This is a genomic window from Agromyces flavus (assembly GCF_900104685.1).
GTDB classification, from domain to species: domain Bacteria; phylum Actinomycetota; class Actinomycetes; order Actinomycetales; family Microbacteriaceae; genus Agromyces; species Agromyces flavus.
Genome location: NZ_LT629755.1, coordinates 1,420,093 through 1,532,272, shown reverse-complemented (window position 1 = coordinate 1,532,272; position 112,180 = coordinate 1,420,093). Strand labels below are relative to the sequence as shown.

Genomic DNA, 112,180 nt, shown 5'->3' with positions numbered 1-112,180 from the left:
GGCGGCGGGGTCTACGGCTCGGTGCTCGAGCTGCCGCTGCGCGCGGCGGGTTTCCGCGAGACGCCGCAGGGCCTCCGCTTCGACGCGAGGACGTGACCCGATGCCCGAGGGCGACACGGTCTTCCACGCCGCGAAACGGCTCGATGCCGCGCTCGCGGGCCGTGCCGTGACTCGCAGCGACCTGCGCGTGCCCGCCTTCGCGACCGTCGATCTCGCGGGCGAGACCGTCCACTCGGTGGGCAGCCGCGGCAAGCACCTGCTCATGCGCATCGGCGACGTCGTGCTGCACACCCATCTGAAAATGGAGGGGGAGTGGCGTGTGCTGCGCCCGGGCCAGAAGTGGCCGCGACCCGCGTACCGCGCCCGCGCGATCATCGAGACCGCGGATGCCACGGCGATCGGCTTCGATCTCGGACTCGTCGAGGTCTTCCCGGCAGCCGAGGAGGGTGAGCGGCTCGGCTACCTCGGGCCCGACCTGCTCGGACCCGACTGGGACCCCGGCGAGGCGGTGCGGCGGCTCTCGGCCGCCGGCGACACGGCCGCGGTCGTGGCGCTCGGCGACCAGCGGAACCTCGCGGGTCTCGGCAACGTGCTCGTCAACGAGGTGTGCTTCCTGCGCGGCATCCGGCCCGACCGTCCCATCGGCGAGGTCGACCTCCCGGCGACCGTCGACCTCGCTCGGCGCGTCATCCATGCCAACCGCGACCGCTTCGAGCGCACCACGACCGGCGACACCCGGCCGGGGCGGCGGCTCTGGGTCTACGGGCGGGCGGGCGAGCCCTGCCGCCGGTGCGGCACGCGGATCCTCCACACGCGCCTCGGCCGGAACGACGTCGAACTGCGCGACACCTACTGGTGCCCGCACTGCCAGCCGTGAGTCGCCGGTGCTATGAAACGGGCCCGGTCCACTTCTCGCCCGGGCCCTTGCCGAGCTCGTCGGGGATGACCGAGGCCTCGCGGAACGCGAGTTGGAGCGAGCGGAGGCCGTCGCGAAGCGAGCGCGCGTGCATGTCGCTGATCTCGGGCGCGCCGGCCGTGATGAGTCCGGCGAGGGCGTTGATGAGCTTGCGCGCCTCGTCGAGGTCGGTCTGCGCCTCGGGATCGTCGGCGAGGCCGACCTTGACCGCGGCCGCGCTCATGAGGTGCACGGCGGCGGTCGTGATCACCTCGACGGCGGGCACCTCGGCGATGTCGCGCGTCGCATCGGCGACGGCCCGCTCGGCCTCGCCGGTGGCGGTGTGGTCGGCGTGCTCGGGCGCACGCGTGGGCTCGGGCGATGTGTCGCTCACCGGGGGATTCCTCTGCTAGACTACTGCGGGCTCCGGGGCCAGTCCCCGGTACGAAAGTGGAGAGACTCCCACCCGCGCATACCGCTTCATCAAGGTTACCGGGTCGTTCGCACTCCGCTTCCCCGCTCCGGCGGGGGAGTAGCAAGGGTGCCGCATGAGCCCGCGGTGAGAATTCCGCGGGGCGTCATCGCGTGGATTTTCCGCTCTCGTCGTCGGGCGGCATCCGTCTCCCGATGAGCTGAGAACACAGTTCGAGTAGAGGAGACACGCATCAGCGATCCGCGTACCAATGACCGTATCCGCGTCCCCGAGGTCCGCCTCGTGGGCCCAGGCGGAGAGCAGGTCGGCGTCGTGAAGATCGAGGTGGCACTGCGGCTCGCGCAGGAGGCCGACCTCGATCTCGTCGAGGTCGCGCCGAACTCCCGTCCGCCGGTCGTCAAGATCATGGACTACGGCAAGTACAAGTACGAGGCTGCGCAGAAGGCGAAGGAAGCCCGGCGCAACCAGGCGAACACGATCCTGAAAGAGGTTCGCTTCCGCCTCAAGATCGACAAGCACGACTACGAGACCAAGATGAAGCGCGCCGTCGGCTTCCTGAAGTCGGGCGACAAGGTCAAGGCCATGATCCTGTTCCGGGGTCGCGAGCAGTCGCGTCCCGAGATGGGCGTGCGCCTGCTGCAGCGCTTCGCTGAAGACGTGGCGGAGTACGGCACGGTCGAGCACAACCCCACGATCGACGGCCGCAACATGGTCATGGTCATCGCTCCCCTGAAGAACAAGTCCGAGGCCAAGGCCGAGGCGAATGCACAGCGTGCTGCGGCGAAGCAGCGCCCGGCGGCCGATGCCGAGGGCGACTCGCCGGAGACGGCCGAGGCCACCGAGGCGTAAGGCCAGCACCCCCGTCCGCCACCCCGGTGGCGGCAGAACCAAGGAGATACACGAGAGATGCCGAAGCAGAAGACCCACTCCGGGTCCAAGAAGCGCTTCAAGGTCACCGGCAGCGGCAAGATCAAGAAGCAGCAGGCCGGTATGCGCCACAACCTCGAGGGCAAGTCCTCGGTGCGCACCCGCCGCCTGAACCAGGACAAGGTCGCCTCGGCGCCCGACACCAAGGTCATCAAGAAGCTGCTCGGTCGCTGAGCGACGAGACCCGGTAAGGAAGATACAGAGTCATGGCAAGAGTCAAGCGCGCAGTCAATGCGCACAAGAAGCGTCGGGTCATCCTCGAGCGCGCCGAGGGCTACCGCGGCCAGCGTTCGCGCCTCTATCGTAAGGCGAAGGAGCAGGTCACCCACTCGCTGGTCTACTCCTACAACGACCGCCGCAAGAAGAAGGGCGACTTCCGTCGCCTCTGGATCCAGCGGATCAACGCCGCCGCGCGTCAGAACGGCATCACGTACAACCGCCTCATCCAGGGCCTCGGCCTCGCGGGCATCGAGGTCGACCGTCGCATCCTCGCCGAGCTCGCCGTGAACGAGCCGGCCGCCTTCGCCGGCCTCGTCGAGGCCGCCAAACAGGCGCTCCCGAGCGACGTCAACGCTCCGAAGAACGCGGCCTAGTCCGTCTGATTCGTGCCGACGAACGGCCCGGCACCCCGCGCGGGTGCCGGGCCGTTCCGCATCTCGTCAATACACTTGACACATGCTCGAGAACCCGAGGTCGCCGCGCGTACGGGCCGTCGCGAAGCTCGCGAAGAAGCCCGCGCGGGTCGAGACGGGCATGTTCCTGCTCGAGGGCCCGCAGGCGGTCGCTGAGGCGCTGACCTTCCGGCCCCAACTCGTCGTCGAGCTCTACGCGACACCGACCGCGCTCGAGCGCTACAGCGACATCGGCGACACCGCCATCGACGCCGGCGTCGATGTCGAGTACGTCTCCGAAGAGGTGCTGCAGGCGATGGCCGACACGGTCACGCCGCAGGGTTTCGTCGCGGTCTGCCACCAGTTCCCCACGGCCGTGAAGGACGTCTTCGCCGCGAAGCCGCGCCTCGTCGCCATCCTCGAGGAGGTGCGCGACCCCGGCAACGCCGGCACCATCGTCCGCGCCGCCGATGCCGCGGGCGCCGACGCGGTCGTCTTCACCGGCCGGGCGGTCGACCTCTACAACCCCAAGGTGGTGCGGTCGTCGACGGGCTCGATCTTCCACCTTCCGGTCGCGGTCGGCGCCGAGCTCGAGGACGTGCTGGCGCGCGCTCGCGAGGCCGGGCTGACGGTGCTCGCCGCCGACGTCAAGGGCGAAGACCTCCTCGAAGCGCGCCGCGACGGCGTGCTCGCGCGTCCGACGGCCTGGGTGTTCGGCAACGAGGCACGTGGCCTGCCCGACGACCAGCTGGCGCTCGTCGACCGGGTCGTCACCGTGCCGATCTACGGGCACGCCGAGTCCATGAACCTGGCGACCGCGGCATCCGTCTGCCTCTACGAGAGCGCGTTCGCGCAGCGCGACTGAAGTCACGAATCGGTAAACCCCCCGCATGGGCGGTGGCCGACGCATGCCTCCGAGCCCTAGTTTGGGGGGTATGCCACCGGCCGACACCGCTCCAGCAACGTCGAACATCTCGGTCCGTCGCGGCGAACCGCTCGTGATCGTCGACCACGTCGACAAGCACTTCGGCGATCTCCACGTCCTCAACGACATCAACACCGTGGTCAACCGCGGCGAGGTCGTCGTCGTGATCGGGCCCTCCGGGTCTGGCAAGTCCACGCTGTGCCGCGCGATCAACCGCCTCGAGACCATCGACTCGGGCACGATCACGATCGACGGCGAGAAGCTCCCCGAAGAGGGCGCCGGGCTCGCGAAGCTCCGTGCCGACGTCGGCATGGTCTTCCAGTCGTTCAACCTGTTCGCTCACAAGACCGTGCTCGAGAACGTGACGCTGGCACCGATCAGGGTGAAGCGGATGTCGCGCAAGGATGCCGAGGCCAAGGCCATGGAGCTCCTCGAGCGCGTCGGCGTGGCGAACCAGGCCAAGAAGATGCCCGCGCAGCTCTCCGGCGGCCAGCAGCAGCGCGTGGCGATCGCGCGCTCGCTCGCGATGAACCCGAAGCTCATCCTCATGGACGAGCCCACGAGCGCGCTCGACCCCGAGATGATCAACGAGGTCCTCGACGTCATGGTCGGCCTTGCCGAGCAGGGCATGACGATGATCGTCGTCACCCACGAGATGGGCTTCGCGCGCAAGGCGGCCGACCGCGTGCTGTTCATGGCCGACGGCCGCATCGTCGAAGAGGCGACTCCGGCGCAGTTCTTCGACCACCCCGAGTCCGACCGAGCCAAGGACTTCCTGTCCAAGATCCTCGAGCACTAGACCTCCGGGGCCACGAGCCGCGGAGCACCCGAACGATTCACGAGAGATGAGGCACGAGAGATGAGACGCAGCAGAATCGCACTGGTGGCCGCAGCCGCCGCGACCGCGCTCCTGTTCAGCGGGTGCGCCGCTGACGCCGGCACGCCCGGCGGAGGCGACGAGGCTGAGCCGAGCGTCGAGGAGACGCCCGAGTTCGACGAGGGCACGACCATGGCCGCCCTCGCCGACGAGGGTTCCATCACCATCGGCACGAAGTTCGACCAGCCGCTGTTCGGCCTCGTGGGCCCCGACGGCGTGCCCGTCGGCTTCGACGTCGAGATCGGCAAGATCATCGCCGGCAAGCTCGGCATCGCGCCCGAGGACATCGAGTGGGTCGAGACGGTGTCCGCGAACCGCGAGCCGTTCATCGAGAACGGCCAGGTCGACCTCGTCGTCGCGACGTACACGATCAACGACAAGCGCAAGGAGGTCGTCGACTTCGCCGGCCCGTACTTCGAGGCAGGTCAGTCGATCCTCGTGCTCGAGGACAACGACACGATCGAGAGCGAGGAGGACCTCGTCGGCCAGCCGGTCTGCTCGGTCACGGGCTCGACTCCGGCCGCCAACCTCGCCGAGCTCGGCGCGCAGGTCATCGAGACCGACACCTACAGCAACTGCCTCGAGCCGCTGCGCAGCGGCCAGGCCGTCGCAGTGTCGACCGACAACGTCATCCTGGCGGGACTGATCGACCAGAACCCCGGTGAGTTCAAGCTCGTCGGCGAGCCGTTCACGCAGGAACCGTACGGCATCGGCCTCAAGAAGGGCGATGACGACTTCCGCGACTTCATCAACGACGTGCTCGAGGAGTCGTACGAGGACGGCACGTACGAGGAGGCGTGGGACGCCACTGCCGGCAAGGTGCTCGAGTTCCGCGAGCCGCCGGCCGTCGACCGGTACTGATCGACACGGGGTCCGGGCGCCCGCGACGGCGCCCGGATCCACCGGGTCGTCGACCGACCCGACTGGACAGGAAGGACCGAGGTGGACGCGGTCATCGAAAACCTCCCGATCTTCTTCCGGGGCTTCGGCATGACGCTGCTGCTCCTGGTGGTCTCGGGGATCGCGGCGCTCGTGATCGGCACGCTGATCGCCGCGATGCGCATCTCACCGGTGGCGTCACTTCGGTGGTTCGCGACGGTCTACACCGAGCTCGTGCGCAACACGCCGCTCACGCTCGTTCTGTTCTTCTGCGCGTTCGTGCTCCCGCAGCTCGGCTCGCGACTGGACTACTCGGTGGCGGCCATGATCGGCCTGTCCGTGTACACGTCCCCGTTCGTGGCCGAGGCGTTGCGATCGGGCGTGAACGGCGTGCCCGTCGGCCAAGCCGAGGCGGCGCGGAGCGTCGGCTTCGGCTTCTCCCAGACCGTCGGCCTCATCGTGCTGCCCCAGGCGTTCCGGATGACCATCCCGCCGCTCATCAACGTGTTCATCGCCCTGACGAAGAACACGTCGGTCGCGGGCGGGTTCTTCGTGGTCGAGCTGTTCGCGGTCGGCCGCACCCTCTCGAATGCGAACGGCGACGCGGTGATCCCGATCCTCCTCGGCGTCGCGACCTTCTACCTGATCATCACGGTGCCGCTGGGCCTGCTCGCGGCGCGCCTCGAACGACGTTGGGTGGTGCAGCGATGACCGGATCGAGCGTCCTCTTCGACGCGCCGGGCCCCGTGGCCCGCCGAAATTCCCTGATCGCATCCGTCATCGGCGGCCTCGCCATCGCGGGCGGCCTGTTGTGGATCTTCCTCACGCTGAATGCGCCCCGCGGGGACTTGCCGGGCTACTTCGACCCGTCGCGGTGGGACATCTTCGCCGACCCGACCGTGTGGCGCTATATCTTCGTCGCCGGGGTCTGGGGCACGCTTCGCGCCGCCCTGACCGCCGCGGTCTTCGCGCTCATCCTCGGCATCGTCTTCTCGCTGCTTCGCAGCGCGCACAACCCATGGATCCGCATCCCGACGGCGGTGGTACTCGAGTTCATCCGCGGCATGCCGGTGCTGCTGATGATGCTGTTCATCCTGCTCGTGCTGAACACCGGGTCCTTCTGGGCCGTCGTCGCCGCACTCTCGCTCTACAACGGCGTGCTGATCGGCGAGGCGCTCCGCGCCGGACTCGCGGCCCTGCCGAAGGGCCAGCGCGAGGCCGGCCTCAGCCTCGGCATGCGGAACATGCAGTCCAAGATGCTCATCGAGTTCCCGCAGGCGTTCCGGCAGATGCTGCCGATCATCATCGCCCAGCTCGTCGTGCTCCTGAAGGACACCTCCCTGGGCTACATCGTCGGCTACGTCGAGCTCCTGCGCGTCAACATGAACCAGCTCGCGAGCTTCTACGGCAACTACTACCTGTTCTCGTTCTTCGTCGTCACGCTCGTGCTGTACCTCGCGATGAACCTGTCGCTGTCGTGGTTCGCGAGATGGGTCGCCAAGCGCACGGCGCGCCGCACCGGCATGAAGCCGCCGAGCCCCGAGGACGAGGACCAGGCCCTGCTCAGGGCGCGGGTGATCGCCGAGTCGCAGCAGGTGGGTCAGGGCGGCGGCGCCGCCTGAGCATCGGGATGGCGCGGCTCGCCCACTAGACTCGTTCTTCGTGTCCGAGCCCCTCCAGATCACCGAACCGGCCGTCGAGGCCGCCGTCGAGGCGGCCCTCGCGGCGATCGCCGCGGCGGGCGACTCCGCGGCCCTGAAGGCCGTGCGCGCCGAGCACACGGGCGAGAAGTCGACCCTCGCGCGACTGAACGCGTCGCTGCGCAACGTACCGAACGACCAGAAGGCCGCCCTCGGCAAGCTCGTCGGCTCGGCCCGCGGGCGCGTGAACCAGGCGTTCGCCGCGCGCGAGGCCGAGATCGTCGCGGCCGAAGCCGAGGCGCAGCTCGCCGCCGAGGCGGTGGACGTCACGGCGCTGCCCTCGCGCTTCGCCCCCGGCGCGCGCCATCCGCTCACCCTGCTGCAAGACAGGGTGTGCGACGTCTTCACCGGCATGGGGTGGGAGATCGCCGAAGGCCCCGAGGTCGAGAGCGAGTGGTTCAACTTCGACGCGCTGAACTTCGACGCCGACCACCCGGCGCGCGCGATGCAGGACACCTTCTTCGTCGACCCGCCCGAGGCGCACCTCGTGCTGCGGACCCACACCAGCCCCGTGCAGGTGCGGTCGATGCTCGACCGCGAGGTGCCGATCTACGTGCTCGCACCGGGCCGCGTGTACCGCACCGACGAGTTCGACGCCACGCACCTGCCCGTCTTCATGCAGTTCGAGGGCCTCGCGGTCGACAAGGGCCTGACGATGGCGCATCTGCGGGGCACGCTCGATCACTTCGTGAAGTCGATCTTCGGCGAGGACGCCAAGGTGCGGCTGCGCCCGAGCTTCTTCCCGTTCACCGAGCCGAGTGCCGAGCTCGACTTCTGGCACCCGACCTTCAAGGGCGGTGCGCGCTGGATCGAGTGGGGCGGCTGCGGGATGGTGCACCCCAACGTGCTCGGCGCCGCGGGCATCGACCCCGAGGAGTACACGGGCTTCGCGTTCGGCATGGGCATCGAACGAGGCCTCATGCTCCGCAACGACGTCCAGGACATGCGCGACATGGCCGAGGGCGACATCCGCTTCTCACAGCAGTTCGGAATGGTGGTCTAACGATGCGAGTGCCGCTCAGCTGGCTCGCCGAGTACGTCGACCTGCCCCCGGGCACGTCGCTCGAAGACGTGCACGCCGCGCTCGTGCGCGTCGGGCTCGAGGAGGAGGACGTGCACACGTTCGACCTCGAGGGCCCGATCGTCGTGGGCGAGGTGCTCGAGTTCGTCGAGGAACCGCAGTCCAACGGCAAGACCATCCGCTGGTGCCAGGTGCGCGTCGCGCCCGAGGGCGAGACCGCGGCCGACGGCGGTGAGGCGGTGCACGGCATCGTGTGCGGTGCGCGCAACTTCCTCGTGGGCGACAAGGTCGTCGTGACGCTCCCGGGCTCGGTGCTGCCCGGGCCGTTCCCGATCGCCGCCCGGAAGACCTACGGGCACGTCTCCGACGGCATGATCGCGTCGGCGCGCGAGCTCGGACTCGGCGAGGACCACGACGGAATCCTGCGCCTCTCGACACTCGGCATCGACGCACCGGTCGGCACCGATGCCATCGCGCTGCTCGGGCTCGACGACGCGGCGGTCGAGATCAACGTCACGCCCGACCGCGGCTACGCGTTCTCGATCCGGGGCGTCGCGCGCGAGTACGCACACGCGACCGGGGCTGTGTTCCGCGACCCGGCGGGCCAGGTCGAGGCCGCGACGGTGCCAGCCGAGGATGGCGCCGACAGCGCGTTCCCCGTGCGCGTCCACGATTCGGCGCCCATCCGCGGGCGCGTCGGCGCGAGCGTCTTCGCGACGCGCATCGTGCGCGACATCGACCCCAGCCGGCCCACGCCGGCGTGGATGATCGCGCGACTCAAGCTCGCCGGCATCCGCTCGCTCTCGTTGCCCGTCGACATCACGAACTACGTCATGCTCGAGCTCGGGCAGCCGATCCACGGCTACGACCTCGACGCGCTGCAGGGCGGCATCGTCGTGCGCCGCGCGCAGCCCGGCGAAACGCTCGAGACCCTCGACGGCAAGGTCCGCACGCTCGACCCCGAGGACCTGCTCATCACCGACGACCGCGGGGCGATCGGCCTCGCGGGCGTCATGGGCGGCGCCGAGACCGAGATCGGCGACGCCACGCGCAACGTGCTGATCGAGGCCGCGAACTTCGATCCCGTGTCGATCGCGCGCACCGCTCGCCGTCACAAGCTGCCGAGCGAGGCGTCCAAGCGCTTCGAACGTGGCGTCGATCCCTCCATCGCCGGCGCGGCGGCCACACGTGTCGCCCAACTGCTCGTCGACCTCGCCGGCGGTACCGCCGAGCCCGGCGGCTCACTCATCCACGAGGCGCCCGAGCGCGAGGCCATCCTGCTGCCCGACGGCTACGTGACCGAGCTCATCGGCGTCGAGTACACCACCGACGAGGTGCACGACGCCCTTGCCGAGGTCGGCGGGCGCGTGACCCGCGTCGATGGCGGCCTCGAGGTGGTGCCGCCGACGTGGCGTCCCGACCTCACGGCCAAAGCCGACCTCGCGGAAGAGGTTGCGCGCCTGCTCGGCTACGACCGCATTCCGTCGGTCCTTCCGGTCGCGCCGCCCGGACGCGGCCTCACACGCTCGCAGCGCGTGCGACGGGGCGTGGCCGATGCGCTCGCGGCGGCTGGAGCGACCGAGGTGCTCGCCTTCCCGTTCGTCACCGATGACGACAACGCCGTCTACGGCTCGGCCGACGGGTCGCCGGTCTCGAGCGTGAAGCTCGCGAACGCGCTCGACGCCTCCGCGCCCTTCCTGCGTCGCTCGCTGCTACCGGGCCTGGTCGGGATCGCTCGGCGCAACCTGTCCCGCGGCCTCACCGACCTCGACGTGTTCGAGCTCGGACTCGTCTTCCTGCCCGAGCGCGACCGCGCCTACGGCACCGCGGAGCTGCCGATCGGATGGGAGCGCCCGTCCGAGGCGATCCTCGATGCGCTGAACGCGGGGATTCCCCGGCAGCCGCGTCACGTGGGCGTCCTGCTCACGGGCGACCTCAGCCCGAAGCAGCCGGGCCGCGTGGCGGAGGCGGCCGGAATCGCCGACGCGCTCGACGCCGTGCGTCGAATCGCCCACGCCGCCGGCGCCGGGGTCGAGTTCGCGCAGGGTACGCACCAGGCGCTGCACCCGGGCCGGACCGCGGAGGTCCGCGTCGCCGGGCAGGTCGTCGGCTACGCCGGCGAACTGCACCCGCGGCTCACCGCCGAGGCCGACCTGCCGCGCGTCGTCGCCGTCGCCGAGGTCGATCTCGACGCGATCCTGGCCCTGACCGACCCGTCCGTCGAGGCGCGTCCGATCGGCACGCTTCCGGCTGCGACGCAGGACCTCTCGCTCGTGGTCGGCGCCGACGTGCCGGCGGCGCGCGTCGCCGAGGCGGTGCGCGAGGGCGCGGGCGAACTGCTCGAGGACCTCCGTCTCGTCGACGACTACCGCGGGCCGGGCCTGCCCGAGGGCGCGAAGAGCCTGACGTTCGCGCTGCGCTTCCGTGCGGCCGACCGCACGCTCACCGCGGCCGAGGCCAGTGAGGCGAAGCTCGCGGGGGCCGCGCTGGCCGCCGAGCGCACGGGTGCGGCCATCCGCGACTAGGTGCACCAGGGGTGACGTCGTCGGTCCGGCGGCGGTAGCGTGAGGCATGGCCGAAGCGAAGACCGTGCCGACGGGCGAATCGGTGTCCGACTTCCTCGCCGCCGTGGAGCCCGCGGGGCGCCGCGCCGACGGGTTCGAACTCCGCGAGCTGTTCGACCGCGTCACCGACACCGACGCCGTCATGTGGGGTCCGTCGATCGTGGGCTACGGCCTCCACCACTACCGGTACGCCAGCGGCCGCGAGGGCGACTGGCCCGTCGTCGGGTTCTCACCGCGGAAGGCGTCGATCTCGCTGTACGGCTTGCAGACGCCGGGCGCCGAGGAGCTCATCGACCGACTGGGCAAGGTCAAGATCGGCGCCGGATGCCTCTGGATCGGACGGCTCGACACCGTCGACCGGCACGTGCTCGAGGATCTCGTCGATCGAGCCTGGGTGCGCACGCGCGGCGATGACGTGAGCTGAGCCGCCTCCGTCCCGGTTTTGCGACCGAGTCCACGGCTCGATAGGGTCGCTTGCATGTCCACCGCCCGGCAGCCCCGAATCGCACGCGTCTCGCGTGTCGTCGTGGTGCGCCGACGTCGTGGCGAGCGCCGAATCCCGGCGACTCCCGCGACGGCCTGAGCCTGCGTCCTGGGCGTCGCCGGAGCCGACTCACTCGACCGATCAGCCCATAAGGTGGAATCCATGACGTTCACCGTCGCCGTGTCCGGCGCGTCCGGCTATGCCGGGGGCGAGTTGCTGCGCCTGCTCGCCGACCATCCCGAGTTCGAGGTGCGCACCGTCACGGCGCACGCGAACGCCGGCCAGCCGTTGAGCGCGGTGCAGCCGCACCTCCGTGGATACACGCACCTCACGCTGAAGGAGACCTCGACCGAGACGCTCGCCGGCCACGACGTGGTGTTCCTCGCGCTGCCGCACGGGGCGTCCGGGGCGATCGCCGCCGAGCTGGGCGACGACACGCTCGTCATCGACTGCGGTGCCGACCACCGGCTCGAGTCCGAGCAGGACTGGGCCGACTTCTACGGCGGCGACTTCCACGGCACGTGGGAGTACGGCGTCCCCGAGCTGCCGAGGATGTCGGGCACGCAGCGCACGCGACTGGCGAAGACCCGACGCATCGCCGCGCCGGGATGCAACGCGTCGACCGTCGCGCTGTCGCTCGCCCCGGGCATCCGCGCCGGCGTCATCGAAGACCGGGACATCGTCTCCGTGCTCGCGGTGGGCCCATCGGGCGCGGGCCGTGCGCTCAAGGCGCACCTGCTCGGGTCCGAGATCCTCGGGTCGGCGAACCCGTATGCCGTGGGCGGCACGCATCGCCACATCCCCGAGATCCAGCAGGCCCTGCGCTGGGCCGGTGCGGCGGAGCCGACGATCTCGTTCACGCCGACGATCGTTCCCATGTCGCGTGGCATCCTGGCGACCTCCACCGCGCGTATCGTGCCCGGCACGGATGCCGCGACGGTCCGCGCCGCGTGGGAGGACGCCTATGCGGGGGAGCAGTTCGTGCAGCTCCTGCCCGACGGGCAGTTCCCGCGCACGGCCGACGTCCTCGGTGCGAACACCGCGCTGCTCGGGCTCGCGGTCGACGAGGCCGCCGGACGGGTCGTGGTCGTCGCGGCCGTCGACAACCTCGTCAAGGGCACCGCGGGCGCGGCGATCCAGTCGGCGAACATCGCGCTCGGCCTCGCCGAGGCGACGGGCCTGCCCGTGAACGGGGTCGCGCCGTGAGCGTCACGTCCCCGGCGGGGTTCGAGGCCGCCGGCATCGCGGCCGGAATCAAGCGCACTGGCGCACTCGACCTGGCCCTCGTCGTCAACCGCGGACCGCGCCAGGCCGGAGCCGCGGTCTTCACCTCCAATCGCGCGAAGGCCAACCCGATCCTGTGGTCGCAGCAGGCCGTCGAGGACGGCGTCGTCTCCGCCGTCGTGCTGAACTCGGGCGGCGCGAACTGCTTCACGGGTCCCGAGGGCTTCCAGGTCACGCACCGCACGGCCGAGGCCGCGGCATCCGCCCTGCACGTCTCTGCCGGCGACGTGCTCGTGTGCTCGACTGGGCTCATCGGCGACCAGCTCGACGGCGAGGTGCTCGAAGAGGGCGTCCTGTCGGCGGCGAATCGCCTCGCGAGCGACGAGGCGGCCGGGGCCGACGCGGCCCGCGCGATCATGACCACCGACTCGCGACCGAAGACGACGCAGGTCGTGGTCGACGGATGGCGCATCGGCGGCATGGCCAAGGGTGCGGGCATGCTCGCACCCGGTCTCGCCACGATGCTCGTCGTGCTCACCACCGACGCCGACCTGCCCTCGGCAGACCTCGACGCCGCGCTCCGCGAGGCGACGCGCGTGACGTTCGACCGGCTCGATTCCGACGGCTGCATGTCGACCAACGACCAGGTCACCCTGCTCGCGTCGGGGGCATCGGGCGTGACACCGGATGCCGCGACCTTCGTCGAGGCGCTCACCACCGCGTGCCGCGATCTCGCCCTCCAGCTGCAGGGCGACGCCGAGGGCGCGAGCCACGACATCGCGATCGAGGTGCGCGGCGCGGCGACCGAGGGTGACGCGGTCGAGGTCGGGCGCTCGGTCGCTAGAAACAACCTGTTCAAGGCCGCGATCTTCGGCAACGACCCGAACTGGGGCCGCGTCCTCGCGGCGATCGGCACCACGCGGGCGGCGTTCGACCCCTACCTCGTCGACGTGACGATGAACGGCGTGCGCGTCTGCCACGCCGGCCGGCCCGATCGGCCGCGCGACGAGGTCGACCTCGCACCGCGGGCCACGCACGTGCGCATCGAGCTGCATGCGGGTGAGGCTTCCGCCACGATCTGGACGAATGACCTCACGCACGACTACGTGCACGAGAACAGTGCGTACTCGAGCTGACATGAGCGAGGAGCAGATGACGCACGACGGCGACGCCCGCACGGATGCCGCCGCTGCCGCCCGCAAGGCCGAGACCCTGATCGAGTCGCTTCCGTGGCTCAAGCGGTTCCACGGCGAGACGATCGTCGTGAAGTTCGGCGGGAACGCGATGGTGAGCCCCGAGCTGCAGCGCGCCTTCGCCGAGGACATGGTGTACCTGCGGTACGCCGGGATCCGACCGGTCGTGGTGCACGGCGGCGGCCCGCAGATCTCCTCGATGCTCGAACGCCTCGGCATCCCGAGCGAGTTCCGAGGCGGATACCGCGTGACCACCCCCGAGACGATGGACGTGGTCCGGATGGTGCTGTCGGGTCAGGTGAACCGCGAGCTCGTGAGCCTGATCAACGAACACGGCCCGCTGGCCGCCGGGCTCTCCGGCGAGGACGCCGGCCTGTTCCGCGGGCGACGGCGCGGCGCGGTGGTCGACGGCGAGGAGGTCGACCTCGGCCTGGTCGGCGACGTGGTCGCGGTCGAACCCGAGGCGGTGCTCGCGCAGGTCGATGCGGGGCGTATCCCGGTCGTCTCCTCGATCGCGCCCGACCTCGACCAGCCGGGGCAGTCGCTCAACGTCAACGCCGACTCCGCCGCGGCGTCGCTCGCGGTCGCGCTCGGGGCCGCGAAGCTCGTCATCCTCACCGACGTCGCGGGGCTCTACCGCGACTGGCCCAACCGCGACTCGCTCGTTTCCGAGATCGATGCGGCCGAGCTCGAGGCCCTGCTGCCGTCGCTCGAGTCCGGCATGATCCCGAAGATGGCCGCGTGCCTCGAGGCCGTGGCCGGAGGCGTGCCGAAGGCGGCGATCATCGACGGGCGCGTGCCGCACTCGATCCTGCTCGAGGTGTTCACGAAGCAGGGCATCGGCACCGAGGTCGTGCCGACGGCCCGGGTCGCGTCGACGACGGATGCCGCTGGGGTGACCGCATGACCGGATGGCGCGAACGCTTCGAGCACCGCATGATGCGCACGCTCGGGATGCCGCTGCGCAAGCTCGAACGCGGCGAGGGCGCCTGGGTCTGGGACGACGAGGGCACGCGCTACCTCGACTTCCTGGCGGGCATCGCCGTGAACTCGCTCGGTCACGCCCACCCGGTGTTCGTCGAGGCGGTGTCGCGGCAGGCCGCGACGCTCGCGCACGTGTCGAACTACTTCGCGACCGAACCGGCGCTCGAGCTCGCCGACCGGCTCGCCCGTCTGACGGGCGCCGGTGAGGCAGGACGCGTCTGGTTCGGCAATTCGGGCGCCGAGGCGAATGAAGCCGCGTTCAAGCTCGCCCGGCTGAACAACTCGGGCGGAGCCCGCTCGCGCGTGCTCGCGCTCGTCGACGCCTTCCACGGGCGGACGATGGGCTCGCTCGCGCTGACCGGCAAGCCGGCCATGCGCGAAGCGTTCGAGCCGCTGCCCGGGGGCGTGCACCACATCCCGTCGAGCATCGACGCGCTCGAAGCCGAGCTCGATGACGGCGTCGCCGCCCTCATCGTCGAACCGATCAAGGGCGAGGCGGGCGTGCTCGACCTGCCCGAGGGCTACCTGCAGGCGGCGCGCGAGCTCACCCACCGCCACGGGGCGCTCCTCATCGTCGACGAGATCCAGACCGGCGCCGGCCGCACGGGCGAGTGGTTCGCCTACCAGCACGCCGGCATCCTGCCCGACGCCATCACCGTCGCCAAGGGGATCGGCGGCGGCTTCCCGATCGGGGCGCTCGTCACGTTCGGCCACGCCTCCGAGCTCTACTCGAAGGGACAGCACGGGTCGACGTTCGGCGGCAACCCGCTCGCGACGACCGTGTCGAACGCCGTGCTCGGCGAGATCGAGCGAGCCGGACTCGTCGAGAACGCCGCGCGCCGCGGCGCCGAGCTGCGAGAACGCGTGCTCGGGCTCGGCTCGCCGCTCGTCGCGGGCGTCCGCGGACGGGGCCTGCTCCTGGGCGTCGCGCTCACCGAACCGGCCGCCGCGGCGGTCTCGGCGTCGGCCCTCGATGCGGGACTCATCGTGAACGCCGCCAACGACGCGACCATCCGGATCGCGCCCCCGCTGAACGTCGGCGACGCCGAGCTCGACGAGTTCGAGGCGCGGTTCTCGCGCGCGCTCGGAGCGGTCGCCGTCGCCACCCACTGACCCGACCGCGCGCGCGCCGCTTGCGCGCCTGAACGGAAGCCCATATGACCCGCCACTTCCTCCGCGACGACGACATCACCCCGGCCGAGCAGGCCGAGATCCTCGACTTGGCTGCGCAACTCAAGGCCGACCGATGGTCGCAGACACCGCTCGCCGGCCCGCAGACCGTCGCCGTGATCTTCGACAAGTCGTCGACCCGCACGCGCGTCTCGTTCGCGGTCGGCATCGCCGACCTCGGTGGCTCTCCGCTGATCATCTCGACCGCCTCGAGCCAGCTCGGCGGCAAGGAGACGCCGTCCGACACGGCACGGGTGCTCGAGCGGATGGTGTCGGCCATCGTGTGGCGCACCTACGCGCAGTCCGGGCTCGACGAGATGGCCGCGGGCACCACGGTGCCCGTCGTCAACGCGCTCTCCGACGACTTCCACCCGTGCCAGCTCCTCGCCGACCTGCTCACGATCCGCGAGCACAAGGGCACCCTCGCCGGACTCACGGTCGCGTTCCTCGGCGACGGTGCCTCGAACATGGCGCAGTCGTACGTGCTCGCGGGCGCCACCGCCGGCATGCACGTACGCGTGGCCGCCCCCGAGGAGTTCTCGCCCGCGGCATCCGTCGTCGCCGATGCCGACCGCATCGCCGCAGGCACCGGCGGATCGGTCGCGCTGTACACCGACCCGGCCGAGGCCGCCGCCGGCGCCGACGTGATCGTCACGGACACGTGGGTGTCGATGGGCAAGGAGGACGAGAAGGCGCACCGGGTCGCGACGTTCGGCGCGTACAAGGTCGACGCCGAGCTCATGTCGCTCGCGAAGCCCGACGCGGTGTTCCTGCACTGCCTGCCCGCCGATCGCGGCTACGAGGTCGCCGCCGACGTCATCGACGGCCCGCAGTCGATCATCTGGGACGAGGCCGAGAACCGGTTGCACGCGCAGAAGGCGCTGCTCGTGTGGCTGCTCGCCAGGAAGGACGTGTGAGCATGGCCGGGACGAACGGCACCGACGACCGGCACGGCACCAATGAGGGCTCGCTCTGGGGTGCGCGGTTCGCGGGCGGCCCGTCGCCCGAGCTGCAGCGACTCTCGAAGTCGACCCACTTCGACTGGCAGCTCGCGCCGTACGACCTCGCGGGGTCCCGGGCACACGCCCGCGCGCTCGCCGCGGCCGGCTACCTCGAGCCGGGCGAGCTCGACCGCATGCTCACCGGACTCGACGCACTCGAGGCGCGCGTGCTGTCGGGCGACCTCGTCGCGGCCGATTCCGACGAGGACGTGCACGGCGCGCTCGAAGCCGCGCTCATCGCCGAGGTCGGCCCGGAGCTCGGGGGCAAGCTGCGTGCCGGCCGCAGCCGCAACGACCAGATCGCCACGCTCGTGCGCCTCTACCTCAAGGACCACGCCGCGACCATCGGGCGTCAGCTCGTCCATCTCATCGATGCGCTCGCGGCCCAGGCCGACCAGCACCGCACGGCGATCATGCCGGGGCGCACCCACCTGCAGCACGCCCAGCCCGTGCTGCTCGCGCACCACCTGCTCGCGCACGGCTGGTCGCTCTCGCGCGACCTCGAGCGGCTCGCCGACTGGTTGAAGCGTGCGGATGTCTCGCCCTACGGCGGCGGTGCGCTCGCCGGCTCGACGCTCGGCCTCGATGCCGCCGCCGTCGCGCGCGACCTCGGCCTCGCCGCTCCGGCCGAGAACTCGATCGATGCCACCGCGAGCCGCGACGTGGTCGCCGAGTTCGCATTCGTCACCGCGATGATCGGGATCGACCTCTCGCGCATCGCCGAGGAGGTCATCCTCTGGAACACGCGCGAGTTCGGCTTCGTCACGCTCGACGACGCCTACTCGACCGGGTCGTCGATCATGCCGCAGAAGAAGAACCCCGACATCGCCGAGCTCGCGCGCGGCAAGTCCGGGCGCCTCATCGGCAACCTCACGGGGCTGCTCGCGACGCTCAAGGCGCTGCCGCTCGCGTACAACCGCGACCTGCAGGAGGACAAGGAGCCCGTCTTCGACTCGGTCGAGACGCTCGAGGTGCTGCTGCCGGCGTTCACCGGCATGATCGAGACCGTCACGTTCCACACCGACCGCATGGCCGAGCTCGCGCCGGCGGGCTTCTCGCTGGCGACGGATGTCGCGGAGTGGCTCGTGAAGCGTCGCGTGCCGTTCCGCGACGCGCACGAGATCACGGGCGCGCTCGTGCGGTACGCCGAGGAGCACTCGCTCGAGCTGCACGAGGTCGACGACGCCGCGCTCGCCGCGATCTCCCCCCAGCTCACGCCCCAGGTGCGCGAGGTCCTGACGATCGAGGGCTCCGTCGCGAGCCGCGACGGCGTGGGCGGCACCGCGCCCGCCGGCGTCGAGGCGCAGTTCGCGGCGCTGGCCGACCGCGTTCGTCACCTCGTGCAGGCGCTCCCCGGCGGCGACGTCTGAGGCGACGCACCATGACCACGGGCGAGCGGATGGCGCGGGCGGCGGACGACGCCGCCCTGGTGCAGCCCGACCGCGCGTGGTTCCTCCGGGACTCCGTGGCACTCGCGCCGCTCCTGCTCGGCGCGGTGCTCGCGTACGAATCGGATGAGGGACGCGTGGCGGTGCGGCTCTCCGAGCTCGAGGCGTACCGGGGCGTCGGCGTCGATCCGGGTTCGCACGCGTTCCGGGGCCGGACCGCGCGCAACGCCGTCATGTTCGGCGACGGCGGCCACCTGTACGCCTACTTCACGTACGGCATGCACACGTGCCTGAACATCGTCGCCGACCACGCCGGCACATCGGGCGGGGTGCTGCTGCGGGGCGGCACGATCGTCGAGGGCCTGGACCTGGCCCGATCGCGTCGACCGCGTTCGACCGAGCGGGACCTGGCTCGCGGACCGGCCCGCCTCGCGCAGGCGCTCGGCGTCCCGCTCGCACGCAACGGGAGCGACCTGCTCACGGCGCCGTTCGAACTGCGGGTCCCGGCCGAGCCGCTGGTGCACGAGACCGGTCCGCGCACGGGCATCGCCGGTGCCGGGGGAGCCGTGGAGTACTCCTGGCGGTTCTGGCTGCCGGGGGACCCGGGCGTCTCGGTCTACCGGCGACATCCGAAATCGCACTGAGCGCGCGGCCTGGTCGGCGGGCGCCAGCGCTGGGCGTACGGGACCCGCTCAGCGGATCGCCATGTGCACCGTCAGCGCGGCGGCGCAGGCCCAGATGAGGCTCGCGAAGGTGCCGATGATGAAGCGCTCGCGCGCCTCGGGCGCTTCGAGCTCGGTGAATCGGCCGACGCCCTTGATCGCCACGACGATCGCCAGTCCTTCGGGGAAGCCGGCGATGATCGAGCCCGCTGCCCCCACGCGCTCGAGGATCCCGATCGTCAGGCCGCCGCGCAGCACCTCGCGTCGCGGGGCGGCGATGCCGGGCTCGCGCGGCTCGTCGGAGCGCACCGCCACGAGGATGCCGCCGTGCGCGCCGGGCGCCGCGCTGCCGCCCATGGCCAGCTGAAGTGCGGTGGCCGCCGCGGGGCTGCCGCCGAAGACGGCGACGGTCATGCCGAGCAGGGCGATGAGCGGCGCTGCGACGGGCGGGACGTCGGCCTGCGCGGTCGATGCGCCGACGAGCGCGACCACTACGGCGCCACCGGCGATGTACAGGTAGGGCGGACGGGGACGGTGATACGCGAGGACCGAGAACACCGCGGCGATCGCCAGCGAGCCGATGATCACGGCCCAGCCGAATGCCGACATGGCATCGTTCAGGTTCACGTCGTCTCCGCTCCTCTGGGGTGGGTCCGCGACCGTCGGGGGCGGTCGGGGCGTCGTCGATCGAGCCTAGCGATCGCCGCCGTCACCGCCGGTGAGCCCCGTCCGGGCGCGTCGCGCTGCGGCAGGGTCGGCGGCGAGGTCGAGGTCGGCGAGGAGCCGCACGAGTCCGGGTCGGGCATCGTCGTCGATCGACCACACCGCCGCCTTCAGGCGCTGGCTGACGGCCGCGTCGGAGATGCCCAGCGTCTCGGCCGCTCGTTTCTGGCTGCCGACCTCGCGGACGAGGTCGATCGCCTCCCAGCCCTGCGGGCTGCGACGGTCGCGCACGAGCAGGAGCAGGCGGACGAGCGGCTCGAGCTCGGCGGGCCCGAGCGCCGGCGCCGAGGCATCCGTCGCCGTCGCCGGATCGATCGCCGCGCGCAGTGCGAACCTGCCCTCCGCGCGCTTGGCGGCGTCGACCGCCTCGCGCGCGGCGATGAACGCACCGCCCGCGGCCTTGCGCACGGCATCGGGCAGCGGAGTGCGCACCTCACCGACGCCCAGCCCGGTGCTCCAATGACCGTCGCGGCCGAGCGCGAGCACGAGGTCGAGCGCGACGTCGGCGTGCTCGGTGAGCGCCTGGAGCTCATCGCCGGCGGTCTGGTCGACGGGCAGTCGCAGGCGGTCGCCGAATCGCCGCTGCAGTTCGGCCTGCATCGCGGCGGATCGATCGATGTCGGTGCGGCTGCCGACCTGGTCGGCGGTGATGACGAACACACGGACCTCCCCGGGTCATCCGATCTGAAGGTACCATCCTTCGGTCGTCAAAATCAAGTCACCGGACTTGATAGGTGCCGATGAAGCCGCATGGCTTCGGGATGCGCAACCATCCCCGCTGCTACCCTTGCTCACGTGTCCGACCCCGCCATCCTCGCCGAACAGCAGAACGACCCCACGTTCGACGACGTCTGGGACGAGCTCCGCTGGCGCGGGCTCGTCCACGTCTCGACCGATGAGGCCGCGCTGAAGGAACTGCTCGCGGGCGAGCCGATCACGTACTACTGCGGGTTCGACCCGACCGCGCCGAGCCTGCACCTCGGCAACCTCGTGCAGATCCTCACGCTCCGCCGTCTCCAGCTCGCCGGCCACAAGCCGCTCGGCCTCGTCGGCGGATCGACCGGGCTCATCGGGGATCCCCGTCCGACTGCCGAGCGCACCCTGAACACCAAGGAGACCGTCGCCGAGTGGGTCGAGCGGCTCCGCGCGCAGATCAGCCGATTCCTCTCCGCCGAGGGCGAGAACGCCGTCCGCATGGTGAACAACCTCGACTGGACCGCCGGCCTGTCCGCCATCGACTTCCTGCGCGACATCGGCAAGCACTACCGCGTCGGCACGATGCTCAAGAAGGATGCCGTGGCCTCGCGCCTGAGCTCCGACGCGGGCATCAGCTACACCGAGTTCAGCTACCAGATCCTGCAGGGGTTCGATTACCTCGAGCTGTACCGCCAGTACGACTGCGTGCTGCAGACCGGCGGAAGCGACCAGTGGGGCAACCTCACGAGCGGCACCGACCTGATCCACCGCGTCGAGGGCCGGCACGTCCACGCGATCGGCACCCCGCTCATCACGAACTCCGACGGCACCAAGTTCGGCAAGAGCGAGGGCAACGCGATCTGGCTCGATGCCGACATGTGCAGCCCGTACCGCTTCTACCAGTTCTGGTTGAACACCGACGACGCCGACGTGATCGATCGGCTCAAGGTCTTCACGTTCCTCTCGCGAGCACGCATCGACGAGCTCGCCGAGAAGGTCGAGTCCGAGCCGTTCCGCCGCGAGGCGCAGCGGGTGCTGGCGCACGAGGTCACCACCCTCGTGCACGGGGCGGATGCGACGGCCGCGGTCGTCGCGGCGTCGCAGGCGCTGTTCGGCCAGGGCGACCTCGCGGGGCTCGACCAGGGCACGCTCGAGGCCGCGCTGCGCGAACTGCCGAACACCGACGCCGCGCCGGGTGCGCCCATCGTGCAATTGCTCGTCGACACGGGCCTCGTCTCGAGCCTCAGCGAGGGCCGCCGGGCGATCGCCCAGGGCGGCGTCTCGCTCGACAACGTGCGCATCGACGATGAGGGCGCCACGATCGACGGCCGTGTGCCGTCGGGCGGTATGGCCGTGCTGCGTCGGGGCAAGAAGACCCTCGCGGGCGTCTTCGTCCGGTAGGTCGCCATGGCGCACGGGGGAGCGGGCGACCGCCTCCTCGCGCGCGTCTGGGCCGAGCTCGGGCGCGACCCGGGCGAGTTGCGCGCGCTCGCGCCGCTGCCGGCGGTGCCGCTCCCGGCGAGACTCGACGTGTCGTCGCTCGCCGTGGCAACCGTCGCGGCGGCGAGCCTCGCCGGCTGGGCGCACGAGGCCGGACCGGGATCGTTGCACCTCGACGGCGCGCGCATCGCGACCGCGTTCACGAGTGAACGCGTCGTCGAGTTCGACGGCCGCGCGCCCGACGTGTGGGCCCCGCTGTCGGGATTCCGGCGCGCGCGGGACGGATGGGTTCGCACGCACGGCAACTACCCGCACCACGCCGAGGCGTTGCGACGAGTGCTCGGACTCTCCGAGGCGGATGCCGCGGCGCCGGCGATCGCCGACGCGGCGGTCGCGTCGTGGGAGGCCGACGACCTCGCGAAAGCGGTGACCGCAGCGGGCGGCATGTGCGTCGCGGTCGCACCCGAGGTCCGCGCGGTCGACGCGGCCCTGGCCGAGACGCCGCTGATCGAGGTGACGGCGCGGGCGGATGGCACGGCTCCGCCTTCCGCGGTCCACCGCCGCGACGGGCTGCCGCTCGCCGGCGTGCGCGTGCTCGACCTGACGCGGGTGATCGCCGGTCCGGTCGCCACGCGCACCCTCGCGCTCCTGGGTGCCGACGTGCTGCGCGTCGACCCGCCGTCACCGCCCGAGATCGGGTGGCAGCATCTCGACACGGGTCCGGGCAAGCGCAGCGCGATCCTCGATCTCACGACGGCCGATGACGCCGCGCGGTTCGACGAACTGCTCGGGTCGGCCGAGGCCATCGTGCTCGGGTACCGGCCGAGCGCCCTGCGGCGCCTCGGACTCGAGCCGGCGGCGATCCTGGAGCGCTTCCCCGGCCTCGTGGTCGCCCAGCTCTCCGCGTGGGGCGTCGACGGCCGTGCGGGTGAGCGCGGCGGGTTCGACAGCCTCGTGCAGGCGGCATCCGGGATCGCGATCGTCGAAGGCGGCTCGGATGCGCCGGGCGCGTTGCCCGCTCAGGCGCTCGACCATGCGACGGGCTACCTCCTCGCTGCGGCGATCACCACGCTGGTCGAGCGGCGGCGAGCCGAAGGCGGCTCGTGGCTCGCGCGGATGTCGCTGCGACGGACGGCCGCGGAGCTGCTCACGATGCCCCGACGCGCCGACCCGTCGCCCCCCGGCATCGGCGACGTGGAGCGCGCGGGGAACACGACGACGCTCTCCGGCCCCGCCGGCTCCCAGCGGATCCCGCTGCCGGCGATCGCATCGCCGGACGGCCCGATGACGTGGCGCCAGGCCCCGCATCAGTGGGGATCGGACATCGCCGGATGGGCGGACTGAGGCGCGACACGCCCGGGATGCAGGGCCAAGTTGCGGCGCCCCCGGGATCTCCGTAAAGTATTCATTCGTTGCCCCACAGGAGCGAGAGAGGCGAAGAGCTTCTCCTCCTCAAGCGGCACGATCCCGAACCTCACGATCTGATCGTCCAGGTTCGAAGCGTCCGGCTCGGTCCCACGGGATCCCCGGATGATGACAACGAAACAGCCTCGGCTGATCGGTCCGCGTCGAGCGGTCGTGACCCGGGTGCGTCCGTTTCTTGAGAACTCAACAGCGTGCACTATGTTCAATGCCAATTTTTTGAACCCCGTGTTTCTTGCCTCGTTTTTGGGGTGGGGGATGGGTTTCCTTTGATTGATGGACAATTTGATTTTCGAGTCAGTTGTTTCTCTGTCAGTGATTGAACTTGACCTTCCTTTCGGGGTTGGTTGAACCATTTTTTTTGGAGAGTTTGATCCTGGCTCAGGACGAACGCTGGCGGCGTGCTTAACACATGCAAGTCGAACGATGAACCGGGTGCTTGCACCTGGGGATTAGTGGCGAACGGGTGAGTAACACGTGAGTAACCTGCCCTGGACTCTGGGATAACCCCGAGAAATCGGAGCTAATACCGGATAGGACCTTTCCTCGCATGAGGTTGGGTGGAAAGTTTTTTCGGTTTGGGATGGACTCGCGGCCTATCAGCTTGTTGGTGAGGTAATGGCTCACCAAGGCGTCGACGGGTAGCCGGCCTGAGAGGGTGACCGGCCACACTGGGACTGAGACACGGCCCAGACTCCTACGGGAGGCAGCAGTGGGGAATATTGCACAATGGGCGCAAGCCTGATGCAGCAACGCCGCGTGCGGGATGACGGCCTTCGGGTTGTAAACCGCTTTTAGTAGGGAAGAAGCCTTTCGGGGTGACGGTACCTGCAGAAAAAGGACCGGCTAACTACGTGCCAGCAGCCGCGGTAATACGTAGGGTCCGAGCGTTGTCCGGAATTATTGGGCGTAAAGAGCTCGTAGGCGGTTTGTCGCGTCTGCTGTGAAATCCCGGGGCTCAACTCCGGGCCTGCAGTGGGTACGGGCAGACTTGAGTGGTGTAGGGGAGACTGGAATTCCTGGTGTAGCGGTGGAATGCGCAGATATCAGGAGGAACACCGATGGCGAAGGCAGGTCTCTGGGCACTTACTGACGCTGAGGAGCGAAAGCGTGGGGAGCGAACAGGATTAGATACCCTGGTAGTCCACGCCGTAAACGTTGGGCGCTAGATGTGGGGACCTTTCCACGGTTTCCGTGTCGTAGCTAACGCATTAAGCGCCCCGCCTGGGGAGTACGGCCGCAAGGCTAAAACTCAAAGGAATTGACGGGGGCCCGCACAAGCGGCGGAGCATGCGGATTAATTCGATGCAACGCGAAGAACCTTACCAAGGCTTGACATATACGAGAACACCGTAGAGATACGGGACTCTTTGGACACTCGTATACAGGTGGTGCATGGTTGTCGTCAGCTCGTGTCGTGAGATGTTGGGTTAAGTCCCGCAACGAGCGCAACCCTCGTCGCATGTTGCCAGCACGTTATGGTGGGGACTCATGTGAGACTGCCGGGGTCAACTCGGAGGAAGGTGGGGATGACGTCAAATCATCATGCCCCTTATGTCTTGGGCTTCACGCATGCTACAATGGCCGGTACAAAGGGCTGCGATGTCGTAAGGCGGAGCGAATCCCAAAAAGCCGGTCTCAGTTCGGATTGAGGTCTGCAACTCGACCTCATGAAGTCGGAGTCGCTAGTAATCGCAGATCAGCAACGCTGCGGTGAATACGTTCCCGGGCCTTGTACACACCGCCCGTCAAGTCATGAAAGTCGGTAACACCCGAAGCCGGTGGCCTAACCCTTGTGGAGGGAGCCGTCGAAGGTGGGATCGGTGATTAGGACTAAGTCGTAACAAGGTAGCCGTACCGGAAGGTGCGGCTGGATCACCTCCTTTCTAAGGAGCATCTGGAGGTTTCGGCCTTCCAGGCATGCCAGATCAGCGGCATACGTTCGCTGCTGGCAGCTCATGGGTGGAACATTGACATAGGCATCAGCTGAGTCGTCCTGGTTTCAGTACGCCGGTCCTTCGGGGCTGGTTGGAACGGGTCGGGGCGAGGGGGTTGGTGCGTGCACGCTGTTGGGTCCTGAGGGACCGGGCGCAGTCCTGCTGCGGGTCGCATCTTCGGGTGCGGGTTCGTGGTGGGGCGGTTTGGACTCTTCAGGCCTTCACCGAGGTCGGCGGTTGCCGGCGGGGGTGGGGGTTCTGGCCGTCTGTTGAGAACTACATAGTGGACGCGAGCATCTTAGAAGCAGCCTTCGGGCTGTTTCACAATAGGTGAGTCGCCAGGTGGGTGCCTTTCGGGGTGCCTGTGCTGGCGTCTTCACTGGTCAATTTCGCATCCGGGCCTTCGGGTTCGGGTGTGCGATTCGAACTCATGTGATTTCAAGTTTCTAAGAGCAAACGGTGGATGCCTTGGCATCTGGAGCCGAAGAAGGACGTCGTAATCTGCGATAAGCCTCGGGGAGCTGATAAACGAGCTGTGATCCGAGGATTTCCGAATGGGGAAACCCCGCCGGGCCCCTTGTGGTGACCTGGTGACTCCCGCCTGAATATATAGGGCGGGTAGAGGGAACGTGGGGAAGTGAAACATCTCAGTACCCACAGGAAGAGAAAACAACCGTGATTCCGTGAGTAGTGGCGAGCGAAAGCGGATGAGGCTAAACCGGTCATGTGTGATACCCGGCAGGGGTTGCATGGTCGGGGTTGTGGGACCTTTCGCGCTGTTCTGCCGGGCAGCGGCGGTGACGTGTCGTGTATAGACGAACCGGATTGAAAGCCGGACCAGAGTGGGTGTGAGTCCCGTAGTCGAAATGCGCGGCCGGCCGGAGAGGTATCCCAAGTAGCACGGGGCCCGAGAAATCCCGTGTGAATCTGTCAGGACCACCTGATAAGCCTAAATACTCCCAGATGACCGATAGCGGACAAGTACCGTGAGGGAAAGGTGAAAAGTACCCCGGGAGGGGAGTGAAATAGTACCTGAAACCGTTTGCTTACAAACCGTCGGAGCGCCCGTGTTGGTGTGACGGCGTGCCTTTTGAAGAATGAGCCTGCGAGTTAGTGATCTGTGGCGAGGTTAACCCGTGTGGGGCAGCCGTAGCGAAAGCGAGTCTGAATAGGGCGATTCAGTCGCAGGTCCTAGACCCGAAGCGAAGTGATCTATCCATGGCCAGGTTGAAGCGACGGTAAGACGTCGTGGAGGACCGAACCCACTTAGGTTGAAAACTGAGGGGATGAGCTGTGGATAGGGGTGAAAGGCCAATCAAACTTCGTGATAGCTGGTTCTCTCCGAAATGCATTTAGGTGCAGCGTTGCGTGTTTCTTGCCGGAGGTAGAGCTACTGGATGGCCGATGGGCCCCAACAGGTTACTGACGTCAGCCAAACTCCGAATGCCGGTAAGTGAGAGCGCAGCAGTGAGACGGTGGGGGATAAGCTTCATCGTCGAGAGGGAAACAACCCAGACCACCGACTAAGGTCCCTAAGCGCGTGCTAAGTGGGAAAGGATGTGGAGTTGCACAGACAACCAGGAGGTTGGCTTAGAAGCAGCCACCCTTGAAAGAGTGCGTAATAGCTCACTGGTCAAGTGATTCCGCGCCGACAATGTAACGGGGCTCAAGCACGCCACCGAAGTCGTGGCATTACCGCATATCGATAGGCCTTCGTGGTCCAGTCGTGGTGATGGGTAGGAGAGCGTCGTGTGCCGGGTGAAGCGGCGGTGGAAACCAGCCGTGGACGGCACACGAGTGAGAATGCAGGCATGAGTAGCGAAAGACGGGTGAGAAACCCGTCCTCCGGAAGACCAAGGGTTCCAGGGTCAAGCTAATCTGCCCTGGGTAAGTCGGGACCTAAGGCGAGGCCGACAGGCGTAGTCGATGGACAACGGGTTGATATTCCCGTACCGGCGAAGAACCGCCCACACGAAACCAGGAGTGCTAAGCATCCCAAGCCGTGACCGACCCTTCGGGGAACGTCGCGGGGCGGCATGCGACCCCATCTGGTGGAGTGAGCGTGATAACAGGTGTGACGCAGGAAGGTAGCCCAGCCCGGGCGATGGTTGTCCCGGGGCAAGCGTGTAGGCCGAGCGATAGGCAAATCCGTCGCTCATCCAGGCTGAGACGTGACGCGGATGAAAAGTGGGTGATCCTATGCTGCCGAGAAAAGCATCGACGCGAGGTTCCAGCCGCCCGTACCCCAAACCGACTCAGGTGGTCAGGTAGAGAATACCGAGGAGATCGAGAGAATCGTGGTTAAGGAACTCGGCAAAATGCCCCCGTAACTTCGGGAGAAGGGGGGCCGGATTCGTGAAGGGACTTGCTCCCGGAGCGTTGAAGGCCGCAGAGACCAGTGGGAAGCGACTGTTTACTAAAAACACAGGTCCGTGCCAAGTCGCAAGACGATGTATACGGACTGACGCCTGCCCGGTGCTGGAAGGTTAAGAGGACCGGTTAGCCTCACGGCGAAGCTGAGAATTTAAGCCCCAGTAAACGGCGGTGGTAACTATAACCATCCTAAGGTAGCGAAATTCCTTGTCGGGTAAGTTCCGACCTGCACGAATGGCGTAACGACTTCCCAGCTGTCTCAACCGCGAACTCGGCGAAATTGCATTACGAGTAAAGATGCTCGTTACGCGCAGAAGGACGGAAAGACCCCGTGACCTTTACTACAGCTTGGTATTGGTGTTCGGTGTGGCTTGTGTAGGATAGGTGGGAGACTGTGAAGCGGGCACGCCAGTGTTCGTGGAGTCATTGTTGAAATACCACTCTGGTCACTCTGGATATCTAACTTCGAACCGTGATCCGGTTCAGGGACAGTGCCTGGTGGGTAGTTTAACTGGGGCGGTTGCCTCCCAAAGAGTAACGGAGGCGCCCAAAGGTTCCCTCAACCTGGTTGGCAATCAGGTGGCGAGTGTAAGTGCACAAGGGAGCTTGACTGTGAGACTGACAGGTCGAGCAGGGACGAAAGTCGGGACTAGTGATCCGGCAGTGGCTTGTGGAAGCGCTGTCGCTCAACGGATAAAAGGTACCTCGGGGATAACAGGCTGATCTTGCCCAAGAGTCCATATCGACGGCATGGTTTGGCACCTCGATGTCGGCTCGTCGCATCCTGGGGCTGGAGTAGGTCCCAAGGGTTGGGCTGTTCGCCCATTAAAGCGGTACGCGAGCTGGGTTTAGAACGTCGTGAGACAGTTCGGTCCCTATCCTCTGCGCGCGCAGGAAATTTGAGAGGATCTGACCCTAGTACGAGAGGACCGGGTTGGACGAACCTCTGGTGTGCCAGTTGTTCCGCCAGGAGCACCGCTGGTTAGCTACGTTCGGGATGGATAACCGCTGAAAGCATCTAAGCGGGAAGCCGGCCTCAAGATGAGATTTCCATCCCTTCGGGGGAGAGGCTCCCAGCCAGACGACTGGGTTGATAGGCCAGATGTGGAAGCACCGCAAGGTGTGCAGCTGACTGGTACTAATACGCCGACAACTTGACAATCACTATCCACACCATCGTTGTAAGGCAGCGGTGTGGAGCCTGATGTACTCGCGTCCACTCTGTGGTTCCCAACAGACGGAAACACACTCAACAGAACAGAGCACCCCACCACCCCACCACACACGTGGGGCGTGGTGGGCACCGAAACCACCAACCCCCGCACCCCCCCGGGTGCGGGACACGTTGGTCCTAGAGTTTCGGCGGCCATAGCGCGAGGGAAACGCCCGGACACATTCCGAACCCGGAAGCTAAGACTCGCAGCGCCGATGGTACTGCAGGGGCGACCCTGTGGGAGAGTAGGACACCGCCGGACATTCATTGAGGAGTGGCCACCCACCGCGTTCAATTGCGAGCGCCGGCGGGTGGCCATTTCTCGTTAACGGGCTCGCCAGGACGGCCCGACGGTACGGTTGAGTCCGACGAGGACTCCCAGACGACACGACAGGAACACCGTGAGCGATTCGACGCAGGAGCCGACGGGCGAGGACCGCCCCAAGCGCAGCCAGGGAGCTCGACGGGACGGCGACGGCCGGGCTCGAGGCGGCACACCACGCCGCGAGAGAGACCGAGCCGCCGGCGGAGACCGCGGTGCGTACGGACGGTCCGACCGAGACAACCGCAAGGCCGATCGGAAGCCGTACGGCGATCGTTCCCGTGACGGTGAGCGCCGGTCGTACGGTGACCGTTCCCGTGACGGTGCGCCGAAACGCGATGGCGATCGGAAGCCCTACGGTGATCGCTCCCGCGATGGCGATCGGAAGCCCTACGGCGACCGCTCCCGTGATGGTGAGCGGAAGCCATATGGCGATCGTTCGCGTGATGGTGAGGGGAAGCCGTACGGTGAGCGTTCTCGTGAAGGTGAACGCCGGTCGTACGGCGCGCCGAAGCGCGATGGCGATCGGAAGCCGTACGGCGACCGTGGTCGCGATGGAGAGCGGAAGTCGTACGGCGACCGCACCCGGGACGGCGAACGGACGACCTACGGCCGTCCGCACCGTGAGGGTGATCGACGAGGTCGCGACGCGGGTCGCGGAACCGAGCGCGCGCCTCGTATCGCGGGCCACGGCGCGGCCGACCTGCGTGTTCGTCCACGGCACGATGACCCCGAGGTGCCCGAGCGCATCACGCCCCGGGATCTCGACTCCGCGGCGCGATCGGAACTGAAGACGCTCTCCAAGGAGAACGCCGACTGGGTCGCACGCCACCTGGTCGCCGCGGCAGAGGCACTCGAGGTCGACCCGCAGCTCGCGCACCGCCATGCCCTCTCCGCAGCGCGTCGCGCGGGTCGCATCGGCGTGGTCCGGGAGACGCTCGCGATCACGGCGTACGCGACCGGCGACTTCGGGCTCGCGCTGCGGGAGCTCCGGACCTATCGTCGCCTGACCGGTCGGGACGACCAGCTGCCGCTCATGGTCGACAGCGAGCGCGGGGTCGGCCGCGCCGACCGCGCACTCGAGCTGGGCCGATCGGTCGACCGCTCGCGCCTGTCCGCATCGGTCCAGGCGGCCCTGGCGATCGCGATGTCGGGCGCCCGGCTCGACCTCGGCCAGCCCGAACTCGCGCTCGCGGAGCTCGAGGTGCCGCAACTCGATCCCGACCGCGCCTTCTCGTACAGCCCGGCGCTGTTCGCGGCGTACGCCGAGGTGCTCGAGGAACTCGGTCGCGCCGACGATGCCGCACGCTGGCGCGGCCTCGCCGACCGCGCGGAGGCGGCGCTCGAGGGCGCCCAGCCCGACTTCGTCGAGGTGTTCGAACTGGAGGAGGACGAGGCGCCGATCCAGCCGACCGAAGCGGGGGAGCCCGCACTCGCGTCGGAGCCCGCGGCGACGCTGATCGCCGCCGACGCCGAGGCCGGCGTCGAGCTCGATGACGTCGAGGGCGATCCGGCGGATGCCATCGAGCCCGAGGTGGCCGCGATCCTCGAGGAGACGGCCGGCCTCGACGAATCCGCCGACGCGGACGGCCACGCCGGGCGCGAATGAGCCCCATCCTCGGAGCGCGCAGCCGCGCGTCCACGCCGCTCGACGGCGTCGACGCGGTGTTCGCCGACCTCGACGGGGTCGTGTACGCGGGTCCGCACGCCATCCCCCATGCCGTCGAGAGCTTGAACCGCGCGGGCGCCGAGCGCCCGGTCGCGTACATCACGAACAACGCCTCGCGCAGCGACGAGCAGGTCGCGGCGCACCTGTCGTCGCTCGGGCTCCGGGTGTCGGCGCGCGACGTCGTCACCTCGCCACAGGCCGCCATGCGGCTGCTCGCGGCGTCCGTGCCGCCGGGCTCGCTCGTGCTCGTGGTCGGCGGGGACGGCATCGTCACCGAGCTCGAGCGCGGCGGCTACCGCGTCACGCGCTCGGCGGACGACGCGCCCCACGCGGTGATGCAGGGCTTCCACCCCGACGTCGGATGGCGCCAGCTCGCCGAGGCCGCGTTCGCGCTCAACGCGCACGGCGGACCGGGCGAGCCGGGCGGCATCCCCTGGATCGCCACGAACATGGACTGGACGATCCCGGTCGAACGCGGCATCGCGCCGGGCAACGGGACGCTCGTGTCGGCCGTGCACACGGCCGCGGGGCGGTTCCCCGAGGTCGCCGGCAAGCCCGAGACGCCCATCTTCGACGAGGCGCGCGACCGCTTCGACGCGCAGCATCCGCTCATGGTGGGCGATCGTCTCGACACCGACATCCGCGGGGCCAATCGTGCCGGAATCCCCTCTGCCGTCGTGCTCACCGGCATCGACCGGACGAAGCAGGTGCTCGCCGCGGATGCCGCGAGTCGTCCGCAGTTCATCCTCGGCGACCTGCGCGAGCTGCACGAGCCGTATCCCGAGGCCGAGCGCAAGCGGGGCGCCGTGCGCGTGGGTCGCGCGGTCGTGCGGGTCGACGGGCGGACCGTCGTGATCGAGCGCGACGGCGATGAGCCGCTCGATCTCCTGCGCGCGGCATGCCTTGCGATCTGGGAATGCGGCACCGCGATCCACGCGCTCGACGTACCGGAACGGCTGTACCGCTGATCGGTGCACGCGATGCGGGCGCGCCCACGCTCGATGTCGGCGGCAGCAGGTACCGTGGGAGCGTGAGCACAGGAGACCTCGACGTCGACGACCCGGTCGAGATGACGACCGACCTGATGGCGGCCGCGGCCGACGGGCTCGCCGTGATCGAGGCCGCACCGATCGAGGAACGCGCCGCGGGCTACGACCGCCTGGCCGAGCAGCTGCGCACCGAGCTCGAACGGTCGGATCCCGCACGCGCCACGGGGTGACCGTGGCCGACCAGCGCCTCGACGCCGCGCTCGCGGCGCGCGGCCTCGCGCGATCACGCACGCACGCCGCCTCCCTCATTGTCGACGGCCGCGTCACGGTCGACGGCCGTCCGGTCGTGAAGCCCGCGCACCGCGTGACCGATGCCGCGGTGATCGACGTCGCCGGCGCTGATCACTACGTCAGCCGCGCAGCGCACAAGCTCATCGCGGCACTCGACGCGTTCGGGGTCGACCCGGCCGGGCGCGTCGTGCTCGATGCGGGAGCTTCCACGGGCGGGTTCACGCAGGTGCTGCTCGAGCGCGGCGCCCGCATGGTGCTCGCGGTCGACGTCGGGCACGGCCAGCTCGCGCCGCAACTCGCCGGCGCCCCGGGGCTCGTGCTCGTCGAGGGCTGCAACGTGCGTCACCTCGACGCCGCCGGGCTCGCGCGCCTGAGCGGTATCGACGAGCAGCCGACGCTCGTGACGGCCGACCTGTCGTTCATCTCGCTGACGACGGTGCTCCCGGCTCTCATGGCCACGGCGACGTCCGATGCCGAGCTCGTGCTGCTCGTCAAGCCGCAGTTCGAGGTCGGCCGCAGCGGCACGCGCGAGGGCGTCGTGCGCGACCCGGCGGCGCGGGCCGACGCCGTCATGAACGTGCTCTGGGCGGGCCACGACCTCGGGCTCCGCGTTGCGGGCGTCCTGTCCTCCCCAATCGCGGGAACCCATGGGAATCGCGAGGCGCTCGTCCTGCTCAGCCCGAACCGGGGCGCCGATCCGTCAGAATGGTCGGGTCGGGTCCGAGAAGCGACGGGAGGCGTCACGGCGTGAGCGAAGCACGGCATTTCCTCGTGGTCTCCCACACCGGTCGCGCCGCCGCCCTCGAGGCGACGGCCGACGTCTGCGGCCAGCTCGCCGAGGCCGGCGCGGTGCCCGTCGTCGCGCACGAGCAGTGGCACGACGTGCTCACGGCCCTTCCCGAACTCGAGAACGTCGTCAAGCGGTTCGAAGAGGTCTCGCCCAAGCACCTCGAGCTCGCGATCGTGCTCGGCGGCGACGGCACGATCCTCCGCGCCGCCGAGCTCACGCGCGATCACCCGGTGCCACTCCTCGGCGTCAACCTGGGGCACGTCGGGTTCCTCGCCGAGAGCGAGCGCGACGACCTCGGCTACACCGTGGGCCGCGCGCTCGCGCGCGACTACACGGTCGAAGAGCGCATGACGCTCTCGGTGCGCGCCAAGGTCGGCGACGAGGTCGTCTACGAGAGCTGGGCCCTCAACGAGGCCACCGTCGAGAAGGCCGAGCGCGAGCGCATGCTCGAGGTCGTGATCGAGGTCGACCGTCGGCCGCTGTCGTCGTTCGGCTGCGACGGCGTCGTCATGTCCACGCCCACGGGCTCGACCGCGTACTCGTTCTCCGCCGGCGGCCCGGTCGTCTGGCCCGCGGTCGAGGCGCTCCTGCTCGTGCCGCTGAGCGCACACGCGCTGTTCGCGCGTCCGCTCGTCGTCGGGCCCGATTCCTCGCTCGCGATCGAGGTGCTGCAACGCACCGAGGCGGCGGCGGTGATCTGGTGCGACGGCCGGCGCATGTTCGAACTGCCGCCGGGTGCCCGGGTCATCGTGCGCCGTTCGCCCATCCCCGTGCGCCTTGCGCGCCTGCACCAGGCACCCTTCACCGACCGGCTCGTGAACAAGTTCCAGCTGCCTGTGACTGGCTGGAGGGGGCCGGTCGCCGGTGATTGAGGAGCTCGGAATCCGCGACCTCGGCGTGATCGCCGAGGCGAACCTTCCGCTCGGTCCCGGCTTCACCGCCGTGACCGGTGAGACCGGCGCGGGCAAGACGATGGTCGTCACCGCGCTCGGGCTGCTGCTCGGCGCGCGTGCCGACGCCGGCACCGTGCGATCCGGCGCGAAGCAGGCGTGGGTCGAGGGCCGCTGGCTCCTCGACGACGTCGAACCCGTCGCCGACCGCGTCGCCGATGCGGGCGGCGAGATCGACGGCGGCGAACTGCTGCTGGGGCGTTCGGTCTCGACCGAGGGGCGCAGCCGCGCGATCGTCGGCGGTCGCAGCGCGCCCGTCGGGGTGCTCGCCGAGCTCGCCGACCACCTCGTGGTGGTCCACGGGCAGGCCGATCAGCAGCGGCTCCGCTCGGCCGCGGCGCAACGCGAGGCGCTCGACCGCTTCGGCGGTGCCGAGCTGGCCGCCGCGCTGGGGGAGTACCGCATCGCCTATCGCGCGTGGCGCGCCGAGGCCGACGAGCTGCGTCGATTGCGCGAGCACCATGACGAACGCGCGCGCGAGGCCGACGAGCTCCGGCTCGCGCTCGACGAGGTCGAGGCCGCCGATCCCCAGCCCGGCGAGGATGCCGCACTTCAGGAACGCGCCGAGCGACTGACCAACCTCGAAGACCTCCGGCTCGCGGCCGCCCAGGCGCGCGAACTCATCTCGGCCGAGACGGCCGCCGACGACGTGCCCGACGCCATCACCCTCGTCGAGGCGGCGCGTCGCCACGTCGACCGCGTCGTCGCGCACGATCCGGCCCTCGCGCCGATCGCGGAGTCCGTCGCCGGTGCCGGATTCGCCCTCGCGGATGCCGCGGCCGAGCTCTCGAGCTACCTCGCGGGCCTCGACGCCGACGGCGCCGCCGAGCTCGAGGGGGTCCAGGAACGCCTCGCGGTCATCGGGCAGCTCATCCGGCGCCACGGCAGCCTCGACGACGCCCTCGCCTTCCGACACGACGGCGGCCTCCGACTCGTCGAACTCGACGGGGACGACGATCGCATCGTCGAGCTCGAGGCGAGCGTCGAACAGCATGGCGCCGACGTCGCCGAGATCGCCGACCGCCTGAGCGACCTCAGAGCCGGCGCGGCCGAGCGCCTTGCGCGCGAGGTGACCGCGGAGCTCTCTGCCCTCGCGATGCCCGACGCCGAACTCACCATCCTCGTGGAGCGGGCCGCGGAGCCCGGCTCCCACGGACAGGACCACGTCGCCATCCTGCTGCGCCCGCATCCGGGTGCCGAACCGCGCCCGGTCTCCAAGGGCGCCTCCGGCGGCGAGCTCTCGCGCGTGATGCTCGCGATCGAGGTCGTCATCGCGGGCGCCGATCCCGTGCCCACGTTCGTGTTCGACGAGGTCGACGCCGGCGTCGGCGGCGCCGCCGCGATCGAGATCGGCCGCCGGCTCGCACGGCTCGCCGAGCGTTCGCAGGTCATCGTCGTGACGCACCTCGCCCAGGTCGCCGCGTTCGCGTCGAACCACCTGAGCGTCGTGAAGGGCACCGACGGCCGCGTCACGGCATCCAGCGTGCGGCAGCTCACGGGCACCGACCGCGAGGCCGAGATGGCACGCCTGCTGTCCGGGCTCGCCGATTCCGAGAGCGGGCTCGCGCACGCCCGCGAGCTGCTCGAGATCGCCGACTCCGCCGCGGCTTGAGCGCCGCGCCATCGAAAAGCGGCGCGATGCGACATCCGCTCGTTCGAGATGCCCGCCGAGTGTCGGGGTGTTCCCAGCCGGGAGTCGGATAGACTACAAGCCCGTGGTGGATGATCGCGGAGCTCACATTTCGAACACTGAACTGACCAACGGCGTGACCAAGCACATCTTCGTGACTGGTGGCGTCGTTTCCTCGTTGGGCAAGGGACTCACGGCGGCCAGCCTGGGCAACCTCCTCACGGCTCGGGGCCTGCGGGTGGTGATGCAGAAGCTCGACCCCTACCTCAACGTCGACCCGGGCACGATGAACCCGTTCCAGCACGGCGAGGTCTTCGTCACCGACGACGGCGCCGAGACCGACCTCGACATCGGGCACTACGAGCGGTTCCTCGACATCAACCTGTCGCAGGCGGCCAACGTCACGACCGGCCAGATCTACTCCACCGTGATCGCCAAGGAGCGCCGCGGCGAGTACCTCGGCGACACCGTCCAGGTCATCCCGCACATCACCGACGAGATCAAGCGCCGGATGCGGCTGCAGGCCTCCGAGAGCCCCAAGCCCGACGTGATCATCACCGAGATCGGCGGCACCGTCGGCGACATCGAGTCGCAGCCGTTCATCGAGTCGGCCCGTCAGGTGCGCCACGAGCTCGGCCGCAAGAACGTGTTCTTCGTCCACGTGTCGCTCGTGCCGTTCATGGGCGCCTCGGGTGAGCAGAAGACGAAGCCCACGCAGCACTCGGTCGCCGCGCTCCGCTCCATCGGCATCCAGCCCGATGCGCTCGTGCTGCGCAGCGATCGTCCCGTGACCGAGTCGAACAAGCGCAAGATCGCGCTCATGTGCGACGTCGACGAGGCCGCGGTCGTCAACGCGGTCGACGTGCCGTCGATCTACGACATCCCGACCATGCTCCACGACCAGGGCCTGGACGCGTACCTCATCGACGCCCTCGGACTCGACGCCAAGGCGAACGACGTCGACTGGTCGGGGTGGTCCGACCTGCTGCGCGTCGTGCACGATCCCAAGCACGAGGTGACGATCGGCCTCGTGGGCAAGTACATCGACCTGCCCGACGCCTACCTCTCGGTGACCGAGGCGCTGCGTGCCGGCGGGTTCGCCCACGACACCAAGGTCAACATCGAGTGGATCGCGTCCGACGAGTGCCGTACGCCCGAGGGCGCCAAGGAGAAGCTCGGCCACCTCGACGGGATCCTCGTGCCCGGCGGCTTCGGCGTCCGCGGCATCGAGGGCAAGCTCGGCGCGCTGCACTTCGCGCGCGAGAACGGCATCCCGACGCTCGGCCTCTGCCTCGGCCTGCAGTGCATGGTCATCGAGTACTCGCGCAACGTCGTCGGGCTCCCCGGCGCCTCATCGAGCGAGTTCGACCCCGACACCGAGTTCCCCGTCATCGCGACGATGGAGGAGCAGGTCGAGATCATCGCGGGCGGCGACCTCGGCGGCACGATGCGCCTCGGCCTCTACCCGGCCAAGCTCGACGAGGGTTCCATCGTCGCCGAGCTGTACGGCGAGACCGAGGTCTCCGAGCGGCACCGCCACCGCTACGAGGTCAACAACGCCTACCGCGACCGCATCGCGGAGGCGGGCCTGGTGTTCTCGGGCATGTCGCCGAGCCGTCACCTCGTCGAGTTCGTCGAACTGCCGCGCGACGTGCACCCGTTCTACGTCGCGACGCAGGCGCACCCCGAGCTGCGCAGCCGTCCGAACGACGCGCACCCGCTGTTCCGGGGTCTCGTCGGCGCGGCGCTCGAACGCCAGCAGGCGAGCCTGCTCTTCGACGTGAGCAATGCCTGACGTGCGCGACCCGGTCGACGAGTACGTCGAACTGCCCGTCGCCGAGCGCGAGACGGTCTTCGAGGGCCGCATCTGGGACGTGCGTCGCGACACCCTGGGCTACGGCGACGAGGGGGCGAGCATCGTGCGCGAGTACGTCGACCACCCCGGCGCGGTCGCGGTGGTCGCGCTCGACGACGACGACCGCGTGCTCCTGATCAAGCAGTACCGCCACCCGGTCAGGGCGCGCGACTGGGAGATCCCCGCGGGGCTGCTCGACGTCGCGCACGAGTCCCCGCTCGACGCGGCGAAGCGCGAGCTGGCCGAGGAGGCCGACCTGGTCGCGTCCGACTGGGCCGTGCTCGCGGACTACTTCACGACGCCCGGCGGCAGCAGCGAGGCGATCCGCATCTACCTCGCGCGCGGCCTCGCCGACGCCCCCGAGGTGCATGCCCGCGTCGATGAGGAGGCCGACATGGAGGTCCGGTGGGTCCCGCTCGACGAATGCGTCGACGCGGTGCTCGAGCGGCGCGTCGGCAACCCGTCGCTCACGATCGGCGTCCTGGCCGCGCAGGTCGCGCGCGGGCGCGGCTGGTCGGGCCTCGCGGCCGCGGACGTCGCGTGGCCTGCGCATCCGTCGCAGAGGCCGGCCGCCGGGTGAGCTCGCGCGCGGTCGACGACTACCTGCGGCACCTCACCGTGGAACGCGGCCTCGCGCGCAACAGCCTCGCTTCGTACCGGCGCGACCTCGCGATCTACGAGGGATGGCTCGAACAGCGGGCGATCGCCGGCCCCGAGCGTGTGAGCGAGGCCGAGCTCTCGGCGTTCGCGCGGTACCTCGGCGCCGAGCGCCGGCCCGCGCTCGCCGTGTCATCCGTCGCGCGCGTGCTCTCGTCGGTGCGTGGCCTGCACCGCTTCCTCGCCGAGGAGGGGCGCACGCCCACCGACCCGGCGAAGGACCTCCGCCCGCCCAAGCTGCCCATGCGGCTGCCCAAGGCGCTCCCCGTCGAGCAGGTCGCGGCGATCATCGCGGCGGCCGGGGTCGGCGAGGAGGTCACGGCGCTCCGCGACGTCGCGCTGCTCGAACTGCTCTACGCAACCGGCGCACGCGTCTCCGAGGCGACCGCGCTCAACGTCGACGACCTGGTCGACGACGAGGTCGTGCGGCTGTTCGGCAAGGGCGGCAAGCAGCGCATCGTGCCGGTGGGCAGCTACGCGCGCCGCGCACTCGACGCGTACCTCGTCCGGTCGCGTCCCGTGCTCTCCGCCCGGGGAACGGCGACACCCGCGCTGTTCCTCGGCGTGCGCGGGCGACGGATGTCGCGGCAGGCCGTCTGGCAGGTGCTGCAGGATGCCGCGGAGCGGGCCGGCGTCGCGGCATCCGTGTCACCGCACACCCTGCGGCACTCGTTCGCGACCCACCTGCTCTCGGGCGGCGCCGACGTGCGCGTCGTGCAGGAGCTGCTCGGGCACGCGTCGGTCGCGACCACCCAGATCTACACGCTGGTCACAGCCGATACACTCCGCGAGATGTACACGGCCGCGCACCCTCGTGCTCGCTAGAATCGACCAAGCCATCGCAGCCGACGACCGGAGAGAGACCGAACCGTGACCCACGAGATGTACGACCCGGCGGACGGCACCGCCACGCTGGAGTCGGATCTCGGTCCCACCGGTCGTCCCGCACGCGAGTTCCCCGAGCCGCCCGAGCTGCGCTCGCACGGTCCGGCCCGCATCATCGCGCTGTGCAACCAGAAGGGCGGCGTCGGCAAGACCACGACGACGATCAACCTCGGCGCGGCACTCGCCGACTACGGCCGCCGCGTGCTCGCCGTCGACTTCGACCCGCAGGGTGCGCTCTCGGCCGGGCTGGGAGTGCAGACCCACGACGTGCCGACGATCTACGACCTGCTCCTCTCGCGCAACATCACGCCGGCCGACGCGATCCAGAGGACGAACGTCGAGGGCCTCGACGTGATCCCGGCGAACATCGACCTGTCGGCCGCCGAAGTCCACCTCGTCACCGAGGTCGCCCGCGAGCAGATCCTCGGCAGCGTGCTGCGCAAGGTCTCCGGCGACTACGACGTGATCCTCATCGACTGCCAGCCCTCGCTCGGGCTGCTCACCGTGAACGCGCTCACGGCGAGCCACGGCGTGGTCATTCCGCTCGAGTGCGAGTACTTCGCCCTGCGCGGCGTCGCGCTGCTCATCGAGACGATCGACAAGGTGCGCGACCGGCTCAACCCCGCGATCACGCTCGACGGCATCCTCGCGACGATGTACGACGCGCGCACGCTGCACTCGCGCGAGGTGCTCGAGCGGGTGGTCGACGCGTTCGGCGACAAGGTGCTCGAGACGGTGATCACTCGCACCGTGAAGTTCCCCGACGCCACGGTGGCCGCGACGCCCATCACCGAGTTCGCGCCCGACCACCCGGCTTCGCGGGCGTATCGGCAGCTCGCCAGGGAGCTGGTCGACCGTGGCGCGGTCGCCTGAGCCGAGGGCGGCAGCGGGAGGCCATCCGATGGCCGACGAGGCGGACGAACTGCGCGGCCCGGGCGACGAGCCGAGCCAGGGGCCGGATGGTGCGGTGGGCGAGGCCGAGTCCGGTCCCGAGTTCCGCGTCGCCCTGTCGAACTTCGAGGGCCCGTTCGACCTGCTGCTCTCGCTGATCGCGAAGCACGAGCTCGACATCACCGAGGTGTCGCTGTCGGCCGTGACCGACGACTTCATCGCGTACCTGCGCGGCATCGAGACCAACGAGGACCTCGATCGTGCGAGCGAGTTCCTCGTCGTCGCGGCGACGCTGCTCGACCTGAAGGTGGCGGGGCTCCTGCCGCAGGGCGAGCTCGTCGACGCCGAGGATGTCGCCCTGCTGGAGGCGCGCGACCTGCTGTTCGCGCGCCTGCTGCAGTACCGCGCGTTCAAGGAGGCCGCGCGCTGGTTCGGCGGCCGCATCGATGCCGAGTCCGCACGGCATGCGCGCACGGTCCGACTCGAGGAGCGGTTCCGCCAACGGGTGCCCGAACTGCGCTGGACGCTCGGCGCCGAGGACTTCGGTGCACTCGCGCTGCTGGCGCTGACCCCGCGCGAGGTGCCCATGGTCGGGCTCGATCACCTGCACGCGCCGCTCGTGTCCATCCGCGAGCAGGCGGCCCACGTCGTGGCGGTGCTGCGACGCGGCGACCCCGTGACGTTCCGGCAGCTCATCGCGGGCGTCGATCGAACCGGTATCGTCGTGGCGCGGTTCCTCGCGGTGCTCGAGCTGTACCGCCACGCTGCGATCGGCTTCGAGCAGCTCGAGCCGCTCGGCGAGCTGACCCTGCGCTGGGCCGCGAACGAGCACTGGTCCGACGACAGCCTCGAGAGCCTGGGAGCCGACTATGACGAGTGAGACGGATGCCGCGGTGGGACCGGAGGTGTCGGTCGTCACGCCGCTCGACGTGCCGGGCCAGCCGCGCCTCGACCTCGACCGCGCGCTCGAGGCCCTGCTCTTCGTGGCCGACGAGCCGCAGAGCCTCGTGCACCTCGCGGCGGCCGTCGCCCGCCCCATCGCCGAGGTGAAGGCCGCGATCGCGCGCCTGCGCGCGGACTACGACGGGGGAGCGCCCTCGGGTGAGCCGCGCACCGATGCCGGCGGGCAGGCTGCGGCGGCCGGAGGCATCCGTCGCGCCTTCGAGTTGCGCGAGGTCGGCGGCGGATGGCGGTTCTACGCGCGCGAGGAGTACGACGCCCTCATCACGAGCGCGGTGCTGGCCCAGACCTCGACCAGGTTGTCGCAGCCCGCGCTCGAGACGCTCGCCGTGATCGCGTACAAGCAGCCGATCTCGCGGTCGTCCATCGCATCGATCCGCGCGGTCAACGTCGACTCGGTCGTGCGCACGCTGCTCGGCCGGGGCCTCATCACCGAGGTCGACACCGACGAGGAGACCGGCGCGATCCTGTACGGCACGACCGACCTGCTGCTGACCAACCTCGGCATCGCGTCGCTCGACGACCTGCCGCCGATCTCACCGCTGCTCGACGGCGGGCAGGAGGGATTCGAACGTGACCACCTCTGATGCGCCCGAGGGCCCCGGCGGCCCCACGGGCGACCTGCCCGCGGGCGTCCGCCTGCAGAAGGCGCTCGCGGCCGCGGGCGTCGCCAGCCGCCGCGTCGCGGAGGACCTCATCGTCGCGGGCCGCGTCGAGGTGAACGGCCGCGTGGTGACCGAGCTCGGGACGCGCATCGACCCCGTGGCCGACAAGGTCGCAGTCGACGGCACCGCGGTGCAGCTCGACCAGGACAAGCGCTACTTCATGCTGAACAAGCCGCGCGGCGTGGTCTCGTCCATGCGCGATGAGCAGGACCGGCCCGACCTGCGCCGGTTCACCGACGACCTCGGGGTCCGCGTGTTCAACGTCGGCCGGCTCGACGGCGACACGAGCGGCCTGCTGCTCCTCACGAACGACGGGGAGCTGGCGCACGTGCTCGCCCACCCGTCGTTCGGCGTCGAGAAGACGTACATCGCGAAGGTGCGAGGGCGGATGACGCCGCAGACGCTCCAGCAGCTCAAGCGCGGCGTCGAGCTCGAGGACGGTCCCATCCGCGCCGACCGCGCCAAGATCCTCCAGGCGCAGGGCGATTCGGGTCACACGATGGTCGAGATCACGCTGCACTCCGGACGCAACCGCATCGTGCGACGAATGCTCGACGCCGTGGGCCACCCGGTGGTCGAGCTCGTGCGCCGCCAGTTCGGGCCGCTCCACCTCGGCACCCTGAGGTCCGGCGCGATCCGCGAGTTGTCTAAGATCGAACTCGGCCAGCTCCTGACCATCGCCCGGGCGGCGGACGCCGGCCGGAAGGGTGCGCGCTGACGTGGTCGAATCACGGCTGATCGGGCCGGTCCGCGTCGTCGGCGCCGGCCTGCTCGGCACGAGCGTCGCGCTCGGGCTCCGGGCGCGCGGGATCGACGTGATCCTCGCCGACGCCTCGCCCACGCACGTCGCGATCGCGGTCGATCTCGGCGCCGGCCGGCCGGCCCAGGCGGGCGACGAGCCCCAGCTCATCGTGGTGGCGGTGCCGCCGGATGTCACGGCCCGCGTCATCGCCGACGAGCTCGCGGCGTTCCCCGACGCCATCGTCACCGACGTCGCGAGCGTCAAGGCCGGCATCCTCGCCGAGCTCGTCGAGGCGGGCGCCGACGTCTCCCGGTACATCGGCTCGCACCCCCTCGCGGGGCGCGAGCGCGGCGGACCGCTCGCGGCACGCGCCGACCTCTTCGCGGGTCGGCCCTGGGTGGTCGCCGCGCACGACGAGATCAGCTACCGGCGTGCGAGCGCCATCGACGACCTCATCCTCGACCTCGGCGCGACGCTCGTCGAGATGACCCCCGAGGAGCACGACCGCGGCGTCGCGCTCATCTCGCACGTGCCCCAAGTGGTCGCGAGCATCATGGCCCGCCGATTCATCGACGCTCCGAACGCCGCGCTGGGCCTCGCCGGCCAGGGCGTGCGCGACGTCACGCGCATCGCAGCGAGCGACCCCGACCTGTGGGTGCAGATCCTCGGCGCCAACGCGGCGCCCGTCCGCGACATCCTGCTCGCCTACCGCGAGGATCTCGACCGGTTCATCGGCGCGCTGGCCGATCCGGCCGCGCCGGGCGCCCGGCGCCGCGTCGCCGAGGAGCTCACGGGCGGCAACACGGGCGTCGAGCGACTGCCCGGCAAGCACGGCACCGACAAGCGCTTCACGACGGTCATCGTCATGGTCGACGATCGCCCGGGCCAGCTCGCCCGCTTGCTCGCCGAGGTCGGCGAGATCGGCGTGAACCTCGAAGACCTCCGCCTCGAGCACTCGCCCGGCCGTCAGGTCGGCCTCGCAGAGATCGCCGTACTGCCCGAGGCGGCCGACCGACTCACCACCGAGCTGGCCGAACGCGGCTGGCGGATCGCAGGATGATGCAGCACCGACCCCACCCCATCGCGTACCCGTTCGTCGTGGCCGTCGACGGCCCTGCCGGCAGCGGCAAGTCGAGCGTCTCCAAGGAGGCCGCCCGCCGGCTCGGCTGGGGCTTCCTCGACACGGGGGCCGCGTACCGGGCGCTCGCGTGGCACGCGGCGGCCTCGCGCGTCGACACCGAGGACGCGGCATCCGTCGTCGCCTCGCTCGGCTCGTTCGACTACCGCATCGGCACCGACCCGTACGGCTACGCCGTGCACGTGGGCGGGGTGGACGTCACCGACGCGATCCGCGAGCCGTCCGTCACGGCCATCGTGAGTGCCGTCGCGCGCGTGCCCGAGGTGCGCGCGCACCTCATCGAGGTGTTCCGCGCGATCATCGCGGCCGAGAAGCGCGAGGGGATCGTCGTCGAGGGGCGCGACATCACGACGGTCGTCGCGCCCGACGCGCCGGTGCGCATCCTCCTCACCGCATCCGAAGAGACCCGGATGGCGCGGCGCTCGAAGGAGCTCGTCGGCCATTCCGCTGAGGCGACCGGCGCGCAGTTGCAGGCGCGCGACCGGGCCGACTCGAAGGTCGTCGACTTCATGAACGCCGCCGAGGGCGTCACGACCGTGGACTCGACCGACCTCGACTTCGACCAGACCGTGCAGGCGGTCCTCGACGTCATCCGCGACGCTCAGGTTCGTGCTGGTTGAATAGACAGGTTGTGCACTCGCGTGCGCGACCCCGAGACCATCCAGGAGACGCCATGACCGACCGCGACGACGAGTACGACGCGACCGACGACGACCTCGCCGATCGCCTCGCCGACGTCGACGACGACCTCGCCGAGCAGCGCGCGGCCGCCCTCCGCTCCGGGCTCGAGGACTACGAGCTCGACGATGAGGACCTCGGGCTGCTCGAGCTCTCCGAGGAGGGCGAGGAGGGCATCCGCTACCTGCCCGCCCTGCCGGTCATCGCGATCGTCGGGCGTCCGAACGTCGGCAAGTCCGCGCTCGTGAACCGCATCCTCGGTCGCCGCGAGGCCGTCGTCGAGGACACGCCGGGCGTCACGCGCGACCGCGTGTCGTACAAGGGCGAGTGGCTCGACCGGCGGTTCACGCTCGTCGACACGGGCGGGTGGGAGCCCGACGCGCGCGGCATCGACGCATCGGTGGCCGCCCAGGCCGAGGTCGCGATCGACCTCTCCGACGTCGTGCTGTTCGTCGTCGACGCCACGGTCGGGGCGACCGCGACCGACGAGCACGTCGTGCGACTGCTCCGCAAGACCAAGAAGCCCGTGTTCCTCGTCGCGAACAAGGTCGACGACGCGCGCCAGGAGCCCGAGGCCGCGGCGCTCTGGAACCTCGGACTCGGGGAGCCCCACCCGGTCTCGGCGCTGCACGGGCGCGGTGTCGCCGACCTGCTCGACGAGGTGTTCACGGTGCTCCCGCAGGTCTCCGCCGTGGCGAAGGAGGAGTTCGGCGGCCCGCGCCGCGTCGCGATCCTCGGCCGGCCGAACGTCGGCAAGTCGAGCCTGCTCAACAAGGCCGCGCGCGAGGAGCGCGTGGTGGTCAACGAGCTCGCCGGAACCACGCGCGACCCCGTCGACGAGCAGATCGAGCTCGGCGGCAAGATCTGGCGCTTCGTCGACACCGCAGGCATCCGACGCCGCGTGCACCTGCAGCAGGGCGCCGACTTCTACGCGTCGCTGCGCACCCAGGCCGCCCTCGAGAAGGCCGAGGTCGCGGTGGTGCTGCTGGATGTCTCGCAGCCGATCTCCGAGCAGGACGTGCGCATCATCGACCTCGTGCTCGAGTCGGGCCGTGCTCTGGTGCTCGCGTACAACAAGTGGGACCTCCTCGACGACGACCGTCGTCGCTACCTCGAACGCGAGATCGAGCAGGACCTGCATCACGTGCAGTGGGCGCCGCGCGTGAACATCTCCGCCAAGACCGGTCGTCACCTCGAGAAGCTCGTGCCCGCCCTCGAGACCGCGCTCGAGTCGTGGGACACCCGCATCCCGACGGGCAAGTTCAACGCGTTCCTCACCGAGCTGGTGCAGGCGCACCCGCACCCGCTGCGCGGCGGCAAGCAGCCCCGTATCCTGTTCGGCACGCAGGCATCCACACGGCCGCCGACGTTCGTGCTCTTCACCACCGGATTCCTCGACCCGGGATACCGCCGGTTCATCCAGCGGCGCCTGCGTGAGATCTACGGCTTCGTCGGCACGCCGATCGTGACCAACATGCGCGTGCGCGAGCGGCGGCAGCGCTAGTCGGCGGTGAGGCGGATGTGGCGAACGCCGTCCAGCTGATGGAGTTGACCGTGCGCGTCAAGCCGGGCAGCCGCCGCGGGCCGCTCGTCGAGTCGACGCCCGACGACCCTGCCGCGTCGCTGACCGTGCACGTGCGGGAGCGCGCGATCGACGGAGCGGCCAACGCGGGCGTGGTCGCGGCGATCGCCGCGCACTTCGGCGTACCGCGCCGTGAGGTCGAGATCGTGCGTGGTCGTACGTCGCGGATCAAGCGCGTGCGGGTCGGCGCACCCTGATCGCCGGCAACGCCCAGCTGCGCGCCTCGAGCGGGCGCGGCCGGCTGAACGCCGTGCGGACGCCCGACGAGGCGAGGACGGAGTCGGGCGGGCGCCCCGCGAGTTCCGGGAAACCGGACGCCGCGAGCAGCTGGTCGTCGAGGTGCAGCAGCTCCGCCCGCAGGAGCGGCCACGGCGCGTGGGTGTTCCGCGCCCACATCGTGCGTCCGAGGTGCTGCTCGTGGTATCCCCAGCGGGCGGTGAGGAACGCGGCCAGCTCGGCGTCGGGTGCGTCCCGCGGGACGGGCGCGCCGAGACGGGCCCGGATGCGGGTGGACGGCCTCCGGAGTCCGTGGCGACGGCTCGTGAACTCGAGCTCGATGCCCGCGGCATCCGCTCGCCGCGTCACGCTCGCGCGAGCCCAGTGGTATGGGAGCCCGAAGCCGATGCGTGCGGCGACGACCGGGAGCAGGCGCCCCGCTTCGAGGGTGCGGAAGACCACTCCGCGACGGCCGAGGTCGTCGCGGGCGTAGAGCCGCACGTTGACCTCGACGAACGTGCCGAGGCGATGCAGGGCGGGCAGCGGCGGGAAGCGCGTGTCCGAGAGCACGAACGGGATCAGCCCCACCCAGGTCGCTCCGTCGATCACGTCGGGGCGGGTGCCCTTCGGCAGGTACGACGCGACGCGCTCGGGCGCGACCCGCCAGTGCAGGAAGACGAGGTCGCGCCAGTGCTGCTCGACCAGGACCCGGCCAGGCAGTGGCGGTGCGATCGTCGGGGGTGCGTTCACGGCCCCATCCTGCCCTGCTCGGCCGCTCGCGGGCGAGGACCTTGCATCCGCTCGCTCCGATCGGCGGGCATAGGCTCGACGCATGGCCTCGCGCGGCGGGATCCTCGGCGATCGGACGATCGCTGCGCTCTCGCGCTTCCATCGCTGGGTGCTCGGCGTCACCCGTGGGCGGGTCGGCTGGCGCATCGGCGGGATGCCCACCGTGCGGCTGCACACGACCGGGCGCCACTCCGGCCAGCCGCGCACGACGATGCTCTCGGCGCCGATCGTCGAGGCCGACCGCGTCGTCCTCGTCGCCTCGAAGGGCGGCTCGGATCGGCACCCGGCCTGGTACCTCAACCTCGTCGCATCGCCCGAGGCCGTGCTCGACCTTCGCGAGGGGACGCGGGCGGTGCGTGCGCGGACGGCGAGCCCGGCCGAGAAGGCGGTGCTGTGGCCGCGTATCGTCACCGCGTACGCCGGCTACGCGCGCTACCAGCGCCGCACGCGGCGCGACATCCCCGTGGTCATCTGCGAGTCCCGCTGAGGCCATCCGTCGGCCCCGTAGCATGGGCGCATGGCGGACGCCGAGGTCGAGTCCATCGCATCCATCCCCGACGATGCCGATGCCGGTGCCGCCGCGCTCGCGGCGCTGCGGGCCATCGGCGAGCGGATGGCCCAACTCGAGCCGACGGCCGTGGCTGATGAGCCCGACGCCGTGCATCAACTGCGCACGCACGTTCGTCGGCTTCGCAGCCTGCTCGCGGCGTTCGGTCCGCTGTTCGATCCCTCCGCGACGGTCGCGCTGCGACGCCGGTACGGCGAGTACGGTCGAGAGCTCGGCACGGTGCGGGACATCGAGGTGCGCATGCAGGTCGCCCAGCGGACTCTCGAGGACGCGGCCGAGCACGACCCGCAGCGCGACGTGGTCGCCGAGCCCGAGCAGGCGGCGGAGGTGCGGCAGCGACTCATCGACGCCGAGATCGACGCGCATCGCCTCGCGCACGCGCGGTTCGTCGAGCGACAGGGGATGCCGCGCGCGGAGGCGCGCAGGGAACTGCTCGCCACGTTCCTCGCGTCACCGTCGTTCACTCCGCTCGCCTCGCGCGAGGCCAAGCCCGTGCTGGGCGACCTGATCGCGCATGAGGCGCGGAGGGCGCTCAAGCGTGCCGATCGACTCGGCAAGGATCGGGAGCCCGAGGCGTTGCACGAGGTGCGGAAGGCCGGCCGTCGGCTGCGCTATGCGGCCGAGGCGGTCGTCGACGAGCCGCTCGCGCTGTTCGGCGATCGGGCGACGCGCCTCGCGGAGGCGGGGGAGTCGCTGCACGACGTGCTGGGCGATCACCGTGACGAGGTGCTGTTCGCCGAGCACGTGCGTCGGGCCGGCGCACACGCCGCGCACGCGGGGGAGCCGTCGGCGGCGTTCGAGGCGGTTGCGGCGGCGGCCGACGAACGGGCCCGCGCCCGGCTGAAGGACCTGGACGACGCCATCGACGATCTGCGGGATGCCGTGGACGCGTGGCGGAAGCGCTGAGCCCCTGGGTTCAGTCGCGCATCTCGAGCTGCATCACCGCGCGGTGGGGCTTCGGCCGTGAGACCTCGTGGAAGCCCGCGGCCAGGTACATCGAGACCGTGCCGGGGAACAGGTCGGCCGCGGGCGGCTTGCCGTCTCGAGCGGCCGGGTCGACGGCATACGCCTCGAGCACACGCGCGCCCTGGTCGCGCGCGTAGTCGGCCGCGGCTCGGGCGAGTGCACCCGCGACGCCCCGACGCCGGAACGCGCGCGGAATCACGAAGCACGAGACCGACCAGACGGTCGCATCGTCGAAATCGTCGTCGGGGGAAGCCGAGCCGACCGGGCTGTGCGCCAGTCGGGGAAGCGCGGGACGCGGCTCGACCGCGCACCAGCCGACCGGGGTGTCGCCGTCATAGGCCAACAGTCCGGGCCCAGGACCGGGCTCGGACAATTGCGCGGCCAGGCGTTCGCGCAGGACGTCGCGCCCGGCAGCTTGGAAGTCGGCGCGGCCGAGCTTGTACCACTGGCACCAGCACCCGGCGGGGTCGCCCCGAGTGCCGAACACCGACTCGACGTCGGCGAAGGGTGCCTCGCCGGCCGGGATGATCCGCAGCGCCGTCGCTGCGGTGATCGTGTCGTTCGCCATATGCCGACGCTACCGCCGGGGTGCGACATCCGAGTCGGCCGTCGACCCGTCGGTGATCGCGCCGCCGGCCGGCTCGAGCCGGAGCGCCCGGACCGCGGCCGCGAGCCGTCGCATCTGCTCGGTTCCGGCCGTCGAGGGCTCGTCGAGGACGCCCTTCACCAGCATCGCGGCCGCCTTCGGATGGTCGCTCGCGTATCGGGTGAGCAGGTGCACGCGGTCGTCGATGTCGAGCCGATGCACATCCGCGCGGCCTCGCCGATCCATCCAATCGACCCGGATCCGACCCATCGACGTCGCGTTGGCGTACCAGTCGCTGCGCGCGCCACGGCTCGCGACGACGTGGAGCACCGGCAGCCCGTCACGGCCCGGCGTCTCGCCCCGCGCGAACACCTCGACGACGGTGCGCCGCACGGCTCGCGACCGGCGGCCGACGGTCGTCAGCATGACGAACCGCGGACCCATGATCGCGCCGAGATGCGCACGGTAGAGGTACGACGGCACGCGATTGAACCATGCGGCGACGGGACCGGGCTTCGGGATGGGCATGCGCGCAGCGTACTGGGTCGCGACGGTTCGCGGAGAGGCTGCTCGTGGGGCCCGCGGCTCACTCGTGAATCTAGGTAACGATGAAGTATGATCAAGACATGGCGCCCGAACCGACCGTGCTCGACCGGCTTCTCGAGATCAGCGAGCTCTTCCAGCGCGACATGGCGCGCGAGTTCGCCGGCACGTCGCTCTCGGCGGCGCGCACGCGCGTGCTCTGGGACCTCGCTCACGAGGGACCCTCGACCCAGCAGGCGCTCGCACGGCGCCTCGAGGTGAGCCCTCGCAACATCACCGGACTCGTCGACGCCCTCGAGGCGTCGGGCTACGTCCACCGCGCCCCGCATCCGACCGACCGCCGCGCGGTCCTGGTCTCGCTCACGCCCTCATCCGCCCAGCTCATGCGCGAGATGCAGCGCGACCACGAGGAGCTCTCCCAGACGCTGCTCGATGCCGTCGCGCCATCCGACCGCGAGGCGTTCGTGCGGGGCGCCGAGGCGATCGCGGCCCGGCTGGGCGAACTCGTCGCCGCCGCGGAGACGGGCCGCGCGACGGCGCACCGCTCGACGACGCGCGGGACGACCGAGCACGAATCGGCATGAGCGTCGAACTGCGCGAGCGAACCGCGCCATCCGCCGCCCGCCGCCTCGGCGTCACCCTGCTCCGGGCGCTCCGCGTCGAGCTGCGGATCTACGCCAACATCGGGCGGTTCCTCATGCGCCGGCCCGCGATCGCGCCCGGCGCGGCGGGCTTCGGCTACCACCGACCGGTGCTGACCATCCTGTGGATCTTCATCGTCCTGTCCGCGGTCGAGATCCCGATCCTCGACCTCATCGTGCACCGGTGGCCGGCGGTCCGCATCGCCGTGCTCGCCCTGGGCATCTGGGGGCTGACCTGGATGCTGGGGCTCCTGTTCGGCTACCTCATGCGCCCGCACACCGTCGGCCCCGACGGCATCCGCGTGCGCGAAGGGCTCGAGACCGACATCCTGCTCTCATGGGACGACATCGCCTCGGTCGCCCGCGAGCGCCGCGTCGACGAGCCGAAGACCCCGAAGATCACCGAGGCGGATGGCGCGCGCACGCTGTCGCTGCGCATGCAGGACGAGACGGTCATCCGCATCGAACTCGAACGACCGACCCCCGTGCGGCTGCCCGGCACCGCGCCCAAGGGCGGCGAGCACCTCGTGGACGACGTTCGCATCTGGGTCGACGACCCGACCGGGTTCATGGCGGCGGTGCGCGAGCACATCTGACTGCGTCTTCGGCGGGCGACGGATGGCGCGGCGCCGGGGGCCGTGCATGAGCACGCCTCCGTATGCGGCTATGATGGTCAAGTTGTCTCCGGCGGAACGCGGGAGCAACGGGATGTGGCGCAGCTTGGTAGCGCACCTGACTGGGGGTCAGGGGGTCGCAGGTTCAAATCCTGTCATCCCGACCGATGTGATGTGTCGGGACATCGTTTACAGATGTTCCGGGACATCGTTGACATGAAGCCCCTCCTTCGGGAGGGGCTTCTGTCGTTTCCGGGGTTGGTAGTCGCGGCCGGGATCGATGACGTGTTCGGCGAGGAGTTCGCCGGTGTGCCTGGCGGTGACGAGGGTTTCCGGCCCGTTCACGAGCAGGATGACGGGGGTGCCGGCGTGGGCGCGGCCGATGCCGAGGTGTCGGAGTCGGCCGGCGTAGCGGATGGTGATCGTGCCGACGTTGTCGACGGTGTCGTAGCGGACCCGCCAGTGCTCGTCGCCGTGGCGGAGTCGGGGTTCGGCTTTCGGGAGCGACCGGTACGCCTCGCCGGGGGTGCTTCGGTCGATCGCGCGATGCGGGCGGTGCTCGTTGTACAGCTCCTGGAAGTGCTCGAGCTGCTGGTTCAGGGCTTGGATCGTGTCGGCGGGCGGTTGCCGTCGGAGCCACTGCTTGAGGGTCTGGTGGAAGCGTTCGATTTTGCCCTGGGTCTGCGGGTGCGCGGGGGAGCCGTTCTTCTGGGTGATCCCGAGCCGGCCGAGCAGGGTCTCGAACCCGTTCGGTCCGCTGCCGCCGCGGGCGAACCGGGTGGTGTAGACCATGCCGTTGTCGGTCAGGGTGGACGCGGGCAGCCCGTGCATATCCGCGGCGCTGGTGAAGGTGGCGACCACGATCGGGCCGGTCACGCGGGCGTGCGCGCTGATGCGCACAAGGTAGCGGGAGTGATCGTCCAGCCAGGAGATGATCTCCACGTCGGTGCCGTCGGCGAGGGGCCAATGCGTGAAGTCGGACTGCCAGGTCTCGTTCGGCTGGACGGCTTCGAACCGGATGATCGAGGACCGCGGCCGTTTCTGCGGTTGCGGGGTCACGACGCCCTCAGCGCGCAGGATCCGCCAGATCGTGGACACGCTCGGGGCCTTCTCACCGGTGCGAGTCAGCCGATCGCGGATCGACTCGGCGCCGCCATCGAGTCCGGCGCGGGCCAGTTCGGTTCGAAGCGTCAGGATCCGCTGCCGTGTGCCTTCGGTGGTACGCGTCGGTGATCGCCGTGGCTTGCGGGAGCGTGGCTCGAGCGCGTCGTCGCCGCCTTCCCGGTACCGGTTCGCGAGCGTGGTCGCCCATTGCCGGCTGATCCCGAACCGGGCGGCGGCGTCCGCGGCGGTCAAGCCGCCGTCGACGATGGCGTGGGCGATGACACGATTCCGGTTCCCTCTCGACATGCCCCATCGTCGAGGCCGTCAACGATGTCCCGACACATCCGACATGTCGTCGATGTCCCGACACACCCGTCAACGATGTCCTGAAACCACACACTGTCATCCCGACCGAGGAACGGCCTGGAACGTCGCGGAACCCGCGCGTTCCGGGCCGTTCGCGTTTCACCCGTCGAGCTCGGCCAGCACGCTTCGGACGCGCTTCCCGAGTGTTATCCGGTGCGAGCGCAAGGGGCTGATGCCGCCTTCACGCCGGACGTACGCTCCTTCGCAGGTGGCGGCGACTACCCGTCCCACCTCGACGAAGTGAAGGAGACACCCATGACGAAGGTCGAACACAGGATCCTCGTGAACGTCCCGGTCAGCGTGGCCTACAACCAGTGGACCCAGTTCGAGGACTTCCCGCACTTCATGCACGGCATCAAGAAGGTCACCCAACTGAGCGACGACCGGCTCGAGTGGGTCGCCGACCTCGCCGGCGTCCGCCGGAAGTGGGAGGCGAGGATCCTCGAGCAGGTGCCGGACACCAAGGTCTCGTGGGCTGCGACCGAGGGCGCGACGAACGCCGGCGAGGTCACGTTCGAGGACCTCGGCGGCGGCCAGACGTCCGTACGGCTGACGTTGGAGTACGAGCCCGAGGGCCTCGTCGAGAAGGTGGGTGACAAGCTGAACGTGGTCGACCACCAGACGAAGAACGACCTCGAGCGTTTCAAGGAACTCGTCGAGTCCGAGGGTTACGCCTCCGGAGCCTGGCGGGGCACCATCGAGAACGTCCCGGGGACTCCGGGGATCGAGGACGCGGACGCGTCACGCGGTGACTCGGGCAAGGCCGGCGTGTCCGGCAAGGTTGTGGCCGCCGGGGTCGCCGCGGCTGCGGCGGCCGCAGGTGCCGCGGCGGCGACGGCCGGCAGGAAGTCGTCCGACACCGACGTCGTGGAGACCGATGTCGAGGTGATCACGCCGGTCGACACCGTTCCTGCGGTCGACGACCCCGCCGCCCGCGCGAGAACCGCTCGTCCGGAAGGGGAGCCGCTCATGACCGACGTGGTCGACCCGGACGTCGACCCCACGCTGCGTCGGGACAGCCCCGACCGCTAGACCGGTCGCACCGGCCCATGCTGCGAGCAGCAACGCCGAGGGCCCCTCATCGCGAGGGGCCCTCGGGTTCGTCCGCTTCAGGCATCACCCCGCCTCGTCGGTGGAGACGACGGCGAAGCCGCCTGACGGAATCCGGATCGTCCCGGCGCCGTCGAGATCCGCGGCCGACACCAGGCGTCCCTCCGAGTCATACAGGTTCGCGGTGGACAGCCGGTCCTCGAACCCGATCGGCACCCGCTGCGGCGATCGTGCCGACGAGTGCACCAACTCGGTCGCACCGCCCTCGCCTTCGAGGAGCAGGCGCGACACGACCGGACGCACGATGAGCGCGTCGAGCGTCACCGCATCCTTGACGACGCGAGCCGTCACCGTGGACTCCGACGCGTCGACGACGCCCTGGAGCACGCGCGGAAGGAGCACGCCGGGCACCGGGCTGATGCCCTGCGGCTCGCCCCGACCGTCGAGCGAACCGAGACCCGTGCCGTCGCTCTGCCAGATCGATCGGGCGGTCCCGTCCTCGGGGATCCACGCGACGGGCTCGACCCACCGGTCGACCTCGTCCACGCCGAGGTCGAACGTCGCCGTGTCGCGGCGATCGAGCACGAGCGTCGACCCGGAGTAGAGCGATTCACCCGTCCACGCGGACTCCGGCGCGACGACGATGCCGGTCGTTGAGACCGCATCCTCCGCCTCGACCGTGGTGAGGCCGTGTCGCGAGGCGACGTGGTCGACCGACGTCGCACGCTCGGCGAGCTCGGGACGCGCGTCGAGCGCGAGCATGGTCAACAGGCCGTGGATCGTGCTCTCGGCGCCGCTGTTGCGGTTGATGGTGCCATCGGGCTGGATGCCGTCGTAGGTCACGCCCGTCGCCGGGTCGTACATCGCCTCATCGGCTCGGTTGGCGCCGAAGAACCAGGCGGCCTGGATGGCGGCGAGTTCCGCGAACCCGGTCGATCCCGAGGCGTCCGCGACCGAGAGCAGCGACTGCACGCGCGAATCGGCTCCATACGCGATCTGGACGCGGTCGGCCGGCGTCGGGAACCAGCCGTTGTCGGGTCCACCGGCCGTCAGCAGCGTCGGCGTGAAGGACGACGAGTCGAGCACGGCCGGTTCGAGGAGCGACGTGTCGCCGAGCACGTCGGACGCCTCCGCGAGCGCGGCCGGCATCTGCGATCCCCACGCGTGCCACATCGAGCGCGACTGCGCCCACGGCAGGATGGCGCCGTACGGCCACTCGCGCACGTCGCCTGCGGACATCAGCGCGATGCCCTCCGCGAGCTTCGCGAGCGTGTCCGCGGCGGCCGCGTCATCCGGCGCCGCCTCGACGTAGGCCGACAGGCCCAGCACTGCCTCGGCGCTCGCGTCGGCGCCGTCGACGATCAGCCAGAGCGGCACCCGCATGCCGTCGGCCGTGCCGAACTCGCCGTAGTTCGTCAGCACCTGCCGATCGACGGCATCCCGGGCCAGCGACATCCGCTCGCCGAGGAATGCCGTGAAGGCGGGATCGGCGCCCTTCGCGGCGAAGGCCGCGTACCCTTCGCCGAAGGCCCACAGCGTGCGGGCCAGCCAGTAGCTCGGACCCGAGTCGGAGGGATCGGGCAGCTCGACGGGCTCGGCGCTGGGGTTGAGCTCGCCGTCGGGCTGCATCCACAGCACCACGTTGCCGGCGTTCGGGCCCTCGACGGTCTGCACGTAGGCGAGCGAGCGCAGCAGCTCGTACGCGGTCTGCCGGCTCGTCGCGTCATCCGTGAGCTGCCAGTGCCGCAGGTACACCACCGCCGCCCGGGAGATGTCGTCGGCGTTGTATGCGCCCTGGCCCCAGTGACCCGTGACCGGGTCGACCAGGCCGCCGCCGCCGACGCGCTCGAACGTGCCGCCGGGGCGCGCGTCCGCGTAGGTCCACGGCATCGTGAGGTCCGGCTCCTCGGCGAGCCGGTAGGTCGTGTGACCGTCCACCTCGTCGGGCGAGACGGTGTCCATCAGGAAGTCGAGATGCGCGAGGTTGGTCAGCGGCGCGGGTTCGGCGGCCACGGCCGGTGACGCGCCGCCGATCACCCCGGCGGCCAGTGCGACGACGGCCGTCCAGACCGCCGTTCGCGAGTGTCGTGGGACCTCGCGCGTGTGAGTCCGGGTCATTCCGCTCCTCCTCCGGTGCGGTCGAGGCGTGCGGCCCCGATCTTCGAATCGGCCATGCCGTAGAACACGTAGTGCACGCCGTCGATCTCCTCGATGGCGGTCGGGAAGACGACGTTCGGGACGATGCCGCTGCGCTCCTCCTCGGTCTCGGGCGCGAGCAGCGGCGCGGGCGTGCGCGCGAGCACCGTGCTCGGGTCCTCGGGGTCGAGGATCATCGCACCCGCGGCGTAGTTCACGTGCTGCTGCTGGGCGAACGCGCTGTCGAGCACGCCGGTCACGCCATGGTGCAGCAGGAGCCAGCCCTCCGGCACGCGCAACGGCGGCGGCCCGCCCCCGATCTTGAGCTCCTCGAACGCGTACTCCGGACCGGCCACGAAACGATGCTGCCGCCACAACGTGATCGCCGACACGTCGTCGAGCACCGCGTCGAGCGGCACGTAGCTGATCCAGATCGACTGGCGGATGTCGCTGACGCCCGCGGGCGCGCGCACGCCCTGGCCGGGCTTGGTCTCCCCGAGGTCCCACATCGGGCGGTGCAGCACGGCGAGGCTCGTCGTGCCGTCAGGCGCGGTGACGGGCTCCGGGAAGAACGTCGTGTCCTTGTTGTGGAAGAGGTTGAGGTCCATGTCGAGCGCGTCGTCGTATGCGAACAGGGCGGGCCCGAGTCGCCGCCACTCGCGCAGGTCCGTCGAGACCGCGATCGCGGTGCGCGGGCCGAGGGGGCCGTACGCGACGTAGGTCATGACGTGGAGCCCGAGCGCATCGATCCACGTCGTGCGCGGGTCCTCGACGCCGGCGTTGCCAACGCCGCGCTCCCAACCCCGGTCGGGCTCGAGCACGATGCCCTCGCGCTCGACGCCGACGGGGATGCCCGCCTCGACCACGACTCGCGCCAGGCCGACGCGTGAGACATTGCCCTCGGCGACGAGCCGGGGGAGCAGGTAGAGCGTGCCGTCGGGTGCGCGGCCCGATGCCGGGTTCAGCACGCCCTCGGCCTCGAGCGGCTCGTCGGGCAGCGGCGTCATCACGACGCCGACCCGGCTCAGCGTGTACGGAACGGTTTCGGTGACCATGGTCATCCCTTCACGCTCGAGCCGAGGTCGGTCGACACGAAGTACCTCTGGAAGAACAGGAAGAGCACGATCGCCGGGATCGAGAGCACCACGGCACCCGCCATCATCGCCCCGAACGGGTTCGCGACCGACGCGGCGATGTTCGAGATGAAGTTGGCCAGCGACACGGCGAGCGGCTGCAGCGCGGCCTCCTTCGTGATGAGGAAGGGCCACAGGAACTCGTTCCACGGACCGATGAACGAGAGGATGATCGTCGTGAGCACCGCCGGACGCACGAGCGGCAGGGCGACGCTCCACAGCACGCGCAATTCGCTCGCGCCATCGATGCGGGCGGCCTCCCAGAGCTCCTTGGGCAGCTGCACGAAGTACTGCCGGAAGATGATCACCGCCGTCGAGTTGATGAAGAACGGCAGGATCATGCCGCCGTACGAGTCGGCGAGCCCGAAATCGCGCGCGATCATCACGTACAGCGGGATCATCAGGAGCTGGAACGGCACCACCTGGACGAGCAGCGCGAGGGCGAACACCACGCCGCGCCCGCGCCAGTGCAGGATCGCCAGGGCGTACCCGGCGAGGACGCCGAACACGACGGTCCCGAGGAGGACCCCGCCGGTGAAGATTCCCGAGTTCAGGAGCCCTTGGGCCAGGTTGATCCGCTCGTTGATCGCCACGTAGTTGTCGACGGTCAGGTTGCCAGGGCTCGGGAACGCGCCGGCCAGGGTCGGATCGACCTTCGTCTGCAGGGAGCCGACCAGCATGTAGTAGAACGGGAACAGGAACGTGAACGCGCCGAGGCCGAGCACCACGTACATCAGCACCTTCGACGCGCGGCCCGCTGCCTGCGGATCTCGCGCTCGCCTGGAGGTGCGTCGCTGGGTGACGGCGGCGACGGTGTCGGTGGGCACCGGTGGCACGGGCCGAGACATCAGTCTTCCTTTCCTACGAACCTGCGCTGGATCCAGGCGATCACCAGCACCATCGCGATGAGGATGACGCCGATCGCCGCGGCGACATCGGGATTCCCCTGCTCGATGCCCTTCTGGTACATCAGGAGCACGGGTGACGCGGACGCGCCGTTCGGGCCGCCGCCGTTCGTCAGCAGGTACGGCTCGGTGAACAGGTTGGCGCCCGTGATCGTGGCGAGGAGCAGCACCAGGAAGGTGGCCGGCCGCACGCCCGGCACCGTGACCGAGAAGAACTTCCGGATCCGGCCCGCGCCGTCGACGGCCGCCGCCTCGTAGAGCTCCTTCGAGACGTTCTGCAGTGCCGCCAGGTACAGGAGGATGTAGAACGCCATGCCCTTCCACGTGACGAAGAGCGCGATCGTCGGCATCGCGAGCGTCGAGCTGACGAGCCATGACGGATCGGGTGCGAGCGGGCCCAGGATCTGGTTTACGAGCCCGTTCTGGCTGAACAGGAACAGCCAGACCGCGACGACGGCAACCGACGCGGTGACGTACGGCACGAAGTAGCTGACGCGGAAGAAGATGCCCGCGTGCACGATCGTGTTCAGGCCGTACGCGAGCAGCAGTGAGAGCACGACCGTCAACGGCACGTTGATCAGCAGGAAGATCCCGACGTTGCCGAACGACTGCCAGACCTTCGGATCCTGCAGCACCGCAGCGTAGTTGTCGAACCCCACGAACGGCCGGTCGACGACGGCGCCCGGTGCGGCGAAGAAGTAGTCCTGGAACGACATCCACACCACGAACACGATCGGGTACGCGAACACGACGAGCACGAACACGATGTAGGGCGCGCTGAACAGGAGGCCCAGCGGGTTCTCGCCGAGCCACCGGCGGCGGCCGCGCCGGGACGGCGGGGCCTCCGCCGTCCCGGTGCCGGCCGCGACGCCTGGGGCGGAGCTGACCGCGGTCATGAGGAGCCTCCTCAGCCCTCGGAGGCGAGCGAGTCGGCCTTGTCGGCCGCGTTCTCGAGGAAGGTGGAGACCTCCTCCTCGCCGAAGATCACGGACTTGGAGTAGCCGTCGCGGAATTCCTGCCAGATCTCGATCGAGTTCGGCACGTTCGGCACCTCGACGGTGCGGGAGGCCTGGTCACCGAACTGCTCGTAGGCCGGGTTGGCCGAGAAGTAGTCGGGGTAGGTGTCGGTGAGGTCCTGGCGGAGCGGCATCTGGCCGGTCGCCTCGAGCCAGGCGCCATCCTGCTCCTCGCTCGTCGAGAACTTCAGCACGTCCCACGCGGTGGCCTGGTTCTTGCACGCGGTGAACATTCCGATGTTCTTGGCGTCGCTGAACGTGTACACCTCCGACGGATCCATGCCGTCCTGCGTCGGAACCGGGACCGAGCCCCAGTTCACGCTGTCGCCGTACACCTCGATCGCCCAGGGGCCGACGATGGACATCGCCGACTGCTGGTCGGCGAACGCGTCGCCGTTGTACGCCTCCTTGCCGGCGAGGCCTTCGGAGTAGATCGTCGCCCAGAAGTCGGCGACGGCCGTGCCGTTGTCGTCGTTGAACGTCGCCTTGCCGTCCTCGAGCAGCTGGGTGCCGCCGGTCTGCGCCGCGTACAGCGGGTAGAAGTCGAACCAGCTCTGGAAGAACTCGCTCGTCGGCGCGGGCCAGATCGCGTACTTCGCCGCACCGGATGACACGAGGGTGCGTGCGGTGTCGAGGAACTCGTCGTACGTGCCGAGCGGCGGGTTCTCAGCGTCGAGTCCGGCCTGCGTGAACATGTCCTTGTTGTAGAAGATCATCACCGGGTTCGACTTCCACGGCATCTGGTAGAAGTCGCCGTCGCTCGACCGGTACTGGTCGGCCACGTCGCCGGAGCGACCCGTGATGTAGTCGTCGCCGTCCTCGAACCCCGAGAGGTTCACGAGGCCGCCCTGCTTCTGGAAGCCGGGCACGGCGGCGGGGGAGGTGTTGTAGACGAGGCAGGGCGCATTGCCCGCGGTGATCGCCGCGCCGATCGTCTCCTCGCTCGAGGCGCCGGCCGGGATCTCCTGGGCCTTGATCTGCTCGTCGGGATGGTCGGCGTTCCAGGCCTCGACCATCTGCTTGCCCCATTCGATCTCGGCCTCGTTGTTCGAATACCAGATCGTGATGTCGCCGCGGCTCTCGTTGCCTCCTCCCTCGTTCCCACCGGCGCTGCAGGCGGAGAGCGCGAGGAGGCCGATCGCCCCGAGCGCGGTCGTCGTGATGATGCGTCGTCGCATGATCGTTCCTTTCCGGGTGCGGCGGTCGCCGCGTTGGGCTGTCAGGTCGGTGGTCTCGCCGTCGACTCCCTGACCACGAGTCGCGGTGCATCCAGTTGCACGTCGCCCGGCGCGTGCCCGGCGATCGAGGACAGCAGCGTGCGGGCGGCCACGGCACCCCAGGCGACGGCATCGGTCGCGACCGAGGTCAGCGAGGGGAAGACGTGGTCGGCCAAGTCGGTGTTGTCGAATCCGGTGACGGAGAGCTCCTCGGGCACGGCGATGCCGGCGCGGCGGGCGACGGAGATTCCGGCGAGGGCCATGTGATCGTTGGAGTACACGATCGCCGTCGGCCGAACCGCACGCTCGAGGAGCGCTCGCGTGGCCCGTGCCCCTTCGCTGGCGCTGAAGTCCGTCGTCACGACGATCGGATCGTCGAGTCCGGCCTCGCGCATGGCGGACTCGAACGCGACGGTCCGCCGGTGGCCGTGGAGCATCGTGTCGGGTCCTGCGACGTGCGCGATGCGACGATGCCCCAGCGCGGCGAGGTGGTCGACGGCGGTGCGGATGCCCGCGCCGTCGTCGACGGACACCGCCGGGAAGGGGGAGTCCTGATCGGGGCGGCCGAGCGTGACCGCGGCCAGCCCGAGCTCGACCACGAGCGGCACTCGCTCATCGCCAGCCCGCAGGTCGGTGAGGATGACGCCGTCGACGCGCTTGTCGGCAGCGAGGCCGCGGTAGGTCTCGGCCTCCTCCCGGCCCGGGGTCGCCGCGGCGAGCACGAGCACCTGGCCGGACATCGAGAACTCGCTCTCGACCCCGGCGATGAACGCGTGGAAGAACGGGTCGGCGGCGATGACATCGGCGTTGCGTCCGATGACGAGGCCCAGCGCGAACGATCGGTCGACGCTGAGCGAGCGTGCCCGCACGCTCGGCCGCCAGCCGAGCTCCTGGGCGGAGGCGAGGATGCGATCCCTCGTCTCGGCGCTGACGCCGGGGCGGTCATTGAGCGCGAACGAGACGAGGCCCTTGCTGACGCCGGCGTGCGCCGCGACATCCGAGATGGTCGGTCGCCCGCGCTTCGGCGCGCCTGCCGAGCCGGCTCCCGTCATCGATGCCGCTGCCGTCATGCCGCCCATGTCCCTCCGCCCGAGGTTCCACCGCGCTAAACCGGTTTAGGCGTGACGGTACGCCCCATCCACCCAGCAGGCAAAGGCCTTGACAGCGATGGGTACCGCTTGCTAACCCCGTCCTATCGACCGCCAGCCGCAAGCGTCACGACGCCGCTCGCCCCGTCGATCGTCACCTCCGCGCCGGTCGCGATCGCCTCCGTCGCCCCAGGTACCCCGACGACCGCGGGGATGCCGTATTCCCGCGCCACGACGGCGCCGTGGCTGTTCGCACCGCCCATCTCCATCACGAGACCGCCGGCCGTGAGGAACAGGGGCGTCCACCCCGGATCGGTCGAGGGCGCGACCAGGATCTCGCCGGGCTCGAGGTGGGCGTCGACCGGATCGAGGATGACGCGTGCGGCCGCCGTGACGGTTCCCGCGGATGCGGGCGTGCCGCGGAGGACGCCCGCTCTGTCCGCCACGGACCCGGACCCGATCGCCTCGAGTTCCGTCCCGTCCGAGAGCAGCACTCGGGGCACGTGCCGTCGCCGGAGCTCGGCGTCGTATCGCTGCCGGCGCTCGCTCACGGCCGCCCGCAGGTCCTCGCCGGCGGCGGCGCGTTTCACCTCGTCGAAGTCGAGGAAGAACACGTCGCCGGGCGCTGCGATCCGGCCCGAATCCGCGAGCTCGCTGCCGATCCGGAGCATGGCCGTCCGCGCGCGGCTCATCGCCGTGACGATGAGGAACTTCGGCATCTCGCGCAGCCCGACGAGCGCGCGAGCACGCCGCAGGCAGAAGCGCACGCCGGCGGCGCGAAGGCGGCCGCGCCGGCGGGCACGGCGGACGAGCGTGAGCATCATGGCGCGGGCGTCGCGCGCGCCATCCGCGAAGTGCTGCTCGGGCGTGGCGGCGTCCGGATCCAGCCGCAGGTATCCGGTCAGCACGCCGAACAGGTGGGCGGGGTCCTCGGACCACCGCGGCATGCCGAGGTCGATCTCGGCCACCGCGCGGTGGCCGTAGCGGTCGAGGAAATCCGCCATGCTCTGCTGCAGGACGACGGGCAGGGTGCCGGCACGGTACCCGGCGGCGAGTTCGCGCGGCGTGCGGGTCGCGAGCGCCGACCTCGACTCGGCGTCGGCCCGGGCCCGCACGGCGACCCGCCACAGCTCGAGGTCCATCTCCGTCGTGACGTTGTAGGGCACGCTCCTCAGCACGGTCTGCAGTTCGCCCGATCCTCTCGACCCGCGCGAGAGCCGCCCGGCGAGGCCGAGCAGCGCGAATCCGACGACCGCGCCGGGCAGGCTGCGCGGGGCGAGCGGCATCGCCCGGAAGAGGAGCTCGGCGACCGCGTCCACGCGGGTCGGGATGTCGCCGCCTGCCGGCACGTCCCTCGACCGGACCTCGACGGCGAGCCGCCGCACCCGGCGCCGCGCGGCTGCCGGGCTGATCACTGCCTGGCCGACCAGGAGCGGCAGGCGGACGCGGGCTGCGAGATGCAGCGCGCCCCTCGCGAAGCGGCGGCGGGAACGGGGCAGTACCGAGAACCGCCGGTCAGTGAACAGCTCGCGCAGCACCACGGCCGATCGTGCCTCCATGACGTCGAGCGCGCGAGGGAAGATCTCCCGGCCCACGGCCGATCGCACGATCGGGGTCGCATCGAGGAAGATCCGGCCGCCGCCGACCGCGAAGCCTCCCGGTCCGTCGAGGATCCGCTCCGGCCTGCGGCCGATGAGGTCGAGGAACCCCGAGCCGATCAGGCGGAAGGCGGCGATGCCCATCGGCGTGATCGGTCGGTGCAGGCCTTGGGCGAGGCTGATGCAGAAGTAGACGCGGGCGTCGTCGGGGGACACCGCTGCGTCGCGCACCGGGACCGGATACAGCGTGGTGATCGGCCTGGACTGCACGAGCCATGTGCGTCCGGCCGTGTCCACGGCCCACTCGATGTCCTGCGGACTCCCGAACGAGTCCTCGACACGGTCGCCGAGCGACGCGAGCGCCCGCGCCTCCGCGTCCGTCAGGCAGGGCTCCCGCCCGATGGGCGAACCGCCGGGCCGCCGGTCCAGGATCCGCTCCGTCACGGTGTCGACGACGAAGCGATCGGGATCCACGGCGCCGGACACCACGGCCTCGCCGAGACCGGGTGCCGCGTCGATCACCGCCTGCCGCCGTCGGCCGGTCACGGGATCGGCGGTGAACAGCACACCCGCGGCCCGCGCGTCGACCATCCGCTGCACGACCACGGCCAGCGCCACGCCAGAGCCGTCGATGCCCTGGGCGGCGCGATAGGCGACCGCCCGGTCGGTCCAGAGCGACGCCCAGCACCGATGCACGGCGTCGAGCACGTCCTCGATGCCGGTGACGTCGAGGTAGGTGTCCTGCTGGCCGGCGAAGCTCGCGCCGGGCAGGTCCTCGGCGGTGGCCGACGATCGCACCGCCACCGGGCCGCCACCGGGCTCGAGGCGGGCGTAGGCCTCGCGCACGGCCGCGGCCACGGGCTCGGGGAACGCCGCGGCGAGGATCGCTTCGCGGGCGGCCCGCGGATCCGCGATGGTTCCGTCCTCGACGGGCGTGCCCCGCACCACCTGGCGGTAGGCCTCCGTGGTCACGCAGAAGCCCGGCGGCACGTCGAAGCCGACACGCATCAGCGCACCGACGTTCGCGGCCTTGCCTCCGACCGCTGCCAGGTCGTCGACCGACACCTGCGCGAGGTCGCGGACGAACGCGTCCTGGGCACCGGGGAAGCCTGCTCGGCTGGGCACGACCATCTGCCGTCCTTCAGATCGCGTCATTCCAGACCTGTGGAGTCATGCGCAGGATCGCACCCCGGAGGACTCCACCGCAAGGACCCGCGGACACGACGGCGACGTGACCGCGCCATCCGGTGTCCGCGGCCGGTGACACGATGGGAGCATGACCAGGTACTGGCTCGGGGTGGTCCAGCAGGATCATGTACTGCTCGGTGTCGAATGGGGGATCGCGCAGACCAACCACGGCAAGCGGGGCGGCGTGCAGCGCATGCGTCCGGGCGACGGGTTCGTCTACTACTCGCCGCGGGCGAGCTTCCCCGACGGCGAGCCGCTCCGCGAGTTCACCGCCATCGGGCGGGTCGCCGATGGCGACGTGTACCAGGCCGAGGCCGATGCGAACCACATGGCCGGATTCCGGCCGTGGCGCCGCGACGTCCGCTACGCCGATGCGACCTCCGCGCCGATCGCTCCCTTGCTCCATGTGCTCGACCTCACCCGCGACGACCCGAACTGGGGCCTGAAGCTGCGACGCGGTCACCTCGAGATCACCGAGCACGACTTCGGGGTGATCGCTCGCGCGATGGGCGCCGACGAGCCCGTCGGCTGATGCCACGGCGCGATCGACCTAGCGGTCGCAGCGCTCCGACAGCGCGTACCTCAGCAGCACCATGTCGCCGACTCGGCGGCTCTCTGCGAGGGGGGCGCGACGGTCGGCATTCCACGGGAACGAGCCGTCGCCGATCAACCGGGGGGCTCGCTGGTCGCCCACGAAGAACGGGGCGATGGCCAATTGCAGTTCGTCGGCGAGGTCGGCCTCCAGGAACTGCGTGATCGTGGTTCCGCCGCCCTCGACGAGCAGCGAGCGCACGCCCCGGTCGTGCAGGTCGCCGACGAGCGCCGACACGCTGACCTGGTCGCCCACGGGCACGACGGTGGCGAGGTCCCCGAGCCGAGCACGCAGATCGTGGAACGCGGCCCGGGGGCAGTAGACGAGCTTCGTCGAGTGCCCCGAGGCGAAGAAGTCCGACGTCGGATCGAGCTCGCCGCTCGCGGTCAGCGTCACCTTCCACGGCGACGGCGACAGGCCTTCGTCTTCGCGTCGCCTCCGTCGCTCCTCGCTCCGCACCAGCAGTCGTGGATTGTCGAGGCGCACGGTGCGGGCGCCGACCAGGATCGCGTCGCTCTGTGCGCGCACCTCGTCGACGCGATCGAAGTCCTCCGCGTTCGAGAGCGCGAGCCGTGGCGGGGCAGCGGTGTCGAGGAAGCCGTCGATCGACATCGCCGCGCTGAGGATCACGTACGGCCGATCGATCACGATCCCACCCCCCGATGCGCGACGGTGAGCACGGCGGGAGGCGTCGCCGAGTGGGTGCGTGCTCGGCGAACCGTCGACCCCACCGCGACGACGAGTCCCGGTGCGACGGAGATCATCGTGAGGACGCCGAAGAGTGCGGATGCGGCCACGCCCGTGGAGGCGCCCAGCCCGGCGACGGCGAAGGCCCAGCCCGCGACGCCCTCACGCGGGCCCCATCCGCCGACGTTCAGCGGGATGGATCCGGAGACGAGGACGACGAGGGCGAGCGCGGCGAGGCGAAGCGGCGGCACGCTGGCCCCGACCGCCGCGACCGCGACGCCGAGGGTCGCCACGTGACATCCCACGACCACCACCGAGGCGATGACGACGCGGAGGAGGACAACGGGGGATCCGATGCCCGCCGCGAGTTCGCCGAGCTCGCGACGCATCGCCCGACGTGCCCGGGCGCTCGATGCGGCCGTTCCGAGAACCGCGAGGACGAGCAGCACGAGGCCGATGCCCAGTACCGGCAACAGCACTCCCTGGAACTCCGACCCCAGGTACACGAGGACGAGGACGGCGATCGCGACCTGCACGAGCTGCCCCACGGTGCGCTCGATCACGACGGCGCGAGCGGCCTGCGGGAGGTTCCCCGCGTCGCGCCCCTGCGTGACGGCTCGCTCGACGTCACCGACGACCCCGCCGGGCACCACGGTGTTCAGGAACTGGGAGCGGTAGTACCACGCGACGGCCTCGCGCACACCCAGGGCGACGCCGAGTCGACCCGCGATGGTGCTCCAGCGCCACGCCGCCGCGACCGTGGCGACGGCCGAGAGCACGAGCGCGACGAAGACCAGGCCGGGATCGACGCTCGACAGCGCACGCAGGAACGGCTCGGAGCCGACACCGGCGACGACCGCGACCAGCACCGCGAGGCCCGCGAGCGTACGTGCCACGAGGCGGAACCGCGTCGATGACCCGATGACGCGGACCCGGGTTGCGCAGCCTGCCGCGGACATCAGGGCCACGCCATCAGGTCGGTGTGCTGGACGACGGCGGAGAGCGCACCGCGTCGCACCTGCGCGGAACGGAGCGCACCGTACGCCGTGCCGTCGTCGCGCAGATCGGGGCGCTGCTCGAGCGCCGCATCGAGCCATCCCTCGAACCACCGCTCGAGGAGGCGAGGCTCGTGATCGCCGAGCCGCCAGGGGCTGCGCGCCGTTCGGACGCTCCATCCGGCCTCGAGGAACAGGCGTTCCGCATGTGCGGCGCCGGCCGGCCCCATGAGCCGTCGTCCGCCGGCGTGGCGTTCCTGGTGCGCATTGAAGGCGGCCGCGACCACGTCGTCGTGAGGATCCGGAGGCTCGAGGCCCACCTCGCCGGTCACGCTCAGGCTCAGCAGCACGGGGCATCCGACGGCCACGCACGCCCGGACGACCGCGCGGATCTCGTCGGACGTCAGCACGTCGAGCAGCGCGGACGCGGTCACGAGGGACGCTCCGTCGAGGTGGTCGGCGTCGAGCTCGGAGAGCTCGCCGGTGCGCGTCAGGATCGCGACGGGCCGGCCGTCGCGATCGAGCGGGGCGATGCCGTCCGCGGCGCGATCGATCAGGTCGGAGTTCCAGTCGTGCAGCACCCAGGTCTGCGGACCGGGCGACTGCGGTACGAGCCATCGCATCATCGAGCCCGTTCCACTCCCGAGGTCGTGGATCGTGATCGGACCCGGTCGGAGGCGGCGGAGGGCGGCACGGGCGAGTCGAGCCGACCTGGCGCGCGCATCCTCAGGCTCTCGCAGCTTCAGCCAGTCGCGGCTCACCTCGATGATCTCGCTCATCCGGCGGCCCGCCGTTCGCGCCCGAGGGCGTCTGCCCGCGCGCCCACCTCGCCCAGCACCTCGGCGATGATCCCGACGGGCTCCTCCCAGCTCGGCCGCGTCGTGCGCGAGTCCATGGCCTCCGCCTTGAATGCGGCACGCCACCCGGCATCCCCCCGCCACCGACGCAGGACGGCCCGCAACGCCCCGGGATCGCCCGATGGGACGAGGACCCCGGCCGGGCTGCCGGCGATCGCCTCCGGAACTCCACCCACGCACGAGGCGACGACCGGGATGCCGCGCGCCAGCGCCTCGGCAACGACCATCCCGTAGCTCTCCGACCTCGACGGTGCGACGACGAGGTCGGCCGAGCGATAGGCGTCCTCGAGCAGCGGGCCCGAGAGCACCCCCGTGAGCGCGACTCGCTCGGCGAGCGCGGCGGATCGGATCGCCTCCCTCGTCTGGAGCGCGAAGTCGGGGTCGGCGTCGAGGGAGCCCACGACCCAGCAGGTCCAATCCGGCAGGTCGGTCATGCCCGCCAGTGCGTCGACGAGGACGTCCTGTCCCTTGTGCGGTGCGACGGCTCCGACGGTGAGCAGCCGGGCGCCCGTTTCGGAGCCCGGCGCGGCCGGGACCGGGTCGGTGCCCGGACGCGCCACCGCGATCCGATCGGGCGCGGCGAGTGCTCGGGCGATCAGCGCGGAGCGCGTCCAGTCGCTCGTCGTGATCACCGCTCGTGCCGCGTGCAGCGCCTCGCGTTCGCCTTCGGTGCTGCGCGTGCCGTTGTGCGCCTCGGACAGCGTGCTCGCGACCATGTGCGCGAGCACGACGATCCGAAGTCGCGCCGCGTTCGCGCTCAGCGCCGCCGACGCGGGGACGGCGATCAGGCCGTCGATGAGGACGACGCCGTCGTCGGGCACGTTGGACAACGCGCCCGCCACCTCGGCCGTGCGCGCTTCCGGCACCGGCACCATCCGAACGTGCAGGCCCCGCGCTCGCAGTCCGTCGGCGATCCGCCGATCGTAGACGTTGCCCCCGCTGACGCGCTCGGCGTCGTCGATGCCGTCGGGAACGAGGAAGTGCACGGTCGGGCCCGTCATCGCAGCTCACACCGTCCGCTCGTAGCTCGCCCACGCGACGTGGGACTCGTGGAGGATGACCTCGATCGACGACAGTCGTTCGCCGGCGGCGCCGAGCCGTCCGCCCGCGGCACGCTCGGCGAGGCGATCGGCGATGACCTGGCACAGGCGCTCGGTCGTCGTGTTCATCCCGGCGAACTGGGGTTCGTCGTCGAGGTTGCGGTAGTTCAGCTCGGCGGTGATCTCGCCGAGCGCCTCGGACGCCAGGCCGATGTCGACGACCACGCCGTCCGGGTCCAACTCGCCCGCTCGGAACGTCGCGTCGACGATGAAGGTCGCACCGTGCAGTCGCTGTGCGGGACCGAATGCCTCGCCGGCGAAGCTGTGGGCGATCATGATGTGGTCCCGCACGGTCACGGTGTAGGTCACGGGGCGTCCGTCCAATCGATCGTGTGGCAGAGCTCGGTGCCCTGCCCGTCGGCGAGCGCCGCCATCACCGCGGGCAGATGGTTCCAGGGGGAGTCGCCGGTGAGCAGCGCGTCGAAAGCCTCGTCCTTCAGGAGTTCGAGCGCGAGCCCCAGCCGATCGCCGGTCGACCGCGTGCCGCGCCGCCGCCGCGCGACGGCCCCCACCTGGCTCGCACGGATGGTCAGGCGGCGCGAGTGGAAGTCGGCGCCCAGTGCGAGCGTGACGGGACGGTCGCCGTACCAGCTGGCCTCGATCACCTCGCCGTCGGTGACGATGGACTCGAGCGCGAGCTGCAGCCCTGCCCCGGATCCGCTGGCGTTGACGACCAGGTCGCGGCTCCGCGGAGCGTCGTCGGGCTCGGCGAATCCGACGCCGAGCCGATCGGCGACGACCCGACGCGAGGGATCCACGTCGACGAGCACCACCTCGAGGCCGGGGATGCCGCGGGCCAGTCGTGCGACGCAGCATCCGATCATGCCCGCCCCCACGATCGTGACGCGGTCGCCGATCAGGGGCGCGGCGTCCCACAGCACGTTCACCGCGGTCTCGACGGCTCCGGCCAGCACCGCGCGTCGAGCGGGCACGCCGGCGGGAACGGCGACCACTGCGTCGGCCGGGACGACGAACGCGGACTGGTGCGGGAACAGGGTGAAGACCGTGCGACCCCGCAGCGGATCGGGACCCTCCTCGACCACGCCGACGTTGAGATAGCCGTACTTCACCGGCCCGGGGAACTCGCCCTCCTGGAAGGGCGCGCGCATGCGGTCGTACTCGCTCGGGGGTACATGCCCCTGGAAGACGGATGCCTCGGTTCCGCGGCTGACGCCCGTCCAGCGGGTGCGCACGAGCACCTCGTCCTCGCCTGGACGCTCGATCGGCTCACGGCGCAGGGTCCCGACGCCCGGCTCGTCGACCCAGAACGCCACGGCCTCACGCAATCGTGCTTCCCCCTCGGTGAACCATCCGGCGATCTCCGCCGTATACATGAATATGCTCCGTGCGACGCTCTCGAACAAGGACACGTGATGGCGCGCGAGCAGGTTCGGCTCGCGCCCATCGGGTCGGCGCTGCTCGGTGCCGCGGGCCTCGCGGCGATCCAGGCGTCCGGCGGGTCGCCCACGATCGGCTGGATCGCGGGGATGGCATACCTCGCGGTGAGCACTGTGCTGGTGCTGCGCGCCCTGCATCGTCGCGCCACTCGTCGCTTCGGCTGGGCGAACGTCGTCACGGCGACGAGATCGGCGCTCGTCGGCATCATCACGGGACTCGTCGCCGCATCCTTCTCCGAGCCGATCTCCGTGCCGCTGCTGATCGGACTGGTGGTCCCGGCGCTCGCCCTGGACGCCGTGGACGGCTGGGTCGCGCGTCGCACCGATTCCATCACCGAGCTCGGGGCTCGCTTCGACATGGAGGTCGACGCGTTCCTGCTCCTCGTGCTCAGTGGCTACGTGTCGCAGATCCTGGGGCTCTGGGTCCTCGCGATCGGCCTCATGCGCTACGTGTTCGTCGCGGCGGGATGGCTCGTTCCCTGGCTGCGGGGACAGCTGCCGCCGCGGTACTGGCGCAAGGTCGTGACGGCCGTGCAGGGGATCGCGCTGGCGGTGGCGGCGTCGGGCGTGGTCCAAGCCGTCGCGGGCGTGCTCGTCGGTGTCGCGCTGGTGCTGCTCGCCGAATCCTTCGGCCGCGACGTACTGTGGCTGGCGATGCACCGCAGCAGCGCCGACAGCCCGGCTCGCGGCCGCCGGCGGGCCTTGCCGGCCGAGGTGGACGCGTCGTGATCGACTCGCCCACCGGCGCGGGTGCGGAGGCGCCTCGGTCACGCCGTCCGCGGGGTGCGGACCACGACCACCGTGGCGACGGCGAGCACCACGATGCCGATCGACTCGATGACGACCGTCTCGGGGACGAGGGTGAAGTCCCACGTCTCGGTGATGCCGAAGAGCCCGACCGTGAGCGCGAGCAGGAGCGCCGAGAGCGTGGCGATGACGAAGAGCAGGCTCAGGACGGTCGTGATGCCGAGCAGCCGGCCGTGCAGGACCAGCATGCCGATGGCCAGCACGAGCCCCGCGATGGCGTTCAGGACGAAGAGCACGCCGAGCAGGCCGCCGACGCCGACGAAGACCAGATAGAGGTGGATTCCGCCGACGACCAGGAGCACGATCGCACTGAGGATCCGCATGGTCCACAACAGGGTCGTGCTGGAGCTTCTGGTCATGGTCGCACCCGTGTTCGCAGTCATGGTCGAACCCGCTTCCGATCGGGGCCTCCGGCGGAGACGCTAGCGATGACACGAGACAGCGGGGGAAAGAGTTCACCGAGGTCGGCACCTCCCGCGCTCGGATGGGTGGCTTCTGCGGTCGCGATCCTGCTGCTCGCCCTCGTCCCACTGCTGCCGCGAGCACTGGCCGACGGCGATCCGGCGGCGCTCGTGGGCCTCCCGGGTGAATCGATCCTGGTGCTGGCGCTGCTCTGCCTGCTTCCGTGGCGCCTCGCACGCGGAGTGCTCGCGACCGGCTTCGCGATCGTCGTCGTCGTCGCGATCCTCCTTGCCGGGATCGATGCGGGCTACCGGTCGGCGCTCGACATCCCCTTCGATCCGCTCGAATGGCCGCAGCTCGGCGACGCGTTCGGCGTCCTCGAGGGATCCGTCGGCGCCGGCGCCGCGAGAGGCGTGATCGTACTCCTCGCGCTCGTCGCGGTCGGGCTCGTGCTGGTGCTCTCGTTTGCGGCGCTGCGCGTGGGCACGGCGCTGCGGCGCCGCGTCCGCGGGCAGACGATGATCGCCGCGTTCATCGCCGCGTGGACCGTCATCGCCCTCACGGGCTCGCAGTTGGCGGGGCAGCCGGCCGCACCGACAGCGTCCGTGCAGGCGATCGGCGAGTCGGTCGACCACGCCGCCGACGGGCTCGCGGCGGCCGCGGAACTGTCGCGGCAGATCGCGACGGATCCCTATCGGGATGCGCCCCGATCGGACCTGCTGACCGCGCTGCAGGGCAAGGACGTCGTGTTCGCGTTCGTCGAGAGCTACGGCAGGGTCGCCGTGGAGGGCGACGGCTTCTCCGACGGCGTCCGGCAGGTGCTGCGCGACGGGGAAGCGCAGCTCCGCGTGGACGGCTACACGTCCCGAACCGCCTTCCTCACGTCGCCGACGTTCGGGGGCCTGAGCTGGCTCGCCCATTCGACGTTCCACACCGGACTGTGGGTCGACCGCCAGACCCTGTACAGCAAGGTGATGCGGAGCGGTCGCTTGACGCTGAGTGCCGCGTTCGGGGAAGCCGGATGGCGCACGGTCGGCGTCATCCCGTCGAACACCGAACCGTGGCCGCTCGGCGCCTCGTTCTACCGCTGGGACACGATGCTCGACGTGAACGACCTCGGCTATCGAGGGCCGAGGTTCGGATACGCGCGGGTGCCCGACCAGTACACGTGGACCTACGTCGACGACCAGGTGCTCGCGGATGATTCCCGGCCGATCATGGCCGAGGTGGACCTCGTCTCCTCGCACTCGCCGTGGACGCCGCTTCCAGAGCTCGTCCCCTCGTCGGACGTCGACGACAGCTCGGTGTACGAGGCCCAGTTCGCCCGGGGGGAGTCCGCGACCGAGCTCTGGCAGGATCCCGAGCGAGTGCGGCGGGCGTACGCCGCCTCGATCGAGTACTCGCTCGGCGCGACGTTCGCGTTCCTGCACGAACGCGATGACCCCGATCTCGTGCTGGTGGTGCTCGGCGACCACCAGCCGATGGCGGCCGTGAGCGGCCGGGACGCCGGACACGACGTGCCGATCAGCATCATCGCGAAGGACCCCGCCGTCTTCGAATCGATCGAGGGATGGCAGTGGCCCGACGGGATGCTGCCGGACGCCGATGCACCCGTCTGGCCGATGAGCGCCTTCCGCGATCGTTTCCTCGACGCATTCAGTGCTCGATGACCCGACCTGTGGACAGTCGCGCGAGCGAGGCCGCGGAGCCCCTAGTCTGGCGCGTGGCGCCGCTGCCCCCGCGGGCCGGAGGGAGCATCGGTGGACATCCGTCCTGCGGCATTCATGACGGTGGTGCGCTCCGATGCGATGCGCCCCGCGCTCGAGGAAGGCGACGTCCTGCTGGCGAGCCGCGTGCGCGGCGTCAAACGGCTGCGGCGAGGCGAGATCCTCGTCTTCCGTGTTCCGGATGACCCGAAGCCGCGGGTCAGGCGCATGATCGCCCTTGCCGGCGACCATGTGCGGTTCGCCGAGGACGGCGTCGTGGTGCTCAACGGGGAGCCGCTGTTCGAGCCGTACGCCCGCCGCTCACGGGCGTTCCGCGGTTCGTTCACCGTGCCGGCCGATCGGGTCTTCGTGCTCGGCGACCGGCGCGATGATGCGCACGACCCCCGCCGGTGGCGAGAGTCGTTCGTCCCGGCCGGCGAGATCCTCGGCGTGGCCCGCACCCGCCTCTTCCCGTGGCCGATCACGGCGACTCGGGTGCTGGCGCGCTGATCACGGGGTCGCCTCGGGATCGGGCAGCACGGCCGCGGTCTCGACGAGCTCGCGGAGCGTCTCGGTGAAGCGCGTCGCGGGCGCGCCGTCGACGACGGCATGGTCGAAGGTCAGCGTGAGCGGCAGCATCGGGCGCACCACCACCTCGCCGTCGCGCACGACCGGTCGCTCCACCACGCCGCCGACGGTCGCGATGATCGTCAGCGGCGCGACCGGGATGGCCCATCCCCATGCGCTCGAGAACATGCCGATCGACGTCACGCCGACGGCCGGCCCGAATGAGGCGGCGATCCGCGGCCGGGTGCCTGCGATGCGGATGACCGTGCGCCGCACGGGTCCCGGCAGGCGCAGCACCACGCGCATCCCGCCGCGTGGCTCGTGCGACTCGCCGGGGCCGTGCTTGGTGGCGCGGAGCAGGGCGGACACGTCGGCGGGGGACTGCCGGTCCGCGTCGCGCACCGTGACGATGTCGAGCACGGTGCGACCCTGCCAGTGCCGTTCGACGGTCGACCCCACGTCGACCCGGTCGAACGTGACGATACGATCGCCGGCCCGACGTGCGTTCACCTCCGGATGGGCGGCCACGGCGCGCGCCAGGGTGGCGATGACGAACCCGGTCCACGACACGTGCGGCTCGGCTCGCGCCATCCGACGCCGCGCCTCGGAGACGTCGAGCTCGACGAGCGCGTGCACCTGGTGCCGGCGGCTCGCGCCCACGAGGCGGTCGAGCACGGGACGCCGCTCGCGAGGGATGCGACGGACGACGTAGCCCGGCTCGCCCGCCCGCGTCTCACCGCCCCGCGACATCCGACCTCACCGGACGCCGTTCCAGAGCTCCCGCTCCCATGCGCGCGGGTCGGGCACGACCTGCGAGGACACGTCGAAGCGCATCGTGGCACGCCGGTCGAGGTCGTATCGCGGCCATTCGGGGCCGGGATCGCCGGTCGACGCGAAGGCGATCCACGCGCGATGCATGGTGTCGGCGAGTTCCTGCGGTGCGTCCGCTCCGAGCATCGGCCCGAACAACGGCACGTCGGGGCCGAGCCTGCCGAACACGAAGGGGATCTCGAGGGCGTGCACCGCGCCGAGGCCCGGCGAGGACCAGGCGAACTCGTACATGTACGTGCGCCCTTCCATACCGGCGTGCGCGTCGGCGAGCCGGAGCGCGGGCACCCGGATCCACCAGTCGGTCTGCACGAGCGCGAAGACATCGCCCGCCGAGGCCTGCGGGTGCCGGGCCCGGTACGCCGAGAGCGCCGCGTCGGGCGAGAGCCCGTACGCGGCGAGCGACTGATAGCCGAAGCGCTCGACCGGACCGGACATGATCTCATCGGTGATCGTGGCGAAGACGCCGCCGACCACGCTCCACAGGCGCCAGTCGTCGACGTTGCTCCCGATGATCAGGTCGATGTCGCGCGCCGCGCCGGCCGCGATCCGCTCGACCGGCGGCGCGGGGATCACCTCGCCGTCGACCGACGGCTCCCACGGCATCATGGTCGCGACGACCTCCGCGCCCCAACGAGCCGGGTCCGGATCGGCCATGAGCTCGTCCTTCAACCGCGCCTGCGCCTCGAGCAGGCGGTCGATGCCGGCCTCGGCGATCGCCCGGCGCTCGGGCGGCACGCCGAGGAGCTCGGCCAAGTGCGCTCCGATGCGGCGGGCGTCGGCGTCGGGCATCACGCGATGCGCCGCTCCGCTCTGCAGGATGGCGCGCCGGAACAGGCCTTCGGCGCTCGGCATCCCGAGCAGCATGCCGATGGCCATGGCCCCGGCCGACTCGCCGAACACCGTGACATTGTCGGGATCGCCGCCGAACGCGGCGATGCTCTCGCGCACCCAGGTCAGCGCAGCGACCTGGTCGAGCAGCCCGACGTTCGCGATGCCGTCACCGAGGTTGAGGAATCCCTCGGCTCCCGGCCGCCAGTTGATCACGACGCACACGACGCCGTCGCGCGCGAAGGTGCTGCCGTCGTACGCGGCGGTCGAGCTGAGCTCGAACATCCCGCCCTGGATCCACACCATCACGGGCAGCCCGCGCGCACCCGGGTCGGGCGTCCACAGGTCGAGGTTGAGCACGTCCTCGGATGGCGCGGCGCGCGTCACGCGCGCGAACGCCTCGCCGACGTCGGACCAATCACCCGACGCGCCCTCGCCCGGCGCCCCGGCGGACGGCGGTGCGACCTGCGGCGGCTCGGGTCCGAGCTCGGTCGCGTCCCGCACGCCGTCCCACGGATCGACCGGCTCGGGCGGGCGTAGGCGCCGCCTGCCGAACGGGGGCGCCGCGTACGGGATGCCGAGGAAGACGTGGACGCCGTCGACGACGGCACCGCGCACACGTCCGACCGGGGTCGAGACCACCGTGTCCATGCGCCCCACGGTGCCCCTGCGCGCCGGTCGCGATCAGGGGCGAAGGTCCCCTCTGACGACGGGCTCGGTTCGTAGGCTGGTTCCGTGGCTCGCAGTGCCGCAGGTCCACGTGCGGAAGGGAGGACGGCATGCACCTCGTCACCCGCCTGCTCGCCGCCGTCGCGGCATCCGTCGCCCTCGCCCTGGCGTTCGTGAGGCCCGCGCGTGCGCACTGCGACACCATGGACGGGCCCACGGTCGCCGACGGCCGGCGCGCGCTCGACTCGGGCGAGGCGAACCACGCACTGAAGTGGGTGGACGAGGCGCACGAGGCCGAGGTGCGCGAGGCGTTCGAGCTCGCGCGCCGGGTGCGCGTCCTGGGCGACGACGCTCGCGAGCTCGCCGACCGGTACTTCCTCGACACGCTCGTGCGACTGCACCGCGCGGGGGAGGGCGAGCCCTTCACCGGCATCCGGCCCTCGGGCGAGCCGATCGACGCGAAGGTCGTCGCGGCCGACCGATGCATCGCCGAGGGCGACCTCGCGGCACTCGAGGCCCTCGTACCGGGAGAGCAGCTGCCCGAGCTCAGGAACCGCTTCGACCGGGTCCTCGCGACGAAGGACTTCGACGTCGACGACCTCGCCGCGGCGCGCGCGTACATCGCCGCGTACGTGGCGTTCTTCCACCTCGCCGAAGGGGACGAGCACGGCCACGCGCACGGGTCCGCGTCGGGTGACGAGCACGGGACCCACCACGCGCACCGCTGACCGCGCGGGCCGCTCGGTCGCGCGGATCGTCGCCGCGCTCGCCGGCGTCGCCGTCGGCGCACTGCTCGTCCATCGGTTCGGCGTGTTCACGACGCTGGTCCGCTCCGGATCCATGCGACCCACGCTCGAGCCGGGCGATCTGCTCGTGACGTCGCGGCTGCGCCGCGGCACCCGCGTCCGACGGGGTGACCTCGTCGTGTTCCGTTCGCGCCTGCGCGGCGGCGCGCTCGTCAAGCGCGTCGTCGGCCTGCCCGGCGAGCGCATCGAGATCGCCGGCGGCATGGTGCGAGCGGATGGCGCGCCCGTGGCCGAGCCCGTCGCGCGCCCGGCCGGCGGCTATCGTGGCCGGTTCGCGGTGCCCGCCGACGGCTACCTCGTGCTCGGCGACGACTCCGAGGCATCCGACGACTCGCGCTCATGGGCGGACCCGTACGTGCGGCGCCGCGACCTGCGCGGGATCGTGCGCGCCCGGCTGCCCCGCCGCGGCGAGCGTCCTACGGTGGTGGCATGGAGGTCGTGGCGGCGGCGAGTGCGGTGATCGTCGACGATGCCGGCCGGGTGCTGCTCGTCAAGCGCGGGCGCTCGCCGCAGCGCGGCCGGTGGTCGGTTCCGGGCGGTCGGGTCGAACCCGGCGAATCGTTGGAGGCGACCGCTGCCAGGGAGACGCGGGAGGAGACCGGCCTCGAGGTGGAGGTCGGACGCGAGCTGTGGACGGTGCGCGTGCCGGCCGGTGAGGGGAGGGAGTTCGAGGTGCACGACTTCGCCGCGCGCGTCACGGGCGGCGTGCTCGGCCACGGCGACGATGCCGACGACGCACGCTGGGTCGGCGTCGACGAACTCCATGCGATGCCCCTCACGACCCATCTCGTCGACCACCTTCGCCGAGCGGGCATCGTGCCGGAGCTGCCGTACGTCGACGAGCACGCGGTCGACGTCGCGGCCGACCGCGACGCGGTGTGGTCGGCGCTCGAGGACGTGGTCGAGTCGATCGGCAGCGCGTGCGGCGCGAGGCTGCTCGGTTGCGAGGACACCGGACGGTCCGGCCCGCGGCCGCTCGCCGCGTGCTCGAGCGTGCCGGGATTCCACGTCGTGACGGCCGAGCGTCCGATCATGCTGACTCTGGCCGGCCGGCATCGGTACTCCGACTACGAACTCGTGTTCCGCGTCGAGGGCGCCGGTGCCGACCGCAGCCGGGTGCATGCGGAGACTCGTGCGATCTTCCCCGGTCGGCAGGGCGCCGCATATCGGGGCCTGCTCCTGGGCACCGGCGCGCACGTCTTCGCCACGCGGCACGTGCTCGCGCGCGTGGCGCGCGCCGCGCGCGGAGCCGGGCGGACGGGCCCGGAGTAGGGGACGCCGATGGGATTCACGCGCGCCGAACTCGAGTCGTTCCGCGGCCGGAGCGTGGACGACCTCATGCCGGCGCACCCCAGGCTCGTGTTCGTCGGGATCAACCCGGGCCTCTGGACCGCGGCGACCGGCACGCATTTCGCGCACCCCGGGAACCGGTTCTACCCGGCGCTCGCGGCGGCCGGCGTGATCCCGCGGCTGCCCGGCTTCGCCGACGGCTTCACGGAGGAGGACCGCCGCATGTTCCTCGACGCCGGAATCGGCATCTCCAATCTCGTGCACCGCGCGACGGCGCGCGCCGACGAGCTCGACCGGGCCGAGTTGCGCGCCGGTGCGGTGCGCCTCGGCGATGACGTGGCGCGGTGGCATCCGCGGGTCGTCGCGATCGTCGGACTCACGGCCTATCGGCAGGGATTCGACCGGCCGAAGGCGCGTGCCGGGCGCCAGGACGAGACGCTCGGCGGGGCGGAGCTCTGGGTCGTCCCGAATCCGAGCGGGCTGAACGCGCACGCGACCGTCGCCGACCTGGCGGAGGCGTACGCCGAGCCCGCCCGCGCCGCGGGCATCGGGCTCAGGCCACCTGCGCCTCCTCCGATGCCGTGACCGCGTCGCGGATGAGCGACGCGACCTCGTCGGGATGGCTGATCATCGCCACGTGCGAGCTCTCGATCTCCACCGTGGTCGCACCCGCGCGCGCCGCCATCGCACGCTCGGCGGCCGGCGGGATGACCCGATCGGACGACGCCACGAGATACCAGCTCGGGATGCTCCGCCAGGCCGGCGGCCCGGAGGGCTGCACGAGCGAGGCGAGCGCCGCGGGCCGCTGGGCGGCGGCCATCGCGGCCGCGAGTTCGGGGGCGACGTCCTGGCAGAACACCTGCGGGAAGACCTCGGGGTTCAGGTAGGCGTCGCCGTCGCGCTCGGCCGCGCCCGGGAACGGGCGGATGACGGTGACCGCCAGCAGGTCCGGGGCCTCGCCGCCGAGGCCCGTCGCCTGACCGACCGCCTCGCCCTCGTCGAGGGCGAAGGCCGCGATGTAGACCAGGGCGGCGATGTGGTCGAGACCGGTGGCCGCGTTGGTGATGACCGCGCCGCCGTACGAGTGGCCGACGAGCACGACGGGTCCCCCGAGCGTCTCGAGGAAGGACCGAAGGTACGCGGCGTCGGACTCGAGGCCGCGCAGCGGATTCGCGGGCGCGTACACGGTGTGGCCGTCCTGCTGCAGACGGGTGATGACGTCGTTCCATCCGGATGCGTCGGCGAACGCGCCGTGGACGAGGACGATGGTGGACATGGAGGCTCCTTCGCGAGTCGCTGGCGTCGATACGGGGGTCGGGTCTCGGCGAGCGTACGCCGCACTCGTGGCGTCCGCTCGTCTCCGCCCGCACTCCCGCTGTGCCGGATCCGCACGATCGCGTCCGCCCACGGGGGCGCGACGGGATCACGACCAGCGTCGGCGCCACTCGGTCGGCGTAGCGCCGTACGAGCGGTGGAAGGCGCGACTGAACGCGGAGTGATCGCGGAAGCCCCACCGGAACGCGATCTCCGACACGGTGAGCCCGTGCGAGGACGGGTCGGTGAGCATCGACGCGCATTCCTCGAGGCGTCGCGTCCGCACCCAGTCGCCGAACACGATGCCCATCGACTGGAGGATCGCGTACACGTACCGGTCGGAGATGTGGTGCGCGCGAGCGACGACGCCGACGCTGAGCGACGGATCGGCCAGTCGGTCCTCCATGAATCGCAGGATGTGCTCGGCGAGCGTCGCGCGCAGCGGTTCGCGCGCGCGGAACTCGTCGCCGGCGGTCACCGTCAGCAGGCTCCGCACGAGCTCGATCACCGGCCGCCTCAGCGAGGTCGCGTCGACCGTGCTGTCGCCGAATCGGAGCTCGGCGATCGCGAGCAGCGAGGTCGCGACGACGTGCGCGATGCCGCTCCGCGCGTGGATCGGTGCGTGAAGCTGCGCTTCGACGATGCGGGTCGGCAGGCGCAGGTCGTCGTAGTCGACCGAGACGAACGTGCGTCGCATGCCGTCGAGGCGCGACACGTGGCTGCGGATCGAGGAGTACAGCATGACCTCGGTCGGACGTGCGACGCCGCGCTCGTACGTGCCGCGCGCCTCAGCGATGCCGACGATCAGCCGTGCGTGGTCGGCGCGTCGGGACATCCGCTCCGTCCTCGACACGCTCGCGCCGACGCCCTGGTTGCGGACGAGCGAGACGTTTCCGAGCCGGTGGGTCGCGACGCGGAGCCGGAAGCGCTGCGGGTCGTGCGCGATGAGGTCGACCGGTGTCGTGAGGCCACGCGCGATCTCGCGGGTCAGTTCGAACCGGTCGCGCGGAGGCGCTCCGCGCGTGTCGAACACGAGCGGGCTGGGCGGGGGCGCGGCCGGCTGGCCCATGGGCGACAGTCTGATGGTGGAAGGCGCATGCGGCAACCGATGACCGGACATCCTGTCGGATCACGCATAATGGATTGATGGATTCATCAATCCATGAAGGAGTCGCCGTGTTCACCGACGCCAGTCGTCCGCTCTACGAGGTCAAGGCCAACCTCTTCAAGGGCCTCGCGCACCCGGTGCGTGTCCGCGTGCTGGAGGTGCTCGCCGCATCGCCCGCCGACGAGACGCCGGTCGCCGAACTGCTCGCCGCGACCGGGCTCGAGGCGTCGCACCTGTCCCAGCACCTCTCGGTGCTGCGGAACTACCGGCTCGTCACGGCGGAGCGGCGTGGCAACCAGGTCGCCTACCGGCTCGCGTACCCGCAGGTCGCCGACCTGCTCCGCGTGGCGCGTGCCCTGCTCGGCGAGATCCTCCAGGCGACCGAGCGCCAGCTCGTCGCGCAGACGGACCTGCCCGAGCTGCCGGCCGCGACGGGGACGGCGGTCGGCGCGTGACGGACACCGCCGTGCGGCGTGCCGCGCGCGGCATCCGCTCACTGCTGCCCTCGACCGCGGACTACCGCGACCTGCGACGCACGTGGCGGGGCGACCTCGTGGCGGGCATCACCGCCGGAGTCGTGGCCTTGCCGCTGGCGCTCGCGTTCGGCGTCAGCTCGGGCGCGGGCGCCGCCAGCGGGCTGGTCACCGCGATCATCGCCGGACTCGTGGCCGCCGTGTTCGGCGGGTCGAACGTGCAGGTGTCGGGGCCGACCGGCGCCATGGTCGTCGTGCTCGCGCCCATCATCGCCACCCACGGACTGGGTGCGCTCGCCGTCGTCGGGCTTCTCGCCGGCCTCATGGTGCTCGCGGCCGGCGTGCTGCGGCTCGGCCGGGCGGTCACGTTCATCCCGTGGCCGGTCATCGAGGGGTTCACGCTCGGCATCGCGGTCATCATCTTCCTGCAGCAGGTGCCGTCCGCCGTCGGCGTGCCCGCGACCGAGGGGGCGAATGCGGTCATCGGCGCGGTCGACGCCGTCATGCGCGCATCATGGCCGGATGCCGCGTGGTCGCTGGCCGTCGTCGCAGCGGTCGCGGCGATCATGCTCATCGCACCGCGGCTGCATCGTCTCGTGCCCGGCTCGCTGGTCGGGATCATCGTCGTGACCGTGATCGCGGCGGTCACCGGCCTGCCCGTCGCGACGATCGGCGCCCTCCCGAGCGGGCTGCCGATGCCGGCCGTCCCCGTGATCGCCCCCGAGGCGTTCGCCTCGTTGCTGCTTCCGGCGGCGACCGTCGCCGCGCTCGCCGCCATCGAGTCGCTGCTGTCGGCACGGGTGGCGGCCTCCATCTCCGACACGGGGCCGTACGACGCCGACCGGGAGCTCGTCGGCCAGGGACTGGCCTCGATCGCCTCCGCCGCGTTCGGCGGCATGCCCGCGACGGGCGCGATCGCGCGCACCGCGGTGAACGTGCGCACCGGAGGCCGGACCCGGCTCGCGGCGATCGCGCACGCGGTGCTGCTCGCGGGCATGGTCGCACTCGGGGCCACCGTCGTCGGCGCCATCCCGCTCGCCGCGCTGTCCGGCGTGCTCATGGTGACCGCGGCGCGCATGATCCCGGCTGCCACCGTGCGCACCGTCCTCGGATCCACGCGCGCGGATGCGGCGGTCTTCATCGGCACCGCGATCATCACCGTGAGCGTCGACCTGATCACGGCGGTGCTCGTGGGCGTCGCGGTCGCGGCCTTCCTCGCGCTCCGGTCGGTCGCCCGATCGAGCGGCGTGCACCGGGAGGAGCTTCCCGCACCCGCCGAGCCGGGCGACGAGCGGGTGGCACTGTTCCGGCTCGAGGGGGCCCTGTTCTTCGGTGCGGCCGAACGCATGCTCGAGCGGGTCGCGGCCCTGCGCGACGTCGACGTCGTGATCATCCGGATGTCGCAGCTCCAGCTGCTCGACGCCACCGGCGCACAGGTGATCACGGAGCTGATCCACGCGCTCGAGCGGCGTGGCGTCACGGTGCTCGTGAAGGGCATCCAGGGGCGTCACCTCGAGCTCGCGCGACGGGTCGGAGTCATCGATTCGCTGCGGGACCGCCGCCATCTCTTCGACGAACTCCCCGCCGCCGTCGAGCACGCGCGCAGTCACGTGCGGCGCGCCGCTGCCGCCGGCGGCCGGAGTGCGAGACCCGCGGTCGGCTGACGGCGGCGCGAGCCGCGCCGCGGCGCGAGCCGCGCCGCGCTGCGCCATCTCCGCCTCCGGCGCAAGCCCTCCCGCGCCCTCGTGTCGATCCGGCACGATGGGCGCATGGACCCGGCGCCGACCATCTCGGTCGTGATCCCCGTGAAGGACGACGCGGTGCTGCTCCGGCGCTGCCTGGCCGCGCTCGCCGACCAGCGCGATCGGCCCGACGAGGTCCTCGTGGTCGACAACGGGTCGACGGATGGCTCCGCCGACGTCGCACACGACGCGGGCGCCCGTGTCGTGGCCGAGCTCCGGCCCGGCATCCCGGCCGCGTCGGCACGAGGCTACGACGAGGCGATCGGCGAGGTGATCGCCCGACTGGACGCCGATTGCGTCCCTCCGCCAGACTGGATCGAGCGCATTCGCGACGCCTTCGCACGCGATGCCGCACTCGACGCGATCACCGGTCCGGCGCGTTTCATCGACGGACCGCGCGCGCTGCGCTCCGTGCTGTCCGCGCTGTACCTCGGCAGCTATGTCGCGACGGTCGCCCCGGCACTCGGCCACGTGCCGCTGTTCGGCTCCAACCTCGCGCTCCGCCGCGACGCCTGGCGGGCCGTGCGCGACGAGGTCCATCGCCACGATCAACTCATGCATGACGACATGGACCTCTCGGTCCACCTCGGCCCATGCCGTCGCTTCCGGTACGACCTCGGCCTCCGGATGGGGATCTCGATGCGGGCCCTCACCGGCGGCGGAGCGTTGCGAGTACGTCGCGGCGTGCACTCGGTCGTGTCCCACTGGCCGGAGGAGTTCCCGGTCCGGCGCTGGCGCAGGCGCGCGGCATGGATGGCGACCCAGACGTCCGGGCCGCGTGACGCCCGGGATCGGCTGCGCCGAGGTCATCCCGCGTGAGCGCGGCGACGTACGATTGGAGTACGTCGGCCGGGGCGCTCTGGAGGGAGCAGCACTGGCCGCGTGGCATCCGATTCTCGCCGCCGACGAGCCCGAACCGGGCCGGTGGCGGCTCGTCGACTCGATCGGGCGCGAGTACGGCCGGGTGACGATCGTCCGCGTCGATGGCGAGGTCCGGTATCGCGCGGAATTCGAGGGCGTCCTGCTCGGCTGGGGGACCACGTTGCGGGGCGCATGCGAGCGCGTTCACCGTGCGTTCGTGCGGTCCCACGGGCCGGGGGACTGGCAGGGATATCCCGATTTCTCACACGCCCGGAAGTGACCGTGCTCGGGCTTCCCCGAGGGCCTCACACCTCCTCGGGACGTGAGGAAACGTCGACCATTTGGATGACTTTCACAGGAAAAGGGCACGACTCGTGGAGGAAAGGTCTGCAGACTGGCGACTTCGCCCCGGCGACCCCCCAACTGCACCGCGGCGACCCCCACCTGCACCGAGACGAGAGAACGCTCGGCCGCACTGACAGCACGTGCGGACCGGCCCACGAGATCTATGCGCAACCTGAAGAGTTCCCCCAGCACCACCACGCCCACCCGCCCCCTCGACGCGAATCGCGACCGAGTGCGCCGCGTCCGCCGGAACCGCAAGTCGATGGTGATCGGCGCCAGTGCGGTCGTCGCGGTCGGCGCCGTCGTCGGCTCCGGCTTCGCGGTCCAGTCGGCCGTCGCCGACCAGAATCTCCGCGTCGCCCAGACCGCAGCGCTCGTCGAGGCCCAGGATCGCGGCATCGACCAGCTCGACGCGCAGGGCGGCCTGCTCGAGGCGCACGCCGTCAAGCAGGCCGAGGACACGCTCGCCGTCGCGACCGACACCATCGCCGCGGCGAAGGGCAAGGCGGATGCCGCCGACCTCGCGTCGACGGTCGCGAGCCTCGAGGACTACTCCTACCTCGCTCCCGAGCGCGTCTTCGAGCTCGCGGACGCGGCCGCCTCGAACGTCGACGCCGTGAAGGCCGATATCGCGGAGTTCGACAAGAAGGCCGCCGAGAAGGCCGCCGCCGCGAAGGCCGCTGCCGCGAAGGCCGCCGCCGAGAAGGCCGCCGCCGAGGCCGCCGCGCAGGAGTCGGAGTCCTCCTCGCCGTCGTACCCGAGCGGTCCGGCCAACCCGAGCGGCGCCCAGGCGATCGCCCGTGACCTCATGTCGTCGATGTACGGCTGGGGTTCCGACCAGTTCGGCTGCCTCGTCTCGCTCTGGGACCGTGAGTCGGGCTGGAACGTCTACGCCCAGAACCCGTCCAGCGGTGCGTACGGCATCCCGCAGGCCCTGCCCGGCGACAAGATGGCCACGGCCGGCGCCGACTGGGCCACCAACGCCGCCACCCAGATCAAGTGGGGCCTCGGCTACATCGCGGGCCGCTACGGAACGCCGTGCGGTGCCTGGTCGCACTCGGAGTCGGTCGGCTGGTACTGATCCGGTCCTGCACCGAACCATCCCTCACCCGGTGGCGGGCGCCTCGAAGGCGGCCAGCCACCGGGTGAGTGCGTTCTCGAGCGCGCGACGGTCGCGATCGTCGATCGCGCCGAGCAGCCGGTGCTCGTTCGCGATGTGCGCCGTCATCACCTCGTCGATGAGTCGGCGTCCCTCCGGGGTGAGCGCGATCACCCGCCCACGCCCGTCGGTGTCGCTCGCCCGGCGCGTGACCAGTCCGCGCTGCTCGAGCCGATCGATCCGCTTCGTCATCGCGCCGCTCGTGACCATCGTCGAGGCGGCCAGGTCGCCCGGCGTCCGTTCGTAGGGAGCACCCGCGCGCCGGAGCGTGGCGAGCACGTCGAACTCGCCCTCGGCGAGCCCGAAACGTCCGTACACCGCCACGAGCTCCTCGGTGAGCGCGTTCGCGAGCCGGTGCAGGCGGCCGATCACGCCCTGCGGTGACACGTCGAGGTCGGGCCGCTCGCGTCGCCATTCGGACATGATGCGGGCCACATGGTCGGCAGGCTGCGTCGGGTCGTGCGTCATGTGGTGGATTCTATCTTCCATGGAAGGTATAGTGTCTTCCATGGAAACTACTTGGCGCTGGGTGCTGCTGACCGCGATCGCGCCGATCGCATGGGGCAGCACGTACTACGTGTCGCGCGAGTTCCTGCCGGCCGACGCACCGCTGTGGGGCGCCGTGCTGTGTGCGCTGCCCGCGGCACTCCTGTTGCCCGTCGTGCGCCCGATCCGGCCGCGCGGGGCCTGGTGGTGGCGTGCCTCGATCCTCGGGGCGCTCAACGTCGGCGTCTTCTTCGCGCTCGTCTACCTCGTCGCGCAGCTGCTCCCCACCAGCGTGGCGTCGACCGTCATGGCGACCTCGCCGGTCGCCATGATGCTCCTCGCCCGACTGCTCGCCGGCGAGCGGCTCCGTGCGATACCGATGATCGGCGCGGCGATCGGCCTCGCCGGCGTCGTGCTGCTGCTCGCGGGCGACGCGGGTGCCGTCGATCCACTCGGCGTCGTGGCATCCGTCATCGCGATGCTGCTCTCATCGCTCGGCTACGTGCTCGCCAAGCGGTGGAGGGACGGCACCGACGTGCTCGCGGTGACGTGGTGGCAACTGCTCGCCGGCGGCGCGATGCTCGTGCCCGCCGCGCTCCTCGTCGAGGGCGCGCCGCGCGCGCTGGACGGGGCGGGCGTCGCCGCGTTCGCCTACGTGAGCATCGTCGCGACCGCGATCGCCTTCGTGGCGTGGTTCGGCGGCCTCGCGCACCTCCCTGCGGGCACCGTGGGGCTCATCGGCCTGCTCAATCCGGTCACCGGCGTGCTCCTCGGCGTGCTGCTGGCCGGCGAGGTGCTGGGGGGATGGCAGGTGGCGGGGCTCGCCCTCGTGCTGGCCGGCATCCTGCTGGGCCAGGTCCGGCTCGTCCCGACGCGAGTACGACGCGCGGCGACGGGGACCGAAGTCCCGAACACGCCTCGCGCGCGGATGCTAACGTCCGCGGCAGGAGCCGCCGCCGCTGCTCCACGGCCCGACGATCGGGGGACGCATGGTCCGACGCTGGTGGCACCGCGAGAAGTCCACGCCTGAGCCGACCCCGGCTGCGCTGACCGGGTCCGAAAGTGCGATCGAGACCTCGACCGGGTGGGCACTGCCGCGGGCGACGGTGATCCTGCTGGGACTCGCCGCATTCGTGATCGTCACGTTCGGCATCGGGGCGATGCGGGGGGTCGTCGGCCCCGTGTTCTTCGCGCTCGTGCTCACCATCTGCGTGCATCCGGCCCGTCGATGGATGGAGGGCCGCGGCGTGCCGCGCGGGCTCGCGACCGTCATCGCGATCCTCGCCGTGTTCGGGCTGCTCGCCGGATTCTTCGCCGCGCTCCTGTTCGCGCTCGCGCAGTTCACCGCTCTGCTGCCGCAGTTCGCCCCGCAGATCCAGGACGCCGTGGCGCAGTTCGGAGCGTTCCTGAGCTCGATCGGCTTCGGGCCCGACCAGATCAACACGATCATCGACGGATTCGAACCTTCGCGCGCCGCCGACCTCATCACCGCCGTGCTCGGCGGCATCTCCGGGATCGTGTTCGGACTCGTGATCCTGCTCACGCTGCTCATCCTCATGGCGCTCGACGCCACCTTCGTCCCCGCGATCCTCCGCCAGATGCAGATCCGGCGTCCGACGCTCGTGGTCGCCCTCGCCTCGTTCGGCAGCAGCGTCCGCCGCTACATGGTCATGACCACGCTGCTCGGTGTCGCCCAAGGCGTGCTGAACTGGCTCGCGCTCCTGGTGCTCCAGGTCCCCGGCGCCGCGCTGTGGGGCCTGCTGTCCTTCATCTGCAGCTTCATCCCGAACATCGGCTACTTCATCGCGATCATTCCGCCGCTCGTGTTCGGCTACCTCGTCGGCGGAATCCCGACCGTCATCGCCGTCATCGTCATCTACGGCATCGTCAACGCGGTCGTGCAGTCCATCGTCCAGCCGAGGGTCATCGGCAATGCCGTCCAGCTGAGCCAGAGCATCACGTTCGTCTCAGTGCTGTTCTGGGCGGCCGTCCTGGGCGCGGTGGGCGCCATCCTCGCGGTGCCGCTGACCCTCCTGGGGCGCACGATCCTGGTCGACGCGGATCCCAGGATGTCGTGGTGGCGGCCGGTCACGGGCGACGTCGGCGAGGCGAAGCTCCTCGCCGCCGAGCTCGTCGCCGAGAACCGGGCGCAATCGAAGGCGCAGCGCGCGGAGAACCGGGCACAGTCGAAGGCGCAGCGCGCCGAGAAGGCGTCGCGCAGGCAGGGCGGCTGACGGCCGTGTCAAGGCGATGTCCGACGCGGCATCCATCGCTACCCTGACGGCATGGACGAGCAGACCCGAGGCCCGGCGCCGCGCGGCGGCGAATTCCGGGCACGGGTGACGCGCCTCGTGGAGTGGGTCCTCAGCACCAAGCCGGCCCGGGCGTTCCTCCTCTACCAGGAGCAGCACGGCGCGATGCTCGCCGACAGCGTGACCTATCGCACGCTCTTCTCCGTGTTCGCAGGCACGTTCCTCGGCTTCGCCATCGCCGGCATCTGGCTCTCGGGCAATCCCGACGCGATCGACGCGATCGTGGCCACCGTGAGCGACCTCATCCCCGGTCTCGTCGGCGAAGGCGCGGTGATCGACCCGGCCGACCTCATCCAGCCCATCACGCTCAGCATCGCGGGCGCGATCGCGCTCGTCGGCACGGTCGGCGCCGCGATCGGCGCGATCGGGTCGCTGCGGGTCGCGTTGCGCACGCTCGCCGGAATCCCCGACGACACGACGTTCTTCGTGTGGCAACTGTTGCGCGACCTCGTGATCGCCGTCGCGTTCGGGCTGCTCCTCGTGGCCGGCGCTGCCATCACCGTCATCGGCACCGGGGCGATCGGGACCGCGCTGGCGTGGCTCGGCCTGTCGTCGGCCGCATGGCTCGCCGAGGGGGGCTCGCAGGCGGTCTCGATCCTCGTCGCGTTCGTCATCGACACCGTCGTCATCGCGGGGCTCTTCCGGCTGCTCTCAGGACTGCGGCCGAGCGCCCGGGCGCTCTGGTCGGGCGCGATGCTCGGCGGGCTGGGCCTGACCGTGCTGCAGGTGCTGTCCGGCCTCTTCGTCGGCGGCGCCCGGAACAACCCGCTGCTCGCCTCGTTCGGATCGCTCATCGCCCTGCTGATCTGGCTCAACCTCTCGAGCCAGGTGGTCCTGATCGCGAGCGCCTACGTGATCACCGGCGTCGACGAGGAACGCGATCGGGTCGCCGCACGCTACGGCGCCACGTCGATGGCGCTGCGTCGCCTCAAGCGTGCCGAGCGCAGGGCCGCGGATGCCGCTGCGGAGGTCGCCGCGGCACGGGACGCGCTGCCCGGCGTCGACGATCCCGTCGCGAGCCGACGCGACACGTCGTAGGCGTGCGTCGCCGGCTCGCGACGGGCTGGGTCAGCGCAGGGGGCGGTCGTCGCCGTCGTCGGTGAACTCGATCACCTCGACCTCTTCGACGACCACGTCGTCATCGCTCCAGTCGCCGTCGTCGACGGCATCGGCCGCGACGGTGTCGTCCTTCGGCACCTCGGCGTCCAGCGGCAGTTCGGAGTCGGTGTACTCGCCCTCGATCGGGTCGTGCGGCTGCATCATGCTCACTCTCCGTTCGTCGGACCGTGATCCGCGCGGTGCGGCGGCCGCTGCCCACGGTAGGCGCGGTCCTGTCGGCACGGCAGGGGATTGACGGACCATCCGGCGCTCGGTACCCCCGCCGTCACCCCGTCGCCCCGTCGGTGCGGCGGAGACGCGTTCGACATCCCGCCCGCCCTCGACGGCGTCGGCGCTCGGGGTTAGGCTCCCCGCATGTGCAGGAACATCCACACCCTCCACAATTTCGAGCCCGCCGCGACGAGCGACGAGGTGCGCGCCGCCGCCCTGCAGTACGTGCGCAAGGTCAGCGGGTCGACGCATCCGTCCAAGGCGAACCAGGCGGCGTTCGACCACGCCGTCGAGGAGATCGCGCACGCGACGCAGCACCTGCTCGACCACCTCACCACGTCGGCGCCCCCGAAGGATCGCGAGGTCGAGGCCGCCAAGGCACGCGCCCGGGCCGCACAGCGCTACGCCACGATGAGCGCCTGACGCCCGGCGTCGGCGGCGAGCGGTAGCGTCGTGCCCATGGCCGGCGACGCGGAGACCCTGCACATCCCCGGACCCGACGGCGAGCGCGCCGTTCGGATCTCGAGCCCGACGCGCGTGCTCTGGCCCGAGGTGGGCATCACCAAGCTCGAGCTGGCCGAGTACCTCGTCGCGGTCGGGCCCGCCTTCGTCGAGGCCAACGGCGGTCGTCCGGTGTCCCTCGAGCGCTTCCCCGAGGGCGTCGACGGCGAGCGGTTCTTCTCGAAGAACCCGCCGCGCGGCGCCCCCGAGTGGATGCGCGACGTCACGGTCGCCTACCCGAGCGGCCGGCGCCATCCGCAACTGGTCGTCGACGAGCCGGCCGGCGCGGTGTGGGCCGCACAGATGAACACCGTCGTGTTCCATCCGTGGGCCTCGCGGGCCGACGCGACCGACCTGCCCGACCAGCTCCGGGTCGACCTCGACCCGCAGCCCGGCACGGGCTTCGCCGAGGCGGTCCCGGCCGCACTCGCGCTGCGCGAGCTGATGGCCGAGGTCGGGCTCACGGGGTTCGTGAAGACCTCGGGCAACCGAGGCCTCCACGTCTTCGCGCCGATCGAGCCCGAGCACGAGTTCCTCGACGTCCGGCACGCCGTCATCGCCCTCGCACGCGAGCTCGAGCGTCGCATGCCCGACCAGGTGACGACCGCCTGGTGGAAGGAGGAGCGCGGGGAGCGCATCTTCCTCGACTTCAACCAGGCCAATCGCGATCGCACCATGGCGGGTGCGTACAGCCCTCGCGCGCTGCCCAACGCGGCCGTCTCGTGCCCGCTCGAGTGGAGCGAGCTCGAGCACGCCGACCCGGCCGACCACACGGTCCGGAGCGTGCCCGCCCGACTCGCCGAGCGCGGCGACCCGTGGCGCGGCATGCACGACGCACCCGGCCGGATCGACACGCTCCTGCAGTGGTGGCAGCGCGACCTCGACGACGGGCTGACCGAGCTGCCGTTCCCGCCCGACTTCCCCAAGATGCCCGGCGAACCCACGCGCGTGCAGCCGAGCCGGGCGAAGAAGCCCGAGGCCGACTAGCGCCGATCAGGCGAGCGTCGGCCCCGTGCGGGCGTGCGGCGGCGGGCCGTGCACGGTGCGGTGCAGCCGCTCCATCCGGGCGTCGAGCTCGGCCGCGGTCCGGGCGGCGTCGGTGAGCTGGTCGAGGAGGTCGCCGGGTACGACCCGGTCGTACTTGTAGTAGATCTTGTGCTCGAGGCTCGCCCAGAAGTCCATCGCGATCGTGCGGATCTGGACCTCGACGCGCACCGGATGGGCCCCGGTCGAGAGGAAGACGGGCACCTCGACGATCAGGTGCAGGCTCTGGTACCCATTCGCCTTCGGCTCGGCGATGTAGTCCTTGACCCGGATGACGCGCACGTCCTCCTGCGCGGTGAGCAGCTCCGCGATGCGGTACGCGTCCGACACGAAGCTGCAGGTGACCCGCACGCCCGCGATGTCGGTCACCGTCTCGCGGATCGCCTCGAACGACGGCTCGACGCCCTTGCGGCGCATCTTGTCGACCACGCTGTCGAGGCTCTTGAGCCGACTCGAGATGTGCTCGATCGGGTTGTAGGCGTGCGCCTGGCTGAACTCCTCGCGCAGGATGGAGAGCTTGGTGATCACCTCGTCCATGCCGAACTTGTATCGCAGCATGAAGCGCTCGGTCTCGTCGCGGAGCGCTCGCATCTCGTCGAGCGTGCTGCCGTCGATGCGGTCGAGCGTGCGCTGTGCTCGGGCCGTCAGCATCGAGGGCGACGGGTGTCGGGCGGGCGGGGTTCCGTCGAGCGGCGTCACGGCGTCCACGGTACGCGGCGAACCTCGGGGTTGCCTCTGCGCCGCCGATGCATCCGCTACGACCGGCGGCGCCGGATCACGCGATGCCGTCGACGTACTGCCAGCGATCCCCGCGCACGAACCGGCTGGTCTCGTGGAGCACACCGCGCTCGCCGTCGGCGGCGTACCGTGCCGCGAACTCGACGAGGCCCTCGCGATCCAGCGGCCCGCCGAGTTCCGTCCGCACGATCTCGAGCGAACGCCAGGCGAGGTGCGGGTCGAGCTCGAGCGACGCGGGCCGGGTCGATGGATGCCACGACGCGAGCAGGTACGCCGTGTCGCCGGTCACGTAGGCCGTGTACCTGGAACGCATGAGCTGCACCGCGGTCGGGGCCGGAGCACCCGCGTGGAAGGGCCCGCAGCACTCCGCGTAGAGCTGCCCCGAGCGACAGGGACAGCGTTCGTCGGGCTGGGGGATCGGGAAGCCGGAGCGATCGTGGACGGCCATGGATCCAGTGTCGCGCACGGGACGGCGGTCACCGTCTGCCCAGCCGAAGCCGAGGATTCATTCAGAATCATGCGGCAGGGTAGTGGGCTTGTGTGCCCGGCCGCCCCGCCCGGGCCTCGTCCATGCCCCTGCTCGGAGGGCCCCCCGACCCCCGGATCCGAGCCCTCGAACGCTATGCAGATCGACGCTCACACCACCCCCATCGCCCGCCCCCGAACCTCCGACCCCACCCCCGCCGCCTCACGCAGGACGCTCCGCCGCCGTCGCAACGGCCGCCGTCGCCTCGCGATCGGCGCCGTCCTCGCCACCGGGCTCGTCGCAGGAACCGGCCTGACGGTGCAGTCCGCTCTCGCCGGCCAGCGCGTCGCCGAGACCACCGCGATGACCGAGGCGACCGGCCTCGCCGCCGACCAGCTCGGCGCCTACGCGGGCATCGCGGCCGCGAAGACCCACGCCGAAGCCGAGGACACCCTCGCGCTCGCGGAGGACACGCTCGTCGCGGTCGAGGGCAAGGTCGACTCCGGCGCACTCGCCTCGTCCGTCGCCTCGCTCGGCGACTACGAGACGTTGCCGCTCGACGATGTCCGCGCGCTGACCGCCGAGACCGAGGTCGAGATCCAGCACGCGAAGGATGCGGCCGCGGCCCATGACCGCGCGGTCGCCGCGCGCGCCGCCGCCGACGCGCTCGCGCGCGCGAACACGCCGGAGGGCGCGAAGCAGACCGCCCGTCAGATGGCCGCCGCCCAGTACGGCTGGGGCGCCGACCAGTTCCAGTGCCTCGAGCAGCTGTGGACCAAGGAGTCCGGCTGGAACTACCAGGCCACCAATGCGTCAAGCGGGGCGTTCGGCATCGTGCAGGCGCTGCCCGCCGAGAAGCTCGCCACCGCGGGCGCCGACTGGCGCACCAACGCCTCCACCCAGATCAAGTGGGGGCTCGACTACATCGCCCGCGGCTACGGTTCGCCGTGCGCCGCGTGGGGTCACTCGCAGTCGATGAACTGGTACTGATCGCTCCCGCCCGCGCTCACGCCGTGCGCGGGTCGAGCAGGTGGCGACGATCGGGATGCCGGTCGAACCACTGGTCCACGTACCAGCAGCTCGGCACGATGCGAAGCTGCGTGCGTCGCTCGACATCGTCGACCGCGAATCGCACGAGCTCGGCCGCCAGCCCGCTGCCTCGGTAGGGCGGGTTGGTGAAGGTGCGGACGAAGGCGACGGTGTCACCCAACTCGCGGTAGTCGATGACGCACGCGATCTTCCCGTCGAGTCGGAGGACATAGCGGCGGAGTTCGGGTTCGTGCGCGAGGTCCTTGGTCACGCTCTCAGGCTAACCCGGCGTCGTCACCGTCCGCGCAGGCGATCCAGGTCGCGACGCTCGCGCTTGGTGGGGCGCCCGGCACCACGGTCGCGCACCGCGACGGTCGGCACCGCTTCGCGCAACGGGGGAGGCGGGGTCCGGTCCTCCGCCGCGGTCGACGCCAGCTCGGCTGACACGCGCTTCACGATCGGGCGTCGGACGATCAGGATCCGATCGAACCCGTGCAGGCGCACGCGGACCTCGTCGCCGGGCCGCACCGGCTGGGCGGCCTTGGCACGCTCGCCGTTCACGCGCACGTGGCCTGCGCGGCATGCCGAGGTCGCGGCCGAACGCGTCTTGCAGACGCGAACGGCCCAGAGCCACGCGTCCACGCGTGCCGACTCGAGCTCCGCCATCCCACCAGCCTAGGCCGGTCCGACCGGCCGCTCAGCGGATCATCGCCCACCAGATCATGAGCATCGTCACCGCGAAGCCGACCAGGTAGTTGATCAGGATGAAGTGCCGCCATCCGCGATTGGACTCGCCCGACGCGGCATCCGTCACGGAGCGGTACGGCCAGGCCGCCCAGAGGTACGGCAGCACGAGCAGCGCCGCGAGCGGGCCCGGCCATTGCGTCACGAGCATGAGCACCCCGGCCGCCGCCCACAGCCCGAGCGCGAGCCGGACGGTCGCGGCCGCGCCGAACGCGGTGGCTACCGACGCGATGCCCGCCTCGCGATCCGGCACGACGTCCTGCACCGCGCCGAACGCGTGGCTGGCCATGCCCCAGAAGAAGAAGGCCGCGAGCAGCGCCACGAGCGGCCAGGTCGGTTCGGCGCCTGCGACCACGAGTCCGTAGACGGCCGGACTCACGAAATGCGTGCTCGACGTGATCGAGTCCAGCAGCGGGCGCTCCTTGAACCGGAGTCCGGGCACCGAGTACGCGAACACGGCGAACAGGCTGACCGCCAGCACGAGCCACGACCACGGCTCGCCCGCGCCCGCGAGCCACAGCATCGTCACCAGGAGCGGCGCGGCCGTCAGCACGCCGGTCCACACGACGGCGCGATGCAGGCTCGGATCCAGGAGCGCGCCTTCGGCGCCGCCCTTGCGCGGATTGCGCAGGTCGGACTCGTAGTCGAAGACGTCGTTGATCCCGTACATCAGGAGGTTGTAGGGGATGAGGAAGAACAGCGTGCCCACGATCAGGAGCGCGTCGACCTCGCCCGTGGTCAGCACGTACGCGGCCGCGAACGGGAACGCCGTGTTGATCCAGCTGACGGGACGCGACGACAGGAGCACCTGTCCGGCGCGGTGGCGGAGGCCATCGCCATGCGTCGACGCCGCGCTCACCGGTCGGCCCCGGTCCGCTCGGCGACCGAGCGACGCGAGGTCCGACGCCGCGCAACGCGATCGAACAGCGCCGGCAGGAGGAGCACGCCGGCGATGGGGTACAGGAAGTCCTCGATCGGCGCGAGGCCGATCGCGAGACCGATCCGGTGCGCGTCGTCGTACGCGACGATGCCGGTGGCGACGATCAGGGAGTCGAACACCGCGGTCAGCACGACCAGGATCAACGCGGCGATCAGGGTCGCGACCAGCCGACGACGTCGTGCGGAACGTTCGCGGGGGCGCCACGCCCACGCGGCGGCGACGGCGATGGCGAGGAACGGCAGGCTCATGAGCACGTACGTCATGGGCGGCGCTGCTCCTCGTCGCGGGTGATGGCCGTGGTCGCGACGGATGCCGCGTCGGTGCGGGCTTCGCGGGCGCGCGCCATCCGCTCGACCCCCAGCACGAGCACCAGCGTCAGGTAGCACAGGAACGCGAGGAACACCGGTTCCTCGAGCGGCAGCTCGGGTGCGAGCTCGATCCCGGTCACGATCGCGGAGCTGCCCCGGAAGAACACGCCCAGCAGGATGCCCGCCGCGTCCCACGCCAGGAAGAACGCCACGCCGACCGCGACCGTGACGGCGGCCGCGACCGGCGCCCGCCAGAACGCCAGCCGCCAGCGCGCGTCGACGAGCGCCATGCACGCGATCGCGACCAGCAGGCCCGCGAGGTAGGCGAAGCCCGTCATGCGCGAGCCGGGCCCGGGGTCGCGCTCGGCGCCGCGGCCTCGAGGTGCGCGTCGGAAGGCGGCTCGGCCACCGGGCCGGCGGAGTGGTCGCCGCGGACGCGCTTCAGCACGTTCTCGGCACTGATCAGGCACATGGGCAGGCCGATCCCCGGCACCGACGAGCCGCCCGCGTAGTACAGGCCGTGGACGCGCCGCGAGCGGTTCGTCCCGCGCAGGAACGCGCTCTGCCGCAGGGTGTGCGCGGGGCCGAGCGCGCCGCCCTGCCACGAGTTGAGGTCCTCGGCGAAGTCGGCCGGGCCGACGGTGCGGCGGACCACGATCCGGTCGGCGAGCCCGTCGATTCCGGCCGCTTCGGCGATCCTCGCGATCGCGCGATCCGCGGTCTGCTCCACGAGGCGGTCGCCTGCGCCGTCGATGCCGCCCCGCCCGATCGCCGGGTCGGCCGGGACCGGGATCAGGACGAAGAGGTTCGTATCGCCTTCGGGGGCGACGGTCGGATCGGTCGCGCTGGGCATGCACACGTAGAACGAGGCCGGGTCGGGGATGTGCGGATCGGCGCCGAAGATCGCACCGAAGTTGCGCGTCCAGTCCTCGGTGAAGAACAGCGTGTGGTGCGCCAGCCCCGGCACGCTGCCCCGGACGCCGAGCATGGCCAGCACCGCTCCCGGGCCGGAGGTGCGGCGGCTCCACCACCGCTCGGGGTACGTCTGGGCGGTGCGGGGGAGCAGTTCGGTCTCGGTGTGGTGGAGGTCGGCCGCCGAGATCACGCGATGCGCCGGTGCGACGACGCTGCGGCCGGCCGCGTCGCGGAAGCGTGCGCCGGCCACGGCGGGCCGCACGTCGCCGGACAGCTCGATCGCCTCGACGCGAGCGCCCGTGACGATCTCGACGCCGGCGGCCACCGCGATCGCCGTGATGCGCTCGATGAGCCCCGAGAAACCGCCCTGCGGGTAGAACACGCCCTGCTCGAGGTCCATGTGGCTCATGAGGTGGTACATCGCCGGCGTCGCATCGGGCGACGAGCCGAGGAACACGGCCGGGTAACCGAGCACCTGGCGGAGCCGTCGATCGTGCACGGCGTGGGCGGCGAACCGGTCGAGCGGCGTCGCGAGCAGTCGGGCCAGCCGACCGGATCGGCGCAGCACCTCGCCGGTCAGCAGCTCGCGCAGGTCGTCGAAGTTCGTGTACAGGAACCGGCGGCGCGCGATGTCGTAGGCGGATGCCGCGGAGTCGAGGTAGCGCTCGAGCGCCGCACCCGCACCCGGCTCGATGGACTCGAACAGCGCCACGTTCTCGGCGCGCGTGGGTCGGAGGTCGAGCGGGCCGTCATACCCCTCGGCGTACACCCGGTAGCCCGGGTCGAGCCGGACCAGGTCGAGCTGCTCCTCGGCGCTCGTGCCGAACAGTCGGAAGAAGTGGTCGAAGACCTCGGGCATGAGGTACCACGACGGGCCGGTGTCGAAGCGGAACCCGTGGCGCTGCCAGCTGCCCGCCCGACCGCCGAGGTCGTCACGCGCCTCGAGGAGGGTCACGCGGTGCCCGTCGCGCGCGAGCAGCGCGGCCGACGCGAGGCCGGCGATGCCCCCGCCGATCACGACGATGCGCTCGGATGCGCCGATCATCGCCTGCCTCCTCCGGTGCCGAGCGCGGAGCGCACGGCGATGGCGAGCTTCTCGCCGTCGGGCACGCGGATGCGCGTCGCGATGATCTCGGACGCAGGCGTCGCACGGCACCGTGCCGTGAGGCTCGCGAAGAGGCCGTGGGCCGCCGACACCGCCGCCCGCGCGCGACGCGGCAGGTCGGGGAGGCTGCGACGCGCGATCTCGAGATCGCGTTCGATGTCGTCGAGGATCGCGGCCTTGTCGGCCTCGGTGAACGCGTCGGGGTCGACGGCGGGGAAGTAGTTGCGCCCGAGCGTGCGCCAGTCGACCGCGAGGTCGCGCAGGAAGTTGATCTTCTGGAACGCGGCGCCGAGGTGGATGGCGCCGCGCTCGAGACGCGCGCGCCGGGTGTCGTCGTCGGGACGAGCGGGCTCGCCCACGAGGAACACCGCAAGGCACATGAGGCCGACGACCTCCGCGGACCCGTGGATGTACGGTCCGATCTCGGAGGCGGCGAACGGCGCCGGATCGAGGTCGCGCCGCATCGACGCGAAGAACGGCCGCGTGAGCTCGGTGCCGAATCCGGCCTCGCGGGCCACCTCGGCGAAGGCGTGCACGACGAGGTTGGCGGAGTATCCCGTCGCCATCGCCCGCTCGACCTCGGTCTCGAGCCCGTCGAGCACCTGCTGCTGCTGCTCGGGCGAGAGCCCCGCCTCGGCTGCCGCACCGTCGACGATCTCGTCGGCGACGCGCACGAGGGCGTAGACGGAACGGACTCGGCGGCGCGCGTCGGGATCGAGCAGTCGCGCCGCGGCGCCGAACGAGGTGGAGTAGTGGGCGATCACGTTGGCCGAGCTCGCCGTCGCGGCATCCGAGTACCGCGCCAGCATCGACGCGCCCTCCCGCCCCCTCATCGCACCCGCTCCACCGCACGCTGGGCGAAGTCGCCGAGCTCTGCGCGCAGCCCGCCCGGCAGGTCAGCGGCGTCGAGCTCGTGCCGCGCCAGCGTCACGTGCTCGTCGGCGAGCGCGACGGCTGCATCGAGTGCGCCGCACCGGACGAGCTCCTCGCGGATCGCCTCGGCCTCGGCCTCGTCGAGCGCGGGATCACCGAGACGGTCGGAGATCAGCGCCCACGACGGCGTGGTCGCGGCATGTGCGATGAGGGCAGTGCGCTTGCCCTCGCGCAGGTCGGCCGACGAGGACTTGCCCGTGACCACCGGATCGCCGAAGACGCCCAGCACGTCGTCGGTGATCTGGAAGGCCACCCCCACCAGGCGGCCGAACCGGCACAGCGCCGCGACGGATTCCTCCCCGGCGCCGGCGAGCACCGCACCGGCGGCGAGCGGCGCCTCGAAGGAGTACACCGCGGTCTTCTGCTCGAGCGTCGCGAGGACCGACTCGATGGCGGGCGTCGTGCCCCGCAGCGAGGACACCACATCGGAGAGCTCGCCGGCCGCCGAGATGAACACGGCGCGGTCGAGGATGTCGAGCAGCGCTTCGCGGCACGCGCGCTCGACCGGCAGCATCGCCAGCTCGCGATGCGCACGGCTCAGCGCGAGGTCGCCCGCGAGGACGGCCGCGGTCTCGCCCCAGACGGCACTCGCTCGCTCGTCGGCGCCGTGCTCGAGCGCGCGTGCGGCGAAGCGCCCGGCCACGTTCGGGGCGCCGCGGCGGACCAGGTCGCGGTCGATGAGGTCGTCGTGGATGAGGAACGCGGTGTGCAGGAGCTCGAACGCGAGCGCCACGCGAGTGGCGAGGCCGCGGTCATCGCCGCCGAAGCCACGGTACGCCGACCAGACGAGCCGTGGCCGGACCCGCTTGCCGCCCGAGCTCTGCTGCTCGATCGACTCCCACAGGGCGGCGTAGTGGCCGCCGTAGGGCCCTGCGCGCACGTGGGCCTCGGCGAAGAAGGCCCGAAGCTCGTCGTCGATCGCCGAATCCAGGAGCTCAGGCACGGAAGAGCTCCAGCTCTCGGGCCTGGAGGACCAGCCACGGGCTGAACGCCCAGGGCGTCGCCTCGACCGCGGTCGCGAGGGCGCGCGGCTCGACCCAGCGGTACTCGACGACCTCGCGCGGGTTGGGATCGGGCTGCCCCGAGGCCACCGCGACGTACACGGGACACACCTCGTTCTCGACGACGCCGTTGGCGTCGGTCGCGCGGTACCGGAAGAGCGGCAACGCCAGCTCGACGCTCTCGAGGTCGAGGCCGAGCTCGTGGTCGGCGCGACGGTGCACGGCGTGCAGCAGGGGTTCGGCGGGCTTGGGATGACCGCAGAACGAGTTCGTCCAGACGCCGGGCCACGTCTGCTTCGTCGTGGCGCGTCGGGTGACGAGGACTTCGCCGATGGGATTGACGACGTGGCACGAGAACGCGAGGTGGAGGGCGGTGTCGGGTCCGTGCGCGGCGCTCTTGGGGGCCCGGCCGATCGGGGCGCCCGACTCGTCGAGGAGCACGACTTCGTCTTCGACGGTCTCGGTGGTCTGTTGCATGGTGGCCCCCTCGTCGCTGCCTGCCGGTACCGGACGCGTGGTCCGTTCCATGAAGCTAGCAGCGAGGGTGGGCACCGGGAACAACCGAAAGTTGGACCGCTCGGGCGGTCGAGGGCACGGCGGTGCGACGGCCCTCGGAAGGGCGATCCCGGCGCCGTCGTGCGGCATGCTGGAACGATGACGGGCGAGAGCGGCGACGGGTGGGTCCACGGTCCGGATGGAGCCCGCTACTGGGGTCGGTACGGTGCCGCCGGCCTCCTGGTCGTGGAGCCGGGCGGCGCAGTTCTGCTGCAGCACCGTGCGGCGTGGAGTCACTTCGGCGGCACCTGGGGCATCCCCGGCGGCGCGCGTCACCGAGGCGAGACCGCGTTCGAGGCGGCGCTGCGCGAGGCGACCGAGGAGGCCGGGCTGCCCCAGGGGCTCGTCGTCGCTCGCTTCGAGAGCGTGCTCGACCTCGGGTACTGGTCGTACACGACGGTCGTCGCGGACTCCGCCCGACGGTTCGAACCGCGACTCGCCGATCCCGAGAGCATCGCCCTGCGATGGACGGCCGCCGACGACGTGGACGCCCTGCCGCTGCATCCCCGCTTCGCCGAGGCCTGGCCCGCGTTGCGCGCCCGGCTCGAGGGTGGGTCCGCTCGATAGGATCGAGCCGTGGGTGGGCAGAACACGGGGGTGTCGACGCGGATCTGGACGGTGCCGAACGTCCTCAGCATGCTCCGCCTGCTCCTCGTCCCCGTCTTCCTCGTCCTCGTCGTGGCCGGCGAGTACGTCCCGGCGCTGATCGTGCTCGTGACGGCGAGCCTGACCGACCTGCTCGACGGCTACCTCGCGCGGCGATTCGACCAGGTCACGCGGCTCGGCCAGCTGCTCGATCCGGCCGCCGACCGGCTGTACATCTTCGCCGCGCTCATCGGGCTCGCCGCGAACGAGCTCGTGCCCTGGTGGATCGTCATCGTGATCGTCGCGCGCGACGCGCTGATCGTGGTGCTGGGCGTCGTGCTGGCCAACCACGGCTACGGTCCGCTTCCCGTGCACCAGCTCGGCAAGGCCGCGACTTTCGCACTCTTCACCGGACTTCCGGTGATCATGCTCGGGCTGGCGTTCCCGGCGGTGCAGCCGGTGAGCGAGCCCTTCGGATGGGCGGTCACGATCTGGGGCGCATTCCTCTACTGGTGGGCGGGCGTCATCTACGCCATCGAGACCGCCCGCGTCGTGCGTGTTGCTCGGGTGTCGGGCCCACCCGCATCCGATACGCTTGAGCAGGGAGGTTAGCGGTGGCGGATTCCGACATGAACCAGGCCGGTGCGAGCGACGAGAGGGATGAACCCTCGACGCAGACCTCCGCGCACGAGATGAACGCGGCGAACGACACGACGATGGGATTCAGCCGCGAGGCGGCGGCCCAGCTCAGTGCGCTCGACGGCGACATCTCGGCCGCCGAGCAGGAGGCGATCGCCGCGCTGCCGTCCGGGTCGGCACTGCTCATCGTGCGTCGCGGGCCGAACGCCGGTGCGCGGTTCCTCCTCGACACCGACGTCACCACCGTCGGCCGACATCCCGACGCCGACATCTTCCTCGACGACGTGACCGTCTCCCGCAAGCACGCCGAGTTCGTGCGCCACCGCACCGCGTTCGAGGTCCGCGACCTCAATTCGCTCAACGGCACCTACTTCGACGGCGTGCGCATCGACACGGCGCTGCTCAGCGACGGCGCCGAGGTCCAGATCGGCAAGTACCGCCTCACCTTCTACGCATCGCGACGCGACCTCTCGCCGGCGGGCACCGGGTGACCGAGGGCGCCGCCGCGCGGCGTCCGGCCCACGCCCCGCCGCTGCTCGGCATCGGCCAGGTCCTGGCGAAGCTCCAGCCGGAGTTCCCCGACCTGACCCCGTCCAAGCTGCGGTTCCTCGAGGAGCAGGGGCTCGTCACCCCGTCGCGCACGGCGGCGGGCTACCGCAAGTTCTCGCCGGCCGACGTCGAGCGGCTCCACCTCGTGCTCGCGATGCAACGCGATCACTACCTGCCGCTCAAGGTGATCCGTGCGCACCTCGAGGCGATCGACGGCGGAACGGCGCCGGCGCTGCCGGGCGCGGTGAGCGCCGCCGCCGTCCGGGCGACCGCGAACCGGTTCTCGCGCGACGAGCTGGTGCGCGAGGCCGGAGCCACGCCGAACCTGCTCGACGACGCCATCGCGGCCTCGGTGATCCGCCCGGCCGAGGTGTTCGGCCGGGATGCGCTCGACACGTTGCGCGCCCTCGCGGCCCTGCGCGCGGTGGGCATCGAACCACGTCACCTGCGCGGACTCCGGGGGGCGGCCGAGCGTGAAGCGGCGCTGATCGAGCAGGCGATCGCGCCCGAGCGTCGCCCCGACGCCGCGGGTCGCGCGCGCACCGCGGAGCGCGCGAGAGAGCTGGCCGACCACCTGGCCGTCGTGCACGCGAGCGTCCTCCAGCGCGCCCTCGACGGCCTCTCGCGCTGAGCCGGTCGACGAGCGCGACACGCCGTGACGTTCGGCCCGATGTCCTCGACTCCGATGCCGGGCGTGGGTAGCGTGGGACCCGCGCCGTCGAGGCGCCGACGAGAGGTGAGGGGCGATCGGATGAGCGAGCTCGATCGGAGCGAACGCACGCGCTACGACCTCGGATTGCTCTTCACCGACGGGCTTCCCGAGCACGACGACGGCACGGGATACCGCGGCGCCGTGGCGGCTCGTGCAGCGGGCATCAGCTACCGCCAGCTCGACTACTGGGCGCGCACCGAGCTCGTCGAACCCACGGTGCGCGGCGCCGCCGGCTCCGGGTCGCAGCGGTTGTACGGCTTCCGCGACATCCTCGTGCTGAAGCTCGTGAAGCGCCTGCTCGACACCGGCATCTCGCTTCAGCAGATCCGGGTGGCCGTCACCCAGCTCCGCGAGGCGGGCATCGACGACCTCGCGCAGACGACGCTCATGAGCGACGGCGCGAGCGTGTACCTCTGCACGTCCGACGACGAGGTCATCGATCTCGTCAATCGCGGGCAGGGCGTGTTCGGCATCGCCGTCGGCAAGGTGCTGCGCGAGGTCGAGTCCACGCTCGTCGAGCTCGACACGCAGCCCGCCGACCACGTCGACGAGCTCGCCGCTCGTCGAGGCCGGTCGAACCGCAAGATCTCCTGAGCGCACCCGGCGCGAGATCCGACGGCCCGCCACGGCGTTCGTGTGACGCCGTGTGACGCGAGCGCAGCGCGTCGTCAGCGGGTGCTGGAGTCGAGTTCGAGTCGTCCGCCAGGGGATTGGGCGTAGTCGCCGATCCGAGCAGTGCGCAGCACGCGCTCGAGCAGCTGGTCGAAGTGCGCCGACATCTCCTCGGCGCTCTCGCCGGGCCACATGTGGAGCGGCTTGGCCGCGCCCTGCGCCTGCTGGAGCGACGTGCGCTCGGGCAGCTGCGGGCTCAGCACGAGCGGGCCGAACATGTCCCGCAGCTCCTTGATGCGGAACTGGTGCTCGAGCGACTGCACGCGGGCGCGGTTCACGATGATGCCGAGCGGCTGCAGGCGGGGGGAGAGGCCGCGCCGGATCTCCTCGATCGCGCGCAGCGCGCGGTCGGCGGCGGCCACCGAGAACAGGCCCGGCTCGGTCACGACGGCGACGCGGTCGCTCGCGGCCCAGGCTGTGCGGGTGAGCGCGTTGAGCGACGGCGCGCAGTCGATGAGCACCAGCTCGTAGTCGGCCTCGACGTTGGCGAGCGCCTCCTCGAGCTTCCAGATGTCGCGGATCGACGGGTGCGGTCCGTCGTAGTTGATGGCGGACGGGCTGCCGATCATGACGTCGATGGTCGACTGCGGGTTCGATCGCGCCCAGCCGCTCGGGGCGATCGCCGAGCGGACGATCTTCTCCTTCGGCGACGCGAGGACGTCGGCGACGTTGAGATGGCCGCCGACCTGGATGTCCATGCCGGTCGAGACGTCGGACTGCGGATCGAGGTCGACCACCAGCGTGCGCACGCCGCGCGCGAACGCGGCAGACGCCAGCCCGAGGGTGACGGTCGTCTTGCCGACGCCGCCCTTCAGGGAACTGACCGAGAGAACGTGCACGAGCGAATACGTTACCGTTACTCGCAACGCGATACCTAAATGTTCGCTGTGCGGAAGTCCCCCATCCGGAAAGGCCTGCATGTTCTCGAAGATCCTGGTCGCCAATCGCGGTGAGATCGCCATCCGGGCGTTCCGCGCCGCCGTCGAGCTCGGTGCCAAGACCGTCGCCGTCTTCCCGTACGAGGACCGCAACTCGCTGCACCGCCTGAAGGCCGACGAGGCGTACCAGATCGGCGAGCCGGGCCACCCGGTGCGCGCCTACCTCGACGTCTCGGAGATCATCCGGGTCGCCAAGGAGTCCGGCGCCGACGCGATCTACCCCGGCTACGGCTTCCTCTCCGAGAACCCCGAGCTGGCGCAGGCCGCGGCCGACGCGGGCATCACCTTCATCGGGCCGCCCACGCGCGTGCTCGAGATGGCCGGCAACAAGGTCACCGCCAAGGAGCAGGCGATCGCGGCGGGCGTGCCGGTGCTCAAGTCCACCGAGCCCTCGCGCGACGTCGAGGCGCTTCTCGCGCAGGCCGACGAGATCGGCTTCCCGATCTTCGCGAAGGCCGTCGCGGGCGGCGGCGGGCGCGGCATGCGTCGCGTCGACAAGCCCGAAGACCTCCGCCGCGCGCTCGAGGAGGCCATGCGCGAGGCCGACAGCGCGTTCGGCGACCCGACCATGTTCCTCGAGCAGGCCGTCCTCCGGCCCCGTCACATCGAGGTGCAGGTGCTCGCCGACGGCACGGGCGAGACCGTGCACCTGTTCGAGCGCGACTGCTCGGTGCAGCGACGGCACCAGAAGGTCGTCGAGATCGCCCCGGCGCCGAACCTCTCCGACGAGATCCGGCAATCCCTCTACCGCGACGCGGTCGCGTTCGCGAAGTCCATCGGCTACGTCAACGCGGGCACCGTCGAGTTCCTGCTCGACACGGCGGGCGAGCGCGCCGGCCAGCACGTGTTCATCGAGATGAACCCCCGCATCCAGGTCGAGCACACCGTGACCGAGGAGGTCACCGACGTCGACCTCGTGGTCGCCCAGATGCGCATCGCGGCCGGCGAGACCCTCGCCGACCTCGGCCTCACGCAGGACCGCATCCAGCTGCGCGGCGCCGCCCTGCAGTGCCGCATCACGACCGAGGACCCGACCGCGAATTTCCGCCCCGACACGGGCAAGATCACGACCTATCGCTCTCCCGGCGGCGCCGGCATCCGCCTGGACGGCGGCACGGTCAACCCCGGCGCGCAGATCAGCCCGCACTTCGACTCGATGCTCGCCAAGCTCATCTGCCGCGGACGCGATTACGAGCAGGCCGTCACGCGTGCCAAGCGCGCACTCGCCGAGTTCCGCATCCGGGGCGTGTCCACCAACATCCCCTTCCTGCAGGCCGTGCTCGAGGACCCGTCGTTCATCGCGGGCGACCTCAGCACCTCGTTCATCGACGAGCGCCCTCAGCTCGTGCGCGGCCGGGTCTCCAAGGACCGCGGCACGAAGATCCTGAACTGGCTCGCGGATGTCACGGTGAACCAGCCCAACGGACCGGCCCCGACCTCCGTGGCACCCGTCGAGAAGCTGCCCGAGATCGACCTCGCGCAGCCGGCACCGGATGGCTCGCGCCAGCGGCTGCTCGAACTCGGACCCGCCGGGTTCGCATCGGCCCTCCGAGCCCAGACCCCGCTCGCCGTGACCGAGACCACCTTCCGCGACGCCCACCAGTCGCTGCTCGCGACTCGCGTGCGCACGCGCGACCTCGTCGCCGTCGCACCGTACGTCGCGCGCCTCACGCCCGAGCTGCTGTCGGTCGAGGCGTGGGGCGGGGCCACCTACGACGTCGCACTGCGGTTCCTCGGCGAAGACCCGTGGGAGCGGCTCGCGTCGCTGCGCGAGGCCCTTCCCAACATCAACATCCAGATGCTGCTGCGCGGCCGCAACACGGTGGGCTACACGCCGTACCCCACCGAGGTCACCGACGCGTTCGTGCAGGAGGCCGCCGCCACGGGCGTCGACATCTTCCGCATCTTCGACGCGCTCAACGACGTCTCGCAGATGCGCCCCGCGATCGACGCCGTGCTCGCCACAGGCGGCTCCATCGCCGAGGTCGCCGTCTGCTACACGGGCGACCTGCTCGACCCTGCCGAGGACCTCTACACCCTCGACTACTACCTCCGCCTCGCCGACGACATCGTCGCCGCAGGCGCGCACATCCTCGCGATCAAGGACATGGCCGGCCTCCTGCGACCCGCGGCCGCCGAGAAGCTCGTCACCGCGCTGCGCGAGCGCTTCGACCTGCCGGTGCACCTGCACACGCACGACACCGCGGGCGGACAGCTCGCGACGCTGCTCGCCGCGAGTCGCGCCGGCGTCGACGCGGTCGACGTCGCGAGCGCGCCCATGGCGGGAACGACGAGCCAGCCCTCGGCCTCATCGCTCGTGGCCGCACTCGCGCACACCGAGCGCGACACTGGGATCTCGCTCGACGCGGTCTCCGACCTGGAGCCTTACTGGGAGGCCGTGCGCCGCCTCTATCGCCCGTTCGAGTCCGGCCTGCCCGGACCCACGGGCCGCGTCTACCACCACGAGATCCCGGGCGGCCAGCTGTCGAACCTCCGCCAGCAGGCCATCGCGCTCGGCCTGGCCGACGACTTCGAGCTCATCGAGGACATGTACGCCGCCGCCAACGAGATCCTCGGGCGCGTGCCGAAGGTGACGCCCTCGTCGAAGGTCGTCGGCGACCTGGCCCTGCACCTCGCGGCCGTGAAGGCCGATCCGGCCGACTTCGCGGCCAACCCCGAGAAGTACGACGTGCCCGACTCCGTCATCGGCTTCATGGCCGGCGAGCTCGGCGATCTGCCGGGCGGATGGCCCGAGCCCTTCCGGTCGAAGGTGCTCGCCGGACGCGACGTCCGCGTCGGCGTCACCGAGCTCACCCATGCGCAGCGACGCGGTCTCGAGGAGCCCGGCGATGAACGTCGTGCACTGCTGAACGCGCTGCTGTTCCCCGCCCCGACGAGGCAGTTCGAGCAGATCCGCGAGCTCTTCGGCGACCTCTCGGTCGTCGACACGGCCGACTACCTCTACGGGCTCCGGCCGGGGTCCGAGCACGTGGTCGAGATCGCCAGGGGCGTGCGGCTGTACGCCGGCCTCGAGGCCATTGGCGAGGCCGACGACAAGGGCATGCGCACGGTCATGACGATCCTCAACGGCCAGTTGCGCCCCGTGTTCGTCCGCGATCGCAGCATCACGGTCGAGAGCCGAGCGGCAGAGAAGGCGGATGCCTCGCAGCCGGGCCAGATCGCCGCCCCGTTCTCCGGCGTGGTCACCCTCCAGGTCGAGGTGGGCGCCGAGATCGCGGCAGGCCAGGCCGTCGCGTCGATCGAGGCCATGAAGATGGAGGCGGCGATCACCTCGCCGGTCACCGGCGTCGTCGAGCGCGTCGCGATCCCGAAGACGCAGCAGGTCGAGGCGGGTGACCTGCTCGTCGTCGTGCGCCCACGATAGACTCGGGAGCGTTCCGCACCCCCGAGGAGGAATCGGTGGCTGAACACGATGACGAGACGGGCCCTGTCGCCCGCCGCCCACGTTCCCGCAGCACCGAGCGCCCCGCCGAGGGCGGTGGAGCGCACGCGGCCGACCGCGAGACGGTCGACGTCCGCGTCGACCTGCCGCCCGCGCCGGCGCCGCAGATGCCCGACGACGAGGTCGCCGTGGCCATCGACGACGTGGCGGTCGACCCGGGTGACCTCGGTGCCGTCACCACGGGCACGACCTCGGTCGAGGTACTGGCGTCGTCCACGGCGCGCGGCGGCTACCGGCGCGCGGCCGGACGCGATGCCTCGCCGTACAGCGCGCTGCTCGCCTCCGACGCGTCGCGTCTGCGCCGCGAGCGCGTGACCACCGACACCGGCGCCCACGTGGCGATCGTCGAGGAGGCCACGAGCGACCTCCTCCCCGCCGAACTGCCCGAGACGCCCGATTCGCTCACGCCCGACCGGTTGATCGACCTCAACCGCACCACGCGTCCCGCGCCGCAGGGCGGGCTCAACCGCTTCCTCTACGAGGCGACGCTGCACGTCGTCAACCTCGGCGACTCGGCGAAGGTGCGAGCCCACAAGGCCATGAACGAGCGGATCCGACGCCGCTTCGAGGGCGGCGCGCGGTTCGTGCCGGTGCTCACGCGCAAGGGCGGCGTCGGCAAGACCACGGTGACGGCGCTGCTGGGCATGGCCCTCGCCGACGCGCGCGACGACCGCGTGATCGCGATCGACGCCAATCCCGACCGCGGCACGCTCGCCGAGCGCGTCGACCGCCAGACCCGCGAGACGGTCCGCGACGTGGTCGCGAAGGCCTCGTCGATCGGCGGGTACACCGACTTCTCCAAGTTCGTCTCACGCGACGAGACGCGCCTGGACATCCTCGCGTCCGACACCGATCCGACGCTCAGCGAGGCGTTCGACGCCGACGACTACAACGTCGTCGCGGGCCTCGCCGCCCGCTACTACTCGCTCGTGCTCACCGACTGCGGCACCGGCATCGTGCACTCGGTGATGCGTTCGACGCTCCAGCGCGCCGACTCGATCGTCGTCGTGTCGGGCGGCAGCGTCGACGAGGCGCGGTTGGCGAGCGAGACGCTCACCTGGCTCGAGGCCAACGGCTACGGCGAACTCGTCCGCAACGCGGTCGTCGCGATCAACCTGGCCACACAGGGCACGCATCTCGTCAAGGTTGACGAGATCGAGGCGCACTTCCAGTCGCGCGTCCGTGAGATCGTGCGGATCCCGTACGATCCGCAGCTCGCGGCCGGCTCGGTCGTGCACTGGAGCGACCTGCGGCCGGTGACCCAGCACGCGGCACGCGAGCTCGCGGCCCTGGTCGTCGAGGGCCTGCCCGTCGAGCGCGGGCACTGAGCCCGTCGGTCACGTACGATGATCCCGCCCGTCGAGCACGGGCCGAACCCTGCCCGACGTGCTCGGGCCCGAACACGGAGCAGCATTGCCGGAACGTCCCATTCGCCTGTTCGGCGACCCCGTCCTGAAGACCGTCTCCGCGCCCGTCGACCAGGTCGACGACCGGGTGCGGGGCCTCGTCGACGACCTCGTCGACAGCGTGAGGCTGCCCGGTCGCGCCGGGGTCGCCGCGCCCCAGATCGGCGTGAACCTGCGCGTGTTCAGCTACAACGTCGACGGCGAGGTCGGCTACGTGATCAACCCCGAGATCGTCGAGGCCTCGGGCGAGGTCGAGCTCGTCGACGAGGGATGCCTCTCGGTGCCCGGACTCTGGCACAAGACGCCGAGGCGACCCTTCGCGCGCGTCCGCGGCATCGACCTCGACGGCAACGTCGTCGAGATCGCGGGGGAGGGGCTCATGGCGCAGGCGCTCCAGCACGAGGTGGATCACCTCGACGGCATCGTCTACCTCGACCGCCTCGAGAAGGACGAGCGCCGCGCGGCGATGCGCGCCGTCCGCGAGTCCGACTGGTTCTGAATCACGAGGGACGGGCGGATGCGACATCCGCTCGCCGCACCGGATGACGACGGGGCTCCGCGATGACCGCGGAGCCCCGTCGTCGTGCGGAGATCGTCAGCTGACGATCGAGTGTCCCTCGGTCGCGGGCGCGCCCGAGTACATGCCCTCGATCTCCGCCCCGAAGTCCTCGAGGATCACGTTGCGCTTGATGCTCATCTTCGGCGTCAGGTGACCGCTCGCCTCGGTGAACTCGAGCGGCAGGATGCGGAACTTGCGGATGGACTCGGCGCGCGAGACGGTCTCGTTCGCGGCGTCGATCGCGCGCTGCACCTCGGCGAGCACGGCCGGGTTCGCGGCGGCCTCGTCGAGGCTCATGCCGGCGTCCTCGTCGTGGTTGTTCAGCCACACCGGCAGCATCTCGGGGTCGAGCGTGACGAGGGCCGAGATGAAGGGCTTCTGGTCGCCGACCACGACGACCTGGCCGACGAGCGGGTTGGCGCGGATCGGGTCTTCCAGCGCGGCGGGGGCGACGTTCTTGCCGCCCGCCGTGACGATGATCTCCTTCTTGCGGCCGGTGATGGTGAGGAACCCGTCGGCATCGAAGGTGCCGATGTCGCCCGTCTTGAACCAGTCGCCGTCGAACACGGCGGCCGTCGCCTCGGGGTTCTTCCAGTACTCCTTGAAGACGTTGATGCCCTTGACCTCGATCTCGCCGTCGTCGGCGACGCGCACCGAGACACCCGGGAGCGCCGGACCGACCGTGCCGATCTTCGACTTGTGGGCGAGGTTGACCGTCGCCGGGGCGGTGGTCTCGGTGAGGCCGTAGCCCTCGAGGATCGTGATGCCGAGCGCGTGGTAGAAGTGGCCCAGGCGGGGGCCGAGCGGGGCCGAGCCCGAAACGGCGTACTTGACGTTGCCGCCCATGGCGTGGCGGAGCTTGGAGAACACCAGGCGGTCGAACAGGGCGAACTTGAGTCGCAGCCCGAGGGGCACCTTGCCCCCGGCCTCCTGCGCGGTCGAGTAGGCGATCGCGGTCTCGGCCGCGGCGTGGAAGATCTTGCCCTTGCCGCCGGCCTCGGCCTTCTGCTCGGAGACGTTGTAGACCTTCTCGAAGACGCGCGGCACGGCGAGGAGGAAGGTCGGCTTGAAGCTGCCGAGCGACGGCAGCAGCTGCTTGGTGTCGGGCTGGTGGCCGACGCGCACGCCCGCGTGCACGCACAGCACCGAGATGAAGCGCGCGAACACGTGCGCGGTCGTGATGAAGAGCAGCGTCGACGCGCCGTCGGGGTCGAGCACGACCTCCTCGAGCGCCACCGCGGCGTTCCGCGACAGCTCGACGAAGTTGGAGTGAGTGAGGACGCAGCCCTTGGGCTTGCCGGTCGAGCCCGAGGTGTAGATCAGGGTCGCGATGTCGCTGCCGACCGCGAGGTTGCGGCGGCGCTCGATCTCGTCGTCGGGCACGTCGGCCCCCGCCGCGACCAGCTTGTCGAGGTCGCCGAGGTCGATCTGCCACACGCTGCGGATGGCCGGCAGGTCGGGGTGCACCTCGTCGAAGCGCGCGAAATGGTCGGCGGTCTCGAGGATCACGGCGATGGCGCCCGAGTCGCCCAGGTTCCAGCGCACCTGGGCGGGCGAGCTGGTCTCGTAGATCGGCACCAGGACGGCGCCCGCGAACCACGCCGCGAAATCGATGAGCGTCCACTCGTAGCGGGTCTTGCTCATGAGGCCCACCTTGTCGCCCGGCTGGATGCCGGCCGCGACGAGGCCCTTCGCGAGGCGGACGACCTGCTCGTGGAACTCGCGCGTGGTGACCGGGCTCCAGCCGCCGTCGGCGGTCGGCAGCGAGAACAGCACCGAGTCGGGGGTCGCCGTGACCCGCTCGACCAGCAGGTCGGTCGTGTTCGCGTCGGGGTCGGCGGCCACGAGGGGTGCTGTGGCGAATTCGGTCACGGTAGCTCCTTCGGCACCGGGAGGTCGCACATCCGTCGGGGCCGCACGAACCTCGGCATTGGGGTTGACTACACTCTAGTCGGTGCGCCCCCGGCAGCCTCGGGACGCTTGTGCACCCCCTCCAAACGATCCCACTCCGAAAGGCCCCCCAATTGGCGCTTGCGATCGGCATCGACATCGGCGGCACCAAGATCGCCGGGGCCGTGGTCGACGAGCTCGGCGCGATCGTGCGCTCGGAGCGGGTCCCCACGCCGGCCGGCGACGCCGCGGCGCTCGAGGACGCCGTGGTCGAGATGATCCGCGCGCTGTCCGTCGATGCCGAGATCTCCGCGGTCGGCGTCGCTGCCGCCGGCTTCATCGACGCCGCGCAGTCGACGGTCTACTACGCGCCGAACATCGACTGGCGCAACGAGCCCTTCCGCGAGAAGCTCGAAGCGCGCGTCGGCGCCTCCGTGGTCGTCGAGAACGACGCCAATGCCGCCGGCTGGGCCGAGTTCCGGTTCGGCGCGGGCCGGATGGTGAGCGACATGGTCATGCTCACGATCGGCACCGGCGTCGGCGGCGCCATCGTCGCCGGCGATCGTCTCTTCCGTGGCGGCTTCGGCGCCGGCGCCGAGCTCGGCCACGTCCGGATCGTGCCGAACGGCATCGCGTGCGGCTGCGGGCAGCACGGATGCCTCGAGCAGTACGGGTCGGGTCGGGCGCTCCTCCGCATGGCCAACGAGATCGCCGACGCCGGCGGGATCGGGCAGGCGCTCGCGCGCGCCCGCGAGGCGCACGGCGCCCTGGACGGCGCCATCGTGGGCGGTCTCATCGGGGCCGAGGATCCGGGCGCGGTCGCGGCGCTGCGCCAGCTCGGCCAGTGGCTCGGCCAGGCGTCGGCGAGCCTGTCGGCGGTGCTCGACCCCCAGCGGTTCGTCTTCGGCGGCGGCGTCGCGGTCGCCGGCGAGCTGCTGCTCGCCCCCATCCGCGAGGCCTTCCTCGAGCACCTTCCGGCGCGGGGCTACCACCCCGAGCCCGACTTCGTCATCGCCGAGCTCGTCAACGACGCGGGCGTGGTGGGCGCTGCCGACCTGGCTCGGCTCTGGGTCGAGGAGCACGCCTGAGCGGTCGCGCACTAGGCTGGCTGCCGGGCGTTCGGCGAGACGGAGGACACCGGTGTTCTACTGGATCATGAAGCACATCGTGGTCGGCCCGATCCTCCTCGCGATCTTCCGGCCGTGGGTCGTCGGACTCGAGAACGTGCCCAAGGACGGCCCGGTCATCCTGGCCTCGAACCACCTGTCCTTCATCGACTCGATCTTCCTGCCGCTCGTCGTCGACCGTCCGGTCGTCTTCCTCGCCAAGAGCGAGTACTTCACCGGCAAGGGCCTCAAGGGATGGGCGACCCGCGTCTTCTTCCAGGCCGCCGGGCAGCTGCCGATCGACCGCTCGGGCGGCAAGGCGTCGGAGGCGTCGCTCAACACGGGTCTCCGGGTGCTGGGCGAGGGACGCATCCTCGGCATCTACCCCGAGGGCACGCGCAGCCCCGACGGACGCCTGTACCGCGGTCGGACTGGCGTGGCCCGGATGGTGCTCGAGGCCGGGGTCCCGGTGGTCCCCGTCGCGATGATCGGGACGGCCGAGGTCATGCCGATCGGCACTCGGCTGCCGAAGGTCCGGCGCGTGGGCATCGTGTTCGGGGACGCCCTCGACTTCAGCCGCTTCCACGGCATGGAGGGCGATCGGTTCGTGTTGCGCTCCGTGACGGACGAGCTCGTCTACGACCTGCGGGCGCTCAGCAGCCAGCCGTATGTCGACGTCTACGCGAGCACCGTCCGGGAGCAACGCGCTCCGCAGTCGCGGTAGGCTGGCGGGTACGGCGTCGCCCCCGTGCGGCGCCCCTTCCCTTTCTCCGCGCGCACCGCGCCCGAACCCCCAGGACACCAAGTGGTACAGCTCGTCGAGCCCATCGTGAACGCAGATCCCTCCGTGATCGCGGGCCTCGACTATTGGCGCACCCTGCCGATCAAGCAGCAGCCGTCCTGGCCCGATCCCGAGGCGGCCCACGCGGCGTCCGCTGAACTGGCGACGCTGCCGCCCCTCGTGTTCGCCGGCGAGGTCGACATGCTCCGCGATCGCCTGGCGGCCGCATCGCGCGGCGAGGCCTTCCTCCTGCAGGGCGGCGACTGCGCCGAGACCTTCGCGGGGGCGACCGCCGACCAGATCCGCAATCGCGTGAAGACCGTGCTGCAGATGGCGGTCGTGCTGACGTACGGTGCGTCGATGCCCGTCGTGAAGATGGGGCGGATGGCGGGCCAGTTCGCCAAGCCCCGCTCGAGCGACACCGAGACCCGCGGCGATGTCACGCTGCCCGCCTACCGCGGCGACATCGTGAACGGGTACGACTTCACGCCCGAATCGCGGGCGGCCGACCCGTCACGCCTGCTGCAGGGCTACCACATGGCGGCGTCCACGCTGAACCTGATCCGCGCGTTCACGCAGGGCGGCTTCGCCGACCTGCGCCAGGTGCACGCCTGGAACCAGGGCTTCGCCGCCAACCCCGCCAACGTCCGGTACGAGAAGCTCGCGCGCGAGATCGACCGGGCCGTGAAGTTCATGGACGCGTGCGGCGCCGACTTCGACGAGCTCAAGCGCACCGAGTTCTACACGGGCCACGAGGGCCTGCTCATGGACTACGAGC

General features: G+C 70.9%; 113 protein-coding genes, 1 tRNA gene and 3 rRNA genes (2 of these 117 running past the window's edge). 77 read left to right on the top strand and 40 right to left on the bottom strand.

Annotation, left to right across the window (positions count from 1 at the left end):
* Both BLT99_RS07275 and BLT99_RS07270 read left to right on the top strand, forming a co-directional pair.
* A protein-coding gene (locus tag BLT99_RS07275) for an ATP-dependent helicase (RefSeq protein WP_092670544.1) crosses the window boundary here: on the top strand, positions 1-96 show its 3' end. The gene continues 4,548 nt to the left of window position 1, outside the view; only the last 96 of its 4,644 coding nucleotides appear in the window; the start codon falls outside the window, past its left edge; it ends in the stop codon at positions 94-96.
* A 4-nt stretch (positions 97-100) separates the two neighbouring features.
* Positions 101-877: a DNA-formamidopyrimidine glycosylase family protein gene (locus tag BLT99_RS07270; RefSeq protein WP_092670542.1), complete on the top strand. Its 777-nt coding sequence runs from the start codon at positions 101-103 to the stop codon at positions 875-877.
* Positions 878-887: 10 nt separating this feature from the next.
* On the opposite strand, the gene BLT99_RS07265 is transcribed toward BLT99_RS07270, so the two are convergent.
* Positions 888-1,289 (bottom strand): DUF1844 domain-containing protein, encoded by a 402-nt coding sequence (locus BLT99_RS07265; protein WP_092670540.1) that lies wholly within the window; start codon positions 1,287-1,289, stop codon positions 888-890.
* A gap of 270 nt (positions 1,290-1,559) precedes the next feature.
* Between BLT99_RS07265 and infC the strand changes: the two genes are divergently transcribed.
* The 18 genes from infC (at position 1,560) to BLT99_RS07175 (ending at position 18,920) form a co-directional block, all read left to right on the top strand.
* Complete coding sequence (infC, locus tag BLT99_RS07260) at positions 1,560-2,177, top strand: translation initiation factor IF-3 (protein ID WP_092670538.1); 618 nt, start codon at positions 1,560-1,562, stop codon at positions 2,175-2,177.
* 57 nt (positions 2,178-2,234) lie between these two features.
* Positions 2,235-2,429: a 50S ribosomal protein L35 gene (rpmI, locus tag BLT99_RS07255; protein ID WP_067949205.1), complete on the top strand. Its 195-nt coding sequence runs from the start codon at positions 2,235-2,237 to the stop codon at positions 2,427-2,429.
* A gap of 32 nt (positions 2,430-2,461) precedes the next feature.
* The gene (gene rplT, locus BLT99_RS07250; protein WP_092670536.1) at positions 2,462-2,848 is read left to right on the top strand and encodes a 50S ribosomal protein L20; all 387 of its coding nucleotides are present in this window, start codon (positions 2,462-2,464) and stop codon (positions 2,846-2,848) included.
* Positions 2,849-2,930: 82 nt separating this feature from the next.
* The gene (locus tag BLT99_RS07245) at positions 2,931-3,731 is read left to right on the top strand and encodes a TrmH family RNA methyltransferase (protein WP_092670534.1); all 801 of its coding nucleotides are present in this window, start codon (positions 2,931-2,933) and stop codon (positions 3,729-3,731) included.
* Positions 3,732-3,801: 70 nt separating this feature from the next.
* Positions 3,802-4,590: an amino acid ABC transporter ATP-binding protein gene (locus tag BLT99_RS07240; protein WP_092670532.1), complete on the top strand. Its 789-nt coding sequence runs from the start codon at positions 3,802-3,804 to the stop codon at positions 4,588-4,590.
* Between the two features lie 60 nt (positions 4,591-4,650).
* Entirely contained in the window at positions 4,651-5,529 is an 879-nt protein-coding gene (locus BLT99_RS07235) for a glutamate ABC transporter substrate-binding protein (protein WP_092670530.1), read from the top strand.
* 81 nt (positions 5,530-5,610) lie between these two features.
* Entirely contained in the window at positions 5,611-6,258 is a 648-nt protein-coding gene (locus tag BLT99_RS07230) for an amino acid ABC transporter permease (protein ID WP_092670528.1), read from the top strand.
* Positions 6,255-7,169: an amino acid ABC transporter permease gene (locus tag BLT99_RS07225; protein ID WP_092670526.1), complete on the top strand. Its 915-nt coding sequence runs from the start codon at positions 6,255-6,257 to the stop codon at positions 7,167-7,169. The genes BLT99_RS07230 and BLT99_RS07225 overlap by 4 nt, the downstream gene beginning before the upstream one ends.
* Before the next feature lie 40 nt (positions 7,170-7,209).
* Positions 7,210-8,250 (top strand): phenylalanine--tRNA ligase subunit alpha, encoded by a 1,041-nt coding sequence (gene pheS / locus BLT99_RS07220; RefSeq protein ID WP_092670524.1) that lies wholly within the window; start codon positions 7,210-7,212, stop codon positions 8,248-8,250.
* 2 nt (positions 8,251-8,252) lie between these two features.
* Entirely contained in the window at positions 8,253-10,793 is a 2,541-nt protein-coding gene (gene pheT, locus BLT99_RS07215) for a phenylalanine--tRNA ligase subunit beta (RefSeq protein WP_092670522.1), read from the top strand.
* A 46-nt stretch (positions 10,794-10,839) separates the two neighbouring features.
* Positions 10,840-11,256 carry a DUF1801 domain-containing protein gene (locus BLT99_RS07210; protein ID WP_092670520.1) on the top strand — a complete coding sequence of 139 codons (417 nt, stop codon included), beginning with the start codon at positions 10,840-10,842 and terminating at the stop codon, positions 11,254-11,256.
* Positions 11,257-11,478: 222 nt separating this feature from the next.
* The gene (gene argC, locus BLT99_RS07205) at positions 11,479-12,522 is read left to right on the top strand and encodes an N-acetyl-gamma-glutamyl-phosphate reductase (RefSeq protein WP_092670518.1); all 1,044 of its coding nucleotides are present in this window, start codon (positions 11,479-11,481) and stop codon (positions 12,520-12,522) included.
* Positions 12,519-13,676: a bifunctional glutamate N-acetyltransferase/amino-acid acetyltransferase ArgJ gene (gene argJ / locus BLT99_RS07200; protein WP_092670516.1), complete on the top strand. Its 1,158-nt coding sequence runs from the start codon at positions 12,519-12,521 to the stop codon at positions 13,674-13,676. Before argC ends, argJ begins: the two co-directional genes overlap by 4 nt.
* Before the next feature lie 16 nt (positions 13,677-13,692).
* The gene (gene argB / locus BLT99_RS07195) at positions 13,693-14,640 is read left to right on the top strand and encodes an acetylglutamate kinase (RefSeq protein ID WP_092675809.1); all 948 of its coding nucleotides are present in this window, start codon (positions 13,693-13,695) and stop codon (positions 14,638-14,640) included.
* Entirely contained in the window at positions 14,637-15,830 is a 1,194-nt protein-coding gene (locus BLT99_RS07190) for an acetylornithine transaminase (RefSeq protein ID WP_092670514.1), read from the top strand. The genes argB and BLT99_RS07190 overlap by 4 nt, the downstream gene beginning before the upstream one ends.
* 44 nt (positions 15,831-15,874) lie before the next feature.
* A complete protein-coding gene (gene argF / locus BLT99_RS07185) occupies positions 15,875-16,804 on the top strand; it encodes an ornithine carbamoyltransferase (RefSeq protein ID WP_092670512.1) in 930 nt (309 codons plus the stop codon).
* A gap of 2 nt (positions 16,805-16,806) precedes the next feature.
* Positions 16,807-18,258 (top strand): argininosuccinate lyase, encoded by a 1,452-nt coding sequence (gene argH, locus BLT99_RS07180; RefSeq protein WP_092670510.1) that lies wholly within the window; start codon positions 16,807-16,809, stop codon positions 18,256-18,258.
* 11 nt (positions 18,259-18,269) lie between these two features.
* Complete coding sequence (locus BLT99_RS07175; protein ID WP_229724879.1) at positions 18,270-18,920, top strand: DNA-3-methyladenine glycosylase; 651 nt, start codon at positions 18,270-18,272, stop codon at positions 18,918-18,920.
* A gap of 48 nt (positions 18,921-18,968) precedes the next feature.
* On the opposite strand, the gene BLT99_RS18010 is transcribed toward BLT99_RS07175, so the two are convergent.
* Together BLT99_RS18010 and BLT99_RS07165 are read right to left on the bottom strand one after the other, a co-directional pair.
* Complete coding sequence (locus tag BLT99_RS18010) at positions 18,969-19,565, bottom strand: hypothetical protein (RefSeq protein WP_092670508.1); 597 nt, start codon at positions 19,563-19,565, stop codon at positions 18,969-18,971.
* Positions 19,566-19,631: 66 nt separating this feature from the next.
* Positions 19,632-20,321, bottom strand: a complete 690-nt coding sequence (locus tag BLT99_RS07165) for a hypothetical protein (RefSeq protein ID WP_092670506.1) — start codon at positions 20,319-20,321, stop codon at positions 19,632-19,634.
* 135 nt (positions 20,322-20,456) lie between these two features.
* On the opposite strand from BLT99_RS07165, the gene tyrS reads away from it, so the two are divergent.
* The 22 genes from tyrS (at position 20,457) to BLT99_RS07060 (ending at position 45,633) form a co-directional block, all read left to right on the top strand.
* On the top strand, positions 20,457-21,758 hold the full coding sequence (tyrS, locus tag BLT99_RS07160) for a tyrosine--tRNA ligase (RefSeq protein WP_229724878.1): 1,302 nt from the start codon (positions 20,457-20,459) through the stop codon (positions 21,756-21,758).
* Positions 21,759-21,764: 6 nt separating this feature from the next.
* Positions 21,765-23,141, top strand: coding sequence for a CoA transferase (locus tag BLT99_RS07155; RefSeq protein WP_092670502.1), 1,377 nt, complete (start codon positions 21,765-21,767; stop codon positions 23,139-23,141).
* Between the two features lie 436 nt (positions 23,142-23,577).
* Positions 23,578-25,105 (top strand): 16S ribosomal RNA (locus BLT99_RS07150).
* 487 nt (positions 25,106-25,592) lie between these two features.
* Positions 25,593-28,691: ribosomal RNA gene (locus tag BLT99_RS07145) — 23S ribosomal RNA — on the top strand.
* 196 nt (positions 28,692-28,887) lie between these two features.
* A 5S ribosomal RNA gene (gene rrf / locus BLT99_RS07140) occupies positions 28,888-29,004 on the top strand.
* The 16S, 23S and 5S rRNA genes sit together here, the layout of an rRNA operon.
* 796 nt (positions 29,005-29,800) lie before the next feature.
* The gene (locus tag BLT99_RS07135) at positions 29,801-30,673 is read left to right on the top strand and encodes a hypothetical protein (protein ID WP_229724841.1); all 873 of its coding nucleotides are present in this window, start codon (positions 29,801-29,803) and stop codon (positions 30,671-30,673) included.
* Positions 30,670-31,701, top strand: coding sequence for an HAD-IIA family hydrolase (locus BLT99_RS07130; protein ID WP_092670500.1), 1,032 nt, complete (start codon positions 30,670-30,672; stop codon positions 31,699-31,701). The genes BLT99_RS07135 and BLT99_RS07130 overlap by 4 nt, the downstream gene beginning before the upstream one ends.
* A 62-nt stretch (positions 31,702-31,763) precedes the next feature.
* On the top strand, positions 31,764-31,952 hold the full coding sequence (locus BLT99_RS18005) for a hypothetical protein (protein ID WP_229724840.1): 189 nt from the start codon (positions 31,764-31,766) through the stop codon (positions 31,950-31,952).
* Entirely contained in the window at positions 31,949-32,764 is an 816-nt protein-coding gene (locus BLT99_RS07125) for a TlyA family RNA methyltransferase (protein ID WP_229724839.1), read from the top strand. The genes BLT99_RS18005 and BLT99_RS07125 overlap by 4 nt, the downstream gene beginning before the upstream one ends.
* On the top strand, positions 32,719-33,675 hold the full coding sequence (locus BLT99_RS07120; protein WP_092670496.1) for an NAD kinase: 957 nt from the start codon (positions 32,719-32,721) through the stop codon (positions 33,673-33,675). The genes BLT99_RS07125 and BLT99_RS07120 overlap by 46 nt, the downstream gene beginning before the upstream one ends.
* Positions 33,668-35,365, top strand: coding sequence for a DNA repair protein RecN (gene recN / locus BLT99_RS07115; protein WP_092670494.1), 1,698 nt, complete (start codon positions 33,668-33,670; stop codon positions 35,363-35,365). Before BLT99_RS07120 ends, recN begins: the two co-directional genes overlap by 8 nt.
* Positions 35,366-35,519: 154 nt before the next feature.
* Entirely contained in the window at positions 35,520-37,178 is a 1,659-nt protein-coding gene (locus BLT99_RS07110; RefSeq protein ID WP_157674956.1) for a CTP synthase, read from the top strand.
* On the top strand, positions 37,171-37,818 hold the full coding sequence (locus BLT99_RS07105; RefSeq protein WP_092670492.1) for an NUDIX domain-containing protein: 648 nt from the start codon (positions 37,171-37,173) through the stop codon (positions 37,816-37,818). Before BLT99_RS07110 ends, BLT99_RS07105 begins: the two co-directional genes overlap by 8 nt.
* On the top strand, positions 37,815-38,720 hold the full coding sequence (gene xerD / locus BLT99_RS07100) for a site-specific tyrosine recombinase XerD (RefSeq protein ID WP_092675796.1): 906 nt from the start codon (positions 37,815-37,817) through the stop codon (positions 38,718-38,720). The genes BLT99_RS07105 and xerD overlap by 4 nt, the downstream gene beginning before the upstream one ends.
* Positions 38,721-38,777: 57 nt before the next feature.
* Positions 38,778-39,653 carry a ParA family protein gene (locus BLT99_RS07095; RefSeq protein ID WP_092675793.1) on the top strand — a complete coding sequence of 292 codons (876 nt, stop codon included), beginning with the start codon at positions 38,778-38,780 and terminating at the stop codon, positions 39,651-39,653.
* A 28-nt stretch (positions 39,654-39,681) separates the two neighbouring features.
* Positions 39,682-40,551, top strand: coding sequence for a segregation and condensation protein A (locus BLT99_RS07090; RefSeq protein ID WP_092670490.1), 870 nt, complete (start codon positions 39,682-39,684; stop codon positions 40,549-40,551).
* Positions 40,541-41,218: an SMC-Scp complex subunit ScpB gene (gene scpB / locus BLT99_RS07085; RefSeq protein WP_092670488.1), complete on the top strand. Its 678-nt coding sequence runs from the start codon at positions 40,541-40,543 to the stop codon at positions 41,216-41,218. The genes BLT99_RS07090 and scpB overlap by 11 nt, the downstream gene beginning before the upstream one ends.
* The gene (locus BLT99_RS07080; protein ID WP_229724837.1) at positions 41,205-42,014 is read left to right on the top strand and encodes a pseudouridine synthase; all 810 of its coding nucleotides are present in this window, start codon (positions 41,205-41,207) and stop codon (positions 42,012-42,014) included. The genes scpB and BLT99_RS07080 overlap by 14 nt, the downstream gene beginning before the upstream one ends.
* Before the next feature lies 1 nt (position 42,015).
* Positions 42,016-43,098, top strand: a complete 1,083-nt coding sequence (locus BLT99_RS07075) for a prephenate dehydrogenase (RefSeq protein ID WP_229724836.1) — start codon at positions 42,016-42,018, stop codon at positions 43,096-43,098.
* Positions 43,095-43,796, top strand: coding sequence for a (d)CMP kinase (cmk, locus tag BLT99_RS07070; RefSeq protein WP_229724835.1), 702 nt, complete (start codon positions 43,095-43,097; stop codon positions 43,794-43,796). Before BLT99_RS07075 ends, cmk begins: the two co-directional genes overlap by 4 nt.
* A gap of 53 nt (positions 43,797-43,849) precedes the next feature.
* On the top strand, positions 43,850-45,358 hold the full coding sequence (gene der, locus BLT99_RS07065) for a ribosome biogenesis GTPase Der (RefSeq protein WP_092670486.1): 1,509 nt from the start codon (positions 43,850-43,852) through the stop codon (positions 45,356-45,358).
* A 38-nt stretch (positions 45,359-45,396) separates the two neighbouring features.
* Positions 45,397-45,633 carry a DUF167 domain-containing protein gene (locus BLT99_RS07060; protein WP_092675780.1) on the top strand — a complete coding sequence of 79 codons (237 nt, stop codon included), beginning with the start codon at positions 45,397-45,399 and terminating at the stop codon, positions 45,631-45,633.
* Here the strand turns inward: BLT99_RS07060 and BLT99_RS07055 are convergent.
* Positions 45,605-46,402, bottom strand: coding sequence for a YqjF family protein (locus BLT99_RS07055; RefSeq protein ID WP_229724834.1), 798 nt, complete (start codon positions 46,400-46,402; stop codon positions 45,605-45,607). The two genes, BLT99_RS07060 and BLT99_RS07055, sit on opposite strands and share 29 nt — an antisense overlap.
* Before the next feature lie 82 nt (positions 46,403-46,484).
* Between BLT99_RS07055 and BLT99_RS07050 the strand changes: the two genes are divergently transcribed.
* A complete protein-coding gene (locus BLT99_RS07050) occupies positions 46,485-46,928 on the top strand; it encodes a nitroreductase/quinone reductase family protein (RefSeq protein WP_092670482.1) in 444 nt (147 codons plus the stop codon).
* 30 nt (positions 46,929-46,958) lie between these two features.
* Positions 46,959-47,915, top strand: a complete 957-nt coding sequence (locus BLT99_RS07045) for a CHAD domain-containing protein (RefSeq protein WP_092670480.1) — start codon at positions 46,959-46,961, stop codon at positions 47,913-47,915.
* A 10-nt stretch (positions 47,916-47,925) separates the two neighbouring features.
* On the opposite strand, the gene BLT99_RS07040 is transcribed toward BLT99_RS07045, so the two are convergent.
* Complete coding sequence (locus BLT99_RS07040; protein ID WP_092670478.1) at positions 47,926-48,543, bottom strand: GNAT family N-acetyltransferase; 618 nt, start codon at positions 48,541-48,543, stop codon at positions 47,926-47,928.
* 9 nt (positions 48,544-48,552) lie between these two features.
* On the bottom strand, positions 48,553-49,089 hold the full coding sequence (locus tag BLT99_RS07035; RefSeq protein ID WP_092670476.1) for a nitroreductase family deazaflavin-dependent oxidoreductase: 537 nt from the start codon (positions 49,087-49,089) through the stop codon (positions 48,553-48,555).
* A gap of 98 nt (positions 49,090-49,187) precedes the next feature.
* Here BLT99_RS07035 and BLT99_RS07030 point away from each other — a divergent pair, with 98 nt between their 5' ends.
* The 3 genes from BLT99_RS07030 (at position 49,188) to BLT99_RS07020 (ending at position 50,523) form a co-directional block, all read left to right on the top strand.
* Complete coding sequence (locus BLT99_RS07030) at positions 49,188-49,688, top strand: MarR family winged helix-turn-helix transcriptional regulator (protein WP_092670474.1); 501 nt, start codon at positions 49,188-49,190, stop codon at positions 49,686-49,688.
* Positions 49,685-50,341: a hypothetical protein gene (locus tag BLT99_RS07025; protein WP_092670472.1), complete on the top strand. Its 657-nt coding sequence runs from the start codon at positions 49,685-49,687 to the stop codon at positions 50,339-50,341. The genes BLT99_RS07030 and BLT99_RS07025 overlap by 4 nt, the downstream gene beginning before the upstream one ends.
* 108 nt (positions 50,342-50,449) lie before the next feature.
* Positions 50,450-50,523 (top strand) — tRNA-Pro (locus tag BLT99_RS07020).
* Between the two features lie 25 nt (positions 50,524-50,548).
* Here the strand turns inward: BLT99_RS07020 and BLT99_RS07015 are convergent.
* The gene (locus BLT99_RS07015) at positions 50,549-51,769 is read right to left on the bottom strand and encodes an IS481 family transposase (protein ID WP_092670470.1); all 1,221 of its coding nucleotides are present in this window, start codon (positions 51,767-51,769) and stop codon (positions 50,549-50,551) included.
* A 315-nt stretch (positions 51,770-52,084) separates the two neighbouring features.
* Here BLT99_RS07015 and BLT99_RS07010 point away from each other — a divergent pair, with 315 nt between their 5' ends.
* Positions 52,085-52,861 (top strand): SRPBCC family protein, encoded by a 777-nt coding sequence (locus BLT99_RS07010; RefSeq protein WP_092670467.1) that lies wholly within the window; start codon positions 52,085-52,087, stop codon positions 52,859-52,861.
* An 84-nt stretch (positions 52,862-52,945) separates the two neighbouring features.
* Here the strand turns inward: BLT99_RS07010 and BLT99_RS07005 are convergent, their stop codons facing one another.
* From BLT99_RS07005 to BLT99_RS06975, 7 genes are all read right to left on the bottom strand, one after another.
* Positions 52,946-54,997, bottom strand: coding sequence for a hypothetical protein (locus tag BLT99_RS07005; protein ID WP_092670465.1), 2,052 nt, complete (start codon positions 54,995-54,997; stop codon positions 52,946-52,948).
* A complete protein-coding gene (locus BLT99_RS07000; protein ID WP_092670464.1) occupies positions 54,994-56,070 on the bottom strand; it encodes a glycoside hydrolase family 130 protein in 1,077 nt (358 codons plus the stop codon). Before BLT99_RS07000 ends, BLT99_RS07005 begins: the two co-directional genes overlap by 4 nt.
* Before the next feature lie 2 nt (positions 56,071-56,072).
* Positions 56,073-56,882 (bottom strand): carbohydrate ABC transporter permease, encoded by an 810-nt coding sequence (locus BLT99_RS06995; RefSeq protein WP_229724848.1) that lies wholly within the window; start codon positions 56,880-56,882, stop codon positions 56,073-56,075.
* 113 nt (positions 56,883-56,995) lie between these two features.
* A complete protein-coding gene (locus BLT99_RS06990) occupies positions 56,996-57,949 on the bottom strand; it encodes a carbohydrate ABC transporter permease (protein ID WP_092670460.1) in 954 nt (317 codons plus the stop codon).
* Between the two features lie 11 nt (positions 57,950-57,960).
* Positions 57,961-59,247, bottom strand: coding sequence for an extracellular solute-binding protein (locus BLT99_RS06985; RefSeq protein ID WP_092670458.1), 1,287 nt, complete (start codon positions 59,245-59,247; stop codon positions 57,961-57,963).
* A gap of 41 nt (positions 59,248-59,288) precedes the next feature.
* Positions 59,289-60,356 (bottom strand): LacI family DNA-binding transcriptional regulator, encoded by a 1,068-nt coding sequence (locus BLT99_RS06980; RefSeq protein WP_229724832.1) that lies wholly within the window; start codon positions 60,354-60,356, stop codon positions 59,289-59,291.
* 122 nt (positions 60,357-60,478) lie between these two features.
* Positions 60,479-63,103: a PEP/pyruvate-binding domain-containing protein gene (locus BLT99_RS06975; RefSeq protein ID WP_092670456.1), complete on the bottom strand. Its 2,625-nt coding sequence runs from the start codon at positions 63,101-63,103 to the stop codon at positions 60,479-60,481.
* Between the two features lie 145 nt (positions 63,104-63,248).
* On the opposite strand from BLT99_RS06975, the gene BLT99_RS06970 reads away from it, so the two are divergent.
* Positions 63,249-63,692: an EVE domain-containing protein gene (locus BLT99_RS06970; RefSeq protein ID WP_092670454.1), complete on the top strand. Its 444-nt coding sequence runs from the start codon at positions 63,249-63,251 to the stop codon at positions 63,690-63,692.
* Positions 63,693-63,710: 18 nt separating this feature from the next.
* On the opposite strand, the gene BLT99_RS06965 is transcribed toward BLT99_RS06970, so the two are convergent.
* The 6 genes from BLT99_RS06965 to BLT99_RS17845 all read right to left on the bottom strand — a co-directional run bounded on the left by BLT99_RS06965 (position 63,711) and on the right by BLT99_RS17845 (position 68,725).
* Positions 63,711-64,400, bottom strand: a complete 690-nt coding sequence (locus BLT99_RS06965) for a RibD family protein (protein ID WP_092670452.1) — start codon at positions 64,398-64,400, stop codon at positions 63,711-63,713.
* Complete coding sequence (locus tag BLT99_RS06960; RefSeq protein WP_157674955.1) at positions 64,397-65,335, bottom strand: lysylphosphatidylglycerol synthase transmembrane domain-containing protein; 939 nt, start codon at positions 65,333-65,335, stop codon at positions 64,397-64,399. Before BLT99_RS06960 ends, BLT99_RS06965 begins: the two co-directional genes overlap by 4 nt.
* A 62-nt stretch (positions 65,336-65,397) precedes the next feature.
* Positions 65,398-66,213 carry a hypothetical protein gene (locus BLT99_RS06955; RefSeq protein WP_092670448.1) on the bottom strand — a complete coding sequence of 272 codons (816 nt, stop codon included), beginning with the start codon at positions 66,211-66,213 and terminating at the stop codon, positions 65,398-65,400.
* Positions 66,210-67,292, bottom strand: coding sequence for a glycosyltransferase family 4 protein (locus BLT99_RS06950; protein WP_092670446.1), 1,083 nt, complete (start codon positions 67,290-67,292; stop codon positions 66,210-66,212). Before BLT99_RS06950 ends, BLT99_RS06955 begins: the two co-directional genes overlap by 4 nt.
* Before the next feature lie 6 nt (positions 67,293-67,298).
* Positions 67,299-67,700 (bottom strand): 6-pyruvoyl trahydropterin synthase family protein, encoded by a 402-nt coding sequence (locus BLT99_RS17850; protein WP_197675527.1) that lies wholly within the window; start codon positions 67,698-67,700, stop codon positions 67,299-67,301.
* Positions 67,697-68,725, bottom strand: coding sequence for a zinc-dependent alcohol dehydrogenase (locus BLT99_RS17845; protein ID WP_229724830.1), 1,029 nt, complete (start codon positions 68,723-68,725; stop codon positions 67,697-67,699). The genes BLT99_RS17850 and BLT99_RS17845 overlap by 4 nt, the downstream gene beginning before the upstream one ends.
* A 39-nt stretch (positions 68,726-68,764) precedes the next feature.
* Between BLT99_RS17845 and BLT99_RS06940 the strand changes: the two genes are divergently transcribed.
* A complete protein-coding gene (locus BLT99_RS06940) occupies positions 68,765-69,517 on the top strand; it encodes a CDP-alcohol phosphatidyltransferase family protein (RefSeq protein ID WP_092670445.1) in 753 nt (250 codons plus the stop codon).
* 38 nt (positions 69,518-69,555) lie between these two features.
* Here BLT99_RS06940 and BLT99_RS06935 read toward each other — a convergent pair whose 3' ends face one another.
* On the bottom strand, positions 69,556-69,954 hold the full coding sequence (locus BLT99_RS06935; protein WP_092675770.1) for a hypothetical protein: 399 nt from the start codon (positions 69,952-69,954) through the stop codon (positions 69,556-69,558).
* A 69-nt stretch (positions 69,955-70,023) separates the two neighbouring features.
* On the opposite strand from BLT99_RS06935, the gene BLT99_RS06930 reads away from it, so the two are divergent.
* Positions 70,024-71,667 carry an alkaline phosphatase family protein gene (locus BLT99_RS06930; RefSeq protein ID WP_157674954.1) on the top strand — a complete coding sequence of 548 codons (1,644 nt, stop codon included), beginning with the start codon at positions 70,024-70,026 and terminating at the stop codon, positions 71,665-71,667.
* 90 nt (positions 71,668-71,757) lie between these two features.
* Positions 71,758-72,213, top strand: a complete 456-nt coding sequence (lepB, locus tag BLT99_RS06925) for a signal peptidase I (protein ID WP_092670441.1) — start codon at positions 71,758-71,760, stop codon at positions 72,211-72,213.
* Here the strand turns inward: lepB (BLT99_RS06925) and BLT99_RS06920 are convergent, their stop codons facing one another.
* Together BLT99_RS06920 and BLT99_RS06915 are read right to left on the bottom strand one after the other, a co-directional pair.
* Positions 72,214-73,020, bottom strand: coding sequence for a 2-oxo acid dehydrogenase subunit E2 (locus BLT99_RS06920; protein ID WP_092670439.1), 807 nt, complete (start codon positions 73,018-73,020; stop codon positions 72,214-72,216).
* Positions 73,021-73,026: 6 nt separating this feature from the next.
* Positions 73,027-74,580: a carboxylesterase/lipase family protein gene (locus tag BLT99_RS06915; RefSeq protein ID WP_092670437.1), complete on the bottom strand. Its 1,554-nt coding sequence runs from the start codon at positions 74,578-74,580 to the stop codon at positions 73,027-73,029.
* Between the two features lie 128 nt (positions 74,581-74,708).
* Between BLT99_RS06915 and BLT99_RS06910 the strand changes: the two genes are divergently transcribed.
* From BLT99_RS06910 to BLT99_RS06895, 4 genes are read left to right on the top strand one after another with little or no spacing between them, the layout of a single operon-like run.
* On the top strand, positions 74,709-75,326 hold the full coding sequence (locus BLT99_RS06910) for a DUF6448 family protein (RefSeq protein WP_092670435.1): 618 nt from the start codon (positions 74,709-74,711) through the stop codon (positions 75,324-75,326).
* The gene (lepB, locus tag BLT99_RS06905; RefSeq protein WP_092670433.1) at positions 75,292-75,864 is read left to right on the top strand and encodes a signal peptidase I; all 573 of its coding nucleotides are present in this window, start codon (positions 75,292-75,294) and stop codon (positions 75,862-75,864) included. The genes BLT99_RS06910 and lepB (BLT99_RS06905) overlap by 35 nt, the downstream gene beginning before the upstream one ends.
* Positions 75,834-76,676, top strand: a complete 843-nt coding sequence (locus BLT99_RS17560; RefSeq protein WP_157674953.1) for an NUDIX domain-containing protein — start codon at positions 75,834-75,836, stop codon at positions 76,674-76,676. Before lepB (BLT99_RS06905) ends, BLT99_RS17560 begins: the two co-directional genes overlap by 31 nt.
* A 9-nt stretch (positions 76,677-76,685) precedes the next feature.
* Positions 76,686-77,279, top strand: a complete 594-nt coding sequence (locus tag BLT99_RS06895; RefSeq protein ID WP_092670431.1) for a mismatch-specific DNA-glycosylase — start codon at positions 76,686-76,688, stop codon at positions 77,277-77,279.
* Here the strand turns inward: BLT99_RS06895 and BLT99_RS06890 are convergent.
* Complete coding sequence (locus tag BLT99_RS06890) at positions 77,248-77,970, bottom strand: alpha/beta fold hydrolase (RefSeq protein ID WP_092670429.1); 723 nt, start codon at positions 77,968-77,970, stop codon at positions 77,248-77,250. The two genes, BLT99_RS06895 and BLT99_RS06890, sit on opposite strands and share 32 nt — an antisense overlap.
* A gap of 147 nt (positions 77,971-78,117) precedes the next feature.
* A complete protein-coding gene (locus BLT99_RS06885) occupies positions 78,118-79,077 on the bottom strand; it encodes a helix-turn-helix transcriptional regulator (RefSeq protein WP_157674952.1) in 960 nt (319 codons plus the stop codon).
* Positions 79,078-79,154: 77 nt separating this feature from the next.
* Here BLT99_RS06885 and BLT99_RS06880 point away from each other — a divergent pair, with 77 nt between their 5' ends.
* The 4 genes from BLT99_RS06880 to BLT99_RS06860 all read left to right on the top strand — a co-directional run bounded on the left by BLT99_RS06880 (position 79,155) and on the right by BLT99_RS06860 (position 83,618).
* Positions 79,155-79,571: an ArsR/SmtB family transcription factor gene (locus BLT99_RS06880; RefSeq protein ID WP_092670425.1), complete on the top strand. Its 417-nt coding sequence runs from the start codon at positions 79,155-79,157 to the stop codon at positions 79,569-79,571.
* Positions 79,568-81,253, top strand: coding sequence for a SulP family inorganic anion transporter (locus BLT99_RS06875; RefSeq protein ID WP_229724829.1), 1,686 nt, complete (start codon positions 79,568-79,570; stop codon positions 81,251-81,253). The genes BLT99_RS06880 and BLT99_RS06875 overlap by 4 nt, the downstream gene beginning before the upstream one ends.
* A 105-nt stretch (positions 81,254-81,358) precedes the next feature.
* Positions 81,359-82,150: a glycosyltransferase family 2 protein gene (locus BLT99_RS06870; protein WP_092670423.1), complete on the top strand. Its 792-nt coding sequence runs from the start codon at positions 81,359-81,361 to the stop codon at positions 82,148-82,150.
* 550 nt (positions 82,151-82,700) lie between these two features.
* Positions 82,701-83,618: an aggregation-promoting factor C-terminal-like domain-containing protein gene (locus BLT99_RS06860; protein WP_092670421.1), complete on the top strand. Its 918-nt coding sequence runs from the start codon at positions 82,701-82,703 to the stop codon at positions 83,616-83,618.
* A 24-nt stretch (positions 83,619-83,642) separates the two neighbouring features.
* Here BLT99_RS06860 and BLT99_RS06855 read toward each other — a convergent pair whose 3' ends face one another.
* Entirely contained in the window at positions 83,643-84,164 is a 522-nt protein-coding gene (locus BLT99_RS06855; RefSeq protein WP_092670419.1) for a MarR family winged helix-turn-helix transcriptional regulator, read from the bottom strand.
* Positions 84,165-84,204: 40 nt separating this feature from the next.
* Here BLT99_RS06855 and BLT99_RS06850 point away from each other — a divergent pair, with 40 nt between their 5' ends.
* The 3 genes from BLT99_RS06850 to BLT99_RS06840 are packed head-to-tail and all read left to right on the top strand — an operon-like array spanning position 84,205 to position 87,532.
* Positions 84,205-85,212, top strand: a complete 1,008-nt coding sequence (locus BLT99_RS06850) for a DMT family transporter (protein ID WP_092670417.1) — start codon at positions 84,205-84,207, stop codon at positions 85,210-85,212.
* Positions 85,172-86,416, top strand: a complete 1,245-nt coding sequence (locus BLT99_RS06845) for an AI-2E family transporter (RefSeq protein WP_092670415.1) — start codon at positions 85,172-85,174, stop codon at positions 86,414-86,416. The genes BLT99_RS06850 and BLT99_RS06845 overlap by 41 nt, the downstream gene beginning before the upstream one ends.
* A gap of 51 nt (positions 86,417-86,467) precedes the next feature.
* Positions 86,468-87,532: a YihY/virulence factor BrkB family protein gene (locus tag BLT99_RS06840; protein WP_092670413.1), complete on the top strand. Its 1,065-nt coding sequence runs from the start codon at positions 86,468-86,470 to the stop codon at positions 87,530-87,532.
* Between the two features lie 30 nt (positions 87,533-87,562).
* On the opposite strand, the gene BLT99_RS06835 is transcribed toward BLT99_RS06840, so the two are convergent.
* Positions 87,563-87,757, bottom strand: coding sequence for a hypothetical protein (locus BLT99_RS06835; RefSeq protein WP_092670411.1), 195 nt, complete (start codon positions 87,755-87,757; stop codon positions 87,563-87,565).
* 210 nt (positions 87,758-87,967) lie between these two features.
* On the opposite strand from BLT99_RS06835, the gene BLT99_RS06830 reads away from it, so the two are divergent.
* Entirely contained in the window at positions 87,968-88,246 is a 279-nt protein-coding gene (locus BLT99_RS06830; RefSeq protein WP_092670409.1) for a DUF2277 domain-containing protein, read from the top strand.
* Between the two features lie 36 nt (positions 88,247-88,282).
* Positions 88,283-89,311, top strand: coding sequence for a non-homologous end-joining DNA ligase (ligD, locus tag BLT99_RS06825; RefSeq protein WP_092670407.1), 1,029 nt, complete (start codon positions 88,283-88,285; stop codon positions 89,309-89,311).
* A gap of 6 nt (positions 89,312-89,317) precedes the next feature.
* On the opposite strand, the gene BLT99_RS06820 is transcribed toward ligD, so the two are convergent.
* Together BLT99_RS06820 and BLT99_RS06815 are read right to left on the bottom strand one after the other, a co-directional pair.
* Positions 89,318-89,959: a GTP pyrophosphokinase gene (locus tag BLT99_RS06820; protein WP_371874272.1), complete on the bottom strand. Its 642-nt coding sequence runs from the start codon at positions 89,957-89,959 to the stop codon at positions 89,318-89,320.
* A gap of 184 nt (positions 89,960-90,143) precedes the next feature.
* The gene (locus tag BLT99_RS06815) at positions 90,144-90,554 is read right to left on the bottom strand and encodes a YchJ family protein (RefSeq protein ID WP_092670405.1); all 411 of its coding nucleotides are present in this window, start codon (positions 90,552-90,554) and stop codon (positions 90,144-90,146) included.
* A gap of 174 nt (positions 90,555-90,728) precedes the next feature.
* Between BLT99_RS06815 and BLT99_RS06810 the strand changes: the two genes are divergently transcribed.
* A complete protein-coding gene (locus BLT99_RS06810; RefSeq protein ID WP_092670403.1) occupies positions 90,729-91,562 on the top strand; it encodes an aggregation-promoting factor C-terminal-like domain-containing protein in 834 nt (277 codons plus the stop codon).
* Positions 91,563-91,578: 16 nt separating this feature from the next.
* Here the strand turns inward: BLT99_RS06810 and BLT99_RS06805 are convergent, their stop codons facing one another.
* From BLT99_RS06805 to idi, 9 genes are read right to left on the bottom strand one after another with little or no spacing between them, the layout of a single operon-like run.
* Positions 91,579-91,872, bottom strand: coding sequence for a GNAT family N-acetyltransferase (locus tag BLT99_RS06805; protein WP_092670401.1), 294 nt, complete (start codon positions 91,870-91,872; stop codon positions 91,579-91,581).
* 23 nt (positions 91,873-91,895) lie between these two features.
* Positions 91,896-92,267 (bottom strand): RNA-binding S4 domain-containing protein, encoded by a 372-nt coding sequence (locus tag BLT99_RS06800; protein ID WP_092670399.1) that lies wholly within the window; start codon positions 92,265-92,267, stop codon positions 91,896-91,898.
* A 31-nt stretch (positions 92,268-92,298) separates the two neighbouring features.
* Positions 92,299-93,204 carry a prenyltransferase gene (locus tag BLT99_RS06795; protein WP_092670397.1) on the bottom strand — a complete coding sequence of 302 codons (906 nt, stop codon included), beginning with the start codon at positions 93,202-93,204 and terminating at the stop codon, positions 92,299-92,301.
* Positions 93,201-93,548 carry a lycopene cyclase domain-containing protein gene (locus BLT99_RS06790; RefSeq protein ID WP_092670395.1) on the bottom strand — a complete coding sequence of 116 codons (348 nt, stop codon included), beginning with the start codon at positions 93,546-93,548 and terminating at the stop codon, positions 93,201-93,203. Before BLT99_RS06790 ends, BLT99_RS06795 begins: the two co-directional genes overlap by 4 nt.
* On the bottom strand, positions 93,545-93,931 hold the full coding sequence (locus BLT99_RS06785) for a lycopene cyclase domain-containing protein (RefSeq protein ID WP_092670393.1): 387 nt from the start codon (positions 93,929-93,931) through the stop codon (positions 93,545-93,547). The genes BLT99_RS06790 and BLT99_RS06785 overlap by 4 nt, the downstream gene beginning before the upstream one ends.
* Positions 93,928-95,553: a phytoene desaturase family protein gene (crtI, locus tag BLT99_RS06780; protein ID WP_092670391.1), complete on the bottom strand. Its 1,626-nt coding sequence runs from the start codon at positions 95,551-95,553 to the stop codon at positions 93,928-93,930. Before crtI ends, BLT99_RS06785 begins: the two co-directional genes overlap by 4 nt.
* Positions 95,550-96,446 (bottom strand): phytoene/squalene synthase family protein, encoded by an 897-nt coding sequence (locus BLT99_RS06775; protein WP_092670389.1) that lies wholly within the window; start codon positions 96,444-96,446, stop codon positions 95,550-95,552. The genes crtI and BLT99_RS06775 overlap by 4 nt, the downstream gene beginning before the upstream one ends.
* Positions 96,443-97,489, bottom strand: coding sequence for a polyprenyl synthetase family protein (locus BLT99_RS06770; RefSeq protein WP_092670387.1), 1,047 nt, complete (start codon positions 97,487-97,489; stop codon positions 96,443-96,445). The genes BLT99_RS06775 and BLT99_RS06770 overlap by 4 nt, the downstream gene beginning before the upstream one ends.
* Entirely contained in the window at positions 97,482-98,024 is a 543-nt protein-coding gene (gene idi, locus BLT99_RS06765; RefSeq protein WP_092670385.1) for an isopentenyl-diphosphate Delta-isomerase, read from the bottom strand. Before idi ends, BLT99_RS06770 begins: the two co-directional genes overlap by 8 nt.
* Before the next feature lie 177 nt (positions 98,025-98,201).
* Here idi and BLT99_RS06760 point away from each other — a divergent pair, with 177 nt between their 5' ends.
* From BLT99_RS06760 to BLT99_RS06740, 5 genes are all read left to right on the top strand, one after another.
* Entirely contained in the window at positions 98,202-98,669 is a 468-nt protein-coding gene (locus tag BLT99_RS06760) for an NUDIX domain-containing protein (RefSeq protein WP_092670383.1), read from the top strand.
* Positions 98,670-98,678: 9 nt separating this feature from the next.
* A complete protein-coding gene (locus BLT99_RS06755; RefSeq protein ID WP_092670381.1) occupies positions 98,679-99,299 on the top strand; it encodes a CDP-alcohol phosphatidyltransferase family protein in 621 nt (206 codons plus the stop codon).
* 17 nt (positions 99,300-99,316) lie between these two features.
* Entirely contained in the window at positions 99,317-99,817 is a 501-nt protein-coding gene (locus BLT99_RS06750; RefSeq protein ID WP_092670379.1) for an FHA domain-containing protein, read from the top strand.
* A complete protein-coding gene (gene ftsR, locus BLT99_RS06745) occupies positions 99,814-100,506 on the top strand; it encodes a transcriptional regulator FtsR (RefSeq protein ID WP_092670377.1) in 693 nt (230 codons plus the stop codon). Before BLT99_RS06750 ends, ftsR begins: the two co-directional genes overlap by 4 nt.
* A 120-nt stretch (positions 100,507-100,626) precedes the next feature.
* Positions 100,627-101,181, top strand: coding sequence for a MerR family transcriptional regulator (locus BLT99_RS06740; protein WP_092670375.1), 555 nt, complete (start codon positions 100,627-100,629; stop codon positions 101,179-101,181).
* A 74-nt stretch (positions 101,182-101,255) separates the two neighbouring features.
* Here the strand turns inward: BLT99_RS06740 and BLT99_RS06735 are convergent, their stop codons facing one another.
* Positions 101,256-102,098: a ParA family protein gene (locus tag BLT99_RS06735; protein WP_092670373.1), complete on the bottom strand. Its 843-nt coding sequence runs from the start codon at positions 102,096-102,098 to the stop codon at positions 101,256-101,258.
* A 79-nt stretch (positions 102,099-102,177) separates the two neighbouring features.
* Between BLT99_RS06735 and BLT99_RS06730 the strand changes: the two genes are divergently transcribed.
* From BLT99_RS06730 to def, 3 genes are all read left to right on the top strand, one after another.
* Positions 102,178-105,582, top strand: coding sequence for a pyruvate carboxylase (locus BLT99_RS06730; RefSeq protein ID WP_092670371.1), 3,405 nt, complete (start codon positions 102,178-102,180; stop codon positions 105,580-105,582).
* Between the two features lie 35 nt (positions 105,583-105,617).
* A complete protein-coding gene (locus BLT99_RS06725; protein ID WP_229724827.1) occupies positions 105,618-106,988 on the top strand; it encodes a MinD/ParA family ATP-binding protein in 1,371 nt (456 codons plus the stop codon).
* Positions 106,989-107,073: 85 nt separating this feature from the next.
* Positions 107,074-107,565, top strand: coding sequence for a peptide deformylase (gene def / locus BLT99_RS06720; RefSeq protein ID WP_092670369.1), 492 nt, complete (start codon positions 107,074-107,076; stop codon positions 107,563-107,565).
* 96 nt (positions 107,566-107,661) lie between these two features.
* On the opposite strand, the gene BLT99_RS06715 is transcribed toward def, so the two are convergent.
* Positions 107,662-109,497: an AMP-dependent synthetase/ligase gene (locus BLT99_RS06715; RefSeq protein WP_092670367.1), complete on the bottom strand. Its 1,836-nt coding sequence runs from the start codon at positions 109,495-109,497 to the stop codon at positions 107,662-107,664.
* A 152-nt stretch (positions 109,498-109,649) separates the two neighbouring features.
* Between BLT99_RS06715 and BLT99_RS06710 the strand changes: the two genes are divergently transcribed.
* The 3 genes from BLT99_RS06710 to BLT99_RS06700 form a co-directional block, all read left to right on the top strand.
* The gene (locus BLT99_RS06710; RefSeq protein ID WP_092670365.1) at positions 109,650-110,603 is read left to right on the top strand and encodes an ROK family glucokinase; all 954 of its coding nucleotides are present in this window, start codon (positions 109,650-109,652) and stop codon (positions 110,601-110,603) included.
* A gap of 52 nt (positions 110,604-110,655) precedes the next feature.
* Positions 110,656-111,345 carry a lysophospholipid acyltransferase family protein gene (locus BLT99_RS06705; protein WP_092670363.1) on the top strand — a complete coding sequence of 230 codons (690 nt, stop codon included), beginning with the start codon at positions 110,656-110,658 and terminating at the stop codon, positions 111,343-111,345.
* 81 nt (positions 111,346-111,426) lie between these two features.
* Positions 111,427-112,180: the 5' portion of a class II 3-deoxy-7-phosphoheptulonate synthase gene (locus BLT99_RS06700; protein ID WP_371874269.1), read on the top strand. The gene runs 617 nt beyond the window's last position; 754 of the gene's 1,371 nt are visible here — the first part of the coding sequence; the start codon lies at positions 111,427-111,429; its stop codon lies off the right edge, out of view.

Excerpts from the sequence above, each read along its gene's own strand:
- BLT99_RS07270 (WP_092670542.1), top strand. The coding sequence starts at position 101 with ATGCCCGAGGGCGACACGGTCTTCCACGCCGCGAAACGGCTCGATGCC.
- rpmI (WP_067949205.1), top strand. The coding sequence starts at position 2,235 with ATGCCGAAGCAGAAGACCCACTCCGGGTCCAAGAAGCGCTTCAAGGTC.
- rplT (WP_092670536.1), top strand. The coding sequence starts at position 2,462 with ATGGCAAGAGTCAAGCGCGCAGTCAATGCGCACAAGAAGCGTCGGGTC.
- BLT99_RS07245 (WP_092670534.1), top strand. The coding sequence starts at position 2,931 with ATGCTCGAGAACCCGAGGTCGCCGCGCGTACGGGCCGTCGCGAAGCTC.
- BLT99_RS07240 (WP_092670532.1), top strand. The coding sequence starts at position 3,802 with ATGCCACCGGCCGACACCGCTCCAGCAACGTCGAACATCTCGGTCCGT.
- BLT99_RS07235 (WP_092670530.1), top strand. The coding sequence starts at position 4,651 with ATGAGACGCAGCAGAATCGCACTGGTGGCCGCAGCCGCCGCGACCGCG.
- BLT99_RS07225 (WP_092670526.1), top strand. The coding sequence starts at position 6,255 with ATGACCGGATCGAGCGTCCTCTTCGACGCGCCGGGCCCCGTGGCCCGC.
- pheT (WP_092670522.1), top strand. The coding sequence starts at position 8,253 with ATGCGAGTGCCGCTCAGCTGGCTCGCCGAGTACGTCGACCTGCCCCCG.
- BLT99_RS07210 (WP_092670520.1), top strand. The coding sequence starts at position 10,840 with ATGGCCGAAGCGAAGACCGTGCCGACGGGCGAATCGGTGTCCGACTTC.
- argC (WP_092670518.1), top strand. The coding sequence starts at position 11,479 with ATGACGTTCACCGTCGCCGTGTCCGGCGCGTCCGGCTATGCCGGGGGC.
- argB (WP_092675809.1), top strand. The coding sequence starts at position 13,693 with ATGACGCACGACGGCGACGCCCGCACGGATGCCGCCGCTGCCGCCCGC.
- BLT99_RS07190 (WP_092670514.1), top strand. The coding sequence starts at position 14,637 with ATGACCGGATGGCGCGAACGCTTCGAGCACCGCATGATGCGCACGCTC.
- argF (WP_092670512.1), top strand. The coding sequence starts at position 15,875 with ATGACCCGCCACTTCCTCCGCGACGACGACATCACCCCGGCCGAGCAG.
- argH (WP_092670510.1), top strand. The coding sequence starts at position 16,807 with ATGGCCGGGACGAACGGCACCGACGACCGGCACGGCACCAATGAGGGC.
- BLT99_RS07175 (WP_229724879.1), top strand. The coding sequence starts at position 18,270 with ATGACCACGGGCGAGCGGATGGCGCGGGCGGCGGACGACGCCGCCCTG.
- BLT99_RS07155 (WP_092670502.1), top strand. The coding sequence starts at position 21,765 with ATGGCGCACGGGGGAGCGGGCGACCGCCTCCTCGCGCGCGTCTGGGCC.
- BLT99_RS07130 (WP_092670500.1), top strand. The coding sequence starts at position 30,670 with ATGAGCCCCATCCTCGGAGCGCGCAGCCGCGCGTCCACGCCGCTCGAC.
- BLT99_RS07120 (WP_092670496.1), top strand. The coding sequence starts at position 32,719 with ATGGTCGGGTCGGGTCCGAGAAGCGACGGGAGGCGTCACGGCGTGAGC.
- BLT99_RS07105 (WP_092670492.1), top strand. The coding sequence starts at position 37,171 with ATGCCTGACGTGCGCGACCCGGTCGACGAGTACGTCGAACTGCCCGTC.
- BLT99_RS07095 (WP_092675793.1), top strand. The coding sequence starts at position 38,778 with ATGTACGACCCGGCGGACGGCACCGCCACGCTGGAGTCGGATCTCGGT.
- BLT99_RS07090 (WP_092670490.1), top strand. The coding sequence starts at position 39,682 with ATGGCCGACGAGGCGGACGAACTGCGCGGCCCGGGCGACGAGCCGAGC.
- scpB (WP_092670488.1), top strand. The coding sequence starts at position 40,541 with ATGACGAGTGAGACGGATGCCGCGGTGGGACCGGAGGTGTCGGTCGTC.
- cmk (WP_229724835.1), top strand. The coding sequence starts at position 43,095 with ATGATGCAGCACCGACCCCACCCCATCGCGTACCCGTTCGTCGTGGCC.
- der (WP_092670486.1), top strand. The coding sequence starts at position 43,850 with ATGACCGACCGCGACGACGAGTACGACGCGACCGACGACGACCTCGCC.
- BLT99_RS07060 (WP_092675780.1), top strand. The coding sequence starts at position 45,397 with ATGGAGTTGACCGTGCGCGTCAAGCCGGGCAGCCGCCGCGGGCCGCTC.
- BLT99_RS07050 (WP_092670482.1), top strand. The coding sequence starts at position 46,485 with ATGGCCTCGCGCGGCGGGATCCTCGGCGATCGGACGATCGCTGCGCTC.
- BLT99_RS07045 (WP_092670480.1), top strand. The coding sequence starts at position 46,959 with ATGGCGGACGCCGAGGTCGAGTCCATCGCATCCATCCCCGACGATGCC.
- BLT99_RS07040 (WP_092670478.1), bottom strand. The coding sequence starts at position 48,543 with ATGGCGAACGACACGATCACCGCAGCGACGGCGCTGCGGATCATCCCG.
- BLT99_RS07035 (WP_092670476.1), bottom strand. The coding sequence starts at position 49,089 with ATGCCCATCCCGAAGCCCGGTCCCGTCGCCGCATGGTTCAATCGCGTG.
- BLT99_RS07030 (WP_092670474.1), top strand. The coding sequence starts at position 49,188 with ATGGCGCCCGAACCGACCGTGCTCGACCGGCTTCTCGAGATCAGCGAG.
- BLT99_RS07025 (WP_092670472.1), top strand. The coding sequence starts at position 49,685 with ATGAGCGTCGAACTGCGCGAGCGAACCGCGCCATCCGCCGCCCGCCGC.
- BLT99_RS07015 (WP_092670470.1), bottom strand. The coding sequence starts at position 51,769 with ATGTCGAGAGGGAACCGGAATCGTGTCATCGCCCACGCCATCGTCGAC.
- BLT99_RS07010 (WP_092670467.1), top strand. The coding sequence starts at position 52,085 with ATGACGAAGGTCGAACACAGGATCCTCGTGAACGTCCCGGTCAGCGTG.
- BLT99_RS07005 (WP_092670465.1), bottom strand. The coding sequence starts at position 54,997 with ATGACCCGGACTCACACGCGCGAGGTCCCACGACACTCGCGAACGGCG.
- BLT99_RS07000 (WP_092670464.1), bottom strand. The coding sequence starts at position 56,070 with ATGGTCACCGAAACCGTTCCGTACACGCTGAGCCGGGTCGGCGTCGTG.
- BLT99_RS06995 (WP_229724848.1), bottom strand. The coding sequence starts at position 56,882 with ATGTACGTGGTGCTCGGCCTCGGCGCGTTCACGTTCCTGTTCCCGTTC.
- BLT99_RS06990 (WP_092670460.1), bottom strand. The coding sequence starts at position 57,949 with ATGACCGCGGTCAGCTCCGCCCCAGGCGTCGCGGCCGGCACCGGGACG.
- BLT99_RS06985 (WP_092670458.1), bottom strand. The coding sequence starts at position 59,247 with ATGCGACGACGCATCATCACGACGACCGCGCTCGGGGCGATCGGCCTC.
- BLT99_RS06980 (WP_229724832.1), bottom strand. The coding sequence starts at position 60,356 with ATGACGGCAGCGGCATCGATGACGGGAGCCGGCTCGGCAGGCGCGCCG.
- BLT99_RS06975 (WP_092670456.1), bottom strand. The coding sequence starts at position 63,103 with ATGGTCGTGCCCAGCCGAGCAGGCTTCCCCGGTGCCCAGGACGCGTTC.
- BLT99_RS06970 (WP_092670454.1), top strand. The coding sequence starts at position 63,249 with ATGACCAGGTACTGGCTCGGGGTGGTCCAGCAGGATCATGTACTGCTC.
- BLT99_RS06955 (WP_092670448.1), bottom strand. The coding sequence starts at position 66,213 with ATGAGCGAGATCATCGAGGTGAGCCGCGACTGGCTGAAGCTGCGAGAG.
- BLT99_RS06950 (WP_092670446.1), bottom strand. The coding sequence starts at position 67,292 with ATGACGGGCCCGACCGTGCACTTCCTCGTTCCCGACGGCATCGACGAC.
- BLT99_RS17845 (WP_229724830.1), bottom strand. The coding sequence starts at position 68,725 with ATGTATACGGCGGAGATCGCCGGATGGTTCACCGAGGGGGAAGCACGA.
- BLT99_RS06940 (WP_092670445.1), top strand. The coding sequence starts at position 68,765 with ATGGCGCGCGAGCAGGTTCGGCTCGCGCCCATCGGGTCGGCGCTGCTC.
- BLT99_RS06935 (WP_092675770.1), bottom strand. The coding sequence starts at position 69,954 with ATGACCAGAAGCTCCAGCACGACCCTGTTGTGGACCATGCGGATCCTC.
- BLT99_RS06930 (WP_157674954.1), top strand. The coding sequence starts at position 70,024 with ATGACACGAGACAGCGGGGGAAAGAGTTCACCGAGGTCGGCACCTCCC.
- BLT99_RS06920 (WP_092670439.1), bottom strand. The coding sequence starts at position 73,020 with ATGTCGCGGGGCGGTGAGACGCGGGCGGGCGAGCCGGGCTACGTCGTC.
- BLT99_RS06915 (WP_092670437.1), bottom strand. The coding sequence starts at position 74,580 with ATGGACACGGTGGTCTCGACCCCGGTCGGACGTGTGCGCGGTGCCGTC.
- BLT99_RS06910 (WP_092670435.1), top strand. The coding sequence starts at position 74,709 with ATGCACCTCGTCACCCGCCTGCTCGCCGCCGTCGCGGCATCCGTCGCC.
- BLT99_RS17560 (WP_157674953.1), top strand. The coding sequence starts at position 75,834 with ATGGAGGTCGTGGCGGCGGCGAGTGCGGTGATCGTCGACGATGCCGGC.
- BLT99_RS06895 (WP_092670431.1), top strand. The coding sequence starts at position 76,686 with ATGGGATTCACGCGCGCCGAACTCGAGTCGTTCCGCGGCCGGAGCGTG.
- BLT99_RS06890 (WP_092670429.1), bottom strand. The coding sequence starts at position 77,970 with ATGTCCACCATCGTCCTCGTCCACGGCGCGTTCGCCGACGCATCCGGA.
- BLT99_RS06885 (WP_157674952.1), bottom strand. The coding sequence starts at position 79,077 with ATGGGCCAGCCGGCCGCGCCCCCGCCCAGCCCGCTCGTGTTCGACACG.
- BLT99_RS06880 (WP_092670425.1), top strand. The coding sequence starts at position 79,155 with ATGGATTCATCAATCCATGAAGGAGTCGCCGTGTTCACCGACGCCAGT.
- BLT99_RS06870 (WP_092670423.1), top strand. The coding sequence starts at position 81,359 with ATGGACCCGGCGCCGACCATCTCGGTCGTGATCCCCGTGAAGGACGAC.
- BLT99_RS06860 (WP_092670421.1), top strand. The coding sequence starts at position 82,701 with ATGCGCAACCTGAAGAGTTCCCCCAGCACCACCACGCCCACCCGCCCC.
- BLT99_RS06855 (WP_092670419.1), bottom strand. The coding sequence starts at position 84,164 with ATGACGCACGACCCGACGCAGCCTGCCGACCATGTGGCCCGCATCATG.
- BLT99_RS06850 (WP_092670417.1), top strand. The coding sequence starts at position 84,205 with ATGGAAACTACTTGGCGCTGGGTGCTGCTGACCGCGATCGCGCCGATC.
- BLT99_RS06845 (WP_092670415.1), top strand. The coding sequence starts at position 85,172 with ATGGTCCGACGCTGGTGGCACCGCGAGAAGTCCACGCCTGAGCCGACC.
- BLT99_RS06840 (WP_092670413.1), top strand. The coding sequence starts at position 86,468 with ATGGACGAGCAGACCCGAGGCCCGGCGCCGCGCGGCGGCGAATTCCGG.
- BLT99_RS06835 (WP_092670411.1), bottom strand. The coding sequence starts at position 87,757 with ATGATGCAGCCGCACGACCCGATCGAGGGCGAGTACACCGACTCCGAA.
- BLT99_RS06830 (WP_092670409.1), top strand. The coding sequence starts at position 87,968 with ATGTGCAGGAACATCCACACCCTCCACAATTTCGAGCCCGCCGCGACG.
- ligD (WP_092670407.1), top strand. The coding sequence starts at position 88,283 with ATGGCCGGCGACGCGGAGACCCTGCACATCCCCGGACCCGACGGCGAG.
- BLT99_RS06820 (WP_371874272.1), bottom strand. The coding sequence starts at position 89,959 with ATGCGAGCGCTCCGCGACGAGACCGAGCGCTTCATGCTGCGATACAAG.
- BLT99_RS06815 (WP_092670405.1), bottom strand. The coding sequence starts at position 90,554 with ATGGCCGTCCACGATCGCTCCGGCTTCCCGATCCCCCAGCCCGACGAA.
- BLT99_RS06810 (WP_092670403.1), top strand. The coding sequence starts at position 90,729 with ATGCAGATCGACGCTCACACCACCCCCATCGCCCGCCCCCGAACCTCC.
- BLT99_RS06800 (WP_092670399.1), bottom strand. The coding sequence starts at position 92,267 with ATGGCGGAGCTCGAGTCGGCACGCGTGGACGCGTGGCTCTGGGCCGTT.
- BLT99_RS06790 (WP_092670395.1), bottom strand. The coding sequence starts at position 93,548 with ATGACGTACGTGCTCATGAGCCTGCCGTTCCTCGCCATCGCCGTCGCC.
- BLT99_RS06785 (WP_092670393.1), bottom strand. The coding sequence starts at position 93,931 with ATGACGGGCTTCGCCTACCTCGCGGGCCTGCTGGTCGCGATCGCGTGC.
- crtI (WP_092670391.1), bottom strand. The coding sequence starts at position 95,553 with ATGATCGGCGCATCCGAGCGCATCGTCGTGATCGGCGGGGGCATCGCC.
- BLT99_RS06775 (WP_092670389.1), bottom strand. The coding sequence starts at position 96,446 with ATGAGGGGGCGGGAGGGCGCGTCGATGCTGGCGCGGTACTCGGATGCC.
- idi (WP_092670385.1), bottom strand. The coding sequence starts at position 98,024 with ATGCAACAGACCACCGAGACCGTCGAAGACGAAGTCGTGCTCCTCGAC.
- BLT99_RS06760 (WP_092670383.1), top strand. The coding sequence starts at position 98,202 with ATGACGGGCGAGAGCGGCGACGGGTGGGTCCACGGTCCGGATGGAGCC.
- BLT99_RS06750 (WP_092670379.1), top strand. The coding sequence starts at position 99,317 with ATGAACCAGGCCGGTGCGAGCGACGAGAGGGATGAACCCTCGACGCAG.
- BLT99_RS06740 (WP_092670375.1), top strand. The coding sequence starts at position 100,627 with ATGAGCGAGCTCGATCGGAGCGAACGCACGCGCTACGACCTCGGATTG.
- BLT99_RS06730 (WP_092670371.1), top strand. The coding sequence starts at position 102,178 with ATGTTCTCGAAGATCCTGGTCGCCAATCGCGGTGAGATCGCCATCCGG.